Annotated in this window: 106 protein-coding genes and 1 tRNA gene (1 of these 107 running past the window's edge); 72 read left to right on the top strand and 35 right to left on the bottom strand. The window is 64.2% G+C overall.

The window, feature by feature from the left end; genetic code table 11:
- From PO883_RS02435 to PO883_RS02355, 17 genes are all read left to right on the top strand, one after another.
- Positions 1-493 carry the 3' portion of an XrtA-associated tyrosine autokinase gene (locus tag PO883_RS02435; protein ID WP_289308350.1) on the top strand. It extends 437 nt beyond the left edge of the window, so 493 of the gene's 930 nt are visible here — the last part of the coding sequence; its start codon lies off the left edge, out of view; it ends in the stop codon at positions 491-493.
- Entirely contained in the window at positions 486-2,033 is a 1,548-nt protein-coding gene (locus tag PO883_RS02430) for a TIGR03016 family PEP-CTERM system-associated outer membrane protein (protein ID WP_289308349.1), read from the top strand. The genes PO883_RS02435 and PO883_RS02430 overlap by 8 nt, the downstream gene beginning before the upstream one ends.
- A 17-nt stretch (positions 2,034-2,050) precedes the next feature.
- Positions 2,051-3,079: an XrtA/PEP-CTERM system-associated ATPase gene (locus tag PO883_RS02425; RefSeq protein ID WP_289308348.1), complete on the top strand. Its 1,029-nt coding sequence runs from the start codon at positions 2,051-2,053 to the stop codon at positions 3,077-3,079.
- Positions 3,076-3,960, top strand: coding sequence for an XrtA system polysaccharide deacetylase (locus PO883_RS02420; protein ID WP_289308347.1), 885 nt, complete (start codon positions 3,076-3,078; stop codon positions 3,958-3,960). Before PO883_RS02425 ends, PO883_RS02420 begins: the two co-directional genes overlap by 4 nt.
- Positions 3,957-5,051, top strand: a complete 1,095-nt coding sequence (locus PO883_RS02415; RefSeq protein ID WP_289308346.1) for a FemAB family XrtA/PEP-CTERM system-associated protein — start codon at positions 3,957-3,959, stop codon at positions 5,049-5,051. Before PO883_RS02420 ends, PO883_RS02415 begins: the two co-directional genes overlap by 4 nt.
- Before the next feature lie 2 nt (positions 5,052-5,053).
- Positions 5,054-6,262: a TIGR03087 family PEP-CTERM/XrtA system glycosyltransferase gene (locus PO883_RS02410; RefSeq protein ID WP_289308345.1), complete on the top strand. Its 1,209-nt coding sequence runs from the start codon at positions 5,054-5,056 to the stop codon at positions 6,260-6,262.
- An 11-nt stretch (positions 6,263-6,273) separates the two neighbouring features.
- Complete coding sequence (xrtA, locus tag PO883_RS02405; protein WP_289308344.1) at positions 6,274-7,806, top strand: exosortase A; 1,533 nt, start codon at positions 6,274-6,276, stop codon at positions 7,804-7,806.
- Complete coding sequence (locus tag PO883_RS02400; RefSeq protein ID WP_289308343.1) at positions 7,806-8,954, top strand: TIGR03088 family PEP-CTERM/XrtA system glycosyltransferase; 1,149 nt, start codon at positions 7,806-7,808, stop codon at positions 8,952-8,954. The genes xrtA and PO883_RS02400 overlap by 1 nt, the downstream gene beginning before the upstream one ends.
- Positions 8,942-10,846: an XrtA/PEP-CTERM system amidotransferase gene (locus PO883_RS02395; RefSeq protein WP_289308342.1), complete on the top strand. Its 1,905-nt coding sequence runs from the start codon at positions 8,942-8,944 to the stop codon at positions 10,844-10,846. Before PO883_RS02400 ends, PO883_RS02395 begins: the two co-directional genes overlap by 13 nt.
- A gap of 17 nt (positions 10,847-10,863) precedes the next feature.
- On the top strand, positions 10,864-12,063 hold the full coding sequence (locus tag PO883_RS02390) for a TIGR04063 family PEP-CTERM/XrtA system glycosyltransferase (RefSeq protein ID WP_289308391.1): 1,200 nt from the start codon (positions 10,864-10,866) through the stop codon (positions 12,061-12,063).
- A complete protein-coding gene (locus PO883_RS02385) occupies positions 12,060-13,229 on the top strand; it encodes a glycosyltransferase family 4 protein (protein WP_289308341.1) in 1,170 nt (389 codons plus the stop codon). Before PO883_RS02390 ends, PO883_RS02385 begins: the two co-directional genes overlap by 4 nt.
- A gap of 2 nt (positions 13,230-13,231) precedes the next feature.
- Positions 13,232-14,191 carry a glycosyltransferase gene (locus PO883_RS02380; RefSeq protein WP_289308340.1) on the top strand — a complete coding sequence of 320 codons (960 nt, stop codon included), beginning with the start codon at positions 13,232-13,234 and terminating at the stop codon, positions 14,189-14,191.
- Entirely contained in the window at positions 14,188-15,291 is a 1,104-nt protein-coding gene (locus PO883_RS02375; protein WP_289308339.1) for a glycosyltransferase family 1 protein, read from the top strand. Before PO883_RS02380 ends, PO883_RS02375 begins: the two co-directional genes overlap by 4 nt.
- Positions 15,292-15,294: 3 nt before the next feature.
- Positions 15,295-16,575 (top strand): glycosyltransferase, encoded by a 1,281-nt coding sequence (locus tag PO883_RS02370; RefSeq protein ID WP_289308338.1) that lies wholly within the window; start codon positions 15,295-15,297, stop codon positions 16,573-16,575.
- Positions 16,572-18,029, top strand: a complete 1,458-nt coding sequence (locus PO883_RS02365; protein WP_289308337.1) for a lipopolysaccharide biosynthesis protein — start codon at positions 16,572-16,574, stop codon at positions 18,027-18,029. The genes PO883_RS02370 and PO883_RS02365 overlap by 4 nt, the downstream gene beginning before the upstream one ends.
- Positions 18,026-19,021 carry an acyltransferase gene (locus tag PO883_RS02360; RefSeq protein WP_289308336.1) on the top strand — a complete coding sequence of 332 codons (996 nt, stop codon included), beginning with the start codon at positions 18,026-18,028 and terminating at the stop codon, positions 19,019-19,021. The genes PO883_RS02365 and PO883_RS02360 overlap by 4 nt, the downstream gene beginning before the upstream one ends.
- Before the next feature lie 389 nt (positions 19,022-19,410).
- Positions 19,411-22,620 carry a hypothetical protein gene (locus tag PO883_RS02355; protein WP_289308335.1) on the top strand — a complete coding sequence of 1,070 codons (3,210 nt, stop codon included), beginning with the start codon at positions 19,411-19,413 and terminating at the stop codon, positions 22,618-22,620.
- A 6-nt stretch (positions 22,621-22,626) separates the two neighbouring features.
- On the opposite strand, the gene PO883_RS02350 is transcribed toward PO883_RS02355, so the two are convergent.
- The 5 genes from PO883_RS02350 to PO883_RS02330 form a co-directional block, all read right to left on the bottom strand.
- Positions 22,627-24,720: a GNAT family N-acetyltransferase gene (locus PO883_RS02350; RefSeq protein WP_289308334.1), complete on the bottom strand. Its 2,094-nt coding sequence runs from the start codon at positions 24,718-24,720 to the stop codon at positions 22,627-22,629.
- Positions 24,717-25,886 carry a DegT/DnrJ/EryC1/StrS family aminotransferase gene (locus tag PO883_RS02345; RefSeq protein ID WP_289308333.1) on the bottom strand — a complete coding sequence of 390 codons (1,170 nt, stop codon included), beginning with the start codon at positions 25,884-25,886 and terminating at the stop codon, positions 24,717-24,719. Before PO883_RS02345 ends, PO883_RS02350 begins: the two co-directional genes overlap by 4 nt.
- A gap of 5 nt (positions 25,887-25,891) precedes the next feature.
- Positions 25,892-27,742, bottom strand: a complete 1,851-nt coding sequence (locus PO883_RS02340) for an asparagine synthase-related protein (RefSeq protein ID WP_289308332.1) — start codon at positions 27,740-27,742, stop codon at positions 25,892-25,894.
- Positions 27,743-27,838: 96 nt separating this feature from the next.
- Positions 27,839-29,074, bottom strand: coding sequence for a pyridoxal-dependent decarboxylase, exosortase A system-associated (locus tag PO883_RS02335; RefSeq protein ID WP_289308331.1), 1,236 nt, complete (start codon positions 29,072-29,074; stop codon positions 27,839-27,841).
- The gene (locus PO883_RS02330) at positions 29,071-30,672 is read right to left on the bottom strand and encodes an acyl-CoA ligase (AMP-forming), exosortase A system-associated (protein ID WP_289308330.1); all 1,602 of its coding nucleotides are present in this window, start codon (positions 30,670-30,672) and stop codon (positions 29,071-29,073) included. Before PO883_RS02330 ends, PO883_RS02335 begins: the two co-directional genes overlap by 4 nt.
- A gap of 247 nt (positions 30,673-30,919) precedes the next feature.
- On the opposite strand from PO883_RS02330, the gene PO883_RS02325 reads away from it, so the two are divergent.
- The 9 genes from PO883_RS02325 (at position 30,920) to PO883_RS02285 (ending at position 38,484) form a co-directional block, all read left to right on the top strand.
- A complete protein-coding gene (locus PO883_RS02325; RefSeq protein ID WP_289308329.1) occupies positions 30,920-32,266 on the top strand; it encodes a putative O-glycosylation ligase, exosortase A system-associated in 1,347 nt (448 codons plus the stop codon).
- Positions 32,267-32,292: 26 nt separating this feature from the next.
- Positions 32,293-33,309: a polysaccharide deacetylase family protein gene (locus tag PO883_RS02320; RefSeq protein WP_289308328.1), complete on the top strand. Its 1,017-nt coding sequence runs from the start codon at positions 32,293-32,295 to the stop codon at positions 33,307-33,309.
- Positions 33,310-33,411: 102 nt separating this feature from the next.
- Entirely contained in the window at positions 33,412-33,657 is a 246-nt protein-coding gene (locus PO883_RS02315; RefSeq protein ID WP_289308327.1) for an acyl carrier protein, read from the top strand.
- Positions 33,657-34,529, top strand: a complete 873-nt coding sequence (locus PO883_RS02310) for a hydrolase 2, exosortase A system-associated (protein ID WP_289308326.1) — start codon at positions 33,657-33,659, stop codon at positions 34,527-34,529. The genes PO883_RS02315 and PO883_RS02310 overlap by 1 nt, the downstream gene beginning before the upstream one ends.
- Positions 34,516-35,367, top strand: a complete 852-nt coding sequence (locus tag PO883_RS02305; protein WP_289308325.1) for a hydrolase 1, exosortase A system-associated — start codon at positions 34,516-34,518, stop codon at positions 35,365-35,367. The genes PO883_RS02310 and PO883_RS02305 overlap by 14 nt, the downstream gene beginning before the upstream one ends.
- A 37-nt stretch (positions 35,368-35,404) precedes the next feature.
- Entirely contained in the window at positions 35,405-36,031 is a 627-nt protein-coding gene (locus tag PO883_RS02300; RefSeq protein ID WP_167084358.1) for a M48 family metallopeptidase, read from the top strand.
- Between the two features lie 54 nt (positions 36,032-36,085).
- Complete coding sequence (locus PO883_RS02295) at positions 36,086-37,300, top strand: VanZ family protein (RefSeq protein ID WP_289308324.1); 1,215 nt, start codon at positions 36,086-36,088, stop codon at positions 37,298-37,300.
- A 128-nt stretch (positions 37,301-37,428) separates the two neighbouring features.
- Positions 37,429-38,124, top strand: coding sequence for a tetratricopeptide repeat protein (locus PO883_RS02290; RefSeq protein ID WP_289308323.1), 696 nt, complete (start codon positions 37,429-37,431; stop codon positions 38,122-38,124).
- A gap of 66 nt (positions 38,125-38,190) precedes the next feature.
- Complete coding sequence (locus PO883_RS02285) at positions 38,191-38,484, top strand: hypothetical protein (protein WP_289308322.1); 294 nt, start codon at positions 38,191-38,193, stop codon at positions 38,482-38,484.
- On the opposite strand, the gene prsR is transcribed toward PO883_RS02285, so the two are convergent.
- The 5 genes from prsR to PO883_RS02260 all read right to left on the bottom strand — a co-directional run bounded on the left by prsR (position 38,459) and on the right by PO883_RS02260 (position 45,875).
- Positions 38,459-39,829 carry a PEP-CTERM-box response regulator transcription factor gene (prsR, locus tag PO883_RS02280; RefSeq protein WP_167084348.1) on the bottom strand — a complete coding sequence of 457 codons (1,371 nt, stop codon included), beginning with the start codon at positions 39,827-39,829 and terminating at the stop codon, positions 38,459-38,461. The two genes, PO883_RS02285 and prsR, sit on opposite strands and share 26 nt — an antisense overlap.
- 16 nt (positions 39,830-39,845) lie before the next feature.
- Positions 39,846-41,921, bottom strand: a complete 2,076-nt coding sequence (gene prsK, locus PO883_RS02275; protein ID WP_289308321.1) for an XrtA/PEP-CTERM system histidine kinase PrsK — start codon at positions 41,919-41,921, stop codon at positions 39,846-39,848.
- Positions 41,922-42,003: 82 nt separating this feature from the next.
- Positions 42,004-43,410 (bottom strand): TIGR03013 family XrtA/PEP-CTERM system glycosyltransferase, encoded by a 1,407-nt coding sequence (locus tag PO883_RS02270; RefSeq protein ID WP_289308320.1) that lies wholly within the window; start codon positions 43,408-43,410, stop codon positions 42,004-42,006.
- Positions 43,411-43,478: 68 nt separating this feature from the next.
- Positions 43,479-44,540: an SDR family oxidoreductase gene (locus PO883_RS02265; RefSeq protein ID WP_289308319.1), complete on the bottom strand. Its 1,062-nt coding sequence runs from the start codon at positions 44,538-44,540 to the stop codon at positions 43,479-43,481.
- A 42-nt stretch (positions 44,541-44,582) separates the two neighbouring features.
- Complete coding sequence (locus tag PO883_RS02260; protein ID WP_289308318.1) at positions 44,583-45,875, bottom strand: nucleotide sugar dehydrogenase; 1,293 nt, start codon at positions 45,873-45,875, stop codon at positions 44,583-44,585.
- A 643-nt stretch (positions 45,876-46,518) separates the two neighbouring features.
- Between PO883_RS02260 and PO883_RS02255 the strand changes: the two genes are divergently transcribed.
- The 4 genes from PO883_RS02255 (at position 46,519) to PO883_RS02240 (ending at position 49,063) form a co-directional block, all read left to right on the top strand.
- Positions 46,519-47,553, top strand: a complete 1,035-nt coding sequence (locus PO883_RS02255) for an SRPBCC family protein (protein ID WP_289308317.1) — start codon at positions 46,519-46,521, stop codon at positions 47,551-47,553.
- The gene (locus tag PO883_RS02250) at positions 47,550-48,224 is read left to right on the top strand and encodes an alcohol dehydrogenase catalytic domain-containing protein (RefSeq protein WP_289308316.1); all 675 of its coding nucleotides are present in this window, start codon (positions 47,550-47,552) and stop codon (positions 48,222-48,224) included. The genes PO883_RS02255 and PO883_RS02250 overlap by 4 nt, the downstream gene beginning before the upstream one ends.
- A gap of 51 nt (positions 48,225-48,275) precedes the next feature.
- Positions 48,276-48,728 carry a hypothetical protein gene (locus PO883_RS02245; protein WP_167084336.1) on the top strand — a complete coding sequence of 151 codons (453 nt, stop codon included), beginning with the start codon at positions 48,276-48,278 and terminating at the stop codon, positions 48,726-48,728.
- A gap of 143 nt (positions 48,729-48,871) precedes the next feature.
- A complete protein-coding gene (locus PO883_RS02240; RefSeq protein WP_289308315.1) occupies positions 48,872-49,063 on the top strand; it encodes a hypothetical protein in 192 nt (63 codons plus the stop codon).
- A gap of 414 nt (positions 49,064-49,477) precedes the next feature.
- On the opposite strand, the gene PO883_RS02235 is transcribed toward PO883_RS02240, so the two are convergent.
- Positions 49,478-49,771 (bottom strand): hypothetical protein, encoded by a 294-nt coding sequence (locus tag PO883_RS02235; RefSeq protein ID WP_289308314.1) that lies wholly within the window; start codon positions 49,769-49,771, stop codon positions 49,478-49,480.
- Between PO883_RS02235 and PO883_RS02230 the strand changes: the two genes are divergently transcribed.
- Complete coding sequence (locus tag PO883_RS02230) at positions 49,770-51,590, top strand: glycoside hydrolase family 9 protein (RefSeq protein WP_289308313.1); 1,821 nt, start codon at positions 49,770-49,772, stop codon at positions 51,588-51,590. The genes PO883_RS02235 and PO883_RS02230 overlap by 2 nt on opposite strands.
- 124 nt (positions 51,591-51,714) lie before the next feature.
- On the top strand, positions 51,715-52,050 hold the full coding sequence (locus PO883_RS02225) for a hypothetical protein (protein WP_289308312.1): 336 nt from the start codon (positions 51,715-51,717) through the stop codon (positions 52,048-52,050).
- Between the two features lie 14 nt (positions 52,051-52,064).
- Here the strand turns inward: PO883_RS02225 and PO883_RS02220 are convergent, their stop codons facing one another.
- Entirely contained in the window at positions 52,065-52,877 is an 813-nt protein-coding gene (locus PO883_RS02220) for an ATP-grasp domain-containing protein (protein ID WP_289308311.1), read from the bottom strand.
- Positions 52,874-53,365 (bottom strand): hypothetical protein, encoded by a 492-nt coding sequence (locus tag PO883_RS02215; protein ID WP_289308310.1) that lies wholly within the window; start codon positions 53,363-53,365, stop codon positions 52,874-52,876. Before PO883_RS02215 ends, PO883_RS02220 begins: the two co-directional genes overlap by 4 nt.
- Before the next feature lie 175 nt (positions 53,366-53,540).
- Between PO883_RS02215 and PO883_RS02210 the strand changes: the two genes are divergently transcribed.
- Entirely contained in the window at positions 53,541-54,086 is a 546-nt protein-coding gene (locus PO883_RS02210) for a M48 family metallopeptidase (RefSeq protein WP_289308309.1), read from the top strand.
- Positions 54,087-54,107: 21 nt separating this feature from the next.
- On the opposite strand, the gene PO883_RS02205 is transcribed toward PO883_RS02210, so the two are convergent.
- Complete coding sequence (locus tag PO883_RS02205) at positions 54,108-54,419, bottom strand: hypothetical protein (protein ID WP_289308308.1); 312 nt, start codon at positions 54,417-54,419, stop codon at positions 54,108-54,110.
- 120 nt (positions 54,420-54,539) lie between these two features.
- Between PO883_RS02205 and PO883_RS02200 the strand changes: the two genes are divergently transcribed.
- Positions 54,540-54,809: a MoaD/ThiS family protein gene (locus PO883_RS02200; protein ID WP_289308307.1), complete on the top strand. Its 270-nt coding sequence runs from the start codon at positions 54,540-54,542 to the stop codon at positions 54,807-54,809.
- A 2-nt stretch (positions 54,810-54,811) separates the two neighbouring features.
- Positions 54,812-55,900, top strand: coding sequence for an exo-alpha-sialidase (locus PO883_RS02195; protein ID WP_289308306.1), 1,089 nt, complete (start codon positions 54,812-54,814; stop codon positions 55,898-55,900).
- On the opposite strand, the gene PO883_RS02190 is transcribed toward PO883_RS02195, so the two are convergent.
- On the bottom strand, positions 55,879-56,502 hold the full coding sequence (locus PO883_RS02190) for a TetR/AcrR family transcriptional regulator (RefSeq protein ID WP_289308305.1): 624 nt from the start codon (positions 56,500-56,502) through the stop codon (positions 55,879-55,881). The genes PO883_RS02195 and PO883_RS02190 overlap by 22 nt on opposite strands.
- A 130-nt stretch (positions 56,503-56,632) precedes the next feature.
- Between PO883_RS02190 and PO883_RS02185 the strand changes: the two genes are divergently transcribed.
- A complete protein-coding gene (locus PO883_RS02185) occupies positions 56,633-57,670 on the top strand; it encodes an MBL fold metallo-hydrolase (protein ID WP_289308304.1) in 1,038 nt (345 codons plus the stop codon).
- Positions 57,671-57,994: 324 nt separating this feature from the next.
- Positions 57,995-58,348 carry an energy transducer TonB gene (locus tag PO883_RS02180; protein ID WP_289308303.1) on the top strand — a complete coding sequence of 118 codons (354 nt, stop codon included), beginning with the start codon at positions 57,995-57,997 and terminating at the stop codon, positions 58,346-58,348.
- A gap of 53 nt (positions 58,349-58,401) precedes the next feature.
- Here the strand turns inward: PO883_RS02180 and PO883_RS02175 are convergent, their stop codons facing one another.
- A complete protein-coding gene (locus PO883_RS02175) occupies positions 58,402-60,858 on the bottom strand; it encodes a TonB-dependent siderophore receptor (protein WP_289308302.1) in 2,457 nt (818 codons plus the stop codon).
- 291 nt (positions 60,859-61,149) lie between these two features.
- On the opposite strand from PO883_RS02175, the gene PO883_RS02170 reads away from it, so the two are divergent.
- The 11 genes from PO883_RS02170 to PO883_RS02120 all read left to right on the top strand — a co-directional run bounded on the left by PO883_RS02170 (position 61,150) and on the right by PO883_RS02120 (position 72,270).
- Positions 61,150-62,193 carry a LacI family DNA-binding transcriptional regulator gene (locus tag PO883_RS02170; protein WP_289308301.1) on the top strand — a complete coding sequence of 348 codons (1,044 nt, stop codon included), beginning with the start codon at positions 61,150-61,152 and terminating at the stop codon, positions 62,191-62,193.
- 114 nt (positions 62,194-62,307) lie between these two features.
- Entirely contained in the window at positions 62,308-64,653 is a 2,346-nt protein-coding gene (locus PO883_RS02165; protein ID WP_289308300.1) for a glycosyl hydrolase family 65 protein, read from the top strand.
- Positions 64,650-65,294 carry a beta-phosphoglucomutase gene (pgmB, locus tag PO883_RS02160; RefSeq protein ID WP_289308299.1) on the top strand — a complete coding sequence of 215 codons (645 nt, stop codon included), beginning with the start codon at positions 64,650-64,652 and terminating at the stop codon, positions 65,292-65,294. Before PO883_RS02165 ends, pgmB begins: the two co-directional genes overlap by 4 nt.
- Positions 65,295-65,365: 71 nt before the next feature.
- Entirely contained in the window at positions 65,366-66,577 is a 1,212-nt protein-coding gene (locus PO883_RS02155) for a sugar MFS transporter (RefSeq protein ID WP_289308298.1), read from the top strand.
- Between the two features lie 51 nt (positions 66,578-66,628).
- The gene (locus tag PO883_RS02150) at positions 66,629-67,639 is read left to right on the top strand and encodes a substrate-binding domain-containing protein (RefSeq protein WP_289308297.1); all 1,011 of its coding nucleotides are present in this window, start codon (positions 66,629-66,631) and stop codon (positions 67,637-67,639) included.
- 249 nt (positions 67,640-67,888) lie between these two features.
- Positions 67,889-69,223 carry a reverse transcriptase family protein gene (locus PO883_RS02145; protein WP_289308296.1) on the top strand — a complete coding sequence of 445 codons (1,335 nt, stop codon included), beginning with the start codon at positions 67,889-67,891 and terminating at the stop codon, positions 69,221-69,223.
- A gap of 80 nt (positions 69,224-69,303) precedes the next feature.
- On the top strand, positions 69,304-69,837 hold the full coding sequence (locus tag PO883_RS02140; protein ID WP_289308295.1) for a hypothetical protein: 534 nt from the start codon (positions 69,304-69,306) through the stop codon (positions 69,835-69,837).
- A 37-nt stretch (positions 69,838-69,874) separates the two neighbouring features.
- A complete protein-coding gene (locus tag PO883_RS02135; RefSeq protein ID WP_289308294.1) occupies positions 69,875-70,426 on the top strand; it encodes a hypothetical protein in 552 nt (183 codons plus the stop codon).
- Between the two features lie 152 nt (positions 70,427-70,578).
- Complete coding sequence (locus PO883_RS02130) at positions 70,579-71,064, top strand: hypothetical protein (RefSeq protein WP_289308293.1); 486 nt, start codon at positions 70,579-70,581, stop codon at positions 71,062-71,064.
- Positions 71,065-71,081: 17 nt separating this feature from the next.
- Entirely contained in the window at positions 71,082-71,525 is a 444-nt protein-coding gene (locus tag PO883_RS02125; protein ID WP_289308292.1) for an AAA family ATPase, read from the top strand.
- Positions 71,515-72,270 carry a tRNA(His) guanylyltransferase Thg1 family protein gene (locus tag PO883_RS02120; RefSeq protein WP_289308291.1) on the top strand — a complete coding sequence of 252 codons (756 nt, stop codon included), beginning with the start codon at positions 71,515-71,517 and terminating at the stop codon, positions 72,268-72,270. Before PO883_RS02125 ends, PO883_RS02120 begins: the two co-directional genes overlap by 11 nt.
- Before the next feature lie 41 nt (positions 72,271-72,311).
- Here PO883_RS02120 and icmF read toward each other — a convergent pair whose 3' ends face one another.
- From icmF to PO883_RS02105, 3 genes are all read right to left on the bottom strand, one after another.
- A complete protein-coding gene (gene icmF / locus PO883_RS02115; RefSeq protein WP_289308290.1) occupies positions 72,312-75,599 on the bottom strand; it encodes a fused isobutyryl-CoA mutase/GTPase IcmF in 3,288 nt (1,095 codons plus the stop codon).
- Positions 75,600-75,807: 208 nt separating this feature from the next.
- Positions 75,808-79,371 (bottom strand): indolepyruvate ferredoxin oxidoreductase family protein, encoded by a 3,564-nt coding sequence (locus PO883_RS02110; protein ID WP_289308289.1) that lies wholly within the window; start codon positions 79,369-79,371, stop codon positions 75,808-75,810.
- A gap of 234 nt (positions 79,372-79,605) precedes the next feature.
- Complete coding sequence (locus tag PO883_RS02105) at positions 79,606-80,538, bottom strand: LysR substrate-binding domain-containing protein (protein WP_289308288.1); 933 nt, start codon at positions 80,536-80,538, stop codon at positions 79,606-79,608.
- A 125-nt stretch (positions 80,539-80,663) separates the two neighbouring features.
- Here PO883_RS02105 and PO883_RS02100 point away from each other — a divergent pair, with 125 nt between their 5' ends.
- Positions 80,664-81,884 (top strand): HD-GYP domain-containing protein, encoded by a 1,221-nt coding sequence (locus PO883_RS02100; protein ID WP_289308287.1) that lies wholly within the window; start codon positions 80,664-80,666, stop codon positions 81,882-81,884.
- Between the two features lie 22 nt (positions 81,885-81,906).
- Here the strand turns inward: PO883_RS02100 and PO883_RS02095 are convergent, their stop codons facing one another.
- Positions 81,907-82,947 (bottom strand): GGDEF domain-containing protein, encoded by a 1,041-nt coding sequence (locus PO883_RS02095; protein ID WP_289308286.1) that lies wholly within the window; start codon positions 82,945-82,947, stop codon positions 81,907-81,909.
- A gap of 437 nt (positions 82,948-83,384) precedes the next feature.
- Here PO883_RS02095 and PO883_RS02090 point away from each other — a divergent pair, with 437 nt between their 5' ends.
- The 15 genes from PO883_RS02090 (at position 83,385) to PO883_RS02020 (ending at position 96,948) form a co-directional block, all read left to right on the top strand.
- A complete protein-coding gene (locus PO883_RS02090) occupies positions 83,385-83,561 on the top strand; it encodes a Flp family type IVb pilin (protein WP_289308285.1) in 177 nt (58 codons plus the stop codon).
- Between the two features lie 92 nt (positions 83,562-83,653).
- Entirely contained in the window at positions 83,654-84,187 is a 534-nt protein-coding gene (locus PO883_RS02085) for a prepilin peptidase (protein ID WP_289308284.1), read from the top strand.
- Positions 84,188-84,292: 105 nt separating this feature from the next.
- On the top strand, positions 84,293-85,720 hold the full coding sequence (locus tag PO883_RS02080; protein WP_289308283.1) for an ATP-binding protein: 1,428 nt from the start codon (positions 84,293-84,295) through the stop codon (positions 85,718-85,720).
- Positions 85,717-86,601 carry a Flp pilus assembly protein CpaB gene (cpaB, locus tag PO883_RS02075; protein ID WP_289308282.1) on the top strand — a complete coding sequence of 295 codons (885 nt, stop codon included), beginning with the start codon at positions 85,717-85,719 and terminating at the stop codon, positions 86,599-86,601. The genes PO883_RS02080 and cpaB overlap by 4 nt, the downstream gene beginning before the upstream one ends.
- A 32-nt stretch (positions 86,602-86,633) precedes the next feature.
- On the top strand, positions 86,634-88,064 hold the full coding sequence (locus PO883_RS02070; protein ID WP_289308281.1) for a type II and III secretion system protein family protein: 1,431 nt from the start codon (positions 86,634-86,636) through the stop codon (positions 88,062-88,064).
- Between the two features lie 9 nt (positions 88,065-88,073).
- The gene (locus PO883_RS02065; protein WP_289308280.1) at positions 88,074-88,346 is read left to right on the top strand and encodes a hypothetical protein; all 273 of its coding nucleotides are present in this window, start codon (positions 88,074-88,076) and stop codon (positions 88,344-88,346) included.
- Positions 88,343-89,821 carry a pilus assembly protein TadG-related protein gene (locus tag PO883_RS02060; RefSeq protein WP_289308279.1) on the top strand — a complete coding sequence of 493 codons (1,479 nt, stop codon included), beginning with the start codon at positions 88,343-88,345 and terminating at the stop codon, positions 89,819-89,821. The genes PO883_RS02065 and PO883_RS02060 overlap by 4 nt, the downstream gene beginning before the upstream one ends.
- Before the next feature lie 14 nt (positions 89,822-89,835).
- On the top strand, positions 89,836-90,297 hold the full coding sequence (locus PO883_RS02055; RefSeq protein ID WP_289308278.1) for a hypothetical protein: 462 nt from the start codon (positions 89,836-89,838) through the stop codon (positions 90,295-90,297).
- Positions 90,298-90,313: 16 nt separating this feature from the next.
- Complete coding sequence (locus tag PO883_RS02050; RefSeq protein ID WP_289308277.1) at positions 90,314-90,895, top strand: TadE/TadG family type IV pilus assembly protein; 582 nt, start codon at positions 90,314-90,316, stop codon at positions 90,893-90,895.
- Positions 90,896-90,925: 30 nt separating this feature from the next.
- A complete protein-coding gene (locus tag PO883_RS02045; protein WP_289308276.1) occupies positions 90,926-92,101 on the top strand; it encodes an AAA family ATPase in 1,176 nt (391 codons plus the stop codon).
- A gap of 16 nt (positions 92,102-92,117) precedes the next feature.
- Positions 92,118-93,464, top strand: coding sequence for a CpaF family protein (locus PO883_RS02040; protein WP_289308275.1), 1,347 nt, complete (start codon positions 92,118-92,120; stop codon positions 93,462-93,464).
- Positions 93,465-93,472: 8 nt separating this feature from the next.
- Complete coding sequence (locus PO883_RS02035; RefSeq protein ID WP_289308274.1) at positions 93,473-94,450, top strand: type II secretion system F family protein; 978 nt, start codon at positions 93,473-93,475, stop codon at positions 94,448-94,450.
- Between the two features lie 9 nt (positions 94,451-94,459).
- Positions 94,460-95,395: a type II secretion system F family protein gene (locus tag PO883_RS02030; protein ID WP_289308273.1), complete on the top strand. Its 936-nt coding sequence runs from the start codon at positions 94,460-94,462 to the stop codon at positions 95,393-95,395.
- A gap of 34 nt (positions 95,396-95,429) precedes the next feature.
- Positions 95,430-96,542: a LytR C-terminal domain-containing protein gene (locus PO883_RS02025; protein ID WP_289308272.1), complete on the top strand. Its 1,113-nt coding sequence runs from the start codon at positions 95,430-95,432 to the stop codon at positions 96,540-96,542.
- A gap of 94 nt (positions 96,543-96,636) precedes the next feature.
- Positions 96,637-96,948: a BON domain-containing protein gene (locus PO883_RS02020; RefSeq protein WP_289308271.1), complete on the top strand. Its 312-nt coding sequence runs from the start codon at positions 96,637-96,639 to the stop codon at positions 96,946-96,948.
- A gap of 65 nt (positions 96,949-97,013) precedes the next feature.
- Here the strand turns inward: PO883_RS02020 and PO883_RS02015 are convergent, their stop codons facing one another.
- From PO883_RS02015 to PO883_RS01985, 7 genes are all read right to left on the bottom strand, one after another.
- On the bottom strand, positions 97,014-97,784 hold the full coding sequence (locus PO883_RS02015; RefSeq protein ID WP_289308270.1) for a GIN domain-containing protein: 771 nt from the start codon (positions 97,782-97,784) through the stop codon (positions 97,014-97,016).
- A gap of 38 nt (positions 97,785-97,822) precedes the next feature.
- Entirely contained in the window at positions 97,823-98,026 is a 204-nt protein-coding gene (locus PO883_RS02010) for a hypothetical protein (RefSeq protein WP_289308269.1), read from the bottom strand.
- Between the two features lie 175 nt (positions 98,027-98,201).
- The gene (locus PO883_RS02005) at positions 98,202-98,789 is read right to left on the bottom strand and encodes a hypothetical protein (protein WP_289308268.1); all 588 of its coding nucleotides are present in this window, start codon (positions 98,787-98,789) and stop codon (positions 98,202-98,204) included.
- Between the two features lie 95 nt (positions 98,790-98,884).
- Positions 98,885-99,421: a DUF2867 domain-containing protein gene (locus tag PO883_RS02000; RefSeq protein ID WP_289308267.1), complete on the bottom strand. Its 537-nt coding sequence runs from the start codon at positions 99,419-99,421 to the stop codon at positions 98,885-98,887.
- A 127-nt stretch (positions 99,422-99,548) separates the two neighbouring features.
- On the bottom strand, positions 99,549-100,331 hold the full coding sequence (locus tag PO883_RS01995) for a 3-hydroxybutyrate dehydrogenase (protein ID WP_289308266.1): 783 nt from the start codon (positions 100,329-100,331) through the stop codon (positions 99,549-99,551).
- Positions 100,315-101,559 (bottom strand): patatin-like phospholipase family protein, encoded by a 1,245-nt coding sequence (locus PO883_RS01990; RefSeq protein ID WP_289308265.1) that lies wholly within the window; start codon positions 101,557-101,559, stop codon positions 100,315-100,317. The genes PO883_RS01995 and PO883_RS01990 overlap by 17 nt, the downstream gene beginning before the upstream one ends.
- On the bottom strand, positions 101,552-102,040 hold the full coding sequence (locus PO883_RS01985) for a carboxymuconolactone decarboxylase family protein (protein WP_289308264.1): 489 nt from the start codon (positions 102,038-102,040) through the stop codon (positions 101,552-101,554). The genes PO883_RS01990 and PO883_RS01985 overlap by 8 nt, the downstream gene beginning before the upstream one ends.
- 280 nt (positions 102,041-102,320) lie before the next feature.
- Here PO883_RS01985 and PO883_RS01980 point away from each other — a divergent pair, with 280 nt between their 5' ends.
- From PO883_RS01980 to PO883_RS01970, 3 genes are read left to right on the top strand one after another with little or no spacing between them, the layout of a single operon-like run.
- Positions 102,321-102,974 carry a hypothetical protein gene (locus PO883_RS01980; protein ID WP_289308263.1) on the top strand — a complete coding sequence of 218 codons (654 nt, stop codon included), beginning with the start codon at positions 102,321-102,323 and terminating at the stop codon, positions 102,972-102,974.
- Positions 102,971-103,663 (top strand): hypothetical protein, encoded by a 693-nt coding sequence (locus tag PO883_RS01975; RefSeq protein ID WP_289308262.1) that lies wholly within the window; start codon positions 102,971-102,973, stop codon positions 103,661-103,663. The genes PO883_RS01980 and PO883_RS01975 overlap by 4 nt, the downstream gene beginning before the upstream one ends.
- A gap of 8 nt (positions 103,664-103,671) precedes the next feature.
- The gene (locus PO883_RS01970) at positions 103,672-104,400 is read left to right on the top strand and encodes a PP2C family serine/threonine-protein phosphatase (RefSeq protein WP_289308261.1); all 729 of its coding nucleotides are present in this window, start codon (positions 103,672-103,674) and stop codon (positions 104,398-104,400) included.
- 99 nt (positions 104,401-104,499) lie between these two features.
- Here the strand turns inward: PO883_RS01970 and PO883_RS01965 are convergent.
- The 6 genes from PO883_RS01965 to petA all read right to left on the bottom strand — a co-directional run bounded on the left by PO883_RS01965 (position 104,500) and on the right by petA (position 108,755).
- A tRNA-Thr gene (locus tag PO883_RS01965) sits at positions 104,500-104,575 on the bottom strand.
- Positions 104,576-104,601: 26 nt separating this feature from the next.
- Positions 104,602-105,126: a ClpXP protease specificity-enhancing factor gene (locus PO883_RS01960; protein ID WP_289308260.1), complete on the bottom strand. Its 525-nt coding sequence runs from the start codon at positions 105,124-105,126 to the stop codon at positions 104,602-104,604.
- Positions 105,127-105,231: 105 nt separating this feature from the next.
- Complete coding sequence (locus PO883_RS01955; RefSeq protein WP_054265664.1) at positions 105,232-105,843, bottom strand: glutathione S-transferase N-terminal domain-containing protein; 612 nt, start codon at positions 105,841-105,843, stop codon at positions 105,232-105,234.
- Positions 105,844-105,941: 98 nt separating this feature from the next.
- Positions 105,942-106,703, bottom strand: a complete 762-nt coding sequence (locus PO883_RS01950; RefSeq protein ID WP_289308259.1) for a cytochrome c1 — start codon at positions 106,701-106,703, stop codon at positions 105,942-105,944.
- Positions 106,704-106,732: 29 nt separating this feature from the next.
- The gene (locus tag PO883_RS01945; RefSeq protein ID WP_289308258.1) at positions 106,733-108,145 is read right to left on the bottom strand and encodes a cytochrome bc complex cytochrome b subunit; all 1,413 of its coding nucleotides are present in this window, start codon (positions 108,143-108,145) and stop codon (positions 106,733-106,735) included.
- A gap of 1 nt (position 108,146) precedes the next feature.
- Entirely contained in the window at positions 108,147-108,755 is a 609-nt protein-coding gene (petA, locus tag PO883_RS01940; protein WP_167084239.1) for a ubiquinol-cytochrome c reductase iron-sulfur subunit, read from the bottom strand.
- Positions 108,756-109,049: 294 nt separating this feature from the next.
- Here petA and mscL point away from each other — a divergent pair, with 294 nt between their 5' ends.
- The 5 genes from mscL (at position 109,050) to PO883_RS01915 (ending at position 112,515) form a co-directional block, all read left to right on the top strand.
- Positions 109,050-109,469 carry a large conductance mechanosensitive channel protein MscL gene (mscL, locus tag PO883_RS01935; RefSeq protein ID WP_289308257.1) on the top strand — a complete coding sequence of 140 codons (420 nt, stop codon included), beginning with the start codon at positions 109,050-109,052 and terminating at the stop codon, positions 109,467-109,469.
- 13 nt (positions 109,470-109,482) lie between these two features.
- Positions 109,483-110,676 (top strand): trypsin-like peptidase domain-containing protein, encoded by a 1,194-nt coding sequence (locus PO883_RS01930; protein ID WP_289308256.1) that lies wholly within the window; start codon positions 109,483-109,485, stop codon positions 110,674-110,676.
- Between the two features lie 33 nt (positions 110,677-110,709).
- On the top strand, positions 110,710-111,399 hold the full coding sequence (locus tag PO883_RS01925) for a DUF2461 domain-containing protein (RefSeq protein ID WP_289308255.1): 690 nt from the start codon (positions 110,710-110,712) through the stop codon (positions 111,397-111,399).
- A gap of 11 nt (positions 111,400-111,410) precedes the next feature.
- Positions 111,411-111,737: a cupin domain-containing protein gene (locus PO883_RS01920; protein ID WP_289308254.1), complete on the top strand. Its 327-nt coding sequence runs from the start codon at positions 111,411-111,413 to the stop codon at positions 111,735-111,737.
- Between the two features lie 64 nt (positions 111,738-111,801).
- Positions 111,802-112,515: a transporter substrate-binding domain-containing protein gene (locus tag PO883_RS01915; RefSeq protein ID WP_289308253.1), complete on the top strand. Its 714-nt coding sequence runs from the start codon at positions 111,802-111,804 to the stop codon at positions 112,513-112,515.
- A gap of 51 nt (positions 112,516-112,566) precedes the next feature.
- On the opposite strand, the gene PO883_RS01910 is transcribed toward PO883_RS01915, so the two are convergent.
- Together PO883_RS01910 and PO883_RS01905 are read right to left on the bottom strand one after the other, a co-directional pair.
- Positions 112,567-113,607, bottom strand: coding sequence for an NAD(P)H-dependent glycerol-3-phosphate dehydrogenase (locus tag PO883_RS01910; RefSeq protein ID WP_289308252.1), 1,041 nt, complete (start codon positions 113,605-113,607; stop codon positions 112,567-112,569).
- A gap of 5 nt (positions 113,608-113,612) precedes the next feature.
- Entirely contained in the window at positions 113,613-114,056 is a 444-nt protein-coding gene (locus PO883_RS01905; RefSeq protein WP_289308251.1) for an SH3 domain-containing protein, read from the bottom strand.
- Between the last annotated feature and the right edge of the window lie 117 nt (positions 114,057-114,173).

Here is a 114,173-nt window from a genome sequence, read left to right as displayed (position 1 = left end):
CGCCATGGAACTGGACCACACGGTACTGCTGATCGACGCCGACGTGGCCCGTCCCTCGGTACTGCGCACGCTTGGCCTGCCGGCCCACCGCGGCCTGATGGACATCCTGCTCGACGACAAGCTCGACATGGCCGACGTCATGTTGCGCACCAACGTGAACACCCTGAGCATCCTGCCGGCCGGCAGCAACAACCCGCGCGCCACCGAACTGCTGGCCAGCCAGGCGATGAGCACCTTCGTCTACGAAATCGCCAACCGCTACCCCGACCGTATCGTCATTTTCGATTCGCCGCCGCTGCTGCTTACCAGCGAAGCGCACGTGCTGGCCAGCCACATGGGCCAGATCGCGCTGGTGGTCGAAGCCGAGGGCACGACCCAGCACGCGGTCAAGGAATCGCTGCGCCAGCTGGAGGGCTGCAGCAATGTGAACCTGATCTACAACAAGACGCGCGAATTCCCCGGCACCGAAACGTATGACTACCACTATGGCTAAGCGTGCGTCCGGACGCCGCCGCGCCGTCGTCGTTCCCGCGGCGCTGGCGGCCCTGCTGGCCGCGCCATCGAGCCGCGCCGAGTGGAAGTTCACGCCCACGGTCGACCTGCGCGAGACGTACACCGACAACGTGGCGCTCACCCGCGCCGACGAGGCCAAAAGCCGCTTCGTGACGGAACTGACGCCCGGCTTCAGCCTGTTGAACAAGGGCCCGCGCCTGAACCTGTTTGCCAACTACAAGCTGCACTACTACGCGTTCGACGACAACGACGTGGAAGGCGTGCGCCACGCCCAGTCGCAGCTGCGCGCGGCGGCCAAGGCCACCGTCATCGGCGACCTGCTGTTTCTCGACGCCGACGGCGCCATCGGCCAGCAAGCCGTATCGGCCTTCGGCCCGCAGGTCAACAGCAACGGCTACGCGAGCGCCAACCGCGCCAACGTCAAGACCTGGCGCATCAGCCCCTACCTGCTGCACCGCTTCGGCAGCAGCGCCACGGCGGCGGTGCGCTACACCCACGATTCGGTCGACGCCGGGCGCATCGGCTTTGGCGACAGCAGCAGCGAGGTGCTGACCATGAACCTGAACAGCGGGCGCACCTTCCGCCGCGTCGGCTGGGGCGTGCAGTACAGCGGCCAGCGCGTGGACGACAGCATCGCGCCCAAGTCGAACGTCAAGATGGTGAGCGCGAACGCGCGCTACCGCCTGGGCCAGGAGTTCAACCTGACCGCCAGCGCCGGCTACGACGAATACGATTATCAGTCGGGCGGCGAGCCGACCAAGGGCCGCTTCTGGCAAGGCGGCATCGAATGGACCCCGACCTCGCGCACCAGCCTCGTGGCCGGCGGCGGCAAGCGTTACTACGGCAATACCTACAACCTGCGGGCGCTGCACCGCAGCCGCCGCACGGTGTGGAGCATCAACTACAGCGATTCGGTGACCACCACCCGCTCGCAGCTGCTGCTGCCGGCTACCATCGACACCGCCTCGATGCTGGACCGCCTGTTCACCGCGCAGATTCCCGACCCGGCCAAGCGCGCGCAGGCGGTCGACGCCTACATCCGCTCCACCGGCCTGCCGTCCGCGCTGGCCGACAGCATCAACTACTTCAGCAACCGCTACATCTTGCAGAAGCAGTTCCAGGCCTCGGTCGCGCTCAACACGGCGCGCACCACCTTGATACTGAGCGGTTTTGACAACCGGCGCGAAGGCCTGTCGCTGATCCAGACCGACAGCCTGCTCACCGGCCCTGCCAGCGCGCGCATCAACGACGACACCACCCAGCGCGGCGGCAGCGCGCTGTGGAACATGCGCCTGACCTCGCGCAGCGGGATCAACGCCTCGTGGACCACCTCGCGCACGCAATCGCATGCCACCGGTTTGTCGAGTAAGAATGCAGCCTTGCGACTGGCCGTGACGCGCCAGTTTTCGCCCAAAGTGCGGGGCGCCTTCGAGGCGCGCCGCGTGTCCGGTACCACGACCGACCAGGTCGCGTCGTACCGCGAGAACGCCTTAACGGCCTCTCTGTCCTTGCAGTTCTAGCGGAAATCGAGTCAGCGATGTATGAAACTTATTATGGGCTGAGCGACAAGCCCTTCCGGCTGCGGCCGGACCCCCATTTTTTCTTTGCCAGCAAAGGCCACAAGCGCGCCATGGCCTACCTCGAGTACGGCCTGTCGCATGGCGAAGGCTTCATTGTCATCACGGGTGAAGTCGGCGCCGGCAAGACCACCCTGGTGCGCAACCTGTTCAAGCAAATGCCGTCCGAGCAGATCGTGGCCGCCCACATCGTCAACACCCATCTCGATGCGGACGACACCCTGCGCACCGTGGTCGCCGCCTTCGGCCTGCCGTACGAAAACGCCAGCAAGACCGCGCTGCTGGAGCGTCTCGAACAATTCCTGCGCGCCTGCGACCAGGATGGCAAGCGCGCCTTGCTGGTGGTCGACGAAGCGCAGAACCTGACCCCGCGCGCGGTCGAGGAATTGCGCATGCTGTCGAACTTCCAGACCGACGACAAGTCGCTGCTGCAAACCTTCCTGCTCGGCCAGCCGGAGTTTCGCACCACCTTGCACAGCGCCGGCATGCAGCAGCTGCGCCAGCGCATCACGGCCAGCTATCACCTGGGGCCCATGGATGGGCCGGAAACCCAGGCCTACGTCGAGCACCGCCTGCATACGGTCGGATGGAAGGACGATCCCTCGTTTTCCCCCGGCGCGCACGCGGCCATCTTCGACTACAGCGGCGGCATTCCGAGGAAGACCAACGCCCTGTGCGACCGCCTGCTGCTGATGGGCTACCTGGAAGAGATGCACTCCTTTACCGAAGCCGATGTGAATGAAGTGGTGCGCGACATCCGCCAGGAATACGAACTGCCGCCCGAAGCGGTGCGCGAGCAGGCTGCCGCCGCCCTGCGCGGCGTGGCCTCGATCGGCACCCTGGACAACCCGGGCTACCTCGACGAGCGCATTCTCAAGATGGAAAAGTCGATGGCCTCGGTGCTGGCGATCCTTAAAAAAGTCGTCAGCACATTGCCGGCGCTGTCCCACCCCGCGCCGGATCACCACACCACGGACCATCACGAATGAACGACCGCCTGCATCCCGCCGCCATGCCGCGCGCGCTCGGCCAACCGATCCGCAATGCGATGACGATCGATGTCGAGGATTACTTCCAGGTGTCGGCTTTTGCGCCCATCATCGCGCGCGAGTCCTGGCCTGCGCGCGAATGCCGGGTCGAAGCGAACGTCGAACGCATCCTGGCGATCCTGGCCGACGGCGGCGTGCACGCCACCTTCTTCACGCTGGGCTGGATCGCCGAACGCTATCCCGACATGGTGCGCCGCATCGTCGCCGGCGGCCACGAACTGGCCAGCCACGGCTACGGCCACCTGCGCGCGTCCGACCAGACCCGCGCCGAATTCGCCGACGACGTCGGGCGCAGCAAGGCCCTGCTGGAAGACATCGGCGGCCAGGCCGTGCTGGGCTACCGCGCGCCGAGTTTTTCGATCGGCAGCGCCAACCTGTGGGCACTCGACGTGCTGCACGACGCCGGCTACCGCTACAGCTCCAGCATCTACCCGATCCAGCACGACCACTACGGCATGCCGGACGCGCCGCGTTTCGCCTTCTATCCGAACGGACCGGATGGCCTGCTGGAAGTGCCGATCACCACCGCCATGCTGGGCCAACGCAAGCTGCCGGCCGGCGGCGGCGGCTACTTCCGCCTGCTGCCTTACAGCCTGTCGCGCTGGATGATGCGGCGCGTGAACAGCGACGACGGCCAGCCGGCGATCTTCTACTTCCATCCATGGGAGCTCGATCCCGGCCAGCCGCGCCCTGAAGGGGCCAGCCTGAAAACCCGTTTCCGCCATTACGTCAACCTGCAACGCATGGAAGGGCGCATCAAGCAGCTCACGCGCGATTTTGCCTGGGACCGCATGGACCGTATTTTCTTAGGGACTAAATGAGTTCAAACACCGACGCCGTGCAGGACCGCCCCGCCACCGCCAGCACCGCCGCCACCGTGCACCTCCTGCGCGCCGGCGACACGCGCGACATGGCGCGCTGGGACGCCTTCGTGGCCGCCTGTCCGGAAGCGACCTTCTTCCACCGCGCCGGCTGGCAAACCATCATCGGCCGCGTGTATGGCCACAAGACCTGGTTCTACTACGTGGAGCAGGATGGCCAGATCGTCGGCGTGCTGCCGCTGGCCGAGATCAAGAGCCGCCTGTTCGGGCATTCGCTCGGATCGCTGCCGTTCTGCGTGCTCGGTGGCGTGGCCGCGACACTTGATGCCGCCCGTCCGCTGCTCGACGCCGCCGCCGACAAGCTGGCCGCGCAGCTCAAGGTCGGCCATCTGGAATACCGCAACCTGCTGCCGGCGCACACGGGCGACCCGGCCTGGCACCAGAAGGAACTGTACGTCACCTTCCGCAAGGCGATTAGCGCCGACGACGACGAGAACATGAACGCCATCCCGCGCAAGCAGCGCGCCATGGTGCGCAAGGGGATCAAGTGCGGCTTGAGCGCGGAAATCGACCAGGGCGTGGACCGCTTCTTCATCGCCTACGCCACCAGCGTGCACCGCCTGGGCACGCCGGTGTTCCCGAAAAAATACTTCGCCGTGATCAAGGAAGTCTTTGGCGAAGAATGCGAAATCCGCATCATCGTCAAGGATGGCGCGATCGTGGCCGGGGTGCTGAGCTTTTACTTTCGCGACGAAGTGCTGCCTTACTACGGCGGCGGCATGCCGGCCGCGCGCGAATTCGCCGGCAATGACTTCATGTACTGGAACCTGATGCAGGCCGCTAGCGCGCGCGGCGCCCGCATCTTCGACTTCGGCCGCAGCAAGCTCGGTACCGGCGCCTTCGACTTCAAGAAGAACTGGGGCTTTTCGCCGACGCCGCTGGCCTACGAATACCGCCTGTACGAGTCGACCGAACTGCCCGACAACAACCCGCTCAATCCCAAGTACCAGCTGTTCATCAAGCTGTGGAAAAAGATGCCGCTGGCGCTGGCCAATCTCCTCGGCCCGCACATCGTCAAGAGCCTGGGCTGAGCGTGGACGACCTGCTGCTGCTGATCCACCGGATTCCCTACCCGCCCAACAAGGGCGACAAGATCCGTTCGTATCATCTGCTCAAGCACCTGGCGCGCCACTACCGGGTGCACCTGGGGACCTTTGTCGACGACCCCGACGACTGGCAGCACCTGCCGCGCGTGCAGGCCCTGTGCGCATCAAGCCACTTCGCGCGCCTGGACCCGACCCGGGCGCGCGCGCGCAGCCTGGGCGCGCTGCTGGCCAACCGCTCGCTCTCGCTCGACTACTACCGCGACAAGGGCATGCGCGAGTGGGTCGCTGCCACCATGGCGGCCAACAAGGTCGAACGCATCCTGGTGTTTTCCTCGGCCATGGCGCAGTATGCCGAGCCGTATCCGCAGGCACGCCGCGTGGTCGATTTTTGCGATGTCGATTCGGACAAGTGGCGCCAGTACGCCGCGCAGAAATCCTGGCCCATGAGCATGCTGTATGCGCACGAAGCGCGCCAGCTGCTGCGCTACGAGCGCAAGGTGGCCTCCGAGTGCGCGGCCGCGCTGTTCGTGTCGGCGCCGGAAGCGGCGCTGTTTCGCCAGCTCGCGCCCGAAAGCGCCGAGCGCACCGGTTTTTTCAATAACGGCGTCGATACCGACTACTTCACGCCGCACGCCGACTATCCGAATCCCTTCATCGCCGGCCAGCAGGCGCTGGTGTTTTGCGGCGCCATGGATTACTGGCCGAACGTGGACGCGGTGACCTGGTTCGCGCGCGAGATTTTCCCGGCCGTGCTGGCGCGCCATCCGGCGGCGCAATTCGTCATCGTCGGCGCCCGCCCCGCGCCGGAAGTGCTGCAACTGGCCGCGCTGCCCGGCGTGTCCGTCACCGGCACCGTGCCCGATGTGCGCCCGTACGTCGCGCACGCGGCCCTGTGCGTGGCGCCGCTGCGGATCGCGCGCGGCATCCAGAACAAGGTGCTGGAGGCCATGTCGATGGCCAAGACGGTGGTGGTCTCGCCGCAGGCGCTCGAAGGCATCGCCGCCGAGCCGGGACGCGACCTGCTGCTGGCCGCGGACGCGCCGCAGTTTGTTGCTGCCATCGGCCAGGCCCTGGATGCGGCGCGCCCCGCGATGGGCCGCGCCGCGCGCCACGCCGTCGAAACCCAGTATGGCTGGTCCAGCAACCTGGCGCCGGTTGTCTCCCTGTTAGAACAGATGTCCGTCGAAAGCGCATAGTGGAACAAGGCATGACCCTCAACCCGGCGCGCCCGGCCCAGTCCTATTTGCCGCAATTGCTCCTGATCGGCGCCGTGCTGCTGTTTCCCTTCCTCGCCTACTTCGAGACGGCGGCCTCGATCGTCGGCATCTGGGACAGCTCCGGCACTTTTGCGCACGGCTATGTGATCCTGCCGATCAGTCTCTGGCTGATCTGGGGCCGGCGCGACGCGCTGCGCGCCATGCCGGTGCGGCCGTGGTGGCCCGCGCTTGTCCTGCTGGCTGGCTGCGGCGCCGCCTGGCTGCTCGGCGAAATGGGCGAAGTGCAGATCGTGCGCCACTACGCCTTTGTCGCCATGCTGCCTTTGAGCGCGCTGGCGATCCTCGGTTTGCCGATTGCGCGCAGCCTGGCCTTTCCGCTGGCGTTCATGTTGTTCGCGGTGCCCTTCGGCGATGTGTTCATCGAACCGCTGATCGGCATGACCGCCAACTTCACGGTCGACGCCCTGATCGCCACCGGCATTCCGGTTTTCCGCGAAGGGAACAACTTCAGTATCCCGACCGGCAACTGGTCGGTGGTGGAAGCCTGCAGCGGCGTGCGCTACCTGATTTCATCGGTGACGCTCGGCTGCCTGTACGCCTACCTGACCTACCGCACCACCTGGCGCCGCGCGCTGTTCATCGCCGCCTCGATCATCGTGCCGATCTTCGCCAACGGCGCGCGCGCCTACCTGATCGTGATGATCGGCCACCTGAGCGGCATGACCCTGGCGGTCGGCTTCGATCACCTGATTTACGGCTGGGTGTTCTTCGGCTTCGTGATGTTCCTGCTGTTCTGGATCGGCGCCATCTGGCGCGAAGATATCGCTCCCGCCGCCGATGCGGCCGCGGCGCCGGCCGTGCCGGATGCACCGCCGGCGCCGTTGAACAAGCTGCTGCCAGCCGCGCTGGCGGTCATCGCCTGCGTCGGCATCTGGCCCGCTTATAACTACTACCTGGAAAAGACCGAGCCGGCGCCGGCGCCCGTGGTGCTGACCGAAGTGGCTACCAGTGCGCCGCGCGGCCCCGCCTTTGTCGACTGGACCCCGGCCTTCCCGACCGCGAGCGCCGAACTGCAGCAGTTCCACGCGCCGGATGGCCAGCCGGTCGGCTTCAAGCTGCTGTACTACCGCAAGCCGCCCGAAGGCACCAAGCTCATTTCCACCACCAACCGCCTGTCGCCGGTCAAGGACCCTGTGTGGCGCACCATCACCACCGTCGTGCGCGACGAAGCGATCGGTGCGCGCGGCCTGCGCCTGCGCGAGAGCAGCATGTCCGGCCCGAGCGGCAAGATGCTGGTGTGGCACTGGTACTGGATCGACGGCAGCACCACCAGCAACGACTACGCCGGCAAGCTGCTGCAAATCCGCCAGAAGCTGCTGCATGCCAGCGACGACGGCGCCGCCGTGATGATTTTCGCGCCGTACGATGAAAATCCGGAACCGGCGCGGGTGGCGATGCGCGCCTTCCTCAAGGGCGACCTGGCCGCCATCGAGGCCGCGCTGGCGGCCAACACGAGGCATTGATGACCGACATTCCCCTCGTCGTCCACCTGATCTACCGGCTCGATTTCGGCGGCCTGGAGACCTTGCTCGTCGAGCGCATCAACCGCATGCCGGCCGCGCACTACCGCCACGCGGTGGTGTGCCTGACCGATTACACGGCGTTCGCCGACAAGATCACCAAGCCCGGCGTGGAACTGTTCGCCCTGCACAAGCAGCCCGGTTTGTCGCTCGGCACCCACGGCGCACTGTGGAAGCTGCTGCGCCGCCTGTGCCCGGCCATCCTGCATACTTACAACCTGTCGGCGCTCGAATACGCGCCGGCCGCCATGCTGGCCGGGGTCCCGGTGCGCATCAACGGTTTGCACGGGCGCGACGCGGGCGATCCGCAAGGACGCAACCGCAAGCACAACATGCTGCGCCGCCTGATGCTGCCGTTTTACGATTGCTGCTACGCCAATTCGGCCGACATGCTGGCCTGGAACCGCAGCGTGATCGGCGTGGCCAGGAACAAGAGCCGCTTGCTGGCCAACGGCATCGACGCCGACAAATTCCATCCGCAAGGCGGAGCGCTGCGCCAGTCCGGGCCGGAGACGATTGTCATCGGCACCGTCGGCCGTATCCAGGATGTGAAGGACCATGCGACGCTCCTGCGCGCCTTTGTGTTGCTGCACGCGCGCCTGCCGCAGGTGCGCCTGGCGATTGTCGGCGGCGGCCCGCTGCTGGCGGCCTTGCAGGCCCAGGCCGAACAGGCCGGCGTGGCGCATGCGGTCTGGCTGCCCGGTGCGCGCCTTGAAGTGGCCGACATTTTGCGTGGTTTCGACATCTTCGCGCTGTCCTCGATTGCCGAAGGCACGCCCGGTTCGGCGCTGGAAGCGATGGCGAGCGGCCTGCCGGTGGTCGGCACCCGCGTCGGCGGGGTGCCGGAAGTCGTCGCCGATGGCGTGACGGGCGCGCTGGTGCCGCCGTCGGACCCGCTTGCGATGGCCGCTGCGCTGGAGCGCTACGTGATGGACGCCGCACTGCGGCTGGAGCACGGCACGGCCGGACGCGCGCGGGTCGAGCGCCACTACAACATGGCGGCCATGGTGGCCGCTTACGAATCTTTGTACGACACCTTGTGCGAACATAAAAAACTATTCAGGAAGAGTGCGAAATCATGTGTGGAATAGTCGGCATTTTTGATACGCGCGGCGCGCGCGAGATCGACCCGGCGCTGGTCAAGCGCATGAACGAAACCCAGCACCACCGCGGTCCGGACGAAGGCGACGTGTACACCGAGCCTGGCGTGGGATTCGGCCACCGCCGCCTGTCGGTGATCGATATCCTGAGCGGCCAGCAGCCGATGTTCAACGCCGAAGGCAACGTCGGGGTGGTCTTCAACGGCGAAATCTACAACTATCCCGAGCTGACCGAGGAACTGCAAAAACTCGGCTACGTGTTCCGCACCAAGAGCGACACCGAAACCATCGTGCACGCCTGGTCGGCCTGGGGCGAGGAGTGCGTGCAGCACTTTCGCGGCATGTTCGCCATCGCCGTGTGGGACAGGGTCAAGCAGACCATGTTCATGGCGCGCGACCGCCTTGGCGTCAAACCGTTTTACTACGCGGTGCTGCCGGACGGGATGTTCATCTTCGGCTCCGAACTCAAATCGCTGCGCGCCCACCCCGGCCTGCCGCGCGCAATCGACCCGCGCGCCGTGGAAGACTACTTCGCCTACGGCTACGTGCCGGAACCGAAAACCATCTACAGCAGCGCCTTCAAGCTCTCGCCCGGTTTTTGCCTGACTGTGAATATCGGCCAGCCGATACCGCAGCCGCGCCAGTTCTGGGACGTGCCGTTCAAGCTGCATGGCGCCATGACACAGCGCGACGCCGAAGGGGAACTGGTGGTGCGCCTGCGCGAAGCGGTCAAGATCCGCCTCAAGGCCGAAGTGCCGCTGGGCGCCTTTTTGTCGGGCGGCGTCGATTCGAGCGCCATCGTGGCCATGATGGCCGGCCTGATGAAGGACCCGGTCAACACCTGTTCGATCGCCTTCAACGACAAGGCCTTCGACGAGTCGGAATACGCCGAACAGGTGGCGCGCCAGTACAAGACGCACCACCATACCGAAACCGTCGACACCGACGATTACGCGCTGCTCGACACCCTGGCCGACCTGTACGACGAGCCGTATGCCGACAGCTCCGCCATCCCGACCTACCGCGTGTGCCAGCTGGCGAGGAAACGCGTGACGGTGGCGCTGTCGGGCGACGGCGGCGACGAAAACCTGGCTGGTTACCGCCGCTACCGCTACGCCATGGCGGAAGACAGCGTGCGTTCGCGCCTGCCGACCGGCCTGCGCAAGCTGGTTTTCGGCCCGCTCGGAAAATACTATCCCAAGGCCGACTGGGCGCCGCGCATGTTCCGCGCCAAGACGACCTTTGAAGCGCTCGCGCGCGACCTGGTCGAGGGCTACTTCCATGGCGTATCGATCATGTCCGACGCCATGCGCGCGCAGTTGTTCACCCCCAGCTTCCACAAGCAGTTGCAGGGCTACCGCGCAATCGACGTGATGCAGGGCCACGCCGCCAGGTCGCCGACCGACGATCCGCTGTCGATGATCCAGTACCTCGACATGAAGACCTACCTGCCGGGCGACATTTTGACCAAGGTCGATCGCGCCAGCATGGCGCATGCGCTGGAAGTGCGCGTGCCGCTGCTGGACCACAAGCTGGTGGAATGGATTTCGGGCCTGCCGTCCGACATGAAGCTACACGGCGGCGAGGGCAAGTACATTTTCAAGAAAAGCCTGGAGCAGTACCTGCCCGAAGATATTTTGTACCGCAAGAAGATGGGCTTCGCGGTGCCGCTGGCCGGGTGGTTCCGTGGCCCGCTGCGCCAGCGCGTGCGCGATTCGCTGCTTGGCGAAACGCTCAAGGACACCGGCATCTTCAACATCGATTACCTGACCGAGATGGTCGAGCAGCACGAGTCGGGCCGGCGCGATTACAGCGCCCCGATCTGGACCCTGCTGATGTTCGAAGCCTTTTTGCGCAAAGAGCTGCTGGGAGCGGGGGCATGACGGAGGCAGCGGCGCCATTGCGCATTCTCCATGTACTGGACCACTCCATTCCGCTCCACAGCGGCTACACCTTCCGCACGCGCGCGATCCTGAACGAGCAGCGCGCGCTGGGCTGGGACACTTTTCACGTCACCAGTCCCAAGCAGGGCATGACCCAGGCCGCGTTCGAGCACGTCGACGGCCTCGATTTCTTCCGCACTGCGGCGGCCGGCGGCCCCCTATCGCGCCTGCCGGTGTTCAACCAGGTCGCGGTCATCGACGTGCTGGAAGACCGCCTGCTCAACGTCGCGCGCGAGGTCAAGCCGGACGTGCTGCACGCGCATTCGCCGGCCTTGAATGCCGTCGCCGCGCTTCGCGTGGGGCGCCGCCTCGGCATTCCGGTGGTGTACGAAATCCGCGCTTTCTGGGAAGACGCCGCCGTCGATCACGGCACCAGCCGCGAATGGGGCCTGCGCTACCGCATGACGCGCGCGCTGGAAACGTATGCGTTGAAACGGGTCGATGCCGCCACCACCATCTGCGAAGGCTTGCGCGCCGAAATCGTCGGACGCGGCATCCCGGCCGAAAAAATCACCGTGATCCCGAACGCGGTCGACGTGGCCGATTTCAGTGTCGACGGCGCGCGCGACGAAGCGCTGGCCTTGCGCCTGCACCTCGACGGCAAGTCGGTGCTCGGCTTCATCGGCTCGTTCTATGCCTACGAAGGCCTGGACGTGCTGCTGCGCGCGCTGCCGGCCATGCTGGCGGCAAACCCCGAGATCCGCGTGCTGCTCGTTGGCGGCGGTCCGCAGGACGCCGCGCTCAAGGCATTGGCCAGGCAACTGGGCGTGGCCGATCAGGTGGTGTTCACCGGCCGGGTGCCGCACGACCAGGTGCAGCGCTATTACAACCTGGTCGACGTGCTGGTGTATCCGCGCCTGAAAATGCGCCTGACCGATCTGGTGACGCCATTGAAACCGCTCGAAGCGATGGCCCAGGGCCGCCTGCTGGCCGCCTCCGACGTGGGCGGCCACCGCGAACTGATCGACGATGGCCAGACCGGCATCCTGTTCGCCGCCGGCGACCCGGCCGCGCTGGCGCACAAGGTGTTGGCCCTGCTGGGCGCGCCGGAACGCTGGGCCGCGCTGCGCGCCAACGGCCGCGCTTTTGTGGAGCGCGAGCGCACCTGGACCGCCAGCGTGGCGCGCTACAAAGCGGTGTATGGCTCGCTTAAATGAAGATCCTGACCTTCACGACCCTGTTCCCGAACCAGGTCAAGCCGAACCACGCCATTTTTGTCGAGACGCGCCTGCGCCACCTGGTCGCCAGCGGCCAGGTGGAGGCGCGCGTGGTGGCGCCGGTGCCGTGGTTTCCGTTCACGGCCAAGCGCTTTGGCCAGTACGGCGACTTCGCGCGCGTGCCCGCTAGTGAAGAGCGCTTCGGCTTGCCGGTGCTGCACCCGCGCTATCCGGTTATCCCGAAGATCGGCATGAACTTCACGCCGGCGCTGCTGGCCAACGCGGCCAAGGCCACGGTCGGCCGCATGCTCGATGAAGGCTACGACTTCGACCTGATCGACGCCCACTATTTTTATCCCGATGGCGTGGCGGCGGTCAAGCTGGGCAAGCATTTCAACAAGCCGGTGGTGATCACCGCGCGCGGCTCGGACATCAGCCTGATTCCGAATTTTTCCAAACCGCGCAAGATGATCCAGTGGGCCGCCGCCAACGCCGCCGCCGTCATCACCGTGTGCGACGCGCTCAAGACGGAGCTGGTGCAGCTGGGCGCCGACCCGGCCAGCATTACGCCGCTGCGCAACGGCGTGGACTTGCAGCGCTTCCGCCAGGGTGACCGCGCCGGCTTGCGCCGCGAGCTCGGGCTCGATGGCTTTGCCCTGCTGTCGGTCGGTCACCTGGTTGAACTCAAGGGCCACGACCTGGCCATCGGCGCGCTGCCACTGTTAGCGGGCGTGACCTTGCTGATCGCCGGCAGCGGCGTCGAACTGCCACGCTTGCAGGCGCTGGCGCGCGAATTGAAGGTCGAGCAGCGCGTGCGCTTTTTGGGCGCGGTGCCGCAGCCCGAGCTGCCGCGTTACTACGGCGCGGCCGATGCGCTGGTGCTGGCGTCGAGCCGCGAAGGCTGGGCCAATGTGCTGCTCGAATCGATGGCCTGCGGGACGCCCGTGGTGGCCAGCTGCGTGTGGGGCACGCCGGAAGTGGTGGCCGCGCCGGCCGCCGGGGTGCTGATGGGGGAACGCAGCCGCCAGGGCGTGGCCGACGCCGTGCAGGCCCTGCGCGCCGATTATCCGGCGCATGACGACACGCGCCGCTACGCCGAGCAGTTCAGCTGGGACAGCACCACTGCCGGCCAACTGCGCATTTTTAACGCGATTTTGGGGAAATAGCCATGCCTCACGCATCCACGCCGCTGGTGTCCGTCGTCATCCCCTGCTACAACGCGCAGCGCTACATCGGCGCGACCATCGCGTCGGTGCTGGCGCAAAAGGAGGTGGCGCTGGAAATCATCGTGGTCGACGATGGTTCGCGCGACGGCTCGGTGGCATTGGTGCGCAAGGGTTTTCCGGCGGTGCGCGTCGTCGAACAGGCCAACGCCGGCGTGGCGGCCGCGCGCAATGCCGGCATCGCCGCCGCGCGGGGCGAGTGGATCGCCTTTATCGACGCCGACGACATCTGGCTGCCCGGTAAACTGGCGGCCCAGCTGGCGCGGATGGCGGCGCTGCCCGATTGCCGCATGAGCTACACCGCCTGGAAGGTGTGGCCGAGCGACGTGCCGCAGCCGCCGCCCGACTACCTGGCGCGCCTGCAGGACGAGGCGATGGATAGCGCGCGCTGGGCCGGCGCGAGCGGCTGGATCTATCCGCAACTGCTGCTCGACTGCGTGGTGTGGACCTCCACGGTGCTGATGCGGCGCACCCTGCTGGCGGAATTGAACGGCTTCGACACCACCCTGCGCCTCGGCGAAGATTACGACCTGTGGCTGCGCGCTTCGCGCGTGACGCCGATTGAGCGCGTGGCGCGGCCCTACGCCCTGTACCGCATTCACCCGGCCAGCATCACCAAGGCCACGCCGGCCGAGAACTACCGCGCGCGCGTGATCGGCCAGGCGCTGGGCCGCTGGGGCCTGGCCTCGCCCGACGGGCGCATGGGCGACGCGCCGGCGGTGCGGCGCATGCTGGCCAAAAGCTGGAGTGACTTCGCCGGCGCGCATCTGCAAGCGCGCAACCTGGGCCAGGCGCGGCGCGCCGGCTGGACCGCCCTGCGCACCGACCCCACCCACGTCCCGGCGTGGAAAGTGCTGGTCAAGACGGGCCTCAAGGCGCTGTCGCCATCAAAGGAAAAAGCATGATGAACATTGGACTGGTGGCACGCTGCCTCAATACCGAACACATTCGCGGCATGGGCAAGTACGTGTACGAGTTGCTGAGCCACTCGAAGAACCATCCCGAGATGCACTGGCGCCTGTTCGGCGACGATGACCGCCACGGCATGGTCACGCCGCCCGGCGCCAACCTGGAAACCGATGTGTTCAGCTTTCGCGGCGACCGCTTCCGCGCCTGGGAGCAGCTCGGCCTGCCGCTGCGCCTGCGCAAACTCGATATCGACCTGCTGCACGCGACCGAAGGCGCCTTGTCGCTGTGGCAGCCGAAACCCACGGTGGTGACCCTGCACGATACGCTGGCCTGGGAAGAACGCCCCGACACGCTCGGCGCGCGCCTGTACTGGGACCACACGATTCCGGCGGCCCTGAAAAAGTGCGCGCACGTCATCACCATCAGCGAATGCTCGCGCACCGACATCCTGGCGCGCTGGCCGTGGCTGGAACCGAAGCTGACGGTGATCCCGCACGGGATCGACGAAGCCTATTTCACTAATGAGCAAAGCGAGATGCACGCGGAACTGGCGCAAAGAATCGGCAACGCGCCTTACGCCGTCTACCTGGGCGGGCCGATGAAGCGCAAGCGCCCCGAGTGGGCGATGGAAGTGATCGCCGCCAGCCGCCAGAAAGACCTGAAACTGGTCATCTGCGGTTTCGGCGCCGCCGCCCGCCGCAGCGCCATGGCCGAACTGCCGCCGCATCTGCAGGGCCGCGTGCTCTTCGCCGAATTCTTGTCCGACGCCGAACTGCGCGCCCTGTACCGGGGCGCCCAGGCGGTGCTGTACCCGACCCTGTACGAAGGCTTCGGCTTTCCCGCACTGGAAGCGCAGGCGGCCGGCGTGCCGGTCATCTTCAGCGCCCTCGGTAGCCTGAAAGAGCTGATTGGCCCGCTGGCGATGGTGGTGCCGCCGCACGATCTTGACGCCTGGGTTTCAGCCCTGGGGCGCGCCGGCAGCCTGGGCGAGCAGCGCGCGCCGATGGTCGCCGCCGCAGCCGCGTGGGTGCGCAAGTTCGCCTGGTCCGAGAGTTTCGCCAGCCACCTGGCCGTGTATCGCAAAGTGCGTGGCTGAACGATGAAGAGAGTGCTGGTCATCGCCTATTTGTATCCGCCGATCTTCAATTCGGGGACGCGCCGCAGCCTGGAGTTCGTCAATCACTTGCCGGACCATGGCTGGACCCCGACCGTACTGACGCTCGAGAACCCCGATCCCAAGGATTGCGACGCTTCGCTGCTGGACGAAGTGCGCACTGGCACCCGCATCGAGCGCGCACCCTTGTGGACCCGCCACATGGCGCCCAGGATCGCGGCAAGATTGGCCAGCGTGATCGACCCGCAACGGCTGGCCGGCGCCATCGAGTGGCGCGTGCGCCGTCTCTGGAACGTGCCGGACGAATGCGCCAGCTGGATTCCCATGGCGGTCGAGCATGCCGTGCGCCTGCATGCGGCGCAACCCTTCGACGCCATCTACGCCACCGGCTGGCCGTGGTCGTCTTTCCTGGTCGCCGAAAAAGTCAGCCGGCGCACCGGCGTGCCCTTCGTGGTCGATTACCGCGACTTGTGGAAGCCGGCCGAGGTGGAATGGGACAAGACCACCTGGCTGCAACGCCGCCTGAACCCGGGCCTGGAGCGGCGCGTGCTGCGCGCCGCGTCCGGCGTGATCGCCACCACTGAATCGTTCCTGGGCCTGTTGCCGCAGGAGCTGCTGCCGAAGAACCGCTTCTTTATTACCAACGGCTTCGATGAAGACGACTTCCCGGCCGCCGCGCCGGCGCCAAAGGACGATCGCGTTCGCGTCGTCTACACCGGCGTCTGGCGCCCCGGTTACGGCCCGGACGACCTGTACGCTGCGGTGCGGCGGCTCAAGGAGCGTGGCGCACCAAATCTGGCACGCCTGAACATCGTGACGGCCGGTTACGCGCCCGGTCCCGCGCGCGAGTACGGCATCGAGGATATCGTCGAGGAACGCGGGCGCGTGCAGCACGCCGAAGCGACCGCGCTCATGACCGGCGCCAGCGTCCTGTACCTGCCGGTCTCGAAAGGCGTCTACGAGCACGCCAGCATGCCCGGCAAGCTGTTCGAATACCTGGGCAGCGGGCGGCCGATCCTGGCGTCGGCGCAGCCGGTCAGCGAAGTGGCCAAGACCCTCACCCAGGTCGGCGGCGCGCGCCGCGCCGATCCGGGCGATGTGGCGGGACTGGCCGATATCCTGGCCAGCCTGTGCGCGAGCGGCCCGGGTGCGACCTTCTCGCCGCGCATTCCGAGCGAACTGGCGATGTACACACGCGCGAATCTGACCGGCAAACTGGCGCTCGCCCTCGACGCGATCGTGCAACGGCCACGGAGCGCCGCATGAGTACCGTGCGCCGCGCGATGGCGTTTTCGTTCCTGGAGAGTTATCTCGGCATCGCCCTGAACCTGGTGTCCTTCGTGCTGCTGGCGCGCTTGCTCACGCCCAAGCAGGTGGGCCTGTTTTCGGTGGCGCTGGCGATCATCAGCGTCACCCAGGTGATCCGCGATTTCGGGCTGGTTAATTTCCTGATCCAGAAAAAGGACCTGACCGGCGACTACATCGCCAGCGCCTGGGGCATGGCCCTGATCCTCGGTTCCAGCCTGTTCCTGCTGATTCAACTGGGCGCGCCGCTGATCGGCGCCTTCTATCATGAAGACAGCCTGACCACCATCGCCCGCATCGTGGCGCTCAACTTCCTGATCCTGCCCTTCAATTCGGTGTGCCTGGCGCTGCTGCGCCGCGAACTCAATTTCAAGGCCGTGATGCGGATTAACCTGTCCGCCGCCGTGCTCTCGACCATCGCCACCCTGCTGATGGCGTGGCAGGGTGCGGGCGCGTATGCGCTGGCCTGCGGCGCCGTGTTGAACAACGCGATCATCGCGGCCGGCATCTGGCACGTGGGCGCGGCGGCGCGCCTGCTGCGGCCCGCGCTCACCAAGTGGCGCGAGATCATGAAGTTCGGCGGGCCGCTGACGGTGGCCAACGTGATCACCTCGATCACGATGGACATCAACGATCTGGCGGTCGGCAAGATCATGGGCTTTTCGGCCGTGGCCATCGCCAGCCGCGCGCAGGGCTTGATGAACCTGTTCCACCGCGACTTCATGGGCGCGGTGCGCAATGTGGCCTATCCGGCGTTCTCGAAAGCGGTGCGCAACGGCGACGCGCTGGAAGAAAAATACGTCGCCAGCGTCACCAACGTGACCGCCATCGCCTGGACCTTTTACGGCTTCGCGGCGCTATTCCCGCTCGAAGTGCTGCGCTTGATGTTCGGGCCGCAGTGGGACCAGTCGGCGCCGCTGGTGCCGTTCTTTTGCCTGGCCGGCGCCGCCAGCGCCATGATCAACCTGACCCCGACCGTGCTGCTGGCGGCCGGCCACTCGAAACTGGTGGCCACGGCCGAACTGGTGATCCAGCCGGTCAAGGCCATCGCCCTGTGCCTGGTGGTTTTCTATTACCGCAACCTGCAGTATTTCGCGGTCGGCTTCATGGTCATGGCCGTGGTCAGCGTGCCATACTGGTATGCGCTCAAGCAGCGCTGCCTGCCGACCGACTTTGGCGCGCTGCTGCGCAACGTGGGCATGAACCTGGCGCTCGCCGCCCTCAGTCTCGCACCGGCGCTGGCGCTGGTCACCTGGCTGCGTCCCGCCGGCCAGGCGCTCGGACACGCGGCCTTCTTTACCTGCGCCGGCGCCACCTGCCTGGCCTGGCCGCTGCTGCTGTGGGCTTTCCGTCATCCCCTGTACCGCGAGTTCCTGGCCATCGTCCAGGCGCGCCGCGCGGCGGCCGGCGCATGAGCGCGCCCGCTGCTCACCCGGCCTATGTGCCGGCGCTGGACGGCTGGCGCGGCATGGCCATCGGCCTGCTGCTGGTCGGGCACTTCATGCCGCTGCCGGGGATTAACCTGGGGCGGGTCGGCGTGAGCCTGTTTTTCGTGCTGTCCGGAATGCTGATGGCGCGGCTATTGTTTATCGATAAGGTGGCAATCGGCCATTTTTACCGGCGCCGTATTTCGCGCATTATGCCGGCCCACCTGGTATTCATGCTGCTCACTTCGCTCGCCTGGATGGCGCTCGGTTTGCCGATTACGTTGTCAGAGATATTACCACCGTTGTTTTTCTTTAATAATTACGTATTCAGCGGCGCGCTTCAATTCGGCCATATCTGGTCCTTGTCGGTCGAGGAACACAGTTATATCGCGCTGTCGCTGGTGGCCGTCGCGGTGCGCGCCTGGCGCCGCACGCCGCTGCTGATTCTGCTGCTGCTGGCGGCGGCCTGCGCGGCAATGATTATCCGCTATCAGCGCCTTTATCCGCCCGGAGCGGAACTGTATGCCCACATGCTGCATACCGAAACGGCCGCCTATGGCATTGTCATATCGGCTTTCTTGTGCGTGCTGTTTCACCGGCGCGGCGTGCCGCGCACCAATAGCGTGGTGGTGCCGCTGCTGCTCGGCGGCGGCGTGGCGCTGCACTGGTGGTCGGTGCCGCCGGCCATTGCCCAGGTTGCCGGGGTGGCCGCGTTCGCGCTGGCGGTCAACCTGCTGCCGCGCGCCGCCGCGCCGTTGCAGGCGCTGTTTGCCCTGCGTCCCCTGCGCCAACTGGGCTTGTGGTCGTTTTCGCTGTACCTGTGGCAGCAGCCGTTTTATGCGGCTTGCCTGAAAAAGGCATTGCCGCTGCCGCTCGCGCTGGCCGGTGCGGCGGCGCTCGGTATCGCCTCCTACTACCTGGTCGAAGGCCCGGCGCGCCGCTTCCTGAATGCGCGCTGGAGCCCCGCTCCTGCCGCCTGATACCGAAAACCGGTATCGCCGGCGGCCTGCCTGTTAATATGCCGGATGTCCGCCAGATAATGCCAAACCAGTTATCGGAGTTAATCTGGCGGTAATATTGAGCAGAGCGTCATTGTAATTCCTCCCTGGCAATGGAGTGCGCATTGCCATTCAATCATCCCACGAAAATTTATATTGATATTTGGCGTTTTGTTTGTGAACGGTCATTTCGTGCTCGACAAATATGCAGGTAGAATGTCGTTTCCATGCCGCAACTAACGATATCATCGCCGCGCTATTGGGGTTGTTTAAAACGAGCGACGCCGCGTTAATAGCTATTTTTTCATTGTTATTACGAAGAAACCATTATGACCGACTTGCAACGCCGTATTTTCCTCCGACGCTCAACGATGCTCGTTGCTTCCGGCGCGCTTAGCGCTTGCGGTGGCGGCGGTGGTGGCGGCAATGGGGCCGCCGCCGCGCCCACCTCGACCGCCGCCAGCGGCGTGCAAACACCATCGACCAGCCCGTTCGATCCATCCACGCCGGCCACGCCGGAACCGGGCACGGCCATCGCCAACGCCCGCTTCAGTGTCATCAGCACCACCGGCCAGACTTCCGTGCCGTTTTGCCTCGGCTTTGCATTCCGCCGCGGCGACTTGCCGGCGAGCCGTTCGATCGGCTCGGACAAGGGCGCCTTGCAGATCAACGTCAAGAACCTGTGGCCGGACGGTTCGGTCAAGTTCGCGCTGTTGTCGGGCCAGGCCAGCCTGCCCACGGCGGCCGGCACCACGATCAACTTGGGCGTGGTCGCCTCCAGCGCGGGCGACCCCGCGATCGACACGGCGCGCCTGCGCACCAGCGGCGCCGTCGCCGAAGTGGGCTGCGGCGCGTTCGGCAGCGCCAGCTGGCAGGGCGCCGACTGGGACAGTCCGTTCAAGGTCTGGGTCAGCGGCCCGCTGATGTCGTCCTGGATCTACCGCAAGCCGGTCGGCAGCGACCCGCACCTGGTGGCCTGGCTCGAAGTGCGCATGTGGGCCAGCGGCGCGCTCGAAGTGCTGCCGTGGATCGAGAACGGTTACCTGCGCGTGGCCGCGCCCTCGAACAAGGCCGCCACGTATACCTTCTCCCTCAATGGCAGCGCGCGCATGTCGGCCGCCATCGACCTGAAACACCACCAGCGCACCCCGCTGATCAGCGGCAGCGCCCTGTCGTACTGGAGCGGCGCCGATCCTGGCGTGGTGCCGCGCCAGGATGCGGCCTACCTGCAGGCGAGTGAACTGGTGCCCTCGTACCAGGCGCGCCTGGGCGCCGAAGCGGCCGCCGTCAAGGCCCTGGTAGCGAGCTATACGCCGCTCCAGGCGGGCAATTTCATCTACGACGGTGACAGCATGGCGTCGTCCGGCTACCAGGACCCGATCGGCCTGCTGCCGCAGCACGACGTGCTGTTCCTCGTGGCGGACGTGCCGGCCGCGTATGCCGCCGTGGTGCGCAATGGCTTTTCGGCCGGGCGCTATGGCCTGCACTACCGCGATGAAAGCACCAACCGCCCGCTGCGTTTTTCCAGCTACCCGACCCTGAATATCCGCAGCGGCCATGGCTTCAAGGATACCGGCGGCTCCACCAACGGCCAGTACACCCCGGTGGCCACGGGCGGCAATCCGCCCACCTGGGATGTGGCGCACAGCCCCTCGGTCGGCTTTGCGGCCTACCTGGCCACGGGCCGTTTCTACTTCATGGAGCAGGTGCAGTTTGCCGCCACCGCCAACTACCTTGGCAATGGCGACAACGCCGCGCTGCGCACCGGCAGCAAGGGCCTGGTGCAGACCGCCGTCGCCGCCTGGCAGACCCGCAGCTGCGCGTGGGACTGGCGCGCGCGCGTGCAAGCCCTGTGCATCACCCCTGACGACGATAGCGCCCTGCGCGCCGAATTCATCGCCTCGGTCGAAGCCAATATCGACCACTTCCACGGGCGCTACGTGGCCCAGTCGAACAACCCGTTCGGCTGGATCAAGCCGGGCGAAGGCTACGACGGCACCATCCGCGTGGCCTCGCCATGGCAGCAGGACTTCGTCACCGCGGCCTTCGGCTATTCGGTGTCGCTGGGCTTGCCCATTTCGGGCGCGGCCAGCACCAAGCTGGGCGCCTTCTTTGCCTGGAAGGCGCGCAGCGCGATCGGCCGGCTCGGCACCAAGGATGGCTTCTGGTACATCAACGCGGTGCCGTACACGATGGTCATTTCGCCCGTCGCCAAGCCCGATTACGATACCGGCACCGGCCCCTGGTACAGCTCCGAGGCCGCGGTGTACGCCGCCACCTACGCGACGCCGCCGGCCTGGATGGGCAAGACCGAAGGCACCCTGGCCGGCGAATACATGCCGGGCGAGCGTGCCTTGTGGGGCAACCTGGTGCCGGCGATTGCCTACGCGGTGCGCCACGGCGTGCCGGGCGCGCGCGACGCCTACGAGCGCATGACGCGCGCCACCAACTGGGGCACCTTGCGCGCCGCCTTCGACGTCAAGCCGGTGTGGGGCGTGAAGCCGGCGCAGTACACGCCAGTGCCGCCGCTGCCGGTGCCAAGCACCCCGCAGGAAGGCGATCCGACCTGGTTCGCCGGCAAGGCGCTGGGCGAATGGATCGAAATCGCCGGCACGTCCGGCGCGGGCGGGGCGGCGGTGCATGCCTACAGCGGCATTGCCTTCAACGAACGCACCAACGAGATCCTGATCGCCGCCGCCGGCGGCCACCTCGATTCGGCCGACAACCGCGTGGTGTCGCTGCGCCTGACCGACAATGCACCAAGCTGGCAGCTGCGCCATGGCCAGTCCTCGGCCACCGCGATCGATGTGGCTTACTACACCGACGGCAAGCCGACTTCGCGCCACCTGTACAGCACCGTGCATTTCGTGCCGCAGCTGAACCGCCTGATGATGTTCGGGGTGCGCGGCGCCTACGGCAACGCGCACTTCTTCAACAAGGTCGATGGCTTCGACCTGGGCACCAATACCTGGGACCCGCCCGGAACCTGGGCCGATGCCCCGGCCGGCCACCTGGGCGCGGTGATGATCCGCGCCACGGGCGACACCTGGAGCACCGGCCTGGCGCGCTTTTCGGCGGCCACGCGCACCTGGAGCCAGCCGATCACGCAGCGCACCGGCGACACCATCCGCTGGCCGATCGCGCACGATTCGCTGCGCAACCAGCTGTTCTCGCTGAACTGGGCTGACGGCATGGGTTATGGGACGCTGGGCGTATTCGCATCGCGCGTGCCGGTGGACGGCTCGGCGCAGATCTCGGTGAGCTTCAATCCGGGTGCGGCGCTGGAGAGCTTCAAGGCCGACAAGCCAACCTACGCCGGCATGGACTACGATCCGGCCAACGACCGCTTCCTGTTCTACTGCGGCCAGGGAGCGGGCGCGGGACGCATCTACGTGATCAAGCCGAACGGGGGCAATACCTGGGACATGAGCATGTTCGAGCTGGCCGGCGCCACCATGCCGCCCGCGACCACGGGCGCCGGGGTGCATAACCGCTTCCGCTACGTACCGGCGCTGCGCGGTTTCATGCTGATGCCGAATGGGAAGACGCACAACATCTTCTTCATCCGCACTTCGGCATAAAGACCGTCAGATCAGCCGGTCGGCCACGCCCCGCGCGGCGCGGCCGGCCGCTTCGCGCGCCAGTCCCGTGAGGCCGCGCAGCGATTTGGGGTTGTACGCCACCAGGCCCCAGCGCTCGCGCCGGTGGCTCATCCAGGTTTTTTTGTACGCGTCGTCGCCGATCAGGTAATCGACTTCGTTCACCTTGTCCTTGTCGATCGCGTGCTCCATCAGCATGGCCGTGATCAGGGTTCCCGGCGAATAACCCTTGAAGCGCTCGTCGTAGGCCAGCTTGTAGATTTCGGCGCGTCCGTGCGAGACGATCCACAGCTGCGCGGCCACCGGTTCGCCATCGATCCACGCCAGTCCAAGGCGCAGGAAGCCCTTGGCCGCATAGGCCTGCATCAACCCTGGCGTGAACGCCGGGAAGGGTTCGGGCTTTTTCCAGCTGGCCGCATACACCTTCTCGTAGGCGGCAATCGCCACCGGCAGTTCCTTGGTGTTGGTGACGATTTCCAGGGTGCCGCCATCGCCGGCGAACTTCTTGCGCATGCGGCGGATGGTGTTTTGCAGCGGTCCGCTGCGCGCCGCCAGGTAGCTGGCCCAGTCGCAGCTCACCGGCTGGTACCAGTTCCCGAAAGTGAAATACTCGAATGCGATCCAGCCCTTGATGCGCATCGCGCCCAGCAAGGTCTGGTAGGAATGCGAGGCCGGGTCCATCGGCGTCAATGTCAGCGACGCCAGCCCGGGAAACTCGGCCTGGATGGCCGACAGTACCGCCACCATCTCGCGCGATTTCAGGCCCGGTTCGAGCACCGGCTCGTACAGGCTCGTATAAAAATTCGACAGCGAAGCCAGTTGCCAGGTGCCGCCGGCCTTTTCGGCGCGCAGCGGCAGCACCGCCATCAGTTGCTGGCCCTGGCGCAGCACGTAGAAGCGCAGGCCGGGATTGTCCGGATACACCGTCTCGACCAGGTTGCGGTACCACGCCAGGCCGCAGGCCACGTTGTGCTTTTCGGCCTTGGTCATGAAGGTCTGCACGTCGGCCGGAAGGGCGTCGGGATGGTCGAACACCTCCACCGCCAGGCCTTCGGGCGCTTGCGGGTTGCTGCGCCAGGCGCGCAGCGATACCACCAGCGCTTCGGCCACGTTCCAGCGGTACAGGGTGCGGTGCTGGATCCAGCGCTGGGCGGTAGCCCATTCGAGCTGGTTCTGGTCGGCGTCGGTATAGAATTCGATGGCGCCGCCCGGGTCGGCCGCGAAGGCTTGGTCGATCACGTCGCGCAGCAGCAGGCGCCCCGGCGAGTAGTCGGCGAAGCGCTCGTCGTAGCTGGTCTTGAGGATCACGTACACGCCGTTGCGGCGCAGGATCAGGCGCGCGGCGGCCAGCGCGTCGCCGAACCACAGCTCGGACACAAAAGCATGGCCGTCGGCGGCGGAGCGCTGCATCAGGTCGCGGTAGAACTGGTGCTGGGCCGGGGTGGAACCGACCGCGGTGCCGTTGCGGCCCTTCCAGCCGGCGCCCTCCAGCGCGGCGTAGCGGTCGACGGCGGCGACGATCTCGCCGGCCTCGCCGATGTGCACGCGGCGCTGGCCGATGCCGTTATCCAGCAGGCGCTTCTCGCGTTTCTTGATATTGCTTTGCAGTTGTTTGGAGCGCGACGACCAGTAGCCGGCGAAGCTGCCCGCCAGCTCGATCTTCATCGTCAGCGCGTGATTGAGCAAATGGCGGCGCGGCGCGGCGCCGGCCAGCACGGCGCCCACGGCCGGGTCGTTGCACAGCAGGTCGAGCTGGATCGCCATGCCGGGCAGGCTGCTCAATATCGAGGGCAGCAGCGCGCTATCGGCTACCAGGGTGGCTGCGATCTGCGCCTGCGGCGGCAGGAAGCTGGCCCACACCAGCGGGTTGCGCGGCTTGATCACGCACATCGCCTCGATCACGCCGTCGCGCCGGTACGCGCACAGGTGCTCGCTGCCGTCGCCGAAGTGCTGCAGCAGGCCGTCGATAAAGAGGGTGGTGAGGAGTGGATGGTCACCGAACAGGCGCCGGTTCAACTGGTCCCAGGCCGCGCCGTGCGCGCCCAGGGAGCGCTGCAGCGGCACGCTGGTCCAGCCGCTCATGCCAGCGCTTTCGCCACCAGCGCCGTCATCCACGCCATTTGCTGCGCGCTCAAGCCCTGATGGCAGGGCAGGTGCAGCAGGTGCAGGCGGTAGTTGCGCGCCACCGTGCAGCTCGACACCGCCATGTCATCCCAGCGGAAGATCGGCATGCCGGCCTGCTTCAACTGATAGAACACCGGGTCCGGTTCGGCGATCGTGATCGGGAACATGTACGGCGCGCAGTCGTCCGGCAGCTCGTGCATGAGGGCCTGGCCGCCGCGCGCGCCGGCTACCGCTTCCAGCCACTGGCGGTAATGCTGGCGGCGCTGTTCGATCAGGGGCGCGAGCAGCGTGCGCCGCATGACCCAGCGCGACAGGGCCAGGCTGTTCTTGTTTTCCATGGCGCGCTGGTACAGGGGCGACGGACGGTCGTGGCGTTCGCTGATGTCCTGGCCGCGCAGCGCGGCGTCGCGCGGCACCGTCCCGGTGGCGTCGACGCGCGCGGCGCGGTTGCGCGACCACGCCGATGCGAAGGCTTTCGCTTCGCGCAGCAGGCCGGGGCGGGCCGGTGGCGTGATCGGGAACAGGGCCGGGTTGGCCCACAATACGCCGCCGTCTTCGCAGCCGAAAAACTTGTACGGGCTGGCCATCAGCACATGGTCGGCATTCGCTTGCGCGCCCTGGGCGCGCTTGGCCGCCACCTGCCAGGCATGCGAGCAGTCTTCGATGAACATGAGGCCGTGGTGGCGGCACACGGCCATCACCGCAGCCAGCAGCGCGGGCGGCTGCTCGAAGCCGAAGTAGTGCGGCAGCACCAGCGCCTTGATGCCATGGTCGCGCGGCGCCAGCAGGGCGCGGATGCTGTCCACGCGCGGCGTCAGGTCGCTGTCGACTTCATAGAACAGCACCGTGCCGCCCAGCGCCAGCGCCGGGTCGATCATGGTGCGGCAATGGTAGGACGGGGCCAGGAGCGCCGTACCCGGGCCGATGCCGGCCGCCTGGTAGGCCGCGTGCATGGCGTAGCGGCCGCGCGCGAAGTGGCGCACGGCGGTGCCGTCGATCAGGGCCGGAGCGACCGTGCCGCTTCCGCCAAAACTCAGGTCGGCCCAGCGCAGGCTGGGGAACAGGGGCGCGCGCGGACGGGGAAATTCACAGGCTAGGGCGTCGAAACGCTGGTATTCGGGCATCGGTTTCAGCTTTGCGGTGCGGAGCGCTGCTTGAACCACTGCTCCATCATCATCAGGACCCACACCATGGTGCCGTGGTAGCCGGCGTGCTCGTTGAGGTGCTGGCCGACCAGCGCGTCGATGAATTCCGGGCGCACGATCTGGCGTTGTTTGAGGTCGGACAGGCTGTCGAGCGCGAGCTGCTGCAGCGGCTTGTGCTTTTGCAGCCACACGCCGAACGGCAGGCCGAAGCCATGCTTTTGCTTGGTGATGATTTCGTCGGGCAGGAAGCCGCGCAGCGCTTCCTTGAAGAAGTAGCGCAGCTGGGTGCCATTGAGTTTCTGTTTGGCCGTCAGGCGCGCCGAGAACCCGACCATCTGGTCGGACAGGAAAGGGAAGGCCGCTTCCATCCCCGCCAGTTCGCAGGCCTTGATCACTTTCGGCAGGTCGTTGTCGGCCAGGGTGACTTTCAGGTCGAGCGCCAGCATGCGGTTGATCAGGCTCGACGCGTCGTTCTGGGCGTAGGTGTGCGACAGGCTGGCCAGCGGCGCGCCCACATCCGCACTGGCCAGGAATGCGCCGGTAAACACTTGCGAGGGGCCGAAGCGGCCCAGCAGGTTGTAGGTTTCCAGGCGCGCCGGCATCGGCAGCGAGGCTTGCTCGATGTAGCTGCGCGCCTTGCGAATCAGCTTGAGGCGCTCGCCGGCCGGGAAGTTGAATACGGCCGGTTCCAGCAGCGCCTTGCGCAGCAGGCCGGGCACCTTGTCGTACAGGGCGAACACGTGCTGCTTGGAGTAGCGCTCGTTGCCGCCGAAAAGTTCGTCGCCGCCGTCGCCGCCGAGCATGCGGGTGACGCCGTCGGCGCGCGCCAGGCGCGCGCAGTAGAAGGCCGGCACCGCCGAGGCGTTGCCGAAGGGCTGGTCGAACACGGCGCCGATGCGCGGAATGGCGGCCACCACGTCATCGGGCGTGACGTAGTATTCGTGGTGGCTGGTGCCGAAGTGTTTCGACGCCAGGCGCGCGTACGACATTTCATCGTAGCCTTCGGCCTCGAAGCCGATCGAATAGGTGTTGACCGGCTTGTCGTCAAGCTCGCGCATGATGCCGGCGATGGTGGAGCTGTCGGTGCCGCCGCTGAGAAACGCGCCGTACGGCTGCTTGCCGGCGGCGTCACGCACGCTGCTGCGCAGCAGCTCGCGGAATTGCTGCTTGAGGTCTTCGAACGCGTGCTGCGGCTGTTCGTCGAACACCATGCGCCAGTAGGCGCGCTTTTCCACGCGGCCCTGCTTGAAGCGCAGGCATTCGCCCGGCAGCAGGCGTTGCTGGCCGCGGTACACGGTGCCCGGCGCCGGCACCATGTGGAAGTAGACGTAGTTGTACAAGCCTTGCGGATCGATCGCTCCGGGCGTGAGCGGATGGCGGATCAGCGCGTCCGACGAGGTGGCGAACACCAGCGCCTCGCCCACCGTCTGGTAGCTCAGCTGGTGGGTGCCCATGCGGTCGATCGCCAGCAGGGCGTCGCCGTTGGCGTTGTCGAGAATGGCGAGCGCAAAGGCGCCGCTCAGTTTGACGCAGACGGCATCCGGGTCACGCCGCCACAGGCGCGCCACGCGCTCGCCCAGGCCATCTTGCCGGCCCTGCGCATCGGCGCCGTCATCGAGTTCCGGTTCGCCCCACACGGCAACCACCAGGCCATCGCCCTGGTAAACGTGGGCGCTGGCGGCGCGCGCGGCCACCGCCAGCGCGCTGCGCGAGGCTTGCAGGGTGCTGATATCGGTCTTGTCGAAGGCGGCCAGCGGCACTGCCATGGCCTCGATCAGGACCTGGTTGTCAGCGGCACTGGCGCCGTGGCCGATCCATCCACACAGCCCGCTCACTGCGGTTTCCCGGAAAATTCAGTCATTGCATTCCTCGCGCTTGTGTTGATTTTTATTTGTTCGTTGGGTTTTATTCGTTGGTTGCGGATTATGGCATCAGACCAGCACTTCCAGCGCCACGGGATGGCTCAGGAAGGCAACCGGGCTGGCGGACAGGCCATATGCGCCGGATTGGAACACGACCACCAGGTCGCCGACGTCCGCCTTGGCCAGCGACATCTGGTCGGCCAGCAGGTCGAGCGGGGTGCATAGCGGACCGACCACGGACACGGTTTCGCGCTCGCCGGCGTTCATGCGGTTGCCGATGGCGACCGGGTAGTTCTTGCGGATCACCTGGCCGAAGTTGCCCGATGCCGCCAGGTGGTGGTGCAGGCCGCCGTCGGTGACCAGGTAGACCTGGCCGCGCGACTCCTTGCGCTCGATCACGCGGCTGACGTAAATGCCCGCCTCGGCCACCAGGTAGCGTCCCAGTTCGATCACGATCTCGGTATCGGGCAAGTCGCGCCGCACGTCGGGCAGGATGCGCTTGAGGTTCTCGCCCACGGCGGCCAGGTCGAGCCGTTCTTCGCCGGGGAAGTAGGGAATGCCGAAGCCGCCGCCGATATTGAGCGTGCGCAGGGGCCCGGGCCAGTGCGCGGCCAGGCGGATCGCCAGCGCGAAGGTTTTTTCGTGCGCGTCCTGGATCGATGCCGCTTTCAGGTTTTGCGAGCCGCTGTAGATGTGGAAGCCCTGGAAGTCGAGTTCCAGTTCGCGGATGCGCTCCAGCATGGCCGGCACGCGTTCGGCGTCGACGCCGAACTGCTTCGGTCCGCCACCCATCTTCATGCCCGACGATTTGAGTTCGAAGTCGGGATTGACCCGTACCGCCACGCGCGGCTTGACCGACAGGCGCCGGCCGATGACAGCGATGCGCTCCATCTCCGCTTCCGACTCCATGTTCAGCACCACGCCGGCGGCAATCGCGCAGCTCAGGTCCGTGTCGCTTTTGCCGGGACCGGCGAAGCTGACCAGGTGCGGCGCCATCGGCGTGTCGAGCGCCACGCGCTGTTCGCCGCCGGAAGCGATGTCGATGCCGTCGACCAGGGTGGCCATGTGCTGGACCACGGCCGGCATCGGATTGGCCTTCATGGCGTAATGCAGATGGATCTCGGGCGGCAGGTGGCGGCGCAGCAGTTCGACCCTCTCGGTCAGCTTGGCGCGGTCGTAGGCGTAGAAGGGCGTGCGCCCGACCCGTTCGGCCAGGCGTGTGAGCGGCATGCCGCCGATCTGCAGGCAATCGCCCTCGACCTCGAATTGCGCCAGCGGCGCGTGTTGCGGACGGGGGGCGCTCACGAGTTGGTTTCCTTTGCGGCTTCCATAAACAGCTGTTCCATTTGTACGCTCAAGAGTTTGCGGTCGATTTTACCGTTCGGGTTACGCGGCAGGCTGTCGGGCGAGATGATCACGCGCGCCGGCAGCATGTAGGCCGGCAGGTGCGGCTTGCACGCCGCCAGCAGGGCTTCGGCGGTCAAGGCGCTGCCTTCCTTCGGGTGCGCGACGACGACGATGGCCTGGCCCAGCGTGGGGTGGGCCAGGCCGATGGCGGCCGCTTCGGCCACGCCGTCGCGCGCGTAGATCACTTCCTCGACTTCGGAGGGGCTGACCCGGTAGCCGGAAGTCTTGATCATTTCATCGTTGCGGCTGATGAAGTATAAAAAGCCGTCTTCGTCCTTGCGCACGGTGTCGCCCGACCACACCGCCATTTCGGTCAGGGTCAGGCCGTGGTGTACGCTGACCACCGGCTTGAAGCGCTCGGCGGTCTTGGCGCTGTCGTTCCAGTAACCCAGCGAGACGAGCGCGCCGCGGTGCACCAGTTCACCGGCTTCGCCGGGATCGCATTCGCTACCGTCCGGGCGCAACACCATCACTTCGGCGTTCGGGATCGCCTTGCCCATCGAATCGGGGCGGCGCTCCAGCTCCGACGGCGGCAGGTAGGTCGAGCGGAAGGCTTCGGTCAGGCCGTACATCAAAAACGGCTGGGCATTCGGCAGCGCGCGGCGCAGCGCATCCAAGGTGGGGCGCTGCATGGCGCCGCCGGAATTGGTGAGGTAGCGCAGGGTGCAGCCGGCCGGCCAGGGCAGGGGCGCGATCTGGATCCACAGCGGCGGCACAGCGGCCAGGCCGGTGATGCGCTCCGCTTCCACGGCTTTCAAAATATCGCGTGCCAGCAGGTGGTTGATCAGCACCGCCGTGGCGCCCACGGAAAACGCGGTGGTCAACTGGCTCAGGCCATAGTCGAAGCTCAATGGCAGCACGGCCAGGATGCGGTCGGCCGCCGTGTTTTCCAGGTAGCTGGCCACGCTGCTGGCGCCGGCCACCATGTTGCGGTGCGAGAGCACCACGCCTTTTGGCTTGCCGGTGCTGCCCGAGGTGTACAGGATGGCGGCCATGTCGGTATCGATATTGCGCGCCGGCGCGGCGGCGGCCAGGGCGGCGGCCAGGGCGGCGTCCCAGGCCAGTACCGTGATGCGTTCGAGCGCGGGCGCGTTGTCGATGTTGCCGGTGACGATGACGGTGTGCAGGTCCGGGCAGGCGCCGAGGGCGGCGGCCAGCAATTTCAGGCGGTCGGCCGAGGTGACCAGGATGCGCACATTGCAGTCCGCCAGGATGTAGGCGACCTGTTCGGGCTTGAGCAGGGGATTGACGGGAACGAACACGCCGCCGGCCGCGGCGGCGCCGAACATGGCGGCCACGTTCTCGATGTTTTTTTCGAGATATACCGCGAGCCGCTCGCCACGCCCCAGGCCAAGACCGAGCACGGTTGTCGAGACTTGCCGTACAGACTCCGCAAGTGTTGCGTAATCCAGACGGCGGCTGCCATAAACGAGCGCCTCCGCTTGTGGGGTGCGGCCGGCTGAGCGGAAGATGAAGTCGTGGATCAAGTCACTCATTGAAACCTTGCGTACGGCTGGAAGCCAAAACGTTGCTGTTCGGGAAAGAAAAGGGGGCGACTTGCGCCAAGTAAAGACGCTAGCCAAATTGTGCGGAGAACAATTTTTCTCTGCAAGCGATATTTGGAGGAAGTTCAAGTACAATCTTACCACTTGAACACTAACAATATCAATTACATATTACTTAAGCGAATCCGCCACGGCCGCTTAGCCTGATACCTTAGCTTAATTCTTCACCAGATCGTCCATGAGAGACCTAGTCATTACGCTGGTTGTTTTCGGCTCGCTGCCGTTTATCCTCAAGCGCCCGTATATTGGTGTGCTGATGTGGGTGTGGATCAGCGTGATGAATCCGCACAGGCTCAGTTGGGGCTTCGCCTACTCCTTTCCGTTCGCCGCGATCATCGCCGGCGTCACCCTGGTTGGCCTGCTGGTCACCAAGGATCCGAAAAAGCTGCCCATGACGCCGATTGTGGTCACGCTCATGGCCTTCAGCGCGTGGATGGGCCTGACCACCATCTTTTCGATGTGGCCGAACGAATCGGTGGTGATGCTCAACCGTGTCGCGAAGATCATGCTGATGACCTTCGCCACCATCATGCTCATCAAGACAAAAGAGCAGGTCAAGCTGCTGATCTGGACCCTGGTCGGCTCGCTCGGCTATTACGGGGTCAAGGGCGGCATCTTCACCGTGGCCACGGGCGGCGGCAGCATCGTGTGGGGGCCGCAGGGCAGCTATATCGAGGGCAATAACGAAGTCGCGCTGGCGTTCATCACCATCATTCCGGTGATGGCCTTCCTGTATATGCAGGCCCAAAAGAAATGGGTGCGCTGGGGCATGGCCGCGTCGATCCTGCTGTGCGCATTCGCCGCGCTCGGTTCGTATTCGCGCGGGGCGCTGGTGGGGATCGCGGCGATGCTGTTCTTCCTGTGGCTGAAAAGCCCCAAGAAGCTGTTGCTGGGTGGCCTGATGGTGCTGATCGTGCCGATTGCGATCACCTTCATGCCCGATAAATGGTCGTCGCGCATGGAGACCATCAATACCTACAAGGAAGACAGTTCGGCCATGGGGCGCATCAATGCCTGGTATATGGCCTACCACCTGGCGCTGGACCGCCCGCTTGGCGGCGGCTTTGAAATCTACAACCGGACCGCCTTCGAGCTGTACGCGCCGGTGCCGGACGATGTGCACGCGGCCCACAGCATCTATTTCCAGGCGCTGGGCGAGCATGGCTTTGTCGGACTGGGGCTGTATTTATTGCTGGCTTTCCTCACCTGGCGCAAGGCGGCCTGGATCGTGCGCATGACGGCGAAAAGGGAGGACTTTACATGGGCCGGGGACCTTGCCCGCATGATCCAGGTGAGCCTGATTGGCTTCGGCGTGGGCGGCGCCTTCCTCAGCCTGCTGTATTACGACGTGCCGTATTACTTGATGGCGGCCGTGGTGAGCACCGGTTACATCGTCGAGAAAGCGCTGGAAGCCGAGGCGGCTGCGGCCAGGGCCGCCGCGCGCGATGCGGCCCGTCTTGCCCGGATCGAGGCCGAGACGCAGGCCCAGGCCCAGGCCCAAGCCCCGCGTCCGGCCGCGTCATGACCTTATCCACCACGAAAGAGCATTCCATGCCGCTACAGCGTACCGATCGCTTCGATTCCGGCCCCGCCGGTCCGGCCTGGGCCGGCATGGCCAGCCACGCCATGCGCCATCTGGGGTTCCTGGGCAGCGCGCGCCAGCGGCTGTCGATCCTGATCTTTCACCGGGTCCTGGCGCAGCAGGATGCGATTTTTCCGGACGAAGTCGACGCGCGCCGCTTCGATGCGCAGCTGACCCAGCTGAAACAGTGCTTCAATATCATCTCGCTGGCCGATGGCGTGCGCGGCTTGAGGGCTGGCAAGCTGCCGCCGCGCGCCGCCTGCATCACGTTTGACGATGGCTATGCCGACAATGCGGAGATCGCCTTGCCGATACTGCAGCGGCATGGCGTGCACGCGACGTTTTTCATCGCCAGCGGCTTCCTGAACGGCGGGCGCATGTGGAACGACACGGTGATCGAGCTGATCCGCCGGGCGCCGGAGCGGATCGATTTGCGGCCTGCCGGGCAGGGCGAGTTCGTGCTCGATATCGTGGCCAGCCGGCAGGCGGCAATTTCGACCCTGCTGGGTGCGCTCAAGTACTTGCCGCTCGACGAGCGCCTGCGCCAGGTGGCGGCGCTGTGCGCGCTGGTGCCGGTCGCGCTGCCCGACAAGCTGATGATGAGCTCCGAACAGGTGCGCCAGCTGCACCGGGCCGGCATGGAGATCGGCGCGCATACGGTGAACCATCCGATCGTCGCGCGCATGGATGCGGCCGGGGCGCGCCAGGAAATTGTCGACGGCAAGGCTGCGCTGGAAGCGATCATCGGCGCGCCGGTGCGGCTGTTTGCCTATCCGAACGGCAAACCGGGACAGGATTACCTGGCCGAGCATGTGGCCATCGTGAAGGAACTGGGGTTCGACGCGGCAGTGTCGACCTCGTGGGGCGCGGCGCGGCCGGGGGGCGACCTGTTCCAGCTGCCCCGCTTCACGCCGTGGGACCGCAGCCAGTTCCGTTTCATGCTGCGCATGATGCAAAATTTGCGGCGCAATGGCGACACGGTTTAGCGGCCGCGCACGCGCAGTGGCGGTCTGGACTGATCAGGCGAGGCCCGTGTACCATGTCGCGATCTCCCCGACTGTATCAGCATTCACTTATTTAGGATTTCCATGTATCTCGAAGACATCAAAACCATCCTCACCGACGTGCTCAGCCTGGGCGACGCCGGCAAGGCATTGAACGAACAATCGGCCCTGCTGGGTAGCATCCCCGAGCTCGACTCGATGGCGGTGGTGAACCTGATGGCCGCGCTCGAAGAACACTTTGGCATCACCATCGACGACGATGAAATCAGCGCCAGCACCTTTGAGACGCTGGGCAGCCTGAACGCGTTCGTGAAGCAAAAACTGGCCTGATGACGGCCCATCCCAAGCCGCCGGGCGCCGAGCCCTTCTTTCTCCAGACGGACTTGGGACAACGTTTCTGCCTGTTCCACCCGCCCGCCGGGCCGCGCTGCCACGGCGCGGTCCTGTACGTGCATCCTTTCGGCGACGAAATGAACAAGGCGCGCCGCATGGCCGCCCTGCAGGCGCGCGCGCTGGCGGCGCAGGGCTACGGCGTGCTGCAGCTCGACCTGTACGGCAGCGGCGACAGCAGCGGCGAATTTGCCGATGCCCGCTGGGAAATTTGGAAAGAGGACCTGGCTGCCGGCTGCGGCTGGCTCTCGGCCCGCCTGGCGGCGCCGCTGACCGTGTGGGGCCTGCGCCTGGGCGCCTTGCTGGCGCTGGACTATGCGCACACGGCGCGTCATCCGCTGGCGCAGCTGGTGCTGTGGCAACCGGTGCAAAACGGCGCCACCTTCCTGACCCAGTTCCTGCGCCTGCTCACCGCCAACGCCATGCTGGCCGAGGGCGGCGACGCCAAAAAAACCGATAAAAGCACCGGCACGGCCGCCTTGCGCGCCACCCTGCTCGGTGGCGAGATGCTCGAAGTGGCGGGCTATGAAATCGCCCCGGCGCTGGCCGCCGCAATCGACAGCAAGGACGCGGCCAAGCTTGCACCGCTGGGCTGCCCGGTGCACTGGATGGAAACCTCGGCCGCGGCCGAGCGGCCTTTGACGCCGGCTGTGGCGCGCCTGGCCGATGCCTGGCGCGAAGCCGGCGTGGACCTGCACTTGCAGCAAGTCGCCTGCACGCCATTCTGGTCGACCCAGGAAATCGCCGAGTCGCCCGAGCTGCTGGCGGCCACATCGGCCCTGTTTCAAGGAGCGCCGCATGGACTATCGTGAAGCTGTGCTCAGTTTCGACTGCGGCGGCGATGCGCTGTTCGGCATCGTCAGCGTGCCGGCGCAGCCGGCCAGGCGCGCGCTGCTGATCGTGGTGGGCGGCCCGCAGTACCGGGTCGGCAGCCACCGCCAGTTCACCACGCTCGCGCGCGGGCTGGCGGCGCAGGGGATCGCCTCGCTGCGCTTCGACTATCGCGGCATGGGTGACAGCCACGGCGCCATCCGCGATTTCGACGTGGTCGGCGACGACCTGCGCGCCGCTGTCGACAACTTGTTCAAGGCCCTGCCCGGCATTGAAGAAGTGGTCATCTGGGGCTTGTGCGACGGCGCCTCGGCGGCGATTTTCTACGCCGCCGACGATCCGCGCGTGACCGGGCTGGTGCTGCTCAACCCGTGGGTGCGCACCAGCGGCGGCCATGCCAAGGCCACCATCAAGCACTATTACCGCGCCCGATTGTTTGACCCGGAACTGTGGAAAAAGATCCTGCGCGGCCAATTCAATGTGGCCGCCGCCGCCAGCTCATTCCTGCGCATCGCCGGCGCCGCGTTCGGCAAGGGCAAGGGTGGCGCATCCGGCGCCGCCGCGCCGGCATCGCTGCCGGACCGCATGCAGGCCGGGCTGGCGCGTTTTCGCGGTAAAGTGCTGTTGATCATCAGCGGCGCCGACCTGACCGCCCAGGAATTTCTCGACACCGCCGCCGCATCGGACAAGTGGCAAGGCTTGCTGGCCGCGCCGCAGGTGTCGCGCCAGACCTTGCCCGAGGCCGACCACACGTTTTCGCGCCGCGTGTGGAAAGACCAGGTGCTGGGCTGGACCGGCGACTGGCTGCGCTCGTGGTAAGCGCGCGGCCTCCTTCATGCCAGATCAAAGGATATCGATGAAACTATTGCCCTACCTGTTAGCCGGCACCGTGCTGCTGACCTCGACCGGCGCCCAGGCGCTCAATTACTGCGGCGAACTGAAGAATCACTACGGCCCGCTCGATTACCGCAAGCGCGGCCAGGTCAACCTCGAAATCGTCGAGGGCGCCCACTTCACGCCCGAAGTCGAGGCCGGCATCAAGGGCAATACCAGCTATCTCGGCGGCGACCTCGACTACACCCTGCGCGCCATTCCCAACCATGCGCGCGCCCTGGCCACCCTGGCCATGGTCAGCCTGCGCGACAAGCAGGTGAAGGTGCCCGCAACCAAGTGGCCGGTGGAATGCTATTTCAACCGCGCGATCCGCTTCGCGCCGGATGATGCCGCCGTGCGCGCCACCTACGGCAGTTATCTGCTATCGCTCGGCAAGACCAACGAAGCCGTCAATATGTTCACCAGCGCGGTCGAACTGCAGCCGGAAGACCCGACCATCAATTACAACACCGGGCTGGCCTATCTCAGGAAAAAAGAGTACGACAAGGCCCGCCTGCACGCCAAGAAGGCGTATGAACTGGGCTTTCCTTTGCCGGGGCTCAAGAACAAGCTGGTCGAGGCCGGCAAGTGGGACGAGCCCGCGCAATGACGGGCCCGCTGCCGCAGCGCCGCCCCTGTCGCGGCCAGGGCTGAGGCGCACCCGATGCGCCGCCTGGTCCTGGTCTTTGTCGTCCTGATCGTCTACGGCAGCCTGTATCCGTTCGCCGGCTGGAGCGCGCCGCGCGCGTCCCTGTTCGGCTTTTTGTTTGGCGGTCATGTGCGCGTGGAAAAGGCCGACCTGGTCCAGAACGTGCTGGCCTACATGCCGTTCGGCCTGTTCATGGTGGCCTGGCTGATGCGCAGCACGCGTTTCGGCGTGGCGCTGGTGACGGCGGCGGTGGCCGGCGGCATGCTGAGCCTGGCGATGGAATCGATCCAGCAATTCCTGCCGAGCCGGGACGCTTCGCGCATCGACCTGGTATTGAATATTTTCGGCAGCCTGGCCGGCGGCGTGCTCGCTTCCTTGCTGCACGGCGACACCCTGGCCGGGCCGCGCCTGGCCGCCTGGCGCGCGCACTGGCTGCGGCGCGGCACCTTGCCCAACCTGGGGCTGGCAGCGCTGGCGCTGTGGGCCTTGTCGCAAACCAGCCCGCTGGTGCCGACCTTCGACATGGGACAGCTGCGCAACGGGCTGGCGCTGCTGTACCGCTCGCTGCACCAGCCGCAGGCGATGGAGATGGCGCAGATGCTGACCTACGCCTGCTATCTTGCCGGCCTGGGCATGCTGGCGCGCACCCTCACGCGCGAAGGCAAGCCAGCCTTGCTGCTGTTCGGCTCGCTCGTTGCCTGCGTGCTCCTGCTCAAGATCATCATCGAAGGGCGCCAGTTGTCGCTCGAAGCGGTCGCCGGCGCCTGTGCCGCGTGGATGTTCCTGCTCCTGGCCAGCCGCATGCGGCGCGCGGCGTGGATGGGCGTGGTGCTGATCGGCGCCGGTTTCGTCATCAGCGAACTGGCGCCGGGGCCGGATGGGATGGTGTATGGTTTTAACTGGATTCCGCTGGTGGGGCAGATGCGCTCGCTGTCGGGGCTGCAAAACATCCTCGACATTTTCTGGCCGTTTTTTGCGATTGCCTATCTGGCGCGATTGACGACGCCGATCGGGCACCGCCAGCCGGTCATGGTCATCGGCACGGTGTTCATTGGCGCGGTGGTATTCTGGCTGGAGTGGTCGCAGCAAGACTTGCCGGGGCGCTTCGGCGATATCACGCAGGTGCTGCTGGCCTGCGCGGGATGGGTGATTCCGTGGACGTTTGCGGGGCCCGATTTTATGCAGGAGGTGGCTGGCAAAAAGGATATCGGGCTCCGCACAATTAGATGAGTCATTACAGCGCACACACCGGCGCAAAAATAATGTCAATCAAGCCATTAATCTCCCTATAATGTGGCGGTGATTGGGCAAAACAGCTGACGAGAATATTTCGCTTATGGTTTTCAAGGAGTAATAGCATGCAGAATAACGAAGAAACGCATCAGCAGTTTATTAGCGATGAGCTTCAGATCCCCGCGCGGGAAGCGGCCCTGGCGTCGTTGAAACTGGCAGCCCTGAGCGGTAACGCCGAGGCCCAGGTCGACTATGCGAAAACCTTGCATCAGTCATTCGACGATGCAGCTGCGGCCTTTCCGTGGATGGAACGCGCCGCTTCGCAGAAAAATGTGGATGGCATGTACGGGCTGGCGCTGTTTCTTCACAACGGCTGGGGTTGTGCTCCAGACCAGGAACGGTCCCTTGCCCTGATGCGGGCTGCCGCCGAGGCCGGCAACGTATGGGCGCAATTTGACGTGGGCTTGTACTACATGAAGGGCTACGGTTGCCAGCCCGACATGGCGCAGGCGTTGGAATGGATAACGAAAGCGGCGCAAGCCGGCCTGGCGTCGGCCCAGTATGAACTGGGCGTGCTGTATCTGAATGGCGAAGGCGTGGCGCAGGATTTCAAGGAATCGGTGGCGTGGTTTCTGAAGGCTGCCGAGCAGGGTAATGCTGATGCCATCTTCTATCTCGGCACGGCCTTTTATGATGGCTTGGGCGTGGAAAAAGACCCGGTCAGAGGTCTCGATATCATGCAAGATGCGGTGAAATTGGGCTCGTCCGTTGCACAACGCTATATTCACAAGTTCGAAGAGCGCAGCTCCACGCCTTCCTGATTTGCGCCAGTGTCGAAGGGCCGGTCTCCATGTATCAGCTTATCGCGCCCTTGGCATAGTCCGGACATGACATTTTCAACGGTATTTTTCTGTTTGCTGGCGGCGAGGGTCGTCTCCGACATGCTGAGCCTGTTTAGCGAACATCCCATTTTCGATATCATCTCGGGAATCATCGTTCTGCCCGGTGCCGCCACCTTGCTGGTCGCGGACGCGGGCGACGCGTTCGGCTACGTCGCCCTGGTAATGGCCATGTACTATCTGGCCGTTGGCGCAATGGCATTGTCGAGGCGGAAGCGCCCCGACGCCAGGCCCGCCAGCGCGCGGATGAGCGCCCTTACGCGCCCGCCGCCGCCGATTTGATCGCGTGCCGGCTCATCAGATCGTACAAGGTCGGCCGGCTAATCCCCAGCAACTCCGCCGCGCGCACGATGTTGCCATCGACCCGCGCCAGCGCCTTGACGATGGCCGCATACTCGGCTTCGTCGCGCACCTGGCGCAGGTTGATCGGCTGCTCCGGCTCGGCCGAGGCCGACAATCCCAAATCGTCCGCCGTGATCTGCGGCCCGTCGGCCATGATGATGGCGCGCTTGATGCAGTTTTCCATCTCGCGCACATTGCCCGGCCACGGGTAGCTTTCGATCACGCCGATCGCTTCCTGGCTGAAATGCAAGGTCGGCCGCGATTCCTGCGCGCAGAACTTGTTCTTGAAATGGTGGGCCAGCAGCGCCGCATCGCCGATCCGGTCGCGCAGCGGCGGAATGGTGACCACGATTTCCGACAGGCGGTAATACAAATCCTCGCGGAAACGCCCACTGGCCGACAAGGCCTTGAGGTTCTGGTGCGTCGCGCACACGATGCGCACATCGACCGCGATTTCTTCATGTCCGCCGACGCGCTCGATCACGCGCTCCTGCAAAAAGCGCAGCAACTTCGCTTGCAGCGACATCGGAAGATCGCCCACTTCATCGAGGAAGAAGGTACCGCCGTGCGCCAGCTCGACCTTGCCCTTGGTCTGCTTGACCGCGCCCGTGAAGGCGCCTTTTTCGTAGCCGAACAGTTCGCTCTCTAACAGGTTCTCGGGAATCGCCGCGCAGTTGATTGCCATGAAGCGCTGGTTGGCGCGCGGACTCAACTGATGCAGCGCACGCGCCAGCACTTCCTTGCCGGTGCCGCTTTCGCCCAGCACCATCACCGACGCCGAGGTCGGCGCCACTTTTTCGATATTGCGGCACACGCGCTGCATGCCGGCGTCGCGGCTGATCACGCCGCTGAGCGGCGAATCGGCCTGCGACTGGCGCATGCAGCGGTTTTCCTGCTGCAGCGCATGCAGATAGAAAGCGCGCTGCACCACCAGGCCCAGCATTTCGGGGTCGAACGGCTTCTGATGGAAGTCGTATGCACCCAGCCCAATTGCTTCGACCGCGTGCGCATGGTTTTGGTTCCCGGTCAGGACGATGACCTTGGTATCGGGCGCCAGCGCCAGGATCTGGCGCAGGGTGGCCAGGCCTTCGGTGGCGCCGTCCGGATCGGGCGGCAAGCCCAGGTCCATGGTCACCACCGCCGGCTCGTGGCGGCGCACCTGGGCCAGCGCGGCGTCGCGGTCGCCCGCCACCACCACCTCGTAGGCATCGAAGCACCAGCGCAGCTGCTTTTGCAGGCCCGGGTCGTCTTCGATGATCAGCATCTTCATTTTGTTTTGGGTCACAGCGATCCTCTGGCCGTCACGCGGCTCTGTCGACAGTTTGGATGTCCTGCTGGCACAGGGGCAGGGTGATTCTGAACGTGGTGCCGCGCGGTGGCGTGCTGCTCACCGCCAGGCTGCCGCCGAGTTCATGGATGTATTCGCGGCTCTCGAAGGCGCCAATGCCCATGCCGGCCGACTTGGTCGATTCGAACGGCTTGTACAGGCGCTCGCGGATGAATTCTTCGCTCATGCCTTCGCCGGTGTCGCGGATCTCGATGATAACCGAATCGTCCGCACGGCTGAGCGTGATTGCTACCTGGCCTTCCTTGGGCGTGGCTTCGATCGCGTTCTGGATCAGGTGGCCCACCACCCGCTCCAGCCGCTCCCAGTCGGCCACTACACGCAGGCGCGGCTCGCTGATCGTGAGCAGGGGACGCGGCTCGAAGGCGGCCTTGTTGGCGACCGCCTGGGCCAGCAGTTTTTCGATCGAGAGCGGGGCCGGGCGCTCCTGCGAGGCGCTGCGGCTGAGCTTTTGCAGCATCAGGCGCATCTTTTGCACCGACAAGGTCACGGTTTCGAGCATGTCGCGCTGGAACTCGGGATTGTCCTTGTGCTTTTCGGCATTCGGGATCAGCAAGCCCAGCTGCGACACCAGGTTCTTCAGGTCGTGCACCACGAAGGTCGACATGCGGTTGAAGGACTCGAACTGGCGCGCCAGCATCAGGGCGCTGGCCGCTTCATGCTGGGCCAGATAGCTGGCGGCCTGGCTGCCGGCAATCTTGAGCAAGTCGATCACTTCCCAGTTCAGGGTGATGGCGCTGCGCGGCTGCAACAGCAGCATGAAGCCGAACAGGCGGCCCTGCAGCATCAGCGGCACCACCAGCCGTCCGCGCGGGAATTTACCCAGCCACTCGGGCAGCACCAGGCCTTCGTACTTGTCGGGGTCCTTGGTGAATTCCTGCAAGTCGACCACCCACTGGCGCGATTCCAGGAAGCGGCAAAAGGCCGAGTCGTCCGGTTCGGACGGGGCGCTGTCGGGCAAGTGCCAGCTGGCCACCGGTTCGCACCGGCCCGCTTCGCGCCGGATCCACAGCATGCCGCCGGAACTTTCCACCAGCTCGCCCACCGCTTGCAGGGTGCGTTCGCCCAGGTTGGGACCGGCCTCGGACAGGGTGCGCGTAAAACGCAGCCATTCTTCGCGGTAGTCATAGTTATAGCTGTAGAAATGCTTGCTGATGAACACTTTCAGCCAGGAGCGGAAGGTGCCCGAGAACAAAATGCCGGCCAGCAGCACCAGCGCGCCGAACAGGAAGGCCATCTGCATCAGCGAGCCCCACTGGCCGCCGAAGTAGCGCAGATAATAGCCGGCCGCGCCCATCGCCAGCAGGTAGGCGGCCGAGCCGAACAGGGCGGCCGAATGGAACAGCAGGCGGCGCGACACGGCGATATGGGTCGACCACGAGGCGCTGCGCGCCACCGAGACCGCGATCAGGGGCGCGGTCAGGGCATTGACCACGCCGCGCGCGGACCAGATCTCGGGATTGACCTGGCGCATCAGCAGGGCGTTACTGTACAGATAGAAATCGTAGACGAAGATGCCGCCGATGCCGAGGCAGGCGAACTTGATGGCCCAGCGCTCTTGCACCGGCTTGTTGCGGTACAACTGTTCGACCAGCAGCATGCCGAGCACAGCCATGCCGATGCGCGCCATCACGCCCAGGATGCCGCTCTGCTGGCCCAGTATGGCGGGATAGAATTCGGACAAGACCTTGTCGGCCAGCACCAGCACGTACAGCACGGCGACCGCCGGCAGGGCCGGGGTGCGGCGCAGCTGGCGCCAGCTGGTGCCCTCGAAGTGGCCCAGCAGCGACAGCAGCACCACGGTCCAGGCGCCGTTGCGCGCCACTTCCAGCAGTTCGCCAGCCCAGTTCTGGGGCAGGGTGCCCCAGGCCTGGGCCGCCAGCGCGCCGCTCCACAGCACCGTCAGGGCGCAGGCGCTGGCCAGTACCGAGGCGTGCTGGCGGCTGCGCCAGCGCGTGCCCAGCACGGCGCCGAGCATCGCAAACGCGAGCGCGGCAATGGAATAGCTAAAGGTAGCGATGTTGGTCAGCATTCCGGTCCCGTCGTCTTTCCGGTGTGGATCGAATTGCCGGGCGAGGCCGGCGCAGCCGCCCGCCCCAAGGTGCAGGCCGCAGTCAACGCCCGTGACTGCCCATGACGACCTTGAGCGTGTCGATCAGGATCAGCAGGTCAAGGAACAGGCTGTTGTTTTTCACATAATACAGATCATACTGGAGCTTTTGCACCGCGTCATCGACAGATGCGCCATAACCGTAGCGCACCTGGGCCCAGCCGGTGATGCCGGGCTTGATGCTGTGGCGTACGTTGTAGTAGGGAACCTGCTCGGTCAGCTGCTCCACGAAGTAGGGCCGCTCGGGGCGCGGGCCGACGAAACTCATCTCGCCCTTGAATACATTGAGGATCTGCGGCAACTCGTCGATCCGGCATTTGCGGATGAAGTTACCCACGCGCGTGACGCGCGGATCGTTCTGGGCGGCCCACTGCGGCTTGCCGCCCTTTTCGGCATCGTTGTACATGCTGCGGAACTTGAGCACCTTGAAGGTTTCGCCATTCGTGCCGACCCGTTCCTGCTGGTAAAAGATCGGTGCGCGGTCTTCGATGAAAATGGCCAGCGCGGTCAGGAACATCACCGGCAGCGAGACCACCAGCAAGGTGGCGCTGACCACCAGGTCGAAAGTGCGCTTGACGAAAATGCGGATGAAACTCTGGTCGAAGCCGCCGCCGAATACCAGCCAGCTCGGCTGCAGCGAATCGACCCGGATCTGGCTCGTTTCACGCTCGAAGAAGGTGGCGGCATCGATCACTTTCACGCCGTACAGTTTGCACTCAAGCAGTTCCTTGATCGGAAAGGCGCCGCCGCGGCGGTTTTCCACCGACACCACGATTTCCTCGACATCATGACGGCGTGCCAGGGTCAGCAGCGATTCGTCGCCGCGCACTTCCAGCAAAGCAGAAGCCGGCACCCGCGAATCTTCCGACGGCATGGCGATGAAGCCGGCGATTTCATAGCGGTGGTAGACCTGGGCGCGGTTGGCCAGTTCGCGGCATTCGTTGGCCAGGGCGCCGCCGCCGACGAACAGGATGCGCGACTCGAACTTGCGCGCTTCCGATGTTTTGAAGAAAATCGTGCGCGCCACAAAGATCCCGCCAGCCCCGATCATGAACACCAGCAGCATGATGCCGCGCCCGAAATACAGGTTCGGCGCCACATAGAACAGCAGTGTCAAAATGCAAAAGCCCATCGCAAAGGACGGCAACAGCTTCTGGAAGAAGGGATTGCGCAAGCCTTCGGTCAGGTTGAGCTGGTACATGCCGAGCGCGCTCATGCTGAACACGATGGCGATGGCGTAGGCGATCGCCGAGATCAGGAAATTGTCCAGGTGCGGCGGCAGCGAGGTCTTGCCGTCTTCGTAGACGCGCAGCGCCGCGCCCGCGTACGCCGAGCCAATCAGGATCAGCACCTCGACAAACAGCAGCACGAACACAACCCGTGAGACATAGTGATTAGAAATCCGAAGCATTTTTCCACCCCTGGACAGGAAAAGTGGCGTTGCGTGGCGGGCCCAGATGGCGCCCGGCCGCAGCGCTTTTAGTTGTTATAAGTCAAATTCCGGATGTACCATGCCATGGCTTGCTGCATGCCCTCGCCGATCCGGTGGGTGGGGGCAAAACCGAGTAACTTGATTGCTTTGGAAATATCGGCCTGCGAGTGACGCACATCGCCGGCGCGGAAAGGCGCGTACTGCGGCTGATGGTCTCGCACGTGCGGAAACTGTTCTGCCAGCAATTCGCACATCATCGCGTGCAGCTGGTTCAGGCTGGTGCGCTCGTTGAGCGCGACGTTGTATACCTGGTTGCTCGCTTGCGTATCGTCGGCCAGGGCGGCCAGCAGATTGGCCTGCACCACATTGTCGATGTAGCAGAAGTCGCGGCTGGTTTCGCCGTCGCCATTGATGAACAGCGGCTTGTTCTTGATCAGCGCGGCAATCCATTGCGGGATCACGGCGGCGTAGGCGCCGTCCGGGTCCTGGCGCGGGCCGAACACATTAAAGTAGCGCAGGCCGATGGTCTGGGTGCCGTAGCAGCGCCCGAACACTTCGGCGTACAGTTCGTTGACATACTTGGTGATGGCGTAGGGCGACAGCGGGTTGCCGATCTCGTCCTCGACCTTGGGCAGGGCCGGATGGTCGCCATAGGTCGAGCTGGAGGCGGCGTACACGAAACGCTTGACTTTGGCATCGCGCGCGGCCACCAGCATGTTGAGGAAACCGGTGACGTTGGTATCGTTGGTGGTGATCGGGTCTTCCATCGAGCGCGACACCGAGCCCAGCGCCGCTTCGTGCAGCACATAGTCGGCGCCGGCCACGGCCCTGGCGCAATCGGCGGGCACGCGGATGTCGCCGTGGATGAAGGTGAAATTGGCCCAGGCGGCGCTGCCGACCAGTTCGCGCACCTGGTCCAGGTTGTGCTGGTGGCCCGTGGCGAAGTTGTCGAGGCCGGTGACCTTCTGGTCCAGGCGCAGCAGCGCTTCGACCAGGTTCGAACCGATGAAACCGGCCGCGCCCGTAACCAGCCAGTGGCTGCGGTGCGCGCGCAAGTGCTGTTGAACCTCGATGAATTTATCCACGGCAGACTCCAGTTTCTTATTCATGCTGCATACAAGGAAGCACCAGCGGGCGCTCCCCAAGCGCCCCTACAGGCGCCAGACGGAAAAACCGGCGGCGCGCAAGGCGTCCTGGTCGAACAGCGATTTGACATCCATGAAGCAGGCACCCTTGTTCAGTTTGGCCTGCAGGTCGGACAGCGGACGCGCCAGCAACTCCTTGTGCGAGACCGCCGCGATGATGGCGTCGGCTTGCGGCAGGCGATCCCAGCTCTCCAGTTCCACGCCGTACTCGTGCATGGCTTCGGCGGCATCGGCCACCGGATCGTGCACGTGCACCTGCACGCCGTAGGTTGTCAGTTCGGTGATGATATCGGCGACCTTGGAATTGCGCAGGTCCGGGCAGTTTTCCTTGAACGTCAGGCCGATCACGTTGACCTTCGCACCCTTGACGTTAAAACCGGCCGCGATCATCGACTTGATGGTTTTTTCGGCCACGAACTTGGCCATGCCATCGTTGATGCGGCGCCCCGCCAGGATCACCTGCGGGTGGTAGCCGAGCATGTCGGCCTTGTGCGTCAGGTAATACGGATCGACGCCGATGCAATGCCCGCCCACCAGGCCCGGGCGGAACGGCAGGAAATTCCACTTGGTCCCGGCCGCTTTCAGCACTTCCAGCGTATCGATGCCAATTTTATCGAAAATGATGGCAAGTTCGTTCATCAGCGCGATATTCAAGTCGCGCTGGGTGTTTTCGATGACCTTCGCCGCTTCCGCCACCTTGACCGACGAGGCCCGGTACACGCCAGCCGTGATGATCGATTCGTACAGCTTGGCCACTTCATCGAGGGTGGCCTGGTCGTCGCCCGACACCACCTTGAGGATGGTGGTCAGGGTATGTTCCTTGTCGCCCGGATTGATGCGCTCCGGCGAGAAGCCGACGTGGAAGTCTTCCATCCACTTCAGGCCCGAATGCTGTTCCAGGATGGGAATGCAGACTTCCTCGGTCGCTCCCGGGTACACGGTGGACTCGAAAATGACGATCGCGCCTTTCTTCATATGCAGGCCGACGGTCTTGCTGGCGCCGGCCAGCGGCGTGAAATCGGGATTGTGGGCACTATCGACCGGGGTCGGCACGGCCACCACGATGTAATCGGCGCCGGCGATGGCGGCAGGGTCGGCGCTGACGGTCAGGTGCTGCGCGGCGCGCAACTGGTCACTGTTCAGTTCGCCTGTAGGGTCGATGAAACGCTGATAGCTATCGATTTTGCTGGTCGACAGGTCGAAACCGATCGTCGTGCGTTTCTTGCCGAATTCGACAGCCAATGGCAGGCCGACATAACCCAGGCCAACGACGGCCACTACTTTTGCTGCTGCTTCCATCTGGGTTCCCTGTTTATAACGTATTTGTTATTATAGCAACTGAATTACGCCGGCAAAATTTCCTGTTTGAAAAGAACGACCGAGCGCTCGCCGGATTGTTTTCTCGGGCGTCGCCTCACGCCACATGGCACGAATGAGGGAGCGGCAAGATTGCACGCGGCACAGGTCGCCGATCAATAAAGAATGATCGGAAGCATACCATTAGGAATATACACTCTTTCCTTGCGAAATAGCAAAGTTCGTTACAACTTAACTAACTCTAAAAGAAATTTGTGTTGTTATTTTTATCTGCCCATGGCAGGGGGTGAGGTTTCGCGGGAGCGGCGCATCCGGGTGCGTCCGGTGGACGCGATCGAGGGTCGCGCCGCGCTCCGGAAAAGGCCGCATAAGACGGGCCTGAATCTCTATTGTAATGAGGTGCCACCGGGCTAAAAAAATATTATTGGTAACTGTTGCGTTTTCGCCCCGATGCTTTTTAAGCATGGACCAGCGTCCATCTGGCGTTAGTTTGCGCGCGCTCAAAGTGCGTCGCCGAGAACTTGAACATGAGCTCCATGCGGGAACATCCGGCGCCCGCCGCAGCCTAATTCCATAGTCACTGAGCGTCGCCACCGGCGGCGCCCGCCATCCGCCAGGAGACCTCATGGAAACCACTAGCGACACCGGCCGGCGCCAGGCGCGTCCCGGCTTTTGGCAATACCCCGGCGCCGCGCCCGGCGTGGTCGATGAGGCTGGCGCCGCTGGCGACATGCCGGCGCACCTGACCGGCCCGCCGCATGGCGCGCGCGACATCCGGCTCGGCATGGCGCTCGGGTGGTTCAGCATCGGCCTGGGGCTGGCGGGCCTGATGGCGCCGCGTTTCATGGCGCGCGCGGCCGGCATGCCGGACTGGCCGCAGGTGCTGCGCGTGATGGGCATGCGCGACCTGGTCAGCGGCGCGGGCTTGCTGAACCGGCCCGACGACCAGCTGTGGCGCTGGTCGCGCGTGGTGGGCGACGCCATGGACCTGGGCATCGTCGGCGTCGCCGCGATCCACCCTGATGCCAACCGGCGCCGGCTGGCGTCGACGGCGCTGGCGCTGGCCTCGGTCGGCGCGCTCGACCTGCGGGCCGGCAATCCGCCGCGCCGCACGCCCTCCCATGGGACGCTGGCCGGGCCGCAGGGCGGGCAGCGGGTCCAGCACGCGGTCAGCATCAACCGTCCGCCCGGGGAATGCTACCGCTTCTGGCGCGACCTCGCGCGCCTGCCTGGCTTCATGCAGCACCTCGCATCGGTCACGATCATTGATGAGCGGCTTTCGCACTGGTGCGCCAGGGGGCCGGCCGGGCGCAAGGTCGAGTGGGATGCCGAGATCACCGAAGACCAGCCGGACCAGTTGCTGCGCTGGCGTTCGGTGCCCGGGGCCGACGTCGACAATGCCGGCAGCGTGCGCTTCATCCCCGCCAACGGCGGCCGCGCCACGGTGCTGCAGGTGCAGATGAGCTACCACCGGCCGGCCGGGCGCGCCGGCGCCGCGGTGGCCAGGCTGTTCGGCGAGGAACCCATGATCCAGGTGCGTGACGACTTGCGCCGCTTCAAGCAACTGATCGAAACCGGCGAAATCCCCACCACCCGCGGCCAGCCGTGCGGCGCGCGCAGCCTGGTGTCCACCTTGTTGCGCAAAGGAGCCGACCAATGAAAGCGACGTGCTGGCATGGCGTGCGCGATGTGCGCGTCGAACAGGTGCCCGATCCGGGCATCCTCAATCCGGGCGACGCGATCGTCAGAATCACGTCCATCGCCATCTGCGGCTCCGACCTGCACCTGTACAACGGCGTGGTACCGGGCATGATGCAGGGCGACATCCTCGGCCACGAATTCATGGGCGAGATTGTCGAGATCGGCGCCAGCGGCAAGCGCCTCACGGTGGGCGAGCGCGTGGTGGTGCCGTTTCCCATCGCTTGCGGCCAGTGCTTTTTCTGCGAGCAAAAACTGTTTTCGGTGTGCGAGAACGCCAACCCGAACGCTTACCTGGCACCGGGCAGTGCCATGTGCAGCGCTATATGCAAGCCCTGCTTGAACGCGTGCTCAACGGCGAAATCGATCCGGCCTGCATCATCACGCATCACCTCGACCTGGATGAAGCGCCGCGGGCTTACGCCATGTTCAAGCACAAGCAGGATCACTGCATCAAGGTCGTCATGCATCCTCAGCATTGACGGGCAAGCGCAAGCGCAGCGGGTGGCGGTGTCATGTTTATGCACGGACAGTATCAATTTTCGCTACCACCAGCAGGGTTTACTTTTGCACAACCTGGGTACCTATACTGCGAACCAGCCGAACTTGCAGTGCGTCAGCCAGACTGGATGACGCTGCAGAGCACGGGCTTCGCGATGCGTTTTTACTCAGGAGATTGGTAACATGATCAAGGCAAAAAAAATTCTGGCGTTGGTAGCGGTATCGACCATGCTGTCGGCTTGCTATGTCGTTCCTATCGATCAATATCCACCTCGCGGAAACGGCAACTACAATAACAACGGCGGCGGCGTCGCCATCGTGCCGGTGCCGGCCATCCGCCCGGTGTACACGGCGCGTCTGTATCCGGCCAACGACGAGGCATCGCGCCTGGGCCGCATTTCCGGCACCATCAGCAATCCGGAACGCGGGCATGGCGAATTCTCGTTCGCCGTCGGCGGCGAAGCGTTCTCCGGCGAAGCCACACGCGATCCGGGCGCGACCAAGGGCGTGGCCAATGCGTCCGGCAACCGCGGCGGTTATACGCGCTGCGAATACGTGATGACGCGCGCCGAAATGGGTTCCGGCACCTGCGTGTTTTCCAGCGGCGCGCGTTTCGACATGCACATCACGCAGTAAGCCGCAGGGCGGAGGTTGGCAGCTATTGAGTAGCGGGTAAGTACCTTACACTGGTGCGCGCAGTATCTGTCCAACCAGCTTGTCAGTATGGCTGTGAGCAGCACTGATCAAGTTGCATCCAATATCGTGGAAAGGTCGCATTGATGTCCCGTTTTGACTCCTGGCCGGTCGACCTCGTCGAGGACTTACGTATTTATCAGAGCGAGATGCATGAGGATGCGGATTACCGCATGATCTACAGTTTCTCGCTCGATGCGCTTTCCCCGGCAGATCTGGACGAAGTTGCGTTTCTTGTTAGCCGCGGCGTGCAATCTGTGACCGAACTTCCTGAGTGACGTTGCGACGCAGCCCTTGGCGCTGGCGACCGATAACACGACCGATTCGTGCCCGATGCAAAGGTTCCGGCACCCGGCGTAGCCCGCCTGCCGGTGCTCCCGCGTGGCGCGCTGACCGCGCCCGGCTATCCGTCGCCGACGGCCGGATCGTACATCGCTGGCCTCATATCCTGGCCGACGCGGTGGCCACCCATTGACCACTCCTGCCGGCCCCGAACCGGCCGGCAGCGTGTTTAGTGCTGCCAGCTAAACTTTGGCAACTATCCCGATCGGCATTGACGGCGCCAGTAACGCCAGCCAGAATATTTCCATAAATACAAAAGTTGCGCGTCCTGGGCAGGGGCGCGAACGACCTCACCTGACATGAGGTGGTCTGGCGAATGCCGTGCGCATGAGCCTGTCCGTCTGCCGAGCTTATTCATCCGTATGCCAGGACCGCGCGCAGTCGCGGTCCCCGGAAAACCAATAAGGAGACACGATGAACACAGGTGATACGACAAACAAACGACGCAAATTTTTGCTGGCAACAGGCGCCCTGATCCCCATGGGCCTGATCGGATGCGGCGGCGGCTCGGCGCCGTCTTCCGCACCAGCATCCGCTGCGGCGCCGCCATCGCCACCGCCATCGGCACCGCCATCGGCACCGGAATCGTCCGGGTCGCAGGCCGCGTCGAGGGCACTGTCGAAGTCCGCGCCGGCATCGACCATGACGCTGGGACCGGCCATCGTCGTGGACCAGTTCGGCTACCTGCCGGCACGCGACAAGATCGCGGTGGTGCGCAATCCCCAGACCGGCTTCGACGCGGCTGACAGTTTTACCCCCGGCACGGTGTACGAGGTGGTCAACGCCGTGACCAATGTGGTCGTTTTCAGCGGCGCACCGGTCGCCTGGAATGGCGGCGCGACCGATGCCACGTCGGGCGACCAGGCCTGGCATGTCGACTTCAGCGCGGTGAGCGCTCCCGGTCAGTATGTTATCCGCGACACCCAGGGCAACGTGACGTCGCCGGCCTTCAGGATCGCTGCCGACGTCTACAAACCGGTGCTGCGCGCCGCAGTGCGCTACTTCTATTACCAGCGCGCCGGCATCGCCAAGACGGCGGCGCTGGCCGGCGCCGGCTGGGCCGATGCCGCTTCGCACCTGGGGCCCTTGCAGGACAAGCATGCACGCCTGTTCAGCTCACCCGGCGATGCCTCGACCGAGCGCGATGTCTCGGGCGGCTGGTACGACGCGGGCGACTTCAACAAGTACACGCGCTGGCACGCCGGCTATCTGATTGACCTGCTGCACGCATTTGCCGACAATCCCGGCATCTGGGGCAAGGATTACCACATTCCCGAATCGGGCAACCAGCACCCCGACCTGCTCGACGAAATCAAGTGGGGCATGGATTGGCTGATCAAGATGCAGGAAACGAGCGGCGCGATGCTGTCGATCGCCGGCCTGGCCCACGCCAGCCCGCCTTCGGCGGCTACCGGCCCGACACTGTACGGGCCGCCCAATACGTCGGCCACGCTGGCTGCGGCCGGCGCCTTTGCGCTGGGCGCCAAAGTGTTCGGTACGCGAGCCGGCCTGTCCAGCTACGGAGCCGGGTTGAAGACGCGGGCCGAGCGCGCATGGAACTGGGCTGTCGCCAATCCCAACGTTTTGTTCAAGAACAATGACGCCGCCTACAACTCCCAGGGACTGGGCGCCGGCCAGCAAGAAACCGATGATTACGGGCGCCTTGGCCACAAGCTGGCCGCCGCCGTCTATCTGTATCAACTGACCGGCAAAGCCGTCTACAACAACGTTGTCAATGCACAGTACCTGAACGCGCATTTGTTCGTGTGGTACAACTATGCCTCGCCGTTTGAAGGCGCACTCCAGCAAGCGCTGCTGCATTACGCCAGCCTGTCCACGGCAACCCCGGCCACGGCCGCCGCCATCCGCACGGCCTACGCCACCGGCATGGAAGGCACCGACCACTGGACCGCGATGAGCGGCAAGACCGACCCTTACCTGGCCCATCTGCAGGTGTACACCTGGGGCAGCAACGCCATCAAGTCGCACGAAGGCAATATGTTCGCCGCGCTGGCCCATGACGGCCTGGGGACGCGCCCGGCCGCGGCCAATATGAACGCCGCATCGCACTATCTTCACTACCTGCACGGGGTTAATCCGCTCGGCAAGGTCTATCTATCGAACATGGGCACGCTCGGCGCCGAAAATTCGGTCGACCAGTTTTATCACACCTGGTTCGCGCACGGTTCCGCCAAATGGGATAGCGTCAAGGAGTCGACCTTTGGCCCGCCGCCGGGTTTTCTGGTGGGTGGCCCGAATCCGGGCTATAACTGGGAAAACGGTTGCCCTGGCCTGCATCCGGGCTGCGGTACGGCGGTTCCCGCGCCGCCGTTCGGACAGCCGCCGCAGAAGTCCTATCTCGACTTCAACGATTCCTGGCCGCTGAACTCGTGGTCGGTGACCGAAAACTCGAACGGCTACCAGAGCGCGTATATTCGCTTGCTGTCACGCTTCGTGTCGTAGCCATCGCATCACGCAGCAAGCATCAGCGGGACCGCCGCGCAGATACTGCGCACGCAGGGTGTTGTGCATGACACTTGGCGTGAGCAGTATCCGTCCAACCCCTTGTGTGAGTGTGGCCGTAACGATGAAAATGTATATCCTGGTGCGCGATGATGTGCCGCTCGGTTTTGCGATGGTGGCCGTGGCCCATGCATCGCTGGCCGGCTATCTGAAATTCAAGGACACACCCGAGGTTCAGGCGTGGCTGGCGGGGCCGTTCTTCAAGGCGGTCTGCATCGTCAATGCCAGGGAATTCGAGAATGCGAAGCAGGTGGAAGATCACGTCGTGCTGACCGAGTCCGCGCTCGACAACCGGGAAGTGGCGATCGTCTTTCGTCCGCGCGAGGAATGGCCGAAGATGTTCAAGTTCCTCAAGCTGTACCGGGCCGCACCCGTCATTGGCACCGAAGAGCGCCCTTAACGGCGGGCGCCGGCTCAGGCGGACGTGGCGGCCAGCATCGCCATGAAACGATCGGCCGGCCACTGTTTGCGGTCCGATACCTGGCCGTCGCCCAGTTCGATGAGGCGACGTTCTCCCTGGCTTGATGTGACGACATCGACCGAGAAAAACGGGCTGTCGATGCGTCGGGCGAGCTCGTGCACGAGCTCAGGTGCGCTGCCATCGCGGCCATGCGCCTTGCCATGCAGCACGAAATAGCGCTCCTCGCTGTCGGCTTGCAGCTGCTCAAACTTGCGGATGCAAACGCCGCCTTCAAGCGCACCACGGTATTTTTCGATCAAGCCGACCACTTCCGCAATTTCCTGTGGTGTTGCCGCAACCGAGCCGCGCTGGGTGGTCAGCGATTTGACGTAGTCCTTGACGAAATAGGCGGGCCAGTTCCTGCCGGCCACCGCAGCGGCAAAATCCGCATCGCGCGCGACGATCACCGTTTCCGGCGTAAATTCTTCGCACAGTGCGTACCATTCGGGAAGGTAATGAGAATGGCGGTACTGGGCCGGACTGCTTGCCATCGCGCAGCCATGCTCCGCGATGGCGTGATGCAGCCTCGCATAGCCTTCCGGCGTCAGCATCCAGCCACGGTACAGCACCTTGACTCCGGCCGAGAGGGCCGGCTGCGCCTTGAATTGCCCCGTTTCGAAGTCTTCGAAGGAGAACAGCGAGCACGCGAAACCAGCCGCGCGTGCGGCGTCGAATTCCTCCCCGTACGCTTCGTCGGCCACGCGCTTGTTGAACGGGTCGCAGGGGAACAGCAGGTGCATCGATGGGGCAGGGTGGACGCCGCTCATTTGGACAGCAGTACCTTGTAATAGTCGGCAACGTTGTTGCTGGCACCCTTGCTGATGCGCTGCGATGCTTGTGTCCATGGCCAGAAGTTGGTCCCCGACGTGGTTCGCATCCCCGGCAGCGTCTGTCCGTCCAGCGGGGCCATGCCCCACACGCCACCATGTTTGAGGCGAACCACTTCGCCCAGGTAACTGCCGTACATTCGCGCCACGGCCATGACCTGTTCGTCCGACGGACGTGGCGATTTGGCAGCGTACGAGGTGTGTGCGCGCGCCAGCACGGCTTCGAGCTGCACCATGCTGGCATCACTGCCGTCGAGCTTGATGCCGAACTGGTCGCGCGCCGTCGCCACGGCTTGCGCTGCATAGGCCGTGGCGGCTCGCTGCACCGCTCCATCGGCGACAAAGTCGGGTTTCGGTTTGTCGGCCGCCAGTGCAGCGGCGCCGGGCAGGGAGGCGAATACAAACAGAAGGGCGTTGATCGACGGCATACAGGCTTTCTGAAGGAACCGGTCGATTTTAACATCGCGATATCGGGCACATAGCGATAGCCCTCGCCCAGTCGTCCCCGCGCAGGGGCGGCGTTGCTCAGGCGATGGTTGCGAGAGGCGATGGGGTGAGGTGGGGCCGACGCCAGACGCGCTGGCATGTGGCACAATCCGCCTCATGAAACCAGCACTTGCTATCGCCGCACGCATCAAACACTATCTTGCGACATTGCTGCTCTCGGTGGCGCCATTCTTGGTGCACGCAGCCGCGCCAACCCAACTGACCGATGCGATTCACGCCAAGGTCAAGGCTCTGTCAGCCAGCGGTGACGCCCTGGTCGCGCAGGGAAAAACCCGCGAGGGGGTGGAAGCGTACGTGAAGGCACTTGGCGTCCTCCCCAAACCCTATACCGAATGGGAAGCGGCGACCTGGCTGCTGGTGGCAATCGGCGACGCCAATTTCAAATCCAAACACTATGAACAGGCCAGGCTTGCCTTGCAGGATGCGATGCATTGTCCCGGAGCTATCGGCAACCCGTTTATCCATTTGCGGCTGGGCCAGACACAGTTTGAATTGGGCAATATGACGGCAGCTGCCGATGAACTGGCCCGTGCCTACATTCATGAGGGCAAGGCCATCTTCAAGGAAGACGACCCAAAATACCTGGCCTTCATCAAATCCAAGCTCAAGCCTCCGCCGGGCGGTTGGCCCGCAGGCTGGTAGTCGTCCGAGCACCTTGCCGGGTCAAGACCCATCCGGCTTGCGCAGCCGGCTCAGCAATTCCTCGACACTGTCGCTCACCGGCAAGCCATGCTGGCGCAGCAATTGCAGGTGCAGCACCAGGTTTTCCAGCACCAGCTTGGCCGACACCGCCAGCAGGGTCATCAGCCGGTCTTCGGTGCTGAAGTTGTCCATCGCCGCCGCCATCTCGCACAGATGGGCGGCCACCAGTTCGCGCAGCTCGGCCTCGCCGAAGGGCAGGTCGGCGAAATCGATGGGGTCTTCGTGCTCGACTTCCAGCATCAGCGCGGCAAGTTCTTGAGGTTTGATCGGCATGCCCGGCTCCAGAAAGTTGACTCGCTTCCATTCTAGGCCCGCACGCGACAGGCGCGCCGATCCGCGATAAAATTAAACGGCTTTGATTCCCGATCGTCGTCACACCAGTGATTGGATGCCATGGCGCGTCTCATTTTCACCCAGCAGCTTGCCCGCTTCACCGCTGTGCCGCAGGTCGACACCACTGCGGCCACCCTGCGCGGCGGACTCGACACAGCCTTCGCGGCCAATCCTTTGCTGCGCGGCTATGTGCTCGACGATCAAGGCCATCTGCGCGAGAACGTCGTCGTCTTCATCGACGGGCGGCGCAGCGAAGAACGCACCCGCCTCGACGACCCTCTCACACCCGACAGTACCGTTTACATCCTGCAAGCACTTTCCGGAGGCTGAACATGCGTGCGCGTGCCTATCTTTCCACCCGCAAGGGCTTGTTTGAATTGCAGCGCGGTAGCGCGGGATGGGAAATCGGTCCCCGCCACTTCCTTGGCGAGCCAGTCTCGATCACACTGGCCGATCCGCGCGACGGCACGCTGTACGCGGCCCTCAACCTGGGCCACTTCGGGGTCAAGCTGCACCGCAAGGATGCCGGCAGCGAGGCCTGGACCGAAATTGCCGCGCCCGCCTATCCGCCCAAGCCGGAGGAGAGCACGGATAAAATCGAGTGGAAAAACAAGCTGATCTGGTCGCTGGAAGCGGGCGGGGCCGACCAGCCGGGCGTGCTGTGGGCCGGCACCTTGCCGGGCGGCCTGTTCCGCTCAAGCGACCGCGGCGCCTCGTGGGAGCTGGTGCGTTCCCTGTGGGATGTGCCCCAGCGCGCCGAATGGTTCGGCGGCGGCTATGACGTGCCCGGCATTCACAGCATTTGCGTCGATCCGCGCAACAGCAATCACGTGCTGGTTGGGGTGTCCTGCGGCGGCGTCTGGCGCACGGAAGATGGCGGTGCCAGCTGGACCATCAGCGCCACCGGCATGCGCGCCGACTACATGCCTCCCGAGCTCAACGAAAATGAAGCGGTGCAAGATCCGCACCGCATCGTGCGCTCGGCTGGCGACCCGGATGTGCTGTGGTGCCAGCACCATAACGGTATCTGGCGCTCCAACGACAACGGCCACCACTGGACCGAAATCACCAGCGCGCCGCTGTCGAACTTCGGTTTTGCCGTGGCCGCCCATCCGCGCGATGGCGGCACCGCCTGGTTTGCACCGGCCGAGGCCGACCAGCGCCGCATCCCGGTTGGCGCCGCGCTGGCGGTCACGCGCACCGATGACGGCGGCCACAGTTTCAAGGTCATGAATGGAGGCTTGCCGCAGCAGCATTGCTACGACCTGGTCTACCGCCATGGGCTGGCAGTAGCCGACGATGCCACCACCTTGCTGATGGCCTCGACCAGCGGCGGCGTGTGGATGTCCGAGAATGCCGGCGATAGCTGGCATACCCTGTCGACCACCATGCCGCCCGTCTATGCGGCGTGTTTTGCCTGAGCGAAGTAGCCCAGGAACATGCTGACAGCGGCGTCGACCACGGCGGCGTGCAGTTCCGGCGCCAGCGGCGGCGCGCCCATGGTCACCTGCGGCCAGAACGCCATCGCCTTGACTTGCCCCTGCAGCAGGGTGGCGGCAAAGACCGGGTCGCACTCCTTGAGCTTGCCGTCGGCCAGGGCCGCGCGGATCCAGCGCGTCACCCCTTCCTCGCGCTCGCCCAGGCGCGCCACGATCGCGCGCGCCCGCTCCGGTGCGTGCATGCCCTCGGCAATGGCCACCCGCGCCAGGTCGAGAAAGTCGCGGTCGGCCATGGCCCGCACTTTAATGGTCATCAGTTCGGTCAATTGCGCACGCAGGCTGGCGTCGCTGCGATAAGGCAAGTCCAGTTCGGCGGCGCTGCGCTCGAACAATTGCACCAGCGTCTCGGCGAATAAATCATCCTTGCTGGGGAAGTGATTGTAGACCGTGCGTTTCGACACGCCGGCGTCGGCGGCGATCTTGTCCATGCTGCTCGCTTCGAAGCCGCAGCTGCGGAATTGCTCGGCGGCCGCAGCCAGGATGGCCAGGCGTTTACGGTCGGTCAGTCGTTGAGGTGCATTCATTTTAATATTTTACACCCGCCAGTTTACTTTTCCAAAGAATGAAACTACACTGTGTAGTGTACATTCTTTGATCGGACTCACTGTGCACCGACTTTTCCTCAGCCTCATCTTCATAGGGACACTCCTTACCATGGCTTCTTGCACCTTCGCCGACAGCCCAGCGCCGCGTCACCAGTCGCCCCAGTTCAGCGAGGGCAAATTTCGCAATCCGGTGCCCATGTTCAAGCAAAGCGCCGCCGATTTGATCGGCATCACGTGGACCTTTTTGACCGCCAAGAACAAGAACACCGTACCGAGCGGCGTGATTCCCGTGCAAGCGCTCACCCGCGCGCAATTGCTGGCGGCGCCCGACAACACCCTGTTCCGTCTCGGCCATTCGACCCTGCTGCTCAAGCTCGACAATGCCTTTTACCTGACCGATCCAGTGTTTTCCAAGCGCGCCTCGCCGGTGCAGTGGGCCGGTCCCGCACGCTTTCACCAGCCGCCGATCAGCATCGACGAGCTGCCGCCGCTCAAGGCCGTGATCCTCTCGCACGACCATTACGACCACCTCGACCATGCCTCGATCCTGGCGCTGGCCGCCAAGACCGAACAATTCCTCACCCCGCTCGGTGTGGGCGAGCGCCTGGTGAACTGGGGCATCGATGCCGCCAAGGTAAGCCAGCTCGACTGGTGGCAGGAACGCAAGGTGGGCAATGTGCGCATGGTCGCCACCCCGGCCCAGCACTTTTCCGGGCGCGGCGTAACCGATGGCAACTCGACCCTGTGGGCATCCTGGGTGTTCCAGCATAAGGACTTGCGCGTCTTCTTTAGTGGGGACACCGGCTATTTCGACGGTTTCAAGGCGATCGGCGAGAAATTCGGCCCCTTCGACGTGGCCATGCTGGAAACTGGCGCGTACGACAAGCAATGGCCCGATGTCCACATGCAGCCGGAAGAGACCCTGCAAGCGTTCCTCGACCTCAAGGGAAAATGGCTGATGCCGGTGCATAACGGCACCTTCGACCTCGGCCTGCACCCCTGGCACGAGCCTTTTGATCGCATCGCCGCGCTCGCCACTGCGCGCGGGGTGCCCCTGACTACCCCGGAAATGGGGCAGGCGCTCGACCTCAAGGCCCCGGCACCGGGCAAGGCGTGGTGGAAACGGGTCGATCCCACGCCCGGCTAAGAAGTATTTGCCAAGGGCGTCGCGTTATTGTCACAAGCTGATATCGCGCACCAACACAGGGTTTTGCTATAAATCGGGTCGTTTGAAACGGGTTTCTTCGCTCATATGCACCAACATAGGTCTTTCATCACTGTTATCCAGTTTGCGAATGTAATATGTTGGTGCATGGCAATAAGTTATGCGCATCTGGCATATCCGGCATGGGGATAATAAATGGAGAAAATATGCTGCGGCGCAGTATATTTTGAACTGTCAGCTGGCTACACAGCAGACGATTCGAGCGCCAGAAGCGCCGGATTCATCCATTATCCCTCTGGAGGTTGTATGTTTGCCACTACCCGTTTTGCCACCGTACTGTCCGCGACCTTACTGTGCCTGAGCGCGACCCAGGCCATGGCTGAAGACCGCCCGGCCCGCCTCGAAGTGGCCGGCTGCGAAAAACCTGAATTCCCGGTCCGTTGGCAGGATGACGGCGAAAGCGGCACCGTGACCATCGCTTACCTGGTCGATACCGATGGCAAAGTGGTGCAGTCGAAAGTGCTTGAGTCGAGCGGCGCGGTGCGCGTCGATCGTGCATCGGTCCGCGCTGGCGCCCGCTGCAAGTTTGAACCAGGTGCGAAAGACGGCCAGGCTGCCTTGGCTTGGGCCAAGGTCAAATACGCGTGGGTCGTCGAGTAAATGGGCCGTGGCCCCGGCGTGGACAGGCAATCTGTCCACGCCGGCCATCTGGTTTAGAAGCGGTACAGTAGCGACGCTTCCACCGCGCGCCCGAAAATCGGCCGTGCATTGATCGGACCGCTGCTCTGCGCCCCGGTCAGGCGAGAATTCCCCTCTGTCAGCCCCAGTTCATTGCTCAGGTTCGTGCCCGCGAGCCGGAATTCCCAATGCGCGCCCATTGATGCCAGGATGCCGGCGTCCACCGTTTTATACGAGGGCAGGTACGACTGATTAGACTGGTCGGCCCAGCGGCTGCCCACATGCGCGTAGGTCCCGTACAGCTTGAGCGAATTGTCGCCCATCGGAATCCGGTAGCTTGGCGACAGGCGGAACTGCATCTTTGGCTGGCGCTGCACCAGCTTGCCGGAAATCGCCGGATTGTCGCGGTATTTGGATTCCTGATAGTTGCCCATCAAGCTCACCTGCAGGTTTTTCACCGGCCGCACGGCCAGCTCGAACTCCACGCCATGCCCGCGCGAACCGCTCACCGAGTTCAGCACCGCATCGGTCGTGATCTGCTGGAATGAAATGCCGGTAAAGTCCGTGTAAAAGCCGTTGATGTATGCGCTGTACATGGCGCCCACGGTCTTGAAACCGACTTCGTACTGCGTCACTTTCGGGGTTGGCACGCCCTTGCGGTCGTTCAGCGCCGCCTGGGTGCCGGCGTTGCGCATATCGTCGAAATAGATAAAGGTGTGGCCGGTATTGGCGCGCGCAAACACGCTCATATCCTTGGACAACTTGTAGATGCCGCCCACCGTGAACGAGTTGACGCTGTCGTCGCGGCTGAGCTGGGTGTTGGTGCCGGTCGCAACCGAGGTGCCGTTGTTGTACACCGTCAGCGGATTGGCATCCGTATCCATCGATGTCAGGTTCGAAATCGTCGCTTTCAGGCTCTGCTTTTCGCGGCGCGCACCCACGTCCACCTTGATCTGCTCGTTCACTTTCCACTCATTGGCAACGAACAGGGCGGTATTGTTGCCCTTGTACGCGGCCAGCGGCGCATAAAATACATTCCCATCCACCCCGTTGCGCGAAACGATGGTGCCGTTGCTCAGTTGCACATTGATCAGGCTGGCGTTGGGGGTGGCCGTCATCAGATGGCTGTTGCCCAGATACCACTCGTCATTCGACTTGTAGCGCGCCACATACGCGCCCACCGTGGTCGTATTGTTCTTGAGCAGCTCGCGGCTGATGCGGAATTCGTTGGTGAACGAGCTCAGCTTCTTCTCGACCGACCACAATCCGGCCTGCACCACTTGCTGATTGGGATCGACCGCGCCGCCTTTCACATAGCTGATGCTGCCCGAACCGGCCGCCGCACCCGGATTGTGGGTCGCGTTGGCATTGGCCAGATAGGCTGCGGCCGTCAGCGGGTTATTTCCGGTGAACATAGAGATCGTGTTCAGGTCGCCGCTGAAATAATTTGCCTTGTTCGACACGTCCCAGCCGCCCAGTTTTTGCTCGTACTCGGCGCCGAATACGGTCGCGTCCATGCCGCGCCCGTCCGCCAGGTCGCGCGTGAGGGTCTTGCCGGGCGCCGCGTCGATGGTGAAGTGGCGCATTTCATTGCTCATCAAGGTGCCGGTGAGCGGATCGAAGCCGGGAAACTCCGTGATCGTGCGCCCGTTGTCGCTCGAAATCAGCGGCACGCCCGTGTAAAACGCATTCTTTTCCTTGGTGGTGCGCACGTAGGCGGTCACTTCGCCTTCGTCGAGCCTGCGCGTGAGCGAGGCGGTCAGCTGCTTGCCATCGTCGGCCTTGAACTGGGGATCGCGCACGCCCTGGGTCTGGCGCGCGAAGCCGCCGATGGTCCCGTACCAGCCATCGGCTATCTTGCCGCCGACAAAACCGTCGAGGCGGCGCAGCTTGCCGGTGCCGGTGGTGACACGCAGGGTCGCTTCCGGCGTATCGTCGCCCTTCTTGAGGATGAAGTTCATCGTCGCGCCCGGCTGGCCGACCGAGTAAATCGTGCTCGGCCCGCCGCGCAGCACTTCGACCCGCGCCACCGTGTCGTCCAGGCGGAACGCCGACGAGCCCTCGAAGAACGACAGCACCGGCACCGGATACAGCGGATTGCCGTTCATCTGCACCGACACGAAGGGCGAATCGCTACCGGACGGAAAGCCGCGCACTTCGATATTCGCGCCCGACTGGCCGCCGGTCGACTCCGCATACACGCCCGGCACGAGTTTGAGCACGTCGGCCGTGCTGCTGGGCGAGGCCGATTTGAGCTGTTCCTCGGTTGCCGTGGTGATCGAAAAACTGGTGTCGATCTTGCGCGTGCCGCGCGCCGAGGCGGTGCCGGTCACCACCACCTGCTGGATTTCGGTCGCCACCGCATCGGCGGCCGCCGCATCTGGTGCCGGCGCGGCAGGGGGCGCGGCCTGGCCGGCTGCCTGGGCCTGGTTCATCAGGGTCAGCACGGCCAGCGTGACTGAGGAAAGCAGGAAGTGCTTGTGACTGTTCATCGTTATGCTCGCTTTTTTATCGTGTGTTCTTGTTGAAATCCGTCTCCTGGACTGGCTGCGCATTCGCTTTCCGAGTGCCTGCCGCATGCGTGTCCACTTTCCTTTCCCCACCTTGCCGCACATCGGGCTCGTCTGCAATTTATTAGGATGGCAAGGAAAGACGAATCATTGAAACAAGAAATGATATCGATGTCAATCAAAATGTTATCGATGTCATTTTGTCTGTGGCATGCCGTAAACCTGTCATAATGCGGCGGTGTCGTTGTTTTCCTACCAAAATTGAGCGTTTCCATGGCCGCAAACAAGGCTGCAAGCAAGACTGCCACACCGGCAGCAAGCACGATCGCAGCGCGCAAGAACGACGCCGCCCTGACGATGGAAGACCTCGCCAGCCTGGCGGGCGTTTCCACGATCACGGTATCGCGCGCGCTGCGCGACAGCCCGCTGGTGACGGAAAAGACGCGCGAAAAAATCCGCCGCATCGCCGACGAGCAGGGCTATCGCCTCAACATCAGCGCGCGCAACCTGCGTATGCGGCGCAGCTACTCGGTCGCGGTGGTGGTCGAAATGACGCCCGTGAAGGGCCGTCCCATGTCCGACCCGTATCCGCTTGAGCTCCTGGGCGGCATCACCCAGGAACTGACCACGGCCGGCTACAGCGTGGTGCTCACCTCCAAGCAGTTGATGGACACCGCCCCGGTGCAGGGTGCCGACGGCCTGATTTTGCTGGGCCAGGGCTCGCACGGTGAAGCGGTGCGCTTCCTGCAAAAGGCCAACCTGCCGCTGGTGGTGTGGGGCGCGCCGGAAAGTGGCGCCACCACCATCGTGGTCGGCAGCGACAACCGCCGCGGCGGCGCCAGCGTGGCCGAACGCTTCCTCGCGCAAGGCCGGCGCAAGCTGGTGTTCCTCGGTGACGTCGACCACGCCGAAGTCCAGGAGCGCTGCGCCGGCTTCATCGACGCGCTGGGCGGGCAGGGCACGGTCCACATCATCCGCCCCAAGGCCTTCACCTTCGAGTCGGGCTTCGACAGCATGACCGCGCTGCTCAAGAAAAAAGGCCACGCGTTCGACGGCGTGTTTGCCGCCAGCGATTTGCTGGCCATGGGCGCGATCCGCGCGCTCACCGAACATCAATTGCGCGTGCCTGACGACGTCTCGGTCATCGGCTACGACGATACGCCCGGCGCGGCCAGCTTCGTGCCGCCGCTGACCAGCGTGCACCAGTACCTGCGCGACGGCGGCGTGCTGCTCGCCAAAAAAATGCTGGCGCTGATGAATGGCGAGCAGGTCGAGTCCGAAATGCTGCCGACCACCCTGATCGCCCGCCAGACCTGATTTTTCCACCAAAATCTAAATAAATTGACTTTCCAAACCGATTTGAAATAGACTCGCCTCGAATCCAAACCGGTTTGAAGCGCAAATTTCAAAAGACAGACAAAGGACAAAACCGTGCCGCACGCAAGTATTCCCCACGCTCTCCCGACCGATCCATGGTGCCTTCGCGAGACCGTCTTCGACCCCGCCACGCACTTTTTGAACGAGACCCTGTTCGCCCTCGGTAACGGCTACATCGGCCTGCGCGGCACGCCGGAAGAAGGCTACAGCGGCCCGGCCGGCACCTCGCTCGACGGCACTTACCTCAATGGCTTCTACGAGTCCGAACCGATCGTCTATCCGGAAGCCGCCTTCGCGCTGGCCAAGACCAACCAGTTCATGCTCAACGTGCCGAATGCGAAAGGCATCGACGTCTGGCTCGGCGACGAACGCTTCGACCCGCTGCAAGGCGCGCTCGATCGCTACGAGCGCGTGCTCGACTTTCGTACCGGCGTGCTGCGCCGCAGCGTCGAATGGACCTCCCCGAGCGGCAAGCGCCTTGGCCTTGTCACGCGGCGCGTGGTCTCCTTGGCCGACAAGCACCTGTTCGCGCTTGATGTCGAACTGACCGCGCTTAATTTCTCCGGGCAGGTACGCGTGGTCTCCGGCATTGACGGCGCTGTGCGCAACCAGGAAGCCGGCGACGATCCGCGCATCGGCTCCGCCGTGTCGGGTCCCGCGCTGCACCTGCTGGCGGTGGAGCAGGGCGCCACGACGTCCAGCCTCACCCAGCGCACCCACAACAGCGGCTTTACCTTGGTGAGCGCGATCGACACCGTGGCTGCGGTGGCGGGCAGCGCGAGCCGCCACGAGCTGGCGGCCAGCCACAGTTTTGTGTTCAACCTGGACGTGATGCTGCCGCAAAGCCTGACCAAGTACGGCGTCTATTTTTCATCGCGCGACTATCCCGAGGCGGAACTGGCGGGCCTCGCCGGCGCCGCGCTAAGCAAGGCCAAAGCCGACGGCTTCGATGCCCTGTGCGCGCGCCAGGGGGCGTACCTGGCCGACTTCTGGGACCGCGCCGACGTGGAAATCGCCGGCGACGACGCGCTCCAGCAAGGCATTCGCTTCAACCAGTTCCACCTGCTGCAATCGGTCGGCCGCGACGGCAAGACCAACATCGCCGCCAAGGGCGTGACCGGCGAAGGCTACGAAGGCCACTACTTCTGGGACACGGAGATCTACATTTTCCCGTTTTTCTTGTACAGCAAACCGGAGATCGCCAAACAGCTGCTGGCCTACCGCTACGCCGGTCTTGAGCAGGCCCGCGCGCGTGCGCGCCAGATGTCGCATGCCAAAGGCGCGCTGTACCCGTGGCGCACCATCGCCGGCGAAGAGTGCTCCGCCTACTTCCCGGCCGGGACCGCGCAGTACCACATCAATGCCGATATCGCCTACTCCATCAAGCTGTATCTGGACGCCACCGGCGACCTCGATTACATGGCTTCGGCCGGCGCCGAAATCGTGCTCGAAACGGCGCGCATCTGGATCGGGATCGGCAATTACGACCGCTCCGGGCGCTTCTGCATCAACGAAGTCACCGGTCCCGACGAATACACGGCACTGGTCAACAACAACTACTACACCAATGCCATGGCGCAGATGCACTTGCGCTTCGCGGCGGAGATTGTCGACACCCTGCGCGGCGCGCGCCCGCACGACTTCGAACGCATTGCGCAAACCATCGGCCTTGACGACGCCGAACCGGCCGCCTGGCGCCGCGCCGCCGGCCGCATGGCGCTGCCCTACGACGCCGCCCTCGGCATCCACGAGCAGGACGACAGCTTCCTCGGCAAAAAGCCATGGGACTTCGCCGCCACGCCGAAAGAAAACTATCCGCTGCTGCTGAACTACCACCCGCTGGTGATCTACCGCCACCAGGTGTGCAAGCAGGCCGACGTGGTGCTGGCGCTGCTGCTGCTGTCCGAGCAGTTCACGCAAGACGACAAGAAGCGCGACTTCGACTATTACGAAGCCGTGACCACGCATGATTCGTCACTGTCGTCCTGCATCTTCAGCATCATCGCCTCGGAAGTGGGCTACCACGACAAGGCTTACGATTACTTCATGGAGACCGCGCGCCTGGATCTGGACGACACGCACGGGAACACCCACTACGGCGTGCACACGGCGGCCATGGCGGGCACCTGGATGGGCGTGGCCAATGGCTTTGCCGGCATGCGCGTGACCGACGGCGCGCTGCGCTTTGCGCCCACCCTGCCGGCGCGCTGGCAGCACTACCAGTTCCAGATCCACATCCACGGCGCGCTGCTGCAAGTACGCATCGACGCCACCCACGCGCGCTACACGCTGCTGCAAGGCGAGGCGCTCGGACTGACCCACTGCGGCGAGCGCGTGGCGCTGACCCGCGCCGCGCCATCGGTATCGGTCGCGCGTGCACTTCAGGAGGAAAAGGCATGAGCAGGTTCAAGGCAGTGATTTTCGATCTCGATGGCGTCATCACCGACACCGCGCATTATCATTACCTGGCGTGGAAGCGGCTGGCCGAATCGGAAGGCGTGCATTTCGACGAAGCGTTCAACGAACAGTTGAAGGGCATCGACCGTATGGGCTCCCTGAATCTGATCCTGGCCGGTGCGTCGCGCAGCTACAGCGATGAACAAAAGCTGGCGCTGGCCGACGCCAAGAACCGCCACTACCAGGAGCTGATCGCCACCATGTCGGCGGCCGACCTGCTGCCCGGCGCGGTCGAGGCGCTGGCGGCGGTGCGCGCGGCCGGCCTGCGCATCGGCCTGGCCTCGGTGAGCAAGAACGCCTTCACGGTGCTCGAACGCCTCGGCATTCGCGATCGTTTCGACTACGTGGTGGACGCCGCGCTGATCGCCAACAGCAAGCCGCATCCGGAGATTTTCCTGACGGCGGCGCGCGAACTGGACGTGGCGCCGGGCGACTGCCTCGGCGTGGAAGACGCGGTGGCCGGCGTGGCGTCGATCAAGAGCGCCGGCATGTGGGCACTGGGCATCGGCAGCCCGGACGTGCTCACGCAGGCCGACCGCGTCATCCCGGCGCTGGACCGCTTCAAGCTGGAGGATTGCCAGTAAGCGTCCAGCAGGTCCGTCGTGGAACACAGAATAAAAAATACAATGGAGACAGCGTGAAAAACCAACGCATCATGTTAGCCCTTTTTCTGATTTACTTCGTCTTTGCGATCCTGCTTAACAGCGTCGGCACGGTCATCCTCCAGGTCATCGGCAACTACGGCGTGACCAAATCGAGCGCCAGCATTTTGGAAGCGTTCAAGGACTTGCCGATTGCGGTCGTGTCATTCCTGGTGGCGTCCTTCCTGCCCCGCATCGGCTACAAGAACGCCATGCTCGCAGCCCTGGCGCTGGTTACCGCCGCCAGCATCGCCATGCCGCTGGTACCTGCCTTCTGGACCGCCAAGCTGCTGTTCCTGTGCGTGGGCGTGGCGTTCGCGCTGGTCAAGGTGTCGGTCTATTCGACCCTGGGTCTGATCGCACGCGACCGCCGCCACCATGCCGGCATCATGAATACGCTCGAAGGTGTGTTCATGGTCGGCGTGTTGAGTGCCTACTGGATCTTCGGCTACTTCATCGATTCGTCCGACCCTGCTTCGCGCAGCTGGCTGCAGGTGTACTGGGTGCTGGCCGGGCTGTGCGCCGTCACCTTCGTACTGGTGCTGTCCACCACGTTCGAGGAAGGCAGCGCGCAGCTGCCGGCGGGGCGTAGCCGCTGGGACGATTTTACCGCCATGCTCAAGCTGTTTTTCAAGCCGCTGGTGTGCGTATTCGTCATGACCGCCTTCCTGTACGTGCTGATCGAGCAAAGCGTGGGCACCTGGCTGCCGACCTTCAACAACGAAATCCTCAAGCTGCCGGCGGCCATGAGCGTGCAGGTGACCAGCATCTTCGCCGCCTGCCTCGCCATCGGGCGCCTGTCCGCCGGTGTCGTGATGCGCAAGATGAACTGGTACCCGGTGATGAACATCTGCGTGATCGGCATGGCCGCCATGGTGCTGCTGGCGCTTCCGCTCACGCACGACGTGGTGGCCGACCCCAACATCACCTGGTCCAGCGCGCCGCTGGCAACCTTCCTGTTCCCGCTGATTGGCCTGTTCATGGCGCCGATTTACCCCGGAATCAATTCGGTCATGCTCAGTTCCCTGCCGCCGCACCAGCACTCGTCGATGACCGGGCTGCTGGTGATTTTTTCGGCGCTGGGCGGCACCACCGGCTCTTTCATCACCGGCTACGTGTTCGGCAATTTCAGCGGCCACTTCGCGTTCTACCTGACGCTGGTGCCAATCACGCTGGTGCTGATCACCTTGTACTTCTTTAAACGGCAGGTCGATCGTGCCGCGTGACCCTGTTGCTATAATCGCAGTCTTTACGACATCGCCCAACGAAGTTCGACCATGAATCTCAAGAGCCTGGCCCGTACGCTCGGGATTTCAAAGACCACCGTCAGCCGTGCCCTGAACGGCTACCCCGAAGTCAATGTGCACACGCGCGAGCGCGTGCTGGCCGCCGCCAAGGAAGCCGGCTACGAAGCCAATCCGATGGCGCGCAGCCTGGCGGTGGGGCGCACCAATGTCTTCGGCATCATCTATCCGCTGCTGCCGAGCGACCTGGGTGACCCGATGTTCCTGGGCGTGGTGGGCGGCATGTCGGCCGCGCTTGAAAAGAGCAAGATGAACCTGATCATCGCGCCGGTGTCGCCGCAAAACGAACTGCCGTCGTACGAGCAGATGGTGCGCGGACGCCGCGTCGATGGCCTGGTGGTCAGCCGCACGCTGGTCCACGACGAGCGCATTGCCTATCTGGTGAAGAAGGGTTTTCCGTTCGTGGCGCACGGCCGCACGGAACTCAAGCAGCCATACGCCTGGTTCGACTACGACAACGAGGCCGGCATCGGGCTGGCATGCGCGCACCTGATTGAACATGGCCACAGCCGCATCGCGCTGGTGAGCGCGCCGCTCGAACTCAATTTCGCGTGCCAGCGCAAGAACAGCTTCATCGCCTGCATGCAGGCGGCGGGCCTCGCGGTCGATCCGCGTCACCTGGTCGACAACACGCTCGACCGCCGCACCGGTTACCAGGCCATGCAGGAGCTGCTGGCCTGCTTGCCGCGCCCGACCGCCGTCATCGTCGACAATCACCTCTCCGGCGTGGGCGCGGTGCGCGCGCTGTTAGATGCCGGCGTCGAGATCGGCAAGGACATGTCCGTCATCGTCTGGGGCAGCATCGAGGACAGTCTGGTCGGATCGAACGTCACCACCATCGACCAGCCAGGCCCGAACGAGGCCGGCGCCAAGATGACCGAAATGCTCTCGGCGCTGGTGGCGGGCACGCCGCCGGCGCAGTTGCAGGTCTTGTGGCAGCCGGTGCTGCTGCCCGGTGCCACTGTCGGGCGCTGCATCGGCTGATTACGGTGCGGCAGCCGCATTGACGTTCATGCAAAATTGCCTTACTCTCTACGCGGGCGGATCCTTCAAGCCGGCGTGTTCCTGCCTCGTGCAGGGACAAGCCTCTACGGGGCTACCCCGTGGGATATTCATTGCTGTGCAATTCACCGCATGAGTGCCGGTGCGCTGACGCGCACCACAACTCAAGCTTCACCAGACTGGTTGAAGGCTCTCCGCCCCCCCCTTAAAGCCGACAACCGCTGACAACCCATGATTCCCAAAGACGCCGTCGCCCTGGCGCTCGCCGACACCATGCTGGCGCGCGACGCAACCCTCGCCGGGCTGATCGCCAGCGCGACGTGGGCGTTCGGCCATCCGTGGCCGTGGATACCGGCGCTGTGCGAGCAAATCCACGCGCGCACCGCCGAACACTTTTACTATTTCAGCCGCGATGAACTGGCGCAGATCATTTTTGAGCTGGAGGAGTTTCACGAGGCGTGGGAGGGCGACGGACCGGCGCCGCACATCAAGCATTACTGCCTCGACCTGCCGCTGGTCCCGCCGCCCCCCGAGTGGCTGGCCGCGCTCGCGCTGCCGGCGCTGCCCTCCGTGGGCGACCTGGCGCACTGGCTGCGGCTGCGACCCGACGAACTTGGGTGGTTCGCCGACCAGTGGCGCCGCGAGCCGATGCCGGCCGCGCAACTGGAGCACTACCACTACCGCTGGGTACCCAAGCGCAGCGGCGGCGTGCGTCTGATCGAAATCCCCAAGCAGCGCCTGCGCGCCATGCAAGCCACCATCTTGCGCGAACTGCTCGACCGCGTGCCCGCGCATCCGGCCGCGCATGGCTTCCGGCGTGCTCATTCCTGCGTCACCCATGCGGCCCTGCACAGCGGACAGCGCGTGGTGATCCGCATGGACCTCAAGGATTTCTTCCCCAGCATTCCGGCCTCGCGCATTCATGCGCTGTTTGCGAAGCTGGGTTATTCGCAGACCGTGGCGCGCGTGCTGGCGCGCCTGTGCGTCAACCGCGTGCCGGCCGGTGTGCTGCGCGCGCCCGCCGGCGCCGACGCGCTCACCTGGACCCGGCGCCAGGCACTGCGCGCGCCGCACCTGCCGCAAGGCTCGCCCTGTTCGCCGGCACTGGCCAACGCCTGCGCCTGGCGGCTCGACCTGCGCCTCGATGCCCTGGCGCAGTCGCTCGGCGCGCGCTACAGCCGCTACGCGGACGACCTGGTGTTCTCCGGCGGGCGCGAACTGGAACGCGCCATGGAGCGTTTCCACGCGCAAGTGGGCGCCATCGCCATCGAAGAAGGCTTTGCCATCAACACGCGCAAGACGCGCATGATGCGCGCCGGGACCCGTCAACAGGTCACCGGCATCGTCGTCAACCGCCATCCCAACATCGCGCGTACCGAGTTCGACCTGCTCAAGGCCACGCTGACCAACTGCGCCCGCCACGGGCCGCAGGCGCAGAATCGCGACCATCGCCCTGACTTTCGCGCTTACCTCGCGGGCAAGGTCGCCTATGTGACGATGGTCAATCCCCAGCGCGGACAGCGTCTGCAACGCCTGTTCGAGGCCATCGCCTGGCCGCCCGGATAACAACAGCGGCAAGCAAAATAGTTTCCTATAATCACTTGGCCTGACTAAGATTGCATTCTCAACCGTTCTCGGAGTGCGTAGTGACACCGCTGTCCCCCAACCCGTATGCTGCGCCGAAGGCTTCCTTCCATGACGGCGTGGCGACCAAGCGATGCTGGCGCGATGGTGGCATCCTGGTCGCGTCCAGACGCGAGCACCTGCCGCCGCGCTGCGTCAAGTGCAACAAGCCGGCGATCATGGACAAGCCGCGTTCCTTTTCCTGGCATCATCCAGGCTGGTATCTGCTGATTCCGATCCTGGTGTACATCATGGCCAGCATGTTTGTCCGAAAAAGGGCGACCCTCGTGCTTGGCCTGTGCGACGAACACCGCCGCCGCCGCCGCAATGTGTCGCTGGCCGCGTATGGCCTTTTCGCGCTCGGCATCGTCGCGCTGTTCAACGCGACCGGGAGCGTCAATCCTTTGCTGGGCTTGCTTGCTTGCCTGCTCATGTTGTGCGGCCTCTTGCTTGCCATCGGCGGTCAGCGTACCTTGCGTGTGGTCAGCATCACCCAGCACGAAATCCGCTTGAAAGGCTGCGGCTCCGCCTTTCTCGACTCGCTGCCCAAGCGCTGAGTTCACATTGCCTCCTCAACGATTCCCCGAGAACGTCGTGACACCGATCTCCCCCAATCCCTACGAAGCGCCAAAAGCATCTTTCGAACCCATCTTCAGCGCACAAAACCCGCTTGAAGAAGAACCATGCTGGCGTGAGGGAAACATCCTGATCGCTTCCGTGGACGCCCGTTTGCCGCCGCGCTGTGTCAAGTGCAACAAGCCGGCCACGATGGACAGTCCGCGCGCCTTTATGTGGCACCATCCCGGCTGGTATGCCTTGATTCCACTCGTTGTATATATGGTGGTGTGCCTTTTCGTTCGGAAAAGGGCGGTCCTTGTGTTGGGCCTGTGCGATGAACATCGCCGCCGGCGCCGCAATAGTTCCGTTGGCGCGCATGTCCTCGGCGCGCTCGGCATGATCGCTTTGTTTGGCGCTTTTGGACTGAGCAAGCTCTGGCTGGCATTTCCCGCAGGTGTGTTGCTGTTGATTAGCACCGTGCTTGCTGTTACCGGCCCACGCCTGCTGCAACCGGTGCGCATTACGGAACATGAAATCCGCTTGAAAGGCTGCGGTTCAGCCTTTCTGGATTCGCTACCGGAGTACTGACGCAGCAAGAGGACTATCGATTTTTATAGGCAGCAAGTTCAAGCTTCGCTGGTATATTTCCCGAGTAATATCGCAAGTTGAAGCGTTGCTTGAAAGCTGCTGTGAACGAGACTTCCACAACCCCTTACGCTGTGCCGCAAGTGGAGGCGCCAATGAGCCCGGCAACGGGCTGTTGGCGCGATGGCAATCTGCTTGTCGTCCCTGCCGATGCGTCTTTGCCTGCGCGCTGCGTCAAGTGCAATGCGTCAGCGCAGATGGGCAAGCCACAAAGGTTTTCCTGCCACGATCCTAAATGGGACCCATTGATATCGATAAACTTCATTGTGCATATCGTGATGGCCGCTGCGTTACAAGAGTCCACCAAGGTTGCCATTGGCCTGTGCGACCGTCATCGGCGCCGGCGCCGTTGCATTAACCTTATCTCGCTTGCCATTCTCGGGCTGGGTATAGCAACGGTGGTTGCCGCGGTTATCGAGGAAAGCGTGCTGGTCGGTTCGCTGGCTGGCTTTTTCTGGTTGCTCGCCGCTATTTTCGGCAGCTTCGCCAGGCATGTACTGACTGCGGTGCACGTCAGCAAATCCGAAGCACGGCTGAAAGGGGCCGGCGCCGCCTTCCTCGATTCGCTCCCGACGCGCTGAAACATGAAAGAGAACAATTGGAAGCCATTATTTTTGTCGGACTGCAAGCTAGCGGCAAGTCGACCTTTTACAAAAACAATTATTTCAACACGCATCTGCGTATCAGCAACGACCTGCTGAAAACCAAATACCGCGAGAAAAAGCTGGTGGAAATTTGCCTCGAAACCAGCATGCCCTTCGTGGTCGACAACACCAATCCCACCCGGGAAGTGCGTGCGAAGTACATCGATGTTCTCAAGGGCAGCAAGTTCAGGATCATCTGCGTGTACTTCCGGATCGACCTGGAACGCTCGCTTGCCTGGAACCGTGGCCGCAGCGGCGCCGCCCTGATTCCGGACGTCGGCATTTTCGACACGCACAAGAGAATCGAACTTCCCACCATGGGGGAGGGCTTCGACGAGATACACTACGTCGATATCATTGACGACCAATTCATTATAAAGGCGTGGCATGAAATTTGACGAACTCGACGCGATGATGCGCGTCTACGAGACCGCCAACGACCGCTGCGTGGAGCAGGGCGTGTACATGGTGGCGCGCATCGATGGCCGCAGCTTTACCAAGCTGACCAAGGAGAAGGTCAGCTTCAATGCGCCGTTCGACGTGCGATTCCGCGAACTGATGGCCGACACCACGCGGCACTTGATGAACTGCGGTTTCAAGGTGACATACGGTTACAGCGAAAGCGATGAAATTTCGCTGTTGTTCGACCTGGACATCAATGCTTACGGGCGAAAGGTGCGCAAGTACAACTCGATCCTGGCCGGTGAGGCATCGGCCAAATTCAGCCTGATGCTGGGCGAGCTGGCGGCCTTCGATTGCCGGATTTGCGAGCTGCCGGACCGCAAGACCGTCGTCGATTATTTCCGTTGGCGTAATGAAGACGCGCACAGGAATGGCCTGAACGCGCACTGCTACTGGATGCTGAGGAAAGAGGGCGTGGCGAAGGGCGCTGCGGCGGCGCAGATCGAGGGCCGCACCCTCGAGGACAAAGTGGCGCTGCTGGCCAGCCGTGGCATCGATTTCTACGCGCTGCCAAAGTGGCAGTTGCGCGGGACCGCGTTTTACTGGGTGGACGACGAGAAGCGCGGATACAACCCGAAAGAACAGCGTGAGGTGGTGTCGAGCAAGCGCGCGATCAAAACGGATATTTATTTGCCAGAAGGCGAAGCATACGCTCAATTGGTCCGAGGTATGCTTCCCTGATGACTTGCGTCGTTCCTGCCGATGGCAGAAACGACCCAGGCTTACATATTCCTTCTGTACTGCCCACCCACCTCGAACAGCGCCGTCGTAATCTGCCCCAGCGAGCAAACCCGCACCGCTTCCATCAGCTTCTCGAACACGTTCGCATTGTCGATGGCTGCCTGCTGCAATGCCGCCAGCACCTGCGGCGCCTGCTCGGCGTTGCGGCGATGGAAGTCGTCCAGGCGCGTCAACTGCGACTGCTTTTCCTCGTCCGTCGACCGCGCCAGTTCGATCTTTTGCGGCGTGTCGTTCGCCTTCGGATTACGGAAGGTGTTCACGCCGATGATCGGCAGCGTGCCGTCATGCTTCTGGTGCTCGTACAGCATCGACTCTTCCTGGATCTTGCCGCGCTGGTAGCCGGTTTCCATGGCACCCAACACGCCGCCACGTTCGGCGATGCGTTCGAACTCCTGCAGCACCGCTTCTTCCACCAGGTCGGTCAATTCCTCGATGATGAACGAACCCTGGTTCGGATTTTCGTTCTTGGCCAGGCCCCATTCGCGGTTGATGATCAGCTGGATCGCCAGTGCGCGCCGTACCGATTCGTCGGTTGGCGTGGTGATCGCCTCGTCGTACGCATTCGTGTGCAGGCTGTTGCAGTTATCGTAAATCGCAATCAGCGCCTGCAGGGTGGTGCGGATATCGTTGAAGTCGATTTCCTGCGCGTGCAGCGAGCGGCCCGAGGTCTGGATGTGGTACTTGAGCTTCTGGCTGCGGTCATTGGCGCCGTACTTGTCGCGCATCGCCACCGCCCACAGGCGGCGTGCCACGCGGCCGAGCACCGTGTATTCCGGGTCCATGCCGTTACTGAAGAAGAACGACAGGTTCGGCGCAAAATCGTCGATGTGCATGCCGCGCGCCAGGTACGCTTCCACGAACGTGAAGCCGTTCGAGAGCGTAAACGCCAGCTGCGAAATCGGGTTCGCGCCCGCTTCGGCGATGTGGTATCCCGAGATCGACACCGAGTAGAAATTGCGTACCTGGTGATGCACGAAATACTCCTGGATGTCGCCCATGACTTTCAGCGAAAACTCGGTCGAGAAGATGCAGGTGTTCTGGCCCTGGTCTTCCTTGAGAATGTCGGCCTGCACCGTGCCGCGCACGTTCTGCAGCACCCAGGCGCGGATCTTGGCCGCTTCGTCATCGGTCGGCTGGCGCTTGTTCTCGACCACGAACTTGTCGATCTGCTGGTCGATGGCGGTGTTCATGAACATCGCCAGGATGGTCGGCGCCGGGCCGTTGATCGTCATCGATACCGAGGTGCTCGGGCTGCACAGGTTAAAGCCGTCGTACAGCACCTTCATGTCGTCCAGCGTGGCGATGGACACGCCCGAGTTGCCGACCTTGCCGTAAATGTCCGGGCGCAGCGCCGGATCGGCGCCGTACAGGGTCACAGAGTCGAACGCGGTCGACAGGCGCTTGGCGTCCATGCCTTCCGATACCAGCTTGAAGCGGCGGTTGGTGCGGAACGAATCGCCTTCGCCGGCGAACATGCGGGTCGGGTCTTCGCCCTCGCGCTTGAACGCGAACACGCCGGCCGTGAACGGGAACGAACCCGGCACGTTTTCCAGCATCAGGAAGCGCAGCACTTCGCCGTGGTCTTCATAGCGCGGCAATGCCACCTTGCGGATCTTGGTGCCCGACAGCGTGTGGGCGATCAGGCGCGTGCGGATTTCCTTGTCGCGGATCTTGACCACGTAGTCGTCGCCCGCGTACGCGGCTTGCATCTCGGGCCACATCGCCAGCAGCTTCTTGGCGGTGGCGTCGAGGGCGTTGTCGCGCTCCGTAATCAGTTCGTCGAAATCGGCGCTCTTCGATGCCAGCGCCAGCATCCGTTTGGCTTCCGTCAGTTGCTGGCGCTCGCGCGCCAGTTTGACCTGCTTCGATGCGTTCTTGTGGTAGCCGCGCACGGTGTCGGCGATTTCGGCGAGGTAGCGCGCGCGTGCCGGCGGCACGATCACGTGCTTGCCGCTCGAATGGCGGATGTCGGTCTGTGGCAGCTTGCCCGGCGTGATATGCAGGCCGAATTCGCCCAGTTTCGGCAGCAGGCCGTGGTATAGCGCGGTCACGCCATCGTCGTTGAAGCGCGACGCCTGGGTGCCGTACACCGGCATTTCTTCCGGACGCTTGCTCCACATTTCGCGGTTGCGCTGGTACTGCTTGGCGACGTCGCGCAGGGCGTCGAGCGAGCCTTTGCGGTCGAATTTGTTAATCGCGATGAAGTCGGCAAAGTCCAGCATGTCGATTTTTTCGAGCTGCGACGCGGCGCCGAATTCCGGCGTCATCACGTACATCGACACGTCCACGTGCGGCACGATGGCGGCGTCGCCCTGGCCGATGCCGGATGTTTCGACGATGACCAGGTCAAAACCGGCCACCTTGCAGGCGGCGATCACGTCGGGCAGCGCTTGCGAGATTTCGGAACCGGCTTCGCGCGTGGCCAGCGAGCGCATGAATACACGCGCCTGGCCGTTCCATGGGTTGATCGCGTTCATGCGGATACGGTCGCCCAGCAGCGCGCCGCCCGATTTGCGGCGCGACGGGTCGATCGAGATGATCGCGATGTTCAGCGCATCGTTCTGGTCGAGGCGGATGCGGCGGATCAGTTCATCGGTCAGCGACGACTTGCCGGCGCCGCCGGTGCCGGTGATGCCCAGGGTCGGCACGTGCAGGCCTTCGGCCGCGTCGACGATGGCCTTGCGCAGTTCCGGCGTGGCTTTCTCGTTTTCGAGTGCGGTGATCAGCTGCGCCAGCGGGCGGTGGCGCGAGGCCACGTCGCCCTGCTGCAGGGGCGCGAGCGTGGTCGGGGAATAGGTGGACAGGTCGATGTCGCAGGTCTGGATCATCGACTGGATCATGCCGACCAAGCCCATGCGCTGGCCGTCTTCCGGGCTGAAGATGCGGGTCACGCCATAGGCATGCAGGTCCGCGATTTCGTCGGGGACGATCACGCCGCCGCCGCCGCCGAATACCTTGATGTGGGCGCCACCGCGTTCGCGCAGCAGGTCGATCATGTACTTGAAGTATTCGACGTGGCCACCCTGGTAGCTGGAGATGGCAATGCCTTGCACATCTTCGGCCAGGGCTGCGGTGACGACTTCGTCGACCGAGCGGTTGTGGCCCAGGTGGACTACTTCGACGCCGTTCGATTGCAGGATGCGGCGCATGATGTTGATCGATGCGTCGTGGCCGTCGAACAGCGAGGCGGCGGTGACGAAGCGGACTTTGTTGGCCAGTTTCGGCTGTTCGGGGAGATTCAGTTTGGCGGCGGGAGTCAGGTCGTTCATGATGATCCTTGCGATATCGTTCTTGTAAGGTATATGACGTTTACGTAAACGTCAAGCGGTGGACACCGTCGTCAGCAGCCCGTCGCTCCCGCGAAGGCGGGAGCCCAAGTTTGTCAGCGTAGGCACGAACTTGGGTTCCCGCCGTGGGCCGCCTTGGCGCGGGAACGACGGAGCTGCGGCGAGCAGCGCGAGCTGGCGTCAGCGACGATTAAGCCGCGTGCTTATGCGCCCCATCCCCCAGCAGCCGCGCCTTCTCCACGCGGAACTGCGCCACTGCCTTTTCCTTCACATGTCCATACCCGCGAATCTGCTCCGGCAGGTTGGCCAGTTCCACCGCGTTGGCATGATTGTCCGCATTCAGGCCGGCGATCAAACCTTCGATCATCTGGCGATACTCCACAATCAGCGCGCGCTCCATCTTGCGTTCTTCGGTGCGCCCGAAAATATCGAACGCTCCGCCGCGCAAACCCTTGAACTTGGCCAGTAGCGCAAACGCCTTCCACATCCACGATCCGAATTCCGCCTTCACCAGATGTCCCTTGGCGTCCTTCTTGGCGAACATCGGCGGCGCCAGGTTGAACTTGACCGAGAAATCGCCCTCGAACTGCGACTTGAGCTGCTCGACAAACCGGCCGTCGGTGTACAGGCGCGCCACTTCGTATTCGTCCTTGTACGCCATCAGCTTGAAGTAGTACTTGGCCACGGCCGTCGACAGCCGGTTGCCCAGTCCCTGCGCCGTTTCCGCCGCCCGCACCTTGGCCACCAGCTGCTCGTAGATCGCCGCATATGCGCCATCCTGGTACTCGGTCAGGAACTCGACGCGCTTCTTGATCACGTTTTCCAGGCTTTGCGGCATCTGCACCACGATGGCCTGGGTTGGCGTAGCGACCTTCTCCACGCGTTTCAGGTCCACGGCGGCGCGGCGGCCCCACAGGAAGCTCTTCTTGTTCGGCTCCACGCCCACGCCATTCAACTCGATGGCGCGCAGCAGCGATGCCTCGGTCAGCGGAATGCGGCCCTTCTGCCACGCATAACCCATCATGAACAGGTTGGCGGCGATCGAGTCGCCCATCAGCGCGGTTGCTAATTTTGTCGCGTCGATGAAATCAGCCGCGTCAATGGCCGGCGCACCCACCGATTCCATGATCAGCGCGCGCACTTCCGCCGCCGGATACTCCCAGTCGGCATTCTGCGCGAAGGTGCCCGGTGGCTGCTCGTGCAGGTTGATCACGGCCATGGTGCGGCCCGGACGCATCTTGGAAATCGCATCCTGAGCGCCGGCGGTCAGCATGTCGCAGCCGAGGATCAGGTCCGCCTCGCCGGTGGCGATGCGCTGCGCGCGCAGATGGTCGGGCGAACGCGCCACCTTCACGTGCGAGGTAACCGAACCGTTTTTCTGCGACATGCCGGTCATGTCCAGCACCGACGCGCCCTTGCCTTCGAGGTGGGCGGCCATGCCCATCAGCGCGCCGACGGTAATCACGCCGGTGCCGCCGATGCCGTTGATCAGGATGTTGTACGGCTGCTCGATACTTGGCAGCACCGGTTCCGGCAGCGGGCCGAAGCCATCGTCCACGTTATTCTTGGTGACGCCGGTCTTGGTCTTCTTGAGCGTGCCGCCTTCGACGGTGACGAAACTCGGGCAAAAGCCTTTCACGCACGAGTAGTCCTTGTTGCAGGACGACTGGTCGATGGTGCGCTTGCGGCCGAATTCGGTTTCCTTCGGCAGGATCGAAACGCAGTTCGACTGCACGCCGCAATCGCCGCAGCCTTCGCACACGGCGTCGTTGATGACCATGCGCTTGTTCGGGTCGGGGAACTCGCCCTTTTTGCGGCGGCGGCGTTTTTCGGCCGCGCAGGTCTGGTCGTAGATCAGCACCGACACGCCTTCGACTTCGCGCAGTTCGCGCTGCACCGCATCCATCTCCTTGCGGTCATGCAGGCTGACGATGGACGGCAGCGAGGAGCGGTCGCTGTAGCGCGACAAATCTTCGGTGACCAGCGCAATGCGCTTGATGCCTTCGGCCGCCATCTGCTGGGCGATCATCGGCACCGAGGTCTGGCCGTCGACCGGCTGGCCGCCCGTCATCGCCACCGCGTCGTTGTAGAGAATCTTGTAGGTCATGTTGACCTTGGCCGCCACCGCCGCGCGGATCGCCAGGTAGCCGGAGTGGAAGTAGGTGCCGTCGCCCAGGTTCTGGAACACGTGCGGTACTTCGGAAAACGCCTGCTGGCCGATCCACGGCGCGCCTTCGCCGCCCATGTGGGTGGTTAGCTTGTTCATGCCCGGATAGATCGCGGTGGCCATCACGTGGCAGCCGATGCCGGCCAGCGCGAAGCTGCCGTCCGGGACCTTGGTCGAGGTGTTGTGCGGGCATCCGGAGCAGTAGAACGCGGGACGGAATGGCGTGTTGATGGCCTTGCGCAGCACCGCATCCTTGGCATCCAAAAAGCTCAGGCGCGCCTTGATCAGGTCGCAGGTGCGCTCATCGGTGATCAGGCGCGAGATGCGCGAGGCGATCACGCGCGCCACTTGCGAGACCGAGAAATCGGCCTTGGAGGTGAGCAGCCATTCGCCGCGCGGGGCGACCCATTCGCCTTTTTCGTCGAACTTGCCGATTACTTTCGGGCGCACATCGTCGCGCCAGTTGTACAGCTGCTCCTTGAGCTGGTATTCGACGATCTGGCGCTTTTCCTCGACCACCAGGATTTCATCGAGCCCCTGCGCGAATTCGCGCACGCTGTCCGGCTCCAGCGGCCATGGCATGGCGACCTTGAACAGGCGCAGGCCGACGTCGGCCGCCATCTTCTCGTCGATGCCCAGTTCTTCCAGCGCTTCGAGCACGTCGAGATACGATTTGCCGGACGCGATGATGCCCAGTTTGGCGTTGGCGCTGTCGATGGTGGTGTGATTGAGCTTGTTTTCGCGCGCATAGGCCAGCGCCGCGTAGATTTTATAGTCCTGCATCAGCGCTTCCTGCTTGCGCGCCTGCAGGCCAAGCGGATCGGACGAGAGGCGCGTATTCAGGCCGCCTTCGGGCATCACGAAGTCTTGCGGAAGCTTCACTTGCACGCGGAACGGGTTGGCGTCGACCGAGGCGCTCGATTCGACCGTGTCGGCCAGCGCCTTGAAGGCCACCGTGCAGCCGGAAAAACGCGACATGGCCCAGCCGTGCACGCCCAGGTCCAGGTATTCCTGCACATTGCATGGGTACAGCACCGGCACCATGCAGGCCGAGAAGATGTGGTCCGACTGGTGCGGCAGGGTCGAGGAATAGGCACCGTGGTCGTCGCCGGCCACCAGCAGCACGCCGCCGTGCCTGGACGTGCCGGCGTGGTTCATGTGCTTGAAAACGTCGCCGCAGCGGTCCACGCCCGGGCCTTTGCCGTACCACATGGCGAACACGCCGTCGTACTTGGCCGGGCCGATCAGGTCGACCGTCTGCGAGCCCCACACGGCGGTCGCGGCCAGGTCTTCGTTCACGCCCGGCACGAATTTCACGTGGTGCGCTTCGAGGTGGGCCTTGGCCTTCCACAGGTTTTCATCGAGGCCGCCCAGCGGCGAGCCGCGGTAGCCGGAGATGAAGCCGGCCGTGTTCAGGCCGGCGGCCTGGTCGCGCTCGCGCTGCATCATCGGGAGGCGCACCAGCGCCTGGATACCGGACAGGAAAATATTGCCCGTGGTCGCCGTGTATTTGTCGTCGAGGGTGACCGTGGTCAGGCGTGAAGCGACGTCCTGCGGGGCAGGCGCCGTTGCCGGGGTATCTGGCATGGTGAGTCTCCAAAATGGTATTCGGGATGTTGCCCCGCCAGGACGGCGCCGGGTAGGCGCCTTGGTGACGGGGTAGGGTGCCGCTTTAATGCGGCTTGTTTTACAGCGTGATTTTACAAGACTATCCGGTATGGATCGCCGTTGGCGTGGAGTGTAGGACCTTCACGCGCGCAGGGGAAATACGGTTTCGGGATGGTGGTATAAGAAAAAGTGATGGCTCGGTGTGCTTGCTACTTATTTGAGCAGGCGCGCGCCCGGCCAGGCGCCGCCGGCGCACAGTTCTTCGGTCACCTGGTGCACCAGGCGCTTGACCGCGGCGGCCGCGTTGGTCAGCGGGATATTGCGCGAGGCGCACAGGGTCACCGTGCGCGCCAGCGCCGGGCTGTGGATGGCCCGGGCCAGCATGGCGCCGCGTTCGATGTCGGCCAGCAGCGGGGCCACCGGCAGGATGGTGGCGCCCATGTCGGCCAAAATCGCCGACTTGAGGATGGCGATCGAGTTGATTTCGATCACGTTCGACAGGTGCAGGCCGGCCGCGCGCGCCACGTTCTCGATGCGCGGACGCACTCCTTGCTGCTGGGCCGGCAAGATCAGGGTGGTGGCCAGCGCGTCGGCCAGCGCCACCCGCTCGCCCGGCGGGCTGAAAGCCGATCCGGCGCGGCAGATGAAACTCAGCTCTTCCTCCACCAGCGCGCTGCTGGCGAAGGCCCCCAGCTGGCCATCGTCGAACAGCACCGCCAGGTTGATCCGGCCCGACTTGAGCTGTTCGTTCAGATTGCCGGACAGTTCTTCGGTGAGCTGCAGGGTGATTTCCGGATAGGTGGTGCGCGCCGCCATCAGCAAGGGCAGGGCCAGGGCGCCCGAGATGCTGTGCGGCAGCCCCAGCGTGACACTGCCGGAAGGCCTGGTGGTCGACTGGGTCACGGCCGAACGGGCGTCGCCGACCTGCTTCAGGATCGCCAGCGCATGCTCGTAAAACACCTTGCCGGCGTCGGTGGTAAGCACGCCCTGGGCCGAGCGGTGCAGCAATTGCGCGCCGAGCTCGTCTTCAAGCTGGCGCAATTGCTGGGTCAGGGCCGGCTGGGCCACGTGCAGAACCAGCGCCGCGCGCGAGAGCGAGCCGTGATCGACAATGGCGACGTAGTAGCGCAGCTGGCGTAATTCCATGTTCGTCCGGGGTGGTGAGTTGACTTGGTGGGTTTAGGCAAGTGTTAATGCATTAGGGAAATATTGACGTTATACTGTCGTGGTCGCCGCAATTGCGCGAGATTACACCACAGGCGGACAGAAAAATGCTCAAGAAAGTCGATGCTTCCCACCTCAAGCCCGGCATGTACATCCATGACCTGAGCTGCGACTGGATGACGCATCCGTTCGTGCGCAACCGTTTCCTGCTGGCCAGCGACGAGGAAATCCGCAAGATGATCGATGCCGGCATCCACGACGTGGTGATCGATTGCAGCAAAGGGCTCGACGTCGACCATGCACCCACGCTCGATGAAACCCGCCAGCGCACCGAAGAGGCGCTGGTGGCCATCGCCGCGCCGCCGGTGATCGTCACGCGCACCAGCCTGGCCGAGGAACTCAAGCGCGCCGCCGTGATCCGCCACCAGGCGACCGGCCTGGTGCGCACCGTGATGCAGGATGCGCGGCTGGGCAAGGCCATCGAACTCGACAACGTGTCGCCGGTGGTGCAGAACATCACCGAGTCGATCCTGCGCAATCCCGGCGCGCTGATGGGCCTGCTGCGCATCAAGACCAAGGACGACTACACCTTCTTGCATTCGGTCAGCGTGTGTACCCTGCTGGTGGCGTTTTGCCGCTCGCGCGGGATAGATGCCGACACCACCCACCAGGCCGGCCTGGGCGGGCTGCTGCACGATACCGGCAAGGCGCTGGTGCCGGACCATATCCTCAACAAGCCGGGGCGGCTGACGGACGAGGAGTTTGCCATCGTCAGGAAGCACCCGCGCGACGGCTACGATATCTTGATCAAGTCGCCTGACGTCGGCCCGATTCCGCTCGATATCACCCTGCATCACCACGAGCGGCGCGATGCCAGCGGCTATCCGGACCAGCAGGGCGAGGGCGCCATCAGCGAGCTGGCGCAGATGGCGGCCATCGTCGATGTGTACGACGCCATCACGGCCGACCGCTGCTATCACAAGGGCATCTCGGCGGCCGAAGCGCTGCGCCAGATTTATGAGTGGAGCAAGTTCCACTTTCATCCCACGTACGCGCAGGAATTCATGCGCTGCGTGGGGATTTATCCGGTGGGAACCATGGTGATGCTGGAATCGGGGCGGCTGGCGGTGGTGATCGCCCCGCATGAGACCAATCTGCTGGCGCCCAAGGTGAATGTGTTTTTCAACACCCGGCACAATGGGTATATCAAGCCGGAGACGGTGGATTTGTCGCGCCCGCTGGGTTTCGGCGGCGGCGACAAGATCGTCCGCCCCGAGTCGCCGCAAAAGTGGAATGTCGACCCGATGCGCTTCCTCAGCGTCGGGTAAGCATCCGCAGCGCGGCTTGTCGCTAGAAGAACTCGGCCGTATCGTTCGAGGCCACCGCTTGCAGCAGCCCGCCCGACACCAGCTGGTCGTAGTGGCACGCCTGGTTGCGTCCGTGGCTCTTGGCGTAGTACAGCGCCTGGTCGGCACGCCCGAGAATGATCACCGGCGACTCGTACGGGCTGATGCTGACGAAGCCGACACTCACCGTGACCTGCCCCACCTGAGGGAAATCATGCGATTCGACATTCGTGCGGAAGCGGTCGATGATTTTTTGCGCATTGTCGAGCGTGGTCGAACGCAGCAGCACCACGAACTCTTCACCGCCGAAACGGAATACCCGGTCTTGCGAGCGGAACGACGATTGCAGCAGGTTGGCGATCAGGATCAGCACTTCATCGCCGTACAGATGGCCGAATTTGTCGTTGACCAGCTTGAAATGGTCGACATCGACCACCGCCAGCCATTGCTTTTCCGCTTCCGAATGCTGGCGCCGCTCTTCCAGGCCCGGTTCCAGCGCCTCTTGCTCGGCGGTGACGTGCAGCATCTTGGCCAGCTGGTCGTCGAAGGTCTTGCGGTTGAGCAGGCCCGTGAGCGAATCGCGTTCGCTGTAATCGAGCAGGTTCTGGAAGTTGCGGTACACGCTGACAATGCCGCCGATGACGTGAATGGTGTCGCTCGTGTACGGAGTCGGATGCAGGATTTCGAGGCAGGTGTCGGCCTTTTCGCCGATCCAGATCGGCAGCCACAAGGTGCGCTTGCCATCGGCCGACAGGCTCTCGGCACTCGTTTCATTGTTGGCGATGCAGGCGGCCAGGGCCGGGAAACTGGCGATCGGCTCGCCCAGGGCATTCGCATCGGCAGGCTCTTCCATGCGGGCGAGGCCACCGGCGCAGATGCTGGCGCGCACGCGCACATACTGCTCCCCGCGCACATGCATGATGGTCAGCACGCGCGTCTGCGACGCCCGTGCCAGTTCCTGAACCGCCGAGATCACCGAGATGTCGAGCATCGTGTGGTCGCGGTGGCCAGTCATGTCCACCATGTGTTTAAGAAGGGAATCCATGTCGTTCTCGGAAATGTAAATCAAACAACTACCACGTAGCGGAAGAATCGATGTCGATCGACATTGGCACAGGCTAGTGTACCTGATCGCCGGGCGCGTTCCGCTTGACATATCGTGCCCGGCCCGCGGTGTTGCCTGATCGGCAATTGTCGTGCATTAACGCTCGCGCTCACCCGATTCTACCGTTGTGCGGCGTCTTGCGGCTCACCGCACAGCAACTTTTTCGCCATCTTGTCGTATATCGACAGTTTCCATGATAGCAAAATTAGTGCCTTGAAGGAAAGTTGCGTGAAGTCAAATCGTCGATTCCTCACCTGCCTATAGTGGACCCAATGGCGGAAAAATTGACGTACAGCAGCAACGTACTTCAAGGCAAGGCAGCAGCAAGGCCGAACCCATGCCAGAAGTTGGCAGTTCTTAACCAACCGGAGGTCACCATGAGCACCATCACCACCGCAGTGCAAGCCTTTATCAACGACGAAGACGGCGCCACCGCCATCGAGTACGGCCTGATCGCCGCCCTGATTGCAGTTGCGATCGTCTCCTCGCTGAAAGATGTGCAGGCACAACTGAAAATCTTGTTCCAGTCGGTTGTCACTGGCCTGCAAGGGTAAGGCGTCCCAGGCCCCACCTGAGCTGTCGTTCGCTGCACCACGCCTCCCGGGACAGGGCCCTGTTCCGGGGGGCATTTTTACGTGAGTAGCCCATGCCTGCCTTGCCCCTCCTCCACTACGTATTGATTGCCTTGCTGCTCAGCGCTGCCGCCTGCGACCTGGCCTGGCGCCGCATTCCCAACCGCCTGCTGGCCGCCGCCCTGGCGTGCGCCGCGCTCCTGCATCTGTGTTCCGGCACGCCGCTGGCGCTGCTGGGCACCGGCCTGGCCGGTTTTGCCACCGGCCTGCTGCTGTTCCTGCCCCTGTACTGCCTGCGCGGCATGGCCGCCGGCGACGTCAAGCTGATGGCCACCGTGGGCGCCTTTACCGGGCCCGCGCTGGCCCTGCAGATCGCGCTGGCGGCCTTCTGCGCCGGCGGCGTCATGGCGCTGCTGCTCATCCTCGCCAGCGGACGCCTGCGCGACACCGGGGCCAATCTGATGTCGCTGCTGCGCCCCCTGTTCCTGCGCATGGGTGGCATGCCGCTCGCGGCCGAACCGATGCCGACCCCGAGTGTGGGAAATATGCCATACGCCGTCGCCATCGCCGCCGGCACTTTTTTTACTCTGGCACAGCCCTGGCTCTAAGTTTCCGTGCGGTCAGATCTTGCTGTTTATCAAGCCGGCCAAGGGAGGCGTGGCTAAAATAAATTGTGCCTTTTGGAAACGTCACCTGCACTGTGAGGAACCGATATGAGTTACACCGCCCCGCCCGGAGCGCATCCGCCCAGCAGCCTGCGGGTGCGTACGCCTTCTTCCGACTACGGCATCAGCAGCGCGCCGCCGCAGCCGCGCTGCGTGCGCGACACCGGCCTCGAAATGGGACTGGTGATCGAACTGGTGGCCAAGGCGATGTATTCGATCGGCAAGATCCACCTGCCTGTCCTGACCGGCAAACTCAAGCTGTCGATCAATGTCTTGCGTGAAGTGCTGGACGTCATGCAGGCCGACCACCTGGCCGAAGTAGCGGGGCGCGGCGACTCCGATCTCGACGTCCACTACCAGCTCACCGACGGCGGGCGCGTGCGCGCGGCCGAGTTCCTGGCGCGCTGCCGCTATGTGGGACCGGCCCCGGTCACCCTGCAGGCTTACCGCGACCTGGCCGAGCGCCAGTCCAGCCGGCACGGCAAGGGCGCGCAGATCGGCATGGCCGAGATGGCCGCCGCCTTCGCCGACGACGTGCTCGACCCCGGCGTGCGCGATCTGCTTGGCGCGGCGCTGCAATCGCGCCGTCCGCTGCTGCTGCACGGCCCGTCCGGCAGCGGCAAGACCACCCTGGCGCGCAAGCTGGGCCAGCTCCAGAGCGGGCTGGTGGCCATTCCGCATGCGATCCTGGCCGAGGGCCATATCATCCAGTTCCACGACCCGGCCCTGCATGTACCGGCCTCGCCCCTGCACCTGCGCCAGAGCGAAGAGCGGCGCAAGCCGGACGCGCGCTGGACCTTGTGCCAGCGCCCGGTGGTGCAGGTTGGCGCCGAGCTGGGCTACGAAATGCTCGACCTGCGCCTGGACCAGGCCAGCGGCGTGTACCGCGCGCCGCCGCACTTCATGGCCAATAACGGCGTCCTGGTGATCGACGACCTGGGCCGCCAGCGCATTCCCAGTGAAGAATTGCTCAACCGCTTCAACGCCCCGCTCGACAGCGGCAGCGACCAGCTCACCATCGAAGGCGGCTGCAAGATCGCGGTGCCGTTCGACGTCACCCTGGTGCTGGCCACCAACCTGGCCCCGAACCTGCTGCTCGACGACGCCTTCCTGCGCCGCATCGGCTACAAGATCCTGGTCGGCCCGCTGTCCGAAACGGCTTACGCCACCCTGTTCCGGCGCCAGTGCCACCAGCATGCGCTGGCCTGCGACGAAGCCGTGCTCGATTACCTGATCGGGCGCCTGCACCGCGCCAGCGGGCGCCCGCTGCTGGCCAGCTATCCGGCCGAGCTGCTCGGGCGGCTCAACGATTTCGCCGCCTTCGCCGGCACCACGGCGCGCCTGAGCGCGGCGGCCATCGAGCAAGCCTGGCACAGCATGTCGCTGGGGCCGGGCACGCCGCCCAGCGCCCCGTCCCATCCGCCGATCTCTTTTCCAGCCGATAACGGCACCACCCTGTACGAGAGGATCTCATGAAAAACAAACGCGCATTGCTGACCATGGGCGTGGCGGTCCTGCTGGGGATCGGCGCCGTCATCCTGGCCTCGCTCTGGCTGCTCGGGCAACCGGGCAACGCCGCCAGCCGCATCATCGTCGCCACCGGCGACATCAGCCGCGGCCAGCGCATTTCGCCCGACATGCTGCGCCTGGTCGACTGGCCCACCGCGACCATGCCCAAGGATGCCTTCAAGGATAGCCTCAAGCTGAGCGACCGGGTGCTCAAGACCAACGTCCTCAAGGGCGAGCCGCTGACCGAAGCCAAGCTGGCCCCGGCCGGCACCCTGGGCGGCCTGTCGGCCCTGATCAGCGAAGGCAAGCGCGCCATCACGGTGCGCGTCAACGATGTCATCGGCGTGGCCGGCTTTGCGCTGCCGGGCAATTACGTGGACATCATCGTGCACACCGAGCGTGAGCCGGACGAGCAGGCCAGACAGCAGCGCAATGCCTTGCACATTTCCAAGATCGTGCTTGAACGCATCCTGGTGCTGGCGGTGGCCCAGGAAGTGAGCCGCGACGAAACCAAGCCGAAAGTGGTCAATGCCGTCACGCTCGAAGTCACGCCGGAACAGGCCGAGGCGCTCGACCTGGCGCGCGGGGTCGGCACCTTGTCGCTGGCGCTGCGCAACCAGGTCGATCCGGGCTCGCCGCAAACGGCCGGGGCCACCAAGGCCAGCCTGCTCGACGAGCTGGCCGCCGCCACCACGCCGCTGCCCGTACCCGCCGCCAAGGGGGCGCCGCCGGCCAGGCCGCGCGCGGTCCCGCGGGCCGCCGCGCGCCCCGCCCAGGTGGTGGCGCATGTCAAGCGCGACTGCGTCAGCGTCTTGAACGGCGTGACCACGTCACAAGAATGTTTTTGATTTTCGAGCAATCACCTTACAGGATGGCCGACATGAACAGATGCATCAAACCAGGCAAACCGACCGGCACCGCCGCCGCCGTGCTCGGCGTACTGCTGGCGCTGGCCGGCAGCGGCGCCCAAGCCGCCGCCGCCAAGGAAGCCCAGCCCCAGGCCGAGCGCGCCGACAGCGGCCCGCGCTGCAGCGGCGAAGCGGCGCGTCCCGGCAATATGACGCTGCTGGTGGGCAAATCGAACCTGCTGCGCCTGCCCGAACCGGTGCGCAACCGCAGTATCGGCAACGCCGCCGTGGTGCAAGCCATGCTGGTCGCGCCCGACACCCTGTACCTGCTCGGGGTCGATGTCGGCACCACCAATATGATCGTGCAAGGCAAGAGCGGCGCTTGCAGCATCGTCGACATCGTGGTCGGCATGGACCCGGCCGGGCTGCAAGCGAGCCTGGCGGCCCTGATGCCGGAAGAGAAGGATATCCGCGTGCACAGCGCCGCCGATTCGCTGGTGCTGAGCGGCACCGTGGCCGATGGCGCCGCCGCCGCCAAGGGCGGCACGGGCGGCGCCGCAGGGGCCGGTGCGGGAGCACCGGCCATGCGCGTGATCAACCTGCTGGCGGTCAGCGCGCCCCAGCAAGTGATGCTCGAAGTGAAGATCGCCGAAGTCTCGAAAAGCATGCTCGAACGGCTCGAAGGGGGCGTCACCTGGGGCTTCGGCTCGGGCAGCTGGGCCACCACCCTGCTGGCCAATTTCATCACCGGCAATGCCGAGGGCGCGCTCGGGGTACACCGGCGCAGCGGCAAGGGCTTCAACCTGGAAGCGCAGAAACAGGATGGCATCGTGCGCATCCTGGCCGAGCCGAATGTGATGGCCGTCAGCGGCCAGGAGGGCAGTTTCCTGGCCGGCGGCAGCATCTTCATTCCGGTGGCCCAGGATAACAACAAGGTCACCCTGGAAGAAAAGGAATTCGGGGTCGGCCTGCGCTTCACCCCGACCGTGCTGGCCGGCGGGCGCATCAACCTCAAGGTGGCGCCGGAAGTGTCGGAAGTCTCGCGCGAAGGCATCGGCGTGTCCGCCGCCGGCTTTTCCGGCGCTGCGGTGCTGCCCCTGATCACCAAGCGGCGCGCCAGCACCACCTTGCAGCTGTACGACGGCCAGAGCTTCGCCATCGGCGGCCTGATCAAGAACAACTTGATCACCAACCGCAAGGGCTTGCCGTTGCTGGGCGAAGTGCCGGTGCTGGGCGCGCTGTTCCGCAGCACCGATTTCCAGGAAGACCGCACCGAACTGGTGTTTGTCGTGACGGCCCACCTGGTCAAGCCCCTGCCGTCGAACTACACCCTGCCGACCGATGGCCTGGCGCCGCCCTCGCGCACCCAGATGCTGCTCGGTTCGCGCCTGGAAGGCCAGCAGGCCCGGCCCCCGGTCGCAGCGCCGGTCGTCCCCGCGCACAGCGGTTTTGAACTGAAATAGGAGAGCGCCATGAACACACGCATCGGTAGCATCGCCGGCTTGCTGGCATTGACGGTCGGGCTGGGCGCTTGCTCCAGCACGCCGCGCTGGGACGCGCGCTTCGGCAAGGCGGTGCGCAGTGCGCTGGCGGCGCAAGTGATCGACCCGGCGGCCGTGCGCAACACCCGTCCCGTAACCGGCCTGGACGGCAAGACGGCGGCTGCCGCCCAGGAGCGCTACCAGCACTCGGCTGACGCGCCGGCCGCGCTGGCGCCGCTGGCCATCGGCGGGGGCGCAAAATGAAGCGGATGCGCCTTGCGGCTTGCCGGCACCGGCGCCAGCGCGGCGCTTACTCGGTCGTGTTCGGCTTGCTGATGATACCGCTGGTGTACCTGGGCGGCATGGCGATTGACCTGTCGATGGCCTACATGCGCCGCACCGACCTGCAGGCGGCCGCCGACGCGGCCGCGCTGGCGGCGGCGCGCGCGCTCGACGGCACCATGGACGGCATCACCCGCGCCGATGTACGCGCGAAACAGATCGTCGAGGCCAGCACCTACGCGCTGACCCACGCCATGAGCTGGTCGTCGGCCGCCCTGAGCTTTAGCGACAGCCCCGACCTGGGCGGCACCTGGCTGGCGGCCGGCGCCGTCGATGCCGCCAATGCCGCCACCATGCGTTACGCCCGCATCGATACCAGCGGCCTGGCGGAGGGCCTGGGCCAGGTGCACGCCGTGTTCGCCGGTGTCATCGACCGCAATTTCACCATCCTGAAGGTCGGGGTCCACGCGGTGGCTGGACGCAGCGCGGTCCAGATCACGCCGCTGGCCATTTGCGCCATGAACAACCAGGCCAAGACGGTGCGTGCGAATGCGCCCGGTTACGAGGAGATCGTCGAGCACGGCTTCCGGCGCGGGGTCAGTTACAACCTGCTCAATCTGAATCCGGGCGGGGCCGCCGCGCTGCACTACCAGGTCAATCCCATCGATTTTCCGCCGGCGGTGGAGAACGCGGCGCACCGCGGCCTCGCTACCCTGCGCCCGATGGTGTGCAGCGGCACCCTGGCGCTGCCGTTCCTGCCGAACGGCGCCAGCATCTACGTGCGCGAGGGCTTTCCCTCCTCGCTCGCGGCCGAGCTCAATTCGCGCTTCGGCACCCTGGGCGGCCCCTCGACCTGCAACTCGGTCGCGGCCCCGGCCGATACCAACATCAAGGAATACACGGTCGCGACCTACTGGATGCGCATGGCGGCCGCCAGTCCCAACCCGGTCTCGATTCCCGCCAGCGCCCTGCAAGTCGTCGGCGCCGGCGAGCGCAAGACCATTGCCGAGGTCAGCGGCGCCACCCCCGCCACCAACCCGGTCAGCTACGGTCCCTTGTGGGCGTTTGCCAAACCGCAGCGCTACAACGCGGCCACGCCGGACACGCCCGGCGCCAACTTTCCCAAGAGCGCCTGGCCGGTCCTGTATCCGGTCGCCAGCGAGCAGGTCGAAGCGACCGCGATCTATCCCACCGATCCGCTGGTCCCGTACCGGGCGACCGGCGTGTTCAAGCAAAACCCCAGCCCGTCCACCTATCCTAAAGTGGCGGGGCGGCGCATCCTCAACATCCCGCTGCTGGCCTGCCCGGTGGGCGCAGGCGGCACGGCCACGGTGCTGGCGGTCGGCAGCTTCTTGATGACCTCGCGCGCGACCGAGAGCCCGGCAGGCATTTACGCCGAATTCGGCGGCCTGGCCACGGCCAATTCCTTGAGTTCCTCGACGGTCTTGTACCGATGAAAGCGGACCCCACCATGCCTTCCACTTTTCCGCGCCGCGCGCGCGGTATCGCGCGTATCGAACTGGCCCTGATCCTCGCTTTCATGGCCTTCCTGCTGCCGGTCATCTTCAGCATCGGCCGCCTGTTTTATGTGTACGCGGTGCTCAAGCAGACTGCCGCCGCCGCCGCCGCCAGCCTGTCCATGGTGCCGCCGGGCGAGTGGGCCGGCAGCGCCTCGTTCAACAGCCCGATGAAGCTCAGGACCCAGCAGCTGATCGAACAATCGCTGCTCGACGCCAATGTGGCGCCCGCCATCCCGCTGCTCGACTTCGACTTCGACTGCAACGGCAACCTGCTGTGCGGGGGCGATCGCCAGGACACCATCACGGTCACGGTCGGGGTCGCGATACCGAACGGCTACAACATCATGACCGAACTGGGAATGTCGAGCAATATGACGATCCAGACCTCGGTCACGGTTCCTTACAACCATTGAGCGCCGGGAGTCTTCCATGTTCCAAGCATTCCGCCCGACCCGCCAGCGCACGCGCGGCGCGACCCTGATCGAATTCGCGCTGACCTTGCCGATTTTCCTGCTGTTCACGCTGGGACTGCTCGAAATGGCGCGCGTGATGTACCTGTGGAACATGCTGTCGAACGCGACCTACACGGCGGCGCGCGGTGCGGCCATGGTCAATCCTATCGACAGCACCGCGCTGGAGGCGGTGGCGCAGGCGGCCGCGCTGCCGGCGCGCGCCGGCATCATCGCCCTCGGCGCGAACGACAAGGATGCGCGCATCGCGATCAGCCACCTGCGCAGCGATTTCGGGGTGGTCGCCTCTTTGCCGGCCTGCCCCTCGCAAAACATCGTCAACTGCAATGCCAATCCGCATGGCGCGAGCTGCGTGCGCTTCGTGCGCGCCCAGCTGTGCGCCTCCGGCGGCGGCGCCACCTGCGATCGGGCGGTGTACAAACCCATGTTTGCCCGCCATTTGCTGGGCTGGGCATTCACCTATCCGACCTTCGCGACCATCCTCCCGGCAGCGTCGCTGGGTCACCAAGCAGGTAGCACCGAAGTCTGCCCCGGCCCCTGAGCCGCGCGGCCTTACCCACGAGGATGTGCCATGAAAGCTCTACTTATCACTCACGACAGCCAGCTGCAAGCCGAGATCGCCGCCCAGGGCGCCGCGCGGATGCCGCCAGTGACCCTGGTGGCCGTGCGCAGCCGCCTGCGCGACGCGCTCGAACGCGTGCTGCCCGACAGCCCGGCGCTGGTGATCGTCGACGCCAGTGGCCTCGATGAAGGCGAGGCCGAACAGCTGGTGCGCCTGGCCAAGCTGTACCCGGCCGCCACCTTCATGCTGCTCACCCGCGAGCAGCAGCAAAACCTCTTGATCCGCGCCATGCGCGCCGGCGTGCGCGAAGTGCTGCAACTGCCGCTGGTGCACAGTGCCTTCCACGACGCCATCAACCGCATCGCCGACGCCGCGAATGCCGGCAAGCTGTGCGACGGCAAGGTGCTGGCCTTCATCTCCTGCAAGGGCGGCAGCGGCGCCACCTTCCTGTCGACCAATTTCGCCTACGCCCTGGCCAGCCTGGCGGACAAGAAAGTCATCCTGATCGACCTGCACGGCCAGTTCGGCGACGCCACCCTGTATGTGTCGGACCAGAAGCCGGCCATGACCCTGTCCGACGTGTGCAGCCAGATCGCGCGCATCGACGGCGCCTTCCTCGATTCCTGCCTGGTGCACGTCACGCCCGGCTTTGGCATCCTGGCGGCGGCCGACGACCCCTCCCATGCGGTCGACCTGAAACCGGAACAGATGGACATCATCCTGCGCGTGGCGCGCCAGCACTACGACTACGTGGTGCTCGACGTGGGCCGCCAGATCGACGTCATTTCCCTGCGCGCGCTCGACAACGCCGACGCCATCTATCCGGTGCTGCAACTGGCCCTGCCCGACCTGCGCGACGGCCGCCGCCTGCTCGACATCTTCCGCTCGCTCGGCTACGCCATCGAAAACACGCGCCTGATCGTGAACCGCTACGAAAAGGGCGGGCGCCTGCGCCTGCAAGACGTGCAAGCCTCGCTCGGCGCCGAGGTCATGCACACCGTGCCCAACGATTACGTGGCGGTGACCGATTCGGTCAACCAGGGCGTGCCGGTGCTGCAATTGTCGCGCGCCAGCCCGGTGGCGCGCAGCCTGGCCGAACTGGTCGAGCTGGTCACCGCGCGGCGCGTGCCGGAAACCAAGGGCTTGCTGACCCGCCTGTTCGGGCGCGCCGAGGCCGAACAATAAACCCCAGGAGAATCCCATGACCTTGCGCGAACGCCTGACCGCGACCGACGATAGCCGCCCCACCCAGCCGGCCGAAGCGGAACCGGCCAACCATGCTTATCACGACCTGAAGAAGAACATGCACCAGATGGTGCTCGACCGCATCGACCTGGAGCGCCTCAAGCGCCTCACGCCGGAGCAGTTCAAGCATGAACTGGGTTTGCTGGTGCAGCACATCATCGAAGAAGAGCACATCGTGCTCAACCAGCACGAGCGGCACGACCTGGTGCTCGACATCCAGCACGAAATGCTCGGCTTCGGACCGCTCGAATCGCTGCTGGCCGATCCGACCGTGTCGGACATCCTGGTCAACACGTTCAACCAGGTGTATGTCGAGCGGCGCGGACGGCTGGAACTGACCGACATCACCTTCCACGACAGCGCGCACCTGATGAAGATCATCGAAAAAATCGTCTCGCGGGTCGGGCGCCGGGTTGACGAATCGAGCCCGATGGTCGACGCGCGCCTGCCGGACGGCTCGCGCGTGAACGCCATCATCCCGCCGCTGGCGGTGGATGGCGCGATCCTGTCGATCCGGCGTTTTTCGGCCACCCCGCTGACGGTCGAGAACCTGCTGCGCTTCAAGAGCATGACCCCGCCCATGGTGCAGGTGCTGCAGTCGCTCGGGCACTCGAAGATCAACATCCTGATTTCGGGCGGCACCGGGAGCGGCAAGACCACCCTGCTCAACCTGCTGTCGGGCTTCATCCCGGCCAACGAGCGCATCATCACCATCGAAGACGCGGCCGAACTGCAGATGCGCCAGCCGCACGTGGTGCGCCTGGAAACGCGCCCGCCGAATATCGAAGGCAAGGGCGAGGTGACCCAGCGCGCGCTGGTGCGCAACGCGCTGCGCATGCGGCCCGACCGCATCATCCTGGGCGAGGTGCGCGGCGCCGAAGCGATGGACATGCTGCAAGCGATGAACACCGGCCACGAAGGCTCGCTCGCGACGATCCACTCGAACACCCCGCGCGACGCCCTGGCGCGGCTGGAAAACATGGTCGGCATGGCCGGCGTCACGCTCACCCCGCGCGCGGTGCGCCAGCAAATCTGCTCGGCCATCACGGTGGTGCTGCAAGTGACGCGCCTGACCGATGGCGCGCGCAAGCTGGTCAGCCTGCAGGAAATCACCGGCATGGAAGGCGAGATGATCGCCATGCAGGAAATCTTTTGCTTCGAGCAGACCGGGGTCGATGCCGAAGGCAAGGTGGTCGGGCACTTCCGCGCCACCGGGGTGCGGCCGCGCTTCGCCGACCGCCTGCGCCTGTTCGGCGCGCCCGTGCCCGATTCGGCCTTCGACCCCAGCCGCATCTTCGAATAGGAACGGCCATGGACTATGTCTTCTACGGCTTTGCCGTCTTGCTGTTTGCCGCGGTCATCCTGATGATCGAAGGCGGCTACCTGTTCTGGTCGGAAACGCGCGGCGGCGGCGCCAAGCGCATCGCGCGCCGCCTACGCGTGATGTCGGGCGGCACCGATAGCGAGGATGGGGCGATCTCCATCCTCAAGCGGCGCCGCTACAGCGGCAACGATGGCCTGGACGGCATGCTGCACCGCCTGCGCCTGGCGCACGCCGTCGACCGCCTGCTGCTGCAGGCCGGCGTGAACTGGATCGTGTCGCAGTTCCTGCTGGCCTCGCTGGTCTTGCTGTGCGCGGCGGCGCTGGCGGCGCACGCCTGGGACACGCCGCCGCTGCTGACCTGGCCGCTGCTGCTGGCAGGCCTGGGCCTGCCGTTTTTCGCGCTGCGCCGCACGCGCGCCAGGCGCATGGGCAAGATCGAACAGCAGTTGCCCGAGGCGGCCGACTTCCTGGCGCGCGCGATGCGCGCCGGCCACTCGTTTACCAATGTGCTGCAAATGGTCGGCAGCGAACTGCCCGAGCCGCTCAGCGGCGAATTTCGCATCGTGCACCAGGAAATCAACTACGGCGTGCCGATGGGAGAAGCGCTGCACAGCCTGGCCGAGCGGATTCCCCTGACCGACCTGCGCTATATGGTGATCGCGGTTCTGATCCAGCGCGAGTCGGGCGGCAACCTGGCGGAAATCCTGGGCAATATCGGCCACATCATCCGCGAACGCCTCAAGCTGCTCGGCCAGGTGCGGGTGCTGTCGGCCGAAGGGCGCATCTCGGCCTGGATTCTCGGCATCCTGCCGTTCGCGGTCGCCGGAATGATGTATTTTGCCAACCCCGAATACATCAGCATGCTGTGGACCGACCCCAGCGGCGTGCGCCTGCTGTGCTATGCCGCAGGCATGATCAGCATCGGGGTGCTGTGGCTGCGCCATCTGATCAACATTCGCGTCTAGGAGGAAGCCATGAGCGGCTCGCAATTACTGTTTTTGCTGATCGTGTTCGCGGTCGTGGTCGGCCTGGCGGGCCTGGCCATGGTGACCTTCTGGCCCGGCTACATGCGCGAGCGCCTGGCGCGCGTGGGCGCCACCGCCGACACCAGCACCCGCCGCAGCGATGGCTGGGTGGAAAAGGTGGCCAAGGTGGCCCAGCCCTTCAGCAGCCTGTCGCTGCCCGAGCAGGGCTGGGAAAAATCGCCCCTGCGCACCCGCTTCATGAATGCCGGCTGGCGCGGCCCGGCCGTGGCCACCCTGTATTTCGGGGCCAAGACCTTGCTGGCGCTGTTGCTGCCAGCCCTGGTGGGGCTGTGGATCGCGCTCTCGAGCGACGTCATGAGCGGGCAGCGCATCATGACGATGATGCTGGGCACGGCGGCATTCGGCTACTACCTGCCCAATGCCGTGCTCGAATTCACGGCGCGCCGGCGCCAGCGCGAAATCTTCGAGTCGATTCCCGACGCGCTCGACCTGCTCACGGTGTGCGTGGAAGCGGGCCTGAGCCTGGAGCGCGCGTTGATCAAGGTGGCCGCCGAGATCCACATCAAGAGCATGGTGCTGGCCCAGGAAATGCAGCTGGTTTTGATGGAAATGCGGGCTGGCTTCAGCAAGGAAAAGGCACTGCGCAATTTTGCCCTGCGCAGCGGCGTGGAAGACGTCGACACCCTGGTGGCGATGATGATCCAGTCCGAGCGCTTCGGCACCAGCATGGGCACCTCGCTGCGCGTGCATGCCGACACCCTGCGCACCAAGCGGCGCCAGATGGCGGAGGAACAAGCCGCCAAGATCGGCGTGAAGCTGATGTTCCCCCTGATTTTCTTCATCTTCCCGACCTTGCTGATGGTCTTGCTCGGCCCCGCCGGCATGCAGATCATGCGCACGCTCAAGTCGGTCAACGGCCAGTAACTTTTCCCTGTTCATCTTCGTCGCGGAGCCTGCCATGCGTACCACCCTCACTTGCTGTTCCCTGCTGTGCGCCGGCGCGCTGCTGCTGGCCTGCGCCAATCCGGGCGGACACGCCGCCGGCGTGCCGGCCGTGGCCGATGCCACCCCGCTGCGCGCCGAGGATGCCTATCTGCTGGGGCGCAGCGCGCACCTGGCGTACCGCTACCAGGCGGCGCGCGCGTCCTACGAGGCGGCGCTGGCGCGCGAACCCGCACATCTGAAAGCGCGCAGCGGCCTGGCCACCCTGTACGCCGAGCAGGGCGACTTCGCGCGCGCCATCACGCTGTGGCAAGCCATGACGCGCGAGGTGGCGGATGGCGGCGGGCAAGCCAGCGCCTTCCTGTTCAGCAATCTCGGTTACGCCCACTTCCTCAACGGCGAGTTCGGGCCGGCCCTGGCCGCGCTGGAAAAGGCTTGCCTGCTCGATCCGCTCAACGACCGCGCCTGGCAGCATCTGGGCGATGCGCTCGCCAAAGTCGGGCAGCATGAACGCGCCGCGCAGATGGCGCGGCAAGCCAGCGCGTTGCGCACGCATGACTTCAAGAGCGATTACGCGGTCGCCGAGCGCGCCGGCGTGGCCGCCATCGACACGGCGGTCAAGGCGGGCGGGCCGGCGTTGGCCCAGGAACCGCAGTGGGACCGCACCGACGTGCGCCAGGACGCCGCCGGCGTATTCGTGGTGCGGCGCGTGAGCGCGCGGCCGGCGCCGCTGCCGGCCGCGTCCGCCGCGTCGGCCCCGGCGGCGGTGGTGGCGGCGGCGGTGCCACAGGCGCGTGCGGCCCAGGCCTTGCTGGAAATCCGCAATGGCAACGGCGTGAGCGGCATGGCGCGCGCGCTGGCCGGCACGATGGACGAGGGCGCCTTGCGCGTGGTGCGGCTGAGCAACCAGAAAGGCTTCGGCGTGCGCCAGACCCGTATCGAATACCAGCCCGAATTTCGCGAGGCCGCCGAGCGCCTGGCCGAACGCTTCGGCGCCGCGCGCGTGCTGGCCGCAGGCGACATCGGCCGCGCCAACCTGCGCCTGGTGATCGGGCGCGACCTGGTGCCGGCCACGGCCGCGCCGGCTATCATCGCGGCGCGCCGCAGGCAAGGGCCGGCGGCAGGCTGATGCACCTTCGGGGGCTGGTCCGTTTGTGCCATATCAAACCCGGTGCGGGTGCTCACGCGACAATAGAATGATCCACCCACTACCGGAGCATCCCATGAGCATTGCACAACGCTTTACACGGACCCTGGCCGGGGTCGCCCTGCTGGCCCTGGTCGCCTGCGCCCCCACCGCGCAGCGCGAAGGCACGGGCGAATTCATCGACGACAGCATCATCACCGGCAAGGTCAAGGCGGCCCTGGTGGCCGATCCCGAGCTCAAGGCGACCCAGATCAATGTCGAGACCTTCAAGGGCACGGTGCAGCTGAGCGGCTTTGTCAGCGCGCCCGACCACATCCCCAAGGCGGTGGCGCTGACGCGCAAGATCGACGGCGTCAAGAGCGTGAAGAACGATATCCTTCTGCGCTGAGACGGGCGTAAAAAAAGCCGTCCCGGTCAATGGGCGGCTGCATGGCGGCGCTTGCGGCGCGTGCCTTATTCCCAGGTGACGCTGCCCAGGCCGTGGGCGCTGGCGCTGCGCACCGGCGGCTTGCCGCGCACCGTGGCCGAGCCCAGGCCGTTGAGCGTGAGCTTGGCCGAATTCTTCGCAAACACGTCGGCACTGCCCAGGCCCGACATGTCGAGTTCGACGGCATCGGCACGCAGCTTGCCCGCCTCCAGGCTGCCTACGCCGCCGAGATCGGCGCGCAGCACCCTGGTCTGCCCGCTGGCCTCGATGCGGCCGGCGCCGCGCAGCGACAGGTCGACCCGCTCGGTGTCGCCGGCGTCGAGCGTCATGTTGCCGGCTCCGCCCAGGCGTGCGTTGATCTGTTTGTACTGGCTGAGCAGCTTGATGGCGCCGGCGCCATCGAGCCTGATCAGGATGCGCTCGCCCTTGAAGCCGCGCAGTTCGGTCGAGCCGATGCCCTCCGATACGAATTCGTTCAGGTTCGGCAGGGTCAGTTCGGCGCGCAGTTCATGCGTGCGCTGGTGGCCGATATGCAGATCGCGCCTGGTGGTACCGATCCGCAAGGTGTCGCCTTGCTGGACCACGGCCACTTCCGACACGTCATGCTTGTCGCCGTACAGGGTCAGGGAGGGCGTTGCGCCTTGCTTCACGTTCAGATTGATGACGCCGTTCAGCGTGATCTTCAGCACCCGTGCATCGACGCTGCCGCGCTCGCTGACCTGCTCATCCGCGCTGGCCGCGCCGCTGCTGGTGGTGAGGGCGGCGGCCATGAGGGCGCTGGCAAACAATCTGTTCATGATGGATCTCCGTGGTCGTGTCGGCGAGGTGGCGCTGCTCAGCCTTTGAGCTGGGCTTTTTCGGCGGCGCTGAGGCGCTTGGCGCTGACGGTGACCACGGTCATGTTGGCATCGGCGCCGGCTTGCACGGCGGCCGGTGCGCTGCTGCGCGGGGCTGGTGCGCTGGCGGTGGCAAAGCTGGTGGCGGAGACGGCGATCAGGGCGGCGACGAAGATGGCTTCCATGTTTTTTGCGATGTTCATGATTGACTCCTGTGGGTTAAGTTCGTTGGGTTGAGTGAACTATAGCCACAGGGGGGATCGTCAACACGGCGATTGCGATGAACTGCGCTTTTGGCGGGATGGAGTGTCGGTTTGGGACCGAAAGCGTGCTGCCAGGCCGCCGCGCCGGAGCCGCCAGGCAGGCGGCGCGCGCCGTTTACTGCTTGAAGCGGATCTTCATCTCGGGACGCTGCTCGATGCTGCCGATCTTCCACGAATACGTGCCGATCAGGCCAAAGAACGAGGGGGTCGAGGTGGCATTGTGCGACAACACTTGCGCGCTGATCGGCACCGTCACCGATAACGTGCCGTCGAGCTTGATGCCGAGTTTGGCCATGCTGGCTTTTTCCTTGTCGTCGAGCTTGCCGGCGGCCAGGGTGACCACCCCATCCTTGTCGGTGGCCACGCGCAGCACGCCGAGCAGGTCGAGCGTCTGGCCGCGCTGGCGCTTGCCTTCGACACTGAGGTCGTAGCGCGCATTGCCCTTGTAGTCGGCCTGGCGGATATCCTGCTCGTGCTTCATCTTCGCCGCTTCGTTTTCCAGGCTTTCCTCTTCCTTGGGAGCGAGCTTGCCGCCCTTGGCCATCTGGGTGGCTGCGATGGTGTGCACGGCGGTGCCGGCATAGGAATACTCGTAACTGCCATCGGCCTGGAACGCGGTCCTGGCGCTAAAGCGTTCAGGGACCAGGCATCCGGCCAGCAGCAGGGTGGCGCAGGCGCATGCAGTCAAGAGTCGACGGCTCATCGGGAATCCACGGGATGGTCAGAATGGCGCAAGTGTAGCCCAGTTGACACAATATTGTCAGGAAAGACAATTTCGCTTACAAAGTGCAACCTTCATCACGCCGTGGGCACCGCCCGGGCAGCGTTCTGGAGCACCGCCGGCGCGATGATGCGGTGCAGGGGCGTCACCGGCAGCATGTAGAGGCGGCCCAGCCAGTTGTGCACGTGGACCACGGTGCTGACCGTGGCCAGCATTTTCCCGCTGGCGGCGTCGACCGCCTTGTGCACGGACAGGACCACGTCCAGGTGCTTGTCCTTGTCGCCCAGCAGCACCTCGTCGGGGGTGTTGGCGAACAGGGTGAAGATGCCGACCCGGTCGCCGGGCTGGTAGGCCGAGGCCGGCTTGGCCGGATCGAGCGCGGACAAGGTGCCGAGATTCTTCAGGCCCAGCTTCGCCACCACGCGGTTACGCAAGCTCATCAAGGTGTTGACCCAGCCGGGCGTGCTGGAGCTCACCTGGAGAAACAGTTCCAGCGCGGTGGCGCCGGGGTCGTCCGGGGTGATCGCCCAGGCATCATGGAAATAGGCACCGGGAAGCGAGGCCGCAATGGCGCTCGACGCGGGGATGACGGTTTCGACGGGTGTGGGGCGCATGGGGGTCCGGGCAGATTGATGGCACCTGCCGGTCCGGTTGAACGTGCGGCAGCGCTCGCCGCGAGGGCGGGCGCCACCATCTTAATACGGAACGGCGCGGGGCGTACGGCGCCGGCCGGTTGCCGGTTTACTGCATGAACCAGCCATGGCTGACCACGATCGATTGCCCGGTCAGCGCATTGCTCGGGAACGCCGCCAGGAACAGGGCGGTCTGCGCCACGTCGTCCACGGTGGTGAATTCGCCATCGACGGTTTCCTTGAGCATCACGTTCTTGACCACGTCGGCTTCCGACATGCCGAGCGCCTTGGCCTGTTCGGGGATCTGTTTTTCCACCAGCGGCGTGCGCACGAAGCCGGGGCAGATGACGTTGGCGCGCACGCCGTGCGCCGCGCCTTCCTTGGCGACCACCTTGCACAGGCCGATCAGGCCGTGCTTGGCCGTGACATAGGCCGACTTGAGCGGCGACGCCTCTTTCGAGTGCACCGAGCCCATGTAGATCACGCTGCCGCCGCGGCCTTGCGCGTACATCACTTTCAGGCAGGCGCGCGTGGTCAGGAATGCGCCGTCCAGGTGGATGGCCAGCATCTTCTTCCAGTCGGCGAAGGCGAAGTCCTGGAGCGGCGCCACGATCTGGATGCCGGCATTCGAGACCAGCACGTCGATGCCGCCGAAGCGCGCCGCGACGGCCGCGATGCCGCTGTCGACTTCCTCTTCGCTGGTGACGTTCATGGCCACCGCCATGCTGCGCTCGCCGGATGGGTCGAGTTCTTTCGCGGCGGCTTGGGCCGCTTCGAGGTTGAGGTCGGCGATGACGACCTTGGCGCCGCTGTCGAAGTAGACTTGGGCGATGTGCTTGCCGATGCCGCTGGCGGCGCCGGTGATGACAGTAACTTTATCCTGCAAGTTCATGGGACACCTCTTTCAACGTGTTGGTGGCGGCACTTGCGTGCCGGGAAGTAAGGAAATCATAAATGGCGGGGCTTTGCCCGGCCGCCGGCAAGGCCATGATCTGCGGATGCGACTGGGTCAGCGCTGCATCATCGTAGCCTGAACGCCAGTGTTCGTTCATGGTGCGGCGCGAAAACTCGAAGTCTTTCGACTGGCCTTCGTCATTGGGCGAGCGGTACACCAGCTGGACGATGTTATACACCGCGTCGTCGGAGGCCTCGGCCAGCAGGCGCGCCTGCGGCGTGGCGGCCAGCGCGGCCGGCATCTGGGCCAGCAGTTCCTTGAAGGCGGTGCGCAGCTCGGCCATGTTGCGGAACTTGTCGGTGGCGGCCCGCGTGCGGCTGGAAAACTGCACTTCCTTCATGCGCACGGCCACCTCGGTCAGGTCGCGCGGGAGTTCGCCGCTGGCGCTCCACAGGTCGACCTGCAGCACCAGGGTATCGAGCCCCGAGCGCGCCGACAGCACCCAGTCGAGCGGGGTGTTCGAGACCAGCCCGCCATCCCAGTAATGCTCGCCATCGATCTCGACCGCGTCGAAGCCGGGCGGCAGTGCGCCGCTGGCCATGATGTGCCTGGCGGAGATGGTGTCGACCGCGTTGTCGACGTAGGCGAAGTTACCGGTGCGCACGTTCACAGCCCCAACGCTCAGCCGCATCTCTTGGCTGTTGATGCGGTCGAAGTCGACCAGATTGTTAAGCGTGCCTTCAAGCATGGAGGTGTCGTAATAGCTGGTGGCGCCGCGGTTGGCCAGCGGCAGATAGGGCGGCGGCATGCGCGGCTGGAAGAAGCCGGGTACGCCGTGCGAGAGTACGCGTCCGGCCGCCATCTGGTTGGCCCAGCCGCGCATGGCGTCGCCGGTGAGCAGGCCGGTCCAGTCATCGCTGGCGCCGCCGTCGTCGGCGTTGCTGACCTTTTCCCAGAAGCTGCGCAGCTTGGCGACCCGTTCCGCGCGCAGGTTGCCGGCGATGATGGCGCTGTTGATGGCGCCGATCGAGATGCCGGCCACCCAGGTCGGCTCGATGCCCGCTTCCAGCAGGCGCTCGTAGACGCCGGCCTGGTAGGCGCCGAGCGCGCCGCCGCCTTGCAGCAGCAGGGCGATGCTGCCGAAGGGCGTGGCGCACGGGCGCGCCGCTTCGGGCGGGGCGGTGGCGCGGGTATGAGGACCTCCTTGGGTTGATCCGTCACGCATGTGCGGGCACCGGAACGTCGAAACCATTGAGCGTGGTCGATACCATGGAATAGAGTCCGACCAGGTAAATCAGTTCATTCGTGCCTTTCTGGCCGAAGGTGGCCAGCGCCAGGCGGTAGATCGGCTCGGGCAGCAGGCCGCCGCGGCACAGGGCGTAGGCGACGCTTTCTTCCTTGTTCAGGTCGGACGGTTTGAGGTCGGCCACCAGGGTCGCCAGGCGTTCCAGCGGCATGCCTTCGGCCTCGGCCACGGCGATGTGGGCGTACAGCTCGTAGGCGGCGTCGAAGCGGGCGCCGACCACCAGGATGGCGATCTGGCGCACATTATCGGGCAGCCACGGGTTCCATGGCCCCATCAGGGCGCCATCCTCGCGCTGGGAGACGAAGGCGTTGAAGTTCGAGGCGATGCCCTTGCGCATGTCGTCGTACAGGGGTTGCTGTTCGGGCGTGAGCTCGGAAGGGGAGATGAGGGGCAGGCGCATGGCGGCTTTCTGGCGTGGTTGGCAACGGGGGAAGCCGAACCCGTCCATGCCTGGGGCGCGCGGCGCCGGCCGGCGCGGGAGGATCGTTTCAGCTCGTTGCCAAAGAATACAGGCGCTTACTGAGGCGAAAATTGGTCGGATGTATCGTGCGGCCGGTTGAAATTTCTGGTTAAAATTTGCCTTGATTTGGGATTGGCTCATGAAATTCCATTGACATGATGGTTCAGTTGTGGGTAATGTATTCGCTATTCGCGAATGTGAAATGGATGGGAGTAAGGATATGCTCAAGAGTCAAGATATTTTAATCTCGCTAAAGTTATGTAGCCTGCACCTCTACGAGGAACGGCGAAAGCAGGACCATGTCCCGGCCCCGGCCGCACTCTTGAGCGCATGGGCGGGATGGGAGGCAGATCCCATTGAGACTGCACAATACGAAATGCGTTTCGACCCCGCTGGACATGCCCTATTTGAGTGGACGTACGCGACGCTTTCCAAGCGCGTCGGGCTCAGCGCCTCAGAGTGCAATCAGGCAGTTCGACGCGCCTTATACTGCGGTCTCTTGCGTAAGCCAAGAAACGGTATCCGCCCGGTACCGTCCAGTAAGGCTCTTACAGAGTTTTTAGTCCACGGACTTAAATACGTCTTCCCGGGACAAGAAGGCAGTTTGGCACGGGGGATTCCTACCGGTTTTGCTGCACCTGTATTAGCGTCAAAACTTATCAGCGCAGGCGAACATATTTACGTCTGGCCTGATGCACGCGGTAATGCGACGGGGCTCACTTTAGAACCAATCCACAAAGCAGTTCCCTTCGCAGTACGATACGATCCTATTTTCTACGAACTGATTGCACTGGTCGACGCCATTCGATTTGGCAAGCTTCGGGAGGTAAAGATTGCAACAGATGAGTTATCGGGAGCATTGGGGAACATATGAACACAAATGAGCGACTCATTTGGATGTTGGAGCAGACAGCTGAGGCCTTGGGGCCCGCACTGTTGGAAACCTCGGCGTTCGTAGGTGGATGCGTGGTAGGGCTACTTATCACTGACGAATTTTCAAAGGAACAAGTACGGGCAACCGATGACGTGGACCTGATTGTTGATGTGATGAACTATGCCGCCTATGCGAAGCTATCTGTGGAACTTCAGAAACGCGGCTTTAAGGTGTCGATACAGGATGACATTCAGTGCCGCTGGCGGCTTGGTGAATTGATTGTGGACGTCATGCCGACCGATGAGAAAATTTTGGGCTACAGTAACCGCTGGTACGCCCCGGCAATTGAGTCTGCAATTTGGTTTGAACTTCCAAGTACGCATAAGATTCGCATAGTTAGTGCGCCTTATTTTGTGGCCACAAAAATTGAGGCGTTTAAAGGGCGTGGAAATAATGATTTCTTCACGAGTCGAGACATCGAAGACATCATCACTCTTGTCGATGGCAGGGAAACATTGATAGAAGAGATCGCTGCAATTGGCGGTTGTTTTGAAAAATATGTGAGCTCATCTATACAGGAATTTCTCCGGGAAAATGGCTTTGAGTATGCGGTAGAATCTGCGGTGAAAAGCGATACGGACCGATCAGCCGTTATTTTTGATCGGTTTGAATCGCTGGCAAGGAAATAAGAACAGATATGGCTTTTCATTGGAATTGGCGCAGCAATATTGGGACAGAACGTAGCGCAAATCAAGATTGCGCAGGTATCGCGTTGGGAGAGGATTATCTGTTTGCTGTTATTGCAGATGGAGTGTTTTCCAGACCAAGAAGCGGAGATCTGGCACGAGCACTGGTTACAGTGCTGGTGGACCGCGCAGTCGGCCTACGTCACCAACCCGACAGTGCCGACGTCGAGCAATGGGTTGAGGATGCATATCACCGTTTACGCGATGTACGAGCGCCCAGGTCGGCAGCCTCCTTCTTGGCCGCCGTTTTTTCCCAAAAAAAGCTCCTCTTCGCGGTCCATGCAGGTGATTGCCGGGCCGGTATTCAAGACAAGGAGTCTCGGATTGAATGGAAGACACCTGTGCACTGTCTTGCAACGGCCCTCAAGCCCTTGGCGGAGGAAGAACTACGCATCCATGAAGCTAGAAATCAGCTCACGCGCACTTTCCGTACAAAAGGTTCTTGCGATCCACAAGTAACAGAATTGGGCTACGAATATTTTCACGGTGCTGCTTTGGTTACTGACGGATTCTGGGCAGGATTGCCGACGTCGGTGCAGTCAGATTTTTTTGGCATCGATTGGATGCCGGATTTGAATTGCGATGACGACGTTAGTCGACTGGCAATTCGATGGGAGGAGGCGAGCCTTGCTCGGACGGGCGGCGCCGATAACTTCTACGTCAGAGTGAGAGCCGTGTAATCAACGAGCGAACGGCCCATACCAAAAGTTCGCTTTAGCTACAGATAAAAAAAGGGATACATGACTGAACATGTACCCCTTCATCTTGCTGCTAAATTCTGGTGCCGACTGCCGGTTTCGAACTGGCCACCTGATGATTACAAATCAACTGCTCTACCAAATGAGCTAAGTCGGCGAAACTTTTACAGCCGCGATTATACGCTATTTGATGCGCGTGAGCGTCGGACGGCCGCCTTTTTTAGGCGGATCGTTGTTGTCGTCCGGCGACGGCGCCGTGGCCGGCACGCCCGTCGGCACAGTCTCCGACCCTGTGTCCGGCACGCTCGACAGCGCCGTAGCCGGCGCCTTGGCCAGCGACGGCACGCTCGACAGCGGACTGTCGGTCGGCTGGCCCGCCGCGTTCTCGGATGCGGTGCTGCTCACCTCGAACGCCATGCCCTGGCCGTTCTCGTTCGCGTAAATCGCCAGCACATTTTGCACCGGGACGTAAATCTCGCGCGAGACGCCGCCGAAGCGGGCATGGAACTGGACCGCGTCATTGTCCATCTTCAGGCCCGAGGTGGCGCCGAAGCTGATATTGAGTACGATTTCGCCTTTTTTGACGTATTCCATCGGCACCGTGGTAGCGGCGTCGACCTTCACGGCGAGGTAGGGCGTAAACCCGCTGTCGGTACACCACTCGTAAATGGCGCGCAGCATATAGGGCTTGGTTGAGATGTCGGGCATGTTCTGGTAGTGGTGTGGTACGACGTGTACACGCCAGTCTACTGCGATTCGCCCGAAGGCGTTGTGACTGGCGTGTAACGAAAGTGGCGAAAGGGCAGCCGCCGATCAGCGGCGCATGACTTTCTCGGACGGGGTCAGCGCTTCGATGTAGGCCGGACGCGAGAAGATGCGCTCGGCGTACTTCATCAGCGGCGCAGCCGTCTTCGACAGTTCGATCCCGTAGTGATCCAGGCGCCACAGCAGCGGGGCGACGGCCACGTCGAGCATCGAGAATTCGTCGCCGAGCATGTACTTGTTCTTCAGGAACAGCGGCGCGAGCGTGGTCAGGCGGTCGCGGATTTCCGCGCGCGCCTTGTCGTGGCTCTTGTCGTTGGCCTTGGCGCGCTCGCTTTCGAGCACGTGCACATGGACGAACAGTTCTTTCTCGAAGTTGAACAGCATCAGGCGCGCGCGCGCGCGCATCAGCGGATCGGCCGGCATCAGCTGCGGATGCGGGAAGCGCTCATCGATGTACTCGTTGATGATGTTCGATTCGTACAGGATCAGTTCGCGCTCGACCAGGATCGGTACCTGGCCGTACGGATTCATCGTCGAGATGTCTTCAGGCTTGTTGAACAGGTCCACATCGCGCACTTCGAAGTCCATGCCTTTTTCAAACAGGACCAGGCGGCAGCGTTGGGAGAATGGGCACGTGGTGCCGGAGTAGAGAACCATCATTTTTATAGTTCCTTAGAAACAAAGGGGTGAAACGACGAGCGGATCACCCCGAAATGTGCCCGCTGACGTCGCGGGCAATGAATGACTTGCTTGCTGGCTTACTTGACTTCTTTCCAGAACGACGCGCTCAGACGCCACGCGAACAGGGCAAAGATCGACATCAGGAACAGGACCCACACGCCCAGCGACTTGCGGGTGGCCGCGGCCGGCTCGGCCATCCACTCGAGGTAGGCAACCAGGTCGGCGGTCGCTTCGTCGAATTGCAGTGGCGTCAGGCTGCCCGGCGTGACTTGCTCGAAACCAAGAACCTTGTGCACGGTTTTGCTTTCATCATGCGGATCTTTTTCTTCGGCTGTCTTGAGCGTACGCACGCCCTGCAACTGCCACATGGCGTGCGGCATGGCCACGTTCGCCACCACCAGGTTGTTCCAGCCAGTCGGACGGGTCTCGTCCTTGTAGAAGGTGCGCAGGTAGGTGTACAGATAGTCGGGACCGGAGCCGGCCGAGGAAGCCTTGGCGCGGGCGATCACCGACAGGTCGGGCGGAATCACGCCGAACCATTCCTTGGCGTCGGCCGGGCGCAGCGCGGTCGTCATCAGGGAGCCGACTTTATCGCCCGTAAACAACAGGTTTTCCTTGATTTGCTCTTCCGACAGCCCCAGGTCTTTCAGGCGGTTGTAGCGCATCGAGGACGCCGAGTGGCAGTTCAGGCAATAGTTGACGAACAGCTTGGCGCCGTTCTGCAGCGAGGTCAGGCTGGGGCGCTCCGGCGCCTTGTCCAGCTTGTGGCCGCCTTCGTTGGCGAATGCCAGCGCCGGCAGCAATGCCAGCATGGCGATCAGTTTCTTCGGAAAATTCATGTCTTGTCCTTTTGCTGAGATGTCGTCGATTAGTGCGGATGGAACGTCACACGTTTCGGCACCGGCTTGAAGGTGCCCATCGAGCTCCACCAAGGCATCAACATGAAGAATCCGAAGTACAACAGGGTGCACACTTGCGACATGATCGTGAAGATGGCGGTCGGCAATTGGGTACCGAGGTAGCCCAGCAGCACGAACGAGACGCCGAACACGATGTACACATATTTGTGCCAGTCAGGACGGTAGCGGATCGATTTGACCGGGGACTGGTCCAGCCACGGCAGGGCGGCGATGATCATCACCGACGAACCGAACAGCACCACACCCCAGAACTTCGCGTCCAGCACCTGCGGCAGCATGCCGATGATGACCAGCAGCGCGCCGCCGGCAATCGCGGCCTTGACCAGGAATGGCAGGCGCGTCTTGACCCAGATGAAGGCCACGTACAGGGCGATCGCACCCATCAGCACGTACATGAAGTCGGCCGTGGTGGCGCGCAGCACCGAGTAGAACGGCGTGAAGTACCAGGTCGGCGCGATGTGCGCAGGGGTCTTGAGCGAATCGGCCGGGATGAAGTTGTTGTACTCCAGGAAGTAGCCGCCCATTTCCGGGGCAAAGAACACCACCGCGCTGAAGATCAGCAGGAACACCGACACGCCGAACAGATCGTGCGCCGAGTAGTAAGGATGCGATGGGATCGAATCGAGCGGATGGCCGTCCGGACCCAGGGTTTCCTTGACTTCGATACCGTCAGGATTGTTCGAGCCGACTTCGTGCAGCGCGATCAGGTGGGCAGCAACCAGGCCCAGCAGAACCAGCGGAATCGCGATCACGTGGAAGGCGAAGAAGCGGTTCAGGGTCGCGTCCGACACAACGTAGTCGCCGCGGATCCACAGCGACAGGTCAGGGCCGATGAAAGGAATCGCACCGAACAGGTTGACGATCACCTGGGCGCCCCAGTACGACATCTGGCCCCATGGCAGCAGGTAGCCGAAGAAGGCTTCCGCCATCAGGCACAGGAAGATCGCAAAGCCGAACAGCCAGATCAGTTCACGTGGCTTGCGGTAGGAACCGTACAGCAGCCCGCGCGTCATGTGCAGGTAGACAATGATGAAGAAGGCCGAGGCGCCGGTCGAGTGCATATAGCGCACCAGCCAGCCCCACGGTACTTCGCGCATGATGTATTCGACCGAACCGAAGGCCAGCAGGGCGTCCGGCTTGTAGTGCATGGTCAGGAAAATGCCGGTGACGATCTGCAGCACCAGCACCAGCATCGCGAGCGAGCCGAAGATGTACCAGAAATTGAAGTTTTTCGGAGCGTAGTACTGGCCCCACTGGTCGTTCCACAGCTTGGTCAGCGGAAAACGGTCATCCACCCAGCCCAGCGCCTTGTCGGCCACCGGCGCATTCGCGGGGAACTTTGTTTCTTTAAAAGCGGCCATGTTATGCCTCGCCTTTCTCGTCTTTGCCGATGATCAGCTTGTTCTCGCTCAAGTACATATGGCGCGGCACTTCGAGGTTGTCCGGTGCCGGCTTGTTCTTGAACACGCGGCCGGCCAGGTCGAAGGTCGAACCGTGGCAAGGGCACAGGAAGCCGCCGGCCCAGTCGTCCGGCAGGTTAGGCTGGGCGCCTTCAGCGAACTTCGAGGTTGGCGAGCAGCCCAGGTGCGAGCAGATACCGACCGCAATCAGGTATTCCGGCTTGATCGAACGGTGTTCGTTGCGCGCGTATTCGGGCGTGAGCGCGTCCGGGGTCCGTTCCGATTTCGGATCGGCGACCACGCCGTCGGTCTTCTTCAGCGAAGCGACCATGTCGGGCGAACGCTTCAGGATCCACACGGGTTTGCCGCGCCACTCGACGGTCTTCATTTCGCCGGCAGCCATGCCGGTAATGTCTACTTCCACCGGCGCGCCAGCGGCTTTTGCCTTCTCCGACGGCTGGAATGTGCTTACCAAGGCTCCCGCCGTGGCCAAACCGACAACACCACCCGCCGCGCACGTAGCGGCGAGCATGACGCGTCGGCCCGGATCGACCTGCTTTTCGTTACTCATACCAACCCCAATCAGTCAAAATGCGAAATCTTAAAAAGCTACTTAGAGCTTCTAGCAACCTTAAATTATAAGGGAATAGGGGGGCGAGTTAAAGAAAAAATGTTGCACGCGCGCCTGTCAAGAGCGAATCATCGCCATTTTGAAACGATTCGGGCGCCCAATGCGCGCAATTGCCGTGCCTGCGGGCGCCCGCGCGGCAAGATGCCGCTGCGGCGGGAACCGATGCCGCGGTTTGGTTTCTAACGCCAGTGGGGGTATGATCGGCATGGCTATTTCACAATCCTGGGGTCAAAAATGACGATGATGGGCGAGTTCCGGCAGTTCGCAATGAAGGGTAATGTGGTCGACCTGGCGGTCGGCGTGATCATTGGTGGTGCTTTCGGCAAGATTGTCGATTCCTTGGTGCAAGACATCATCATGCCGCCCATTGGCCGCCTGTTCGGCGGACTCGATTTTGCCAATTACTACCTGCCGCTGAATAACCAGGCCATGAACCTGACCCTGGTCGAAGCCAAGAAGGCGGGCGCCGTACTTGCCTACGGTAACTTCCTGACCATCTTGCTTAATTTCATCATCCTGGCCTTCATCATCTTCCAGATGATCCGCCTGATGAACAAGCTGCGCCGCGCCGAGGAAGCGCCCGCCGTGGCGGCTGCCGCGACCCCCGAAGACGTGCTGCTGCTGCGCGAGATCCGGGATTCCCTCAAAAAATAGAGCGGAGGGCGCGATGCGGCGCTTATGGCTGTTGTTCGCCCAGGTGGTCACGGTTGCCCTGGCACTGTATTTCGTGGCCGTGGCCCTGCGTCCCGACTGGCCCGGCCTGCCCCCGCGCCGGGTCGCGCCTGACCGGGTCGCGCCTGACCGGGGCGAGCCTGACCGGGTCGAGCCAGGCCAGGTCGCCAGCGGCGTGCCGGTGCTGCAGGCGCCCGGCGCGCAACCGGCCCCGGGCAGCTACCGCGAGGCGGCCGCGCGCGCCATGCCCGCCGTCGTCAACATCCTCGCCAGCACCCAACGCGGGCAGGCCCATCCGCTGCTGCGCGACCCGCTGTTGCGGCGCTTTTTCGGCGACCGCCTGCCGCCCGGGGAACAGCGCTCCAGCCTCGGCTCCGGCGTGATCGTCAGTCCGGACGGCTACATCCTGACCAACAACCATGTGATCGAAGGCGCCGACGACATCGAGGTGGTGCTGGCCGACGGCCGCAAGGCGCCGGCGCGGCTGGTCGGCAGCGACCCCGAGACCGACCTGGCGGTGATCCGCATCGATGTGCGCAAGCTGCCCGCGATCGTGCTCGGCAATGACGAGGCGGTGCGCGTGGGCGATGTGGTGCTGGCCATCGGCAACCCCTTCGGCGTGGGCCAGACCGTCACGCTGGGGATCGTCTCCGCGGTCGGGCGCAATAATCTGCACATCAACGAGTTCGAAAACTTCATCCAGACCGATGCCGCCATCAACTTCGGCAATTCGGGCGGGGCGCTGGTCGACACCAACGGCAACCTGCTCGGCATCAATTCGGCCATCTATTCCCAGGGCGGCGGCTCGGTCGGGATCGGCTTCGCCATTCCCGTCACCACCGCCAAGGCCGTGATGGAGGCCATCATCGGCCATGGCGCCGTGGTGCGCGGCTGGATCGGCATCGAAACCCAGGACATCACGCCCGAGCTGGCCGACAGCTTCGGGCTGGCGCGCCAAAGCGGCACCATCATCGCCGGGGTGGTGCGCAACGGCCCGGCCGACCGCGCCGGCCTGCTCCCCGGCGACATCGTGCTCACCGTGGCCGGCAAGCCGGCCGCCAGCACGGTCGAGACGCTCAAGCTGATCTCCCAGCTTGCGCCCGGCGGCAAGGCTACAATGACCGTGATGCGCAAGAACCGTGCGGCAACGGTCGACGTCACCGTCGGCAAGCGCCCGCGGCCGCAGTAATTTCGCTCCTCCCCATTTTTTTGGAACCACAGCATGCATTTGCGCGACCTGACGCAGTTTTTGACCGAGTTAAGCGAGAACAATAACCGCCCCTGGTTCATCATGAACAAACCGCGCTACGATATCTTGCGCGAAGAATTCCTGGCCGTCGTCACCGAACTGATCAGCGCATTGAGCAAGTTCGACCGGCAGGTGGCCGCCTGCAATCCCAAGAAAGCGATGTTTCGCATCAACCGCGACATCCGCTTCGCCAACGATAAGAGCCCGTACAAGACGCGCTTTTCGGCCGGCATCACGCCCAAGGATTTGCGCCGCCCCAGCGCCGGTGGCGGGTCGACCTATTATTTCCAGATCGATGGCAGCGGCAAGCTGCTGTTCGGCGCCGGCGAATACTTGCCGCCGGCGCCGCGCCTGAAAGCCATCCGTGAGCAGATCGTCAACGACGCGACAGGCTTTGCCAAATTGCTGAAGAATAAACCCATGCGCGCCACCTTCGGCCACTTGCAGGAAGAAGACAAGCTGCAGCGGCCGCCCAAGGGGTTCGATGCGCAGCACGTGCATGTCGAGTACCTCAAGCTCAAGAGCTTTTTTGTCTGGACCGAGGTCGATCTCAAGCTCAACCAGCCAGACCAGCTGGTGCCGCAGCTGGCGCGCGGCCTCAAGGATGCCTTCGCGCTGGTCACCTGGTTGCGCAGCGTGGAAACGAGCAACGCGGAAGAATAAAGGAAAACGTCATGGCCTTACAACATGCCGCCTCGGGCGAGCTGATACCACTGAAGCGGGGCGACGACGACATCGCCCATTTCACCTCGGTCGCGCTGGCCAAGACCGCGCATATGGAACTGATCCGGCTGGTGCTGCCCAAGGACCGCGACATGCCGGTGCACAAGGTGGACGGCGAGATTACCTTGCTCTGCCTGCAGGGCGAGATCGTCTGCGATGCGCACGGCAAGAGCGTCGTGCTGCGCCCGGGCGAGATGCTGTACCTGCTGGGCGGCGTGCCGCACGGCTTGCGTGCGAACGACGATGCGGTGGCCTTGCTGACCATTTTGCTGACATAGCGAGCGTGTCACGGCGCAACGGAAGGAGTAATATGATGCTGAGTGCATACTTCCGGAGACGATCGTGGACCGTCGCAGCTTGCTGACACTGGCGCTTGCCTTGAGCGTCATGACCCCGGGGGCCGCCGCCGCGCCCGACATGCACGTATCGACCCTGGTCGGCAGCGATCCGGCCTCCGCCATCGCCGAACTGGTGATGGCGGAAGCCTACCGCCGCATCGGCCGCCGGCTGGTGGTGCACAAGCTGCCGGGGGAACGCACCCTGGTCATGGCCAACGAAGGCAGGATGGATGGCGAGTTGTACCGCAAGGTCGGCATGGAACGCGACTATCCCAACCTGATGATCGTCCCGGTGCCCTTGCTCACCTATGAAATCGTGATCTTCACGCGCGGGACCGACTTCGTCGTCGGCGGCTGGGACAGCCTGCGGCCGTACACCATCGGCTATGTGCGCGGCATCAAGATCGTCAAGGAGAATACGGCGGGCATGAAGACCGAAGCGGTGCCGACCATGGAACAGGCTTTCCAGAAGCTGACCATGGGACGCACCGATGTCGTGGTCGGCAACCGCCTGGCGGGACTGGCGGCCGCCGAGACCCTCAAGATCGACGAGGTGCGGGTGCTCGCGCCGGCGCTGGCCTCGTTCCCGGTCTACCACTATGTCAACAAGAACCACGCCGCGCTGGTGCCGGCGCTGGTGACGGCCCTGCAAGCGATGAAGGCGGACAAGACCATCGAGAAGTTGCAGAAGCAGGGCGCGCGCGCCGCCCTGCCTTAGTGCCGGCCGCGCATGGCGCTGGCGCGCTGAGCGCCGCGCCTGGCTTGCGGCTCAGCTCAATTCATCGCGCGGATCGCGCGCCAGCAACTGCGCCAGCATCGCCTTGGGCGTGCCGCCATCGAACAGCACGCCGGCCACCGCATTGGTGATCGGCATGTCCACGCCCAGCGTGTGCGCCAGCGCCCGCACCGCCTTGGCGCACGGCACGCCTTCGGCCACATGGCCGAGCTCGGCCACGATGGTGTCGAGCGCCTTGCCTTGCGCCAGGCCCAGGCCCACGCGGCGGTTGCGCGACAGGTCGCCGGTGCAGGTGAGAATCAGGTCGCCCATCCCGGTCAAGCCCATGAAGGTGGCCGGCGTGCCGCCCAGCGCGATGCCCAGGCGGGTAATTTCAGCCAGCCCGCGCGTGATCAGCGCGGCGCGCGCATTCAAGCCCAGTCCCAGCCCATCGGCCACGCCGGTGGCAATCGCCAGCACATTCTTGACCGCGCCGCCCACTTCCACGCCGACCAGGTCGTCGCAGGAATACACGCGGATATTGCCGCCATGAACGCTGGACACCACCCGCTCGCGCAGCATGTCCGAGCGCGAGGCCACCGTCAGCGCGCACGGCAAGCCGCGCGCCACTTCCTGCGCGAACGAGGGACCCGACAAGGCTCCGCCCGCCACCTGGCTGCCCAGCACCTCGGCCACCACCTGATGCGGCAGCAAGCCGGTATCGCCCTCGAAACCCTTGCAAAGCCAGACGATATGCGAAATTGCGTGGGGTTTGAGCTGCATCAGGAGCGGGCGCAGCCCGGCCACCGGGCAGGCGGCGATCAGCAGCGGCGCCTCCGTCTCGGGCGTACCCAGCACATGGGCCAGCGCGCCCTCGAAGTCGGACGTCACGTGCAGCGCGGCCGGAAAGGCGCAGCCGGGCAGGTAGGCGCTGTTTTCGCGGGCCCCGGCCATGGCTGCCATGGCGCCGCCATTGCGGCCCCACATCAGCACATCATGGCGCGCCGCCAGGGCGATGGCGACCGCCGTGCCCCAGGCCCCGGCGCCGAGGACGGTAATCTTGCGTGGTGACACGCTGGAGGCGCTGCTCGGCATGGGAATCAGATGCCCCACACGTCGGTAGCGCGAATATAGCCGGTGATGCCGTCACGATGTTTCACCTTGATCCAGCTGGAAGTCTGGGCATCGATCAGTTCCAGCAGCACGCCCTTGTCAGCCGTCATCAACAGGCTGGCATCGCTGTCGGCGCCGCCGCGTACCTTGGCGTTGGCGGTGCGCACCACCACATTGCGGCGCGCGCTCAGCGACTTCGCTTCGGCCCAGGCCAGGTCGCCGTTCGCATCGCGCACCCTGACCCATTCGCCATAGGTGAGCACGACTTCGACCGGCATGCCGCGCAGGGCGATGAACAGCTTGCCGCCCTTGACGGAGGGCGCGTCGTACAGGATCACGCTAGGCGCGCCGATGGTCTTGAAATCGAGCGCGTGCGCCGCGGCACTTGCCAGCACGAATGCGGCACTGAAGAGAAAACGGGGAATTGTCATTGCGTGGCCTTCGCCGTGAGAGTGCAGGGTGGGGCGGCCGCCAGGGGCGCCGGCGCGAGCCGTGCCCGGGCAGGACCCGCGCGCAGCGAATGCGCGCGGGCGGCCTGGCCCACCCTG

The organism is Massilia sp. DJPM01 (assembly GCF_030348125.1).
Lineage (GTDB): Bacteria > Pseudomonadota > Gammaproteobacteria > Burkholderiales > Burkholderiaceae_D > Telluria_A > Telluria_A frigida.
The sequence above is the reverse complement of the archived record's forward strand: the minus strand, read 5'-3'. Positions and strand labels throughout refer to the sequence as shown.

Excerpts from the sequence above, each read along its gene's own strand:
- PO883_RS02430 (WP_289308349.1), top strand. The coding sequence starts at position 486 with ATGGCTAAGCGTGCGTCCGGACGCCGCCGCGCCGTCGTCGTTCCCGCG.
- PO883_RS02425 (WP_289308348.1), top strand. The coding sequence starts at position 2,051 with ATGTATGAAACTTATTATGGGCTGAGCGACAAGCCCTTCCGGCTGCGG.
- PO883_RS02420 (WP_289308347.1), top strand. The coding sequence starts at position 3,076 with ATGAACGACCGCCTGCATCCCGCCGCCATGCCGCGCGCGCTCGGCCAA.
- PO883_RS02415 (WP_289308346.1), top strand. The coding sequence starts at position 3,957 with ATGAGTTCAAACACCGACGCCGTGCAGGACCGCCCCGCCACCGCCAGC.
- xrtA (WP_289308344.1), top strand. The coding sequence starts at position 6,274 with ATGACCCTCAACCCGGCGCGCCCGGCCCAGTCCTATTTGCCGCAATTG.
- PO883_RS02400 (WP_289308343.1), top strand. The coding sequence starts at position 7,806 with ATGACCGACATTCCCCTCGTCGTCCACCTGATCTACCGGCTCGATTTC.
- PO883_RS02395 (WP_289308342.1), top strand. The coding sequence starts at position 8,942 with ATGTGTGGAATAGTCGGCATTTTTGATACGCGCGGCGCGCGCGAGATC.
- PO883_RS02385 (WP_289308341.1), top strand. The coding sequence starts at position 12,060 with ATGAAGATCCTGACCTTCACGACCCTGTTCCCGAACCAGGTCAAGCCG.
- PO883_RS02380 (WP_289308340.1), top strand. The coding sequence starts at position 13,232 with ATGCCTCACGCATCCACGCCGCTGGTGTCCGTCGTCATCCCCTGCTAC.
- PO883_RS02375 (WP_289308339.1), top strand. The coding sequence starts at position 14,188 with ATGATGAACATTGGACTGGTGGCACGCTGCCTCAATACCGAACACATT.
- PO883_RS02370 (WP_289308338.1), top strand. The coding sequence starts at position 15,295 with ATGAAGAGAGTGCTGGTCATCGCCTATTTGTATCCGCCGATCTTCAAT.
- PO883_RS02365 (WP_289308337.1), top strand. The coding sequence starts at position 16,572 with ATGAGTACCGTGCGCCGCGCGATGGCGTTTTCGTTCCTGGAGAGTTAT.
- PO883_RS02360 (WP_289308336.1), top strand. The coding sequence starts at position 18,026 with ATGAGCGCGCCCGCTGCTCACCCGGCCTATGTGCCGGCGCTGGACGGC.
- PO883_RS02355 (WP_289308335.1), top strand. The coding sequence starts at position 19,411 with ATGCTCGTTGCTTCCGGCGCGCTTAGCGCTTGCGGTGGCGGCGGTGGT.
- PO883_RS02350 (WP_289308334.1), bottom strand. The coding sequence starts at position 24,720 with ATGAGCGGCTGGACCAGCGTGCCGCTGCAGCGCTCCCTGGGCGCGCAC.
- PO883_RS02345 (WP_289308333.1), bottom strand. The coding sequence starts at position 25,886 with ATGCCCGAATACCAGCGTTTCGACGCCCTAGCCTGTGAATTTCCCCGT.
- PO883_RS02330 (WP_289308330.1), bottom strand. The coding sequence starts at position 30,672 with ATGAGTGACTTGATCCACGACTTCATCTTCCGCTCAGCCGGCCGCACC.
- PO883_RS02325 (WP_289308329.1), top strand. The coding sequence starts at position 30,920 with ATGAGAGACCTAGTCATTACGCTGGTTGTTTTCGGCTCGCTGCCGTTT.
- PO883_RS02320 (WP_289308328.1), top strand. The coding sequence starts at position 32,293 with ATGCCGCTACAGCGTACCGATCGCTTCGATTCCGGCCCCGCCGGTCCG.
- PO883_RS02315 (WP_289308327.1), top strand. The coding sequence starts at position 33,412 with ATGTATCTCGAAGACATCAAAACCATCCTCACCGACGTGCTCAGCCTG.
- PO883_RS02310 (WP_289308326.1), top strand. The coding sequence starts at position 33,657 with ATGACGGCCCATCCCAAGCCGCCGGGCGCCGAGCCCTTCTTTCTCCAG.
- PO883_RS02305 (WP_289308325.1), top strand. The coding sequence starts at position 34,516 with ATGGACTATCGTGAAGCTGTGCTCAGTTTCGACTGCGGCGGCGATGCG.
- PO883_RS02300 (WP_167084358.1), top strand. The coding sequence starts at position 35,405 with ATGAAACTATTGCCCTACCTGTTAGCCGGCACCGTGCTGCTGACCTCG.
- PO883_RS02295 (WP_289308324.1), top strand. The coding sequence starts at position 36,086 with ATGCGCCGCCTGGTCCTGGTCTTTGTCGTCCTGATCGTCTACGGCAGC.
- PO883_RS02290 (WP_289308323.1), top strand. The coding sequence starts at position 37,429 with ATGCAGAATAACGAAGAAACGCATCAGCAGTTTATTAGCGATGAGCTT.
- PO883_RS02285 (WP_289308322.1), top strand. The coding sequence starts at position 38,191 with ATGACATTTTCAACGGTATTTTTCTGTTTGCTGGCGGCGAGGGTCGTC.
- prsK (WP_289308321.1), bottom strand. The coding sequence starts at position 41,921 with ATGCTGACCAACATCGCTACCTTTAGCTATTCCATTGCCGCGCTCGCG.
- PO883_RS02270 (WP_289308320.1), bottom strand. The coding sequence starts at position 43,410 with ATGCTTCGGATTTCTAATCACTATGTCTCACGGGTTGTGTTCGTGCTG.
- PO883_RS02265 (WP_289308319.1), bottom strand. The coding sequence starts at position 44,540 with ATGAATAAGAAACTGGAGTCTGCCGTGGATAAATTCATCGAGGTTCAA.
- PO883_RS02260 (WP_289308318.1), bottom strand. The coding sequence starts at position 45,875 with ATGGAAGCAGCAGCAAAAGTAGTGGCCGTCGTTGGCCTGGGTTATGTC.
- PO883_RS02255 (WP_289308317.1), top strand. The coding sequence starts at position 46,519 with ATGGAAACCACTAGCGACACCGGCCGGCGCCAGGCGCGTCCCGGCTTT.
- PO883_RS02250 (WP_289308316.1), top strand. The coding sequence starts at position 47,550 with ATGAAAGCGACGTGCTGGCATGGCGTGCGCGATGTGCGCGTCGAACAG.
- PO883_RS02245 (WP_167084336.1), top strand. The coding sequence starts at position 48,276 with ATGATCAAGGCAAAAAAAATTCTGGCGTTGGTAGCGGTATCGACCATG.
- PO883_RS02240 (WP_289308315.1), top strand. The coding sequence starts at position 48,872 with ATGTCCCGTTTTGACTCCTGGCCGGTCGACCTCGTCGAGGACTTACGT.
- PO883_RS02230 (WP_289308313.1), top strand. The coding sequence starts at position 49,770 with ATGACGCTGGGACCGGCCATCGTCGTGGACCAGTTCGGCTACCTGCCG.
- PO883_RS02235 (WP_289308314.1), bottom strand. The coding sequence starts at position 49,771 with ATGGTCGATGCCGGCGCGGACTTCGACAGTGCCCTCGACGCGGCCTGC.
- PO883_RS02225 (WP_289308312.1), top strand. The coding sequence starts at position 51,715 with ATGAAAATGTATATCCTGGTGCGCGATGATGTGCCGCTCGGTTTTGCG.
- PO883_RS02220 (WP_289308311.1), bottom strand. The coding sequence starts at position 52,877 with ATGAGCGGCGTCCACCCTGCCCCATCGATGCACCTGCTGTTCCCCTGC.
- PO883_RS02215 (WP_289308310.1), bottom strand. The coding sequence starts at position 53,365 with ATGCCGTCGATCAACGCCCTTCTGTTTGTATTCGCCTCCCTGCCCGGC.
- PO883_RS02210 (WP_289308309.1), top strand. The coding sequence starts at position 53,541 with ATGAAACCAGCACTTGCTATCGCCGCACGCATCAAACACTATCTTGCG.
- PO883_RS02205 (WP_289308308.1), bottom strand. The coding sequence starts at position 54,419 with ATGCCGATCAAACCTCAAGAACTTGCCGCGCTGATGCTGGAAGTCGAG.
- PO883_RS02200 (WP_289308307.1), top strand. The coding sequence starts at position 54,540 with ATGGCGCGTCTCATTTTCACCCAGCAGCTTGCCCGCTTCACCGCTGTG.
- PO883_RS02195 (WP_289308306.1), top strand. The coding sequence starts at position 54,812 with ATGCGTGCGCGTGCCTATCTTTCCACCCGCAAGGGCTTGTTTGAATTG.
- PO883_RS02190 (WP_289308305.1), bottom strand. The coding sequence starts at position 56,502 with ATGAATGCACCTCAACGACTGACCGACCGTAAACGCCTGGCCATCCTG.
- PO883_RS02185 (WP_289308304.1), top strand. The coding sequence starts at position 56,633 with ATGGCTTCTTGCACCTTCGCCGACAGCCCAGCGCCGCGTCACCAGTCG.
- PO883_RS02180 (WP_289308303.1), top strand. The coding sequence starts at position 57,995 with ATGTTTGCCACTACCCGTTTTGCCACCGTACTGTCCGCGACCTTACTG.
- PO883_RS02175 (WP_289308302.1), bottom strand. The coding sequence starts at position 60,858 with ATGAACAGTCACAAGCACTTCCTGCTTTCCTCAGTCACGCTGGCCGTG.
- PO883_RS02170 (WP_289308301.1), top strand. The coding sequence starts at position 61,150 with ATGGCCGCAAACAAGGCTGCAAGCAAGACTGCCACACCGGCAGCAAGC.
- pgmB (WP_289308299.1), top strand. The coding sequence starts at position 64,650 with ATGAGCAGGTTCAAGGCAGTGATTTTCGATCTCGATGGCGTCATCACC.
- PO883_RS02155 (WP_289308298.1), top strand. The coding sequence starts at position 65,366 with ATGTTAGCCCTTTTTCTGATTTACTTCGTCTTTGCGATCCTGCTTAAC.
- PO883_RS02150 (WP_289308297.1), top strand. The coding sequence starts at position 66,629 with ATGAATCTCAAGAGCCTGGCCCGTACGCTCGGGATTTCAAAGACCACC.
- PO883_RS02145 (WP_289308296.1), top strand. The coding sequence starts at position 67,889 with ATGATTCCCAAAGACGCCGTCGCCCTGGCGCTCGCCGACACCATGCTG.
- PO883_RS02130 (WP_289308293.1), top strand. The coding sequence starts at position 70,579 with ATGAGCCCGGCAACGGGCTGTTGGCGCGATGGCAATCTGCTTGTCGTC.
- PO883_RS02120 (WP_289308291.1), top strand. The coding sequence starts at position 71,515 with ATGAAATTTGACGAACTCGACGCGATGATGCGCGTCTACGAGACCGCC.
- icmF (WP_289308290.1), bottom strand. The coding sequence starts at position 75,599 with ATGAACGACCTGACTCCCGCCGCCAAACTGAATCTCCCCGAACAGCCG.
- PO883_RS02110 (WP_289308289.1), bottom strand. The coding sequence starts at position 79,371 with ATGCCAGATACCCCGGCAACGGCGCCTGCCCCGCAGGACGTCGCTTCA.
- PO883_RS02105 (WP_289308288.1), bottom strand. The coding sequence starts at position 80,538 with ATGGAATTACGCCAGCTGCGCTACTACGTCGCCATTGTCGATCACGGC.
- PO883_RS02100 (WP_289308287.1), top strand. The coding sequence starts at position 80,664 with ATGCTCAAGAAAGTCGATGCTTCCCACCTCAAGCCCGGCATGTACATC.
- PO883_RS02095 (WP_289308286.1), bottom strand. The coding sequence starts at position 82,947 with ATGGATTCCCTTCTTAAACACATGGTGGACATGACTGGCCACCGCGAC.
- PO883_RS02090 (WP_289308285.1), top strand. The coding sequence starts at position 83,385 with ATGAGCACCATCACCACCGCAGTGCAAGCCTTTATCAACGACGAAGAC.
- PO883_RS02085 (WP_289308284.1), top strand. The coding sequence starts at position 83,654 with ATGCCTGCCTTGCCCCTCCTCCACTACGTATTGATTGCCTTGCTGCTC.
- PO883_RS02080 (WP_289308283.1), top strand. The coding sequence starts at position 84,293 with ATGAGTTACACCGCCCCGCCCGGAGCGCATCCGCCCAGCAGCCTGCGG.
- cpaB (WP_289308282.1), top strand. The coding sequence starts at position 85,717 with ATGAAAAACAAACGCGCATTGCTGACCATGGGCGTGGCGGTCCTGCTG.
- PO883_RS02070 (WP_289308281.1), top strand. The coding sequence starts at position 86,634 with ATGAACAGATGCATCAAACCAGGCAAACCGACCGGCACCGCCGCCGCC.
- PO883_RS02065 (WP_289308280.1), top strand. The coding sequence starts at position 88,074 with ATGAACACACGCATCGGTAGCATCGCCGGCTTGCTGGCATTGACGGTC.
- PO883_RS02060 (WP_289308279.1), top strand. The coding sequence starts at position 88,343 with ATGAAGCGGATGCGCCTTGCGGCTTGCCGGCACCGGCGCCAGCGCGGC.
- PO883_RS02055 (WP_289308278.1), top strand. The coding sequence starts at position 89,836 with ATGCCTTCCACTTTTCCGCGCCGCGCGCGCGGTATCGCGCGTATCGAA.
- PO883_RS02050 (WP_289308277.1), top strand. The coding sequence starts at position 90,314 with ATGTTCCAAGCATTCCGCCCGACCCGCCAGCGCACGCGCGGCGCGACC.
- PO883_RS02045 (WP_289308276.1), top strand. The coding sequence starts at position 90,926 with ATGAAAGCTCTACTTATCACTCACGACAGCCAGCTGCAAGCCGAGATC.
- PO883_RS02040 (WP_289308275.1), top strand. The coding sequence starts at position 92,118 with ATGACCTTGCGCGAACGCCTGACCGCGACCGACGATAGCCGCCCCACC.
- PO883_RS02035 (WP_289308274.1), top strand. The coding sequence starts at position 93,473 with ATGGACTATGTCTTCTACGGCTTTGCCGTCTTGCTGTTTGCCGCGGTC.
- PO883_RS02030 (WP_289308273.1), top strand. The coding sequence starts at position 94,460 with ATGAGCGGCTCGCAATTACTGTTTTTGCTGATCGTGTTCGCGGTCGTG.
- PO883_RS02025 (WP_289308272.1), top strand. The coding sequence starts at position 95,430 with ATGCGTACCACCCTCACTTGCTGTTCCCTGCTGTGCGCCGGCGCGCTG.
- PO883_RS02020 (WP_289308271.1), top strand. The coding sequence starts at position 96,637 with ATGAGCATTGCACAACGCTTTACACGGACCCTGGCCGGGGTCGCCCTG.
- PO883_RS02015 (WP_289308270.1), bottom strand. The coding sequence starts at position 97,784 with ATGAACAGATTGTTTGCCAGCGCCCTCATGGCCGCCGCCCTCACCACC.
- PO883_RS02010 (WP_289308269.1), bottom strand. The coding sequence starts at position 98,026 with ATGAACATCGCAAAAAACATGGAAGCCATCTTCGTCGCCGCCCTGATC.
- PO883_RS02005 (WP_289308268.1), bottom strand. The coding sequence starts at position 98,789 with ATGAGCCGTCGACTCTTGACTGCATGCGCCTGCGCCACCCTGCTGCTG.
- PO883_RS02000 (WP_289308267.1), bottom strand. The coding sequence starts at position 99,421 with ATGCGCCCCACACCCGTCGAAACCGTCATCCCCGCGTCGAGCGCCATT.
- PO883_RS01995 (WP_289308266.1), bottom strand. The coding sequence starts at position 100,331 with ATGAACTTGCAGGATAAAGTTACTGTCATCACCGGCGCCGCCAGCGGC.
- PO883_RS01990 (WP_289308265.1), bottom strand. The coding sequence starts at position 101,559 with ATGCGTGACGGATCAACCCAAGGAGGTCCTCATACCCGCGCCACCGCC.
- PO883_RS01985 (WP_289308264.1), bottom strand. The coding sequence starts at position 102,040 with ATGCGCCTGCCCCTCATCTCCCCTTCCGAGCTCACGCCCGAACAGCAA.
- PO883_RS01980 (WP_289308263.1), top strand. The coding sequence starts at position 102,321 with ATGCTCAAGAGTCAAGATATTTTAATCTCGCTAAAGTTATGTAGCCTG.
- PO883_RS01975 (WP_289308262.1), top strand. The coding sequence starts at position 102,971 with ATGAACACAAATGAGCGACTCATTTGGATGTTGGAGCAGACAGCTGAG.
- PO883_RS01970 (WP_289308261.1), top strand. The coding sequence starts at position 103,672 with ATGGCTTTTCATTGGAATTGGCGCAGCAATATTGGGACAGAACGTAGC.
- PO883_RS01960 (WP_289308260.1), bottom strand. The coding sequence starts at position 105,126 with ATGCCCGACATCTCAACCAAGCCCTATATGCTGCGCGCCATTTACGAG.
- PO883_RS01955 (WP_054265664.1), bottom strand. The coding sequence starts at position 105,843 with ATGATGGTTCTCTACTCCGGCACCACGTGCCCATTCTCCCAACGCTGC.
- PO883_RS01950 (WP_289308259.1), bottom strand. The coding sequence starts at position 106,703 with ATGAATTTTCCGAAGAAACTGATCGCCATGCTGGCATTGCTGCCGGCG.
- PO883_RS01945 (WP_289308258.1), bottom strand. The coding sequence starts at position 108,145 with ATGGCCGCTTTTAAAGAAACAAAGTTCCCCGCGAATGCGCCGGTGGCC.
- petA (WP_167084239.1), bottom strand. The coding sequence starts at position 108,755 with ATGAGTAACGAAAAGCAGGTCGATCCGGGCCGACGCGTCATGCTCGCC.
- mscL (WP_289308257.1), top strand. The coding sequence starts at position 109,050 with ATGACGATGATGGGCGAGTTCCGGCAGTTCGCAATGAAGGGTAATGTG.
- PO883_RS01930 (WP_289308256.1), top strand. The coding sequence starts at position 109,483 with ATGCGGCGCTTATGGCTGTTGTTCGCCCAGGTGGTCACGGTTGCCCTG.
- PO883_RS01925 (WP_289308255.1), top strand. The coding sequence starts at position 110,710 with ATGCATTTGCGCGACCTGACGCAGTTTTTGACCGAGTTAAGCGAGAAC.
- PO883_RS01920 (WP_289308254.1), top strand. The coding sequence starts at position 111,411 with ATGGCCTTACAACATGCCGCCTCGGGCGAGCTGATACCACTGAAGCGG.
- PO883_RS01910 (WP_289308252.1), bottom strand. The coding sequence starts at position 113,607 with ATGCCGAGCAGCGCCTCCAGCGTGTCACCACGCAAGATTACCGTCCTC.
- PO883_RS01905 (WP_289308251.1), bottom strand. The coding sequence starts at position 114,056 with ATGACAATTCCCCGTTTTCTCTTCAGTGCCGCATTCGTGCTGGCAAGT.